The organism is Bacillus sp. FSL L8-0099 (assembly GCF_038006385.1).
Lineage (GTDB): Bacteria > Bacillota > Bacilli > Bacillales > Bacillaceae_G > Bacillus_A > Bacillus_A toyonensis.
This window is the reverse complement of the sequence record NZ_JBBOVC010000001.1, coordinates 90001-205343: the sequence shown is the minus strand read 5'-3', so window position 1 is coordinate 205343 and position 115343 is coordinate 90001. Positions and strand designations below refer to the sequence as shown.

Genomic DNA, 115343 nt, shown 5'->3' with positions numbered 1-115343 from the left:
ATGTTCGGCAATTGTAAGAGGTATCCATTCTGGAAGATTTACTTTCTTTGCTTCCTCTATAATAATTTGTTTCATCTGTTTTGCTTCTTCTGAATCAACATAGCTTGTCTCTTTCACTAGCTTATCCATTCCTTCAGACTTTCCTTGGAAATATAAATACACCCCAAGAACGACTAAAAATCCTACAAAGAATTTCTTCACTACCTCTACCTCTTTCTCCGCTGAAATTTGTCCCCTTTCAGCCTTCCCTTTACAATTACCTATGTTCTATCATTCTCTTACTCTTTTATCATAGCAAATAACTATACATATTATCATCATGCTTTAGGCCTATTTTGTGAAAAAACATTTGGTAAATACGTGCAAAAATGTAACTTTCATAGACTATAACTTATTTTTTGTATATAATTGTAAATTGAATTCTAAATATAAACTAGGAGAATAATAATATGAAAAAATGGCTATTACTCTTATTCAGTTTACTACTATTAATCCCTGTCCCTATTTCCGCACAAAAAACCGAAAAGTCGAAAGTCCTTATTTTATACAGTTCAAATGATGATCAAATTACAAGTGATATCCAAATACTTAATACACAAGTAGGACATTTCACTAATGATATAACAATTAAAAATATAAAACAGTTATCTGAAGTAACTGATAAATCTTCGTATACACACGTTATTTACATGGGTGAAAAACAAGAAGAACTTTCTACTGAAGCAAAAGAATTTCTAGAAAGCTTCCCCGGACCACTACTAGTTTTAGGTCAAAACATAGAACAGTTATCTAATCGTTTTTCGTTCATCACACTTAAAAACGAAGATATAAACTCTGATAAAATTGAATATCCAACACGTAAGCTAAAGAATACATTAGAGGAAGAGAGATCAATTAAACAACTTGATACAAATGGAACAATTCTTGCCCATGCCTTAAGAGACAATAATACTTATCCATTAATTGTACAGCAAAACAATTCGTATTACGTTGCAACTTCCAACCTCTTTGATTGGATATCTTATTATATTGGCGAAAGCTTATTTTCTTATTTCCAACAAAAACCTGAAACTAATAAAAAATTAGCCTATTTACGCCTTGAAGATGTTCACCCAGCTGCAGATATAAATCAATTACAGGATATTGCCGAATTATTAAAGAATAAAAAGATTCCTTATATGATAACTGTTATTCCTGTATATACAGATCCAGAGACAGGTAAAACACTACATTTAAAAGATAAACCCAAACTAGTCGATCTTTTACGCTCTATGCAAGATGATGGTGCAGCAATTATTATGCATGGCTATACTCACCAATTTTATGACAGTGAAACTGGTGAAGGGTTTGAATTTTGGGACGTAAAAACTGATCAACCCATTCGTCAACCGAAGCATGAAAAGCCAAAAACAAAAGATAATTTCCCAAATATAGAGGCATATAACCAATATGTAAAAAAAGGTGAAGCATTTGAAGAAAAATATACGACAGATCATATTGAAAAAGGTATCCAAGAACTTGTAGATGCTAAACTATATCCTGTCGCATTTGAAGCACCTCATTACACAATGTCTCAAAAAGGATATGAAATCTTATCAAAGTACTTTTCAACTTATGTAGGTCAACTGCAGTTAAGTGATACAACTTGGAAATCCATGCACTCTCCAGCGTATAGAAGTACACCATCATTTCTACATGGAATGAAATTAATGCCTGAAACAGTTGGATTTATTGAAGAAGATAAACCACGAGCTATTGCCCAAATGAAAGAGCGTGCTTTATCTGTTGCTAAATTATCCGATGGAGTTATTGGTGCATTCTATCATCCTTACTTAGGTGTGAAACCATTAAAAGAAGTATTAAAAGATCTAGAGAGTATTCCAAACATAGAGTGGATTGATTTACAAAAAGAAACGAATGAAGTAAAAATGAAAGATATTCATATTACTACTAATAAAGACGGTATCCACGTTGAAAAACCAACTAGTGCAAGTGACGTAATTGATTATATAAAACAATATGGATTCTTCCTTATACTTGGGTTCGTTATCATTGTCTTTCTATTATTATTAAGACGTGCGAAAAAATTAGAATCCTAATAAAAAACACCAAGCGAGCTGCTTGGTGTTTTTTAGGATTCAATCAATCGATAAAAGCGAACTGTATTCTTATATATTTGTTCTGCAACTTTCTCTACTGGAATTTTTTTTATTACACTAACTTCTTCTAATACATCTTTAATCATACAAGGGTGTGTTATAGTATTCTCTTGAAATTCCCACGGTCCATCCGTCCCATTGTCGCTTCATTTCCTTTAAACCAATGGAAGTGTGCACGTGAAATTTTATATTCTTCAAGTAAATCACATACAATATCGGCATCTTCATAAACTGCGTGTAATACAATGGGCAAATCATATTCACTAGCTAGTTCTATAAATCGTCTCAATATCGCCACGTATGAATCTATAGTAACCCTTTCATCTTCTTTCGTTAAATAATACGGCAAGCCCACTTCACCAATCGCAATGATTTCCTCAGCATGAGCTTCAATTAATTTGAATATGCGCTCACATTCTTCTTTATGAATCGGTTGCTCCGGATGAAATCCTATTGCTGGGTGTATGAAAGGGAATTTCTTTCCTAAAGATAAAGTTTCCTTACATGATTGATAATTCATAGATACCGCAATAAGCCCCTTTACCTCTTTACTATTTTCCAAATCTTTAAGTAATCTACTTTTCTCTTCATCCTTATATTGATCAACATGTATATGGCTATCAATCCACTTCATCTTTATTCCTCCATAAAAAAAACAAGAAAGGAACCCCCTTCTTGTTTTATCATCTATATTATTTAACAATTAAGTTTGTTATGATATCAAATAATCCAATACATACTACGGCAACAGTAAAGTAGCTACAGAAATCTTTAATTGGAAACCTCACTACTTCTTCTTTACGCATCCCATTTTTCTCCCTTCTTACTAAATCCCTAATTATTTTCATCTATTTGTATCTATTATGCAAAAAATATGACAAATTTACTATCGAATTAACTTACGTAAACCTTACAATGTTGTAAGGTTTATAAAAAGAGCCCCATCTACATACAGATGAGGGTTATTAAAAAGTAGTTGTTTTTTCATTCTTCCTTACATTACAAACAGAAAGTAATACATTAGACTTTCTACTTATACTATATTAAATTTACTATCTTTTAACTATCGAATTACATTACAGAAGGCTTACATGTTTGTAAGCCATGCATAATGTAATTCGATAGTTTTCCATATCTATATTTCGTACAATACAGTTAGAAAGTAAGCCAAATAAGAAGAACGCTCACATAACCAAATTACATTGCTAGTAGCTACTCTTCTTATACCTTTCACTCATGCTACTACAATGTACCCCCTTCCCCTTTATATAATAAAAAAAGCCTTAGCCCATATGGACTAAGGCTTTTTTATGAACCTCAAAATACCCCTACCTAGTATTTTGATTTTCGACAAAAAATAGGTAGGGGTATATTTCGCTATCTCATCGCTAAAAGTTTACTCTTCGCATTAATAGGAATATTTACAGCTTCAATTTCTTCAATTGACTCGCCGTAGCGTCCTTTTGCGTACACTTTTAATGCTTCATCTCTCTTTAACATATGCTTAACAGTCTTCTTTATTTTTTGTTCTCTTCCACGTTCGTCAAATGCAATAAATTCATATTCATACCACTCATCACCAACATGCTGACCAATTGTATTCACAACCGTATAGTATTCTTTCGTCTTATAAAGCGGATTATATTTATCAATAACTGGTCCAAGTTTCGTAGGCAGTAACATTACTACTATCACTAGCATCGCTATTATAGTAGTGATCATTTTTTCTTCATAATAAACATTCCTCCTCTGCAGGATATATATACATCCATTTTAAGAAGAAGCAATAAAATCTACTATTGAATCTCATTACATTACACTTACATTTTTGTAAGAATAAAAAAAGGTGAACGATTTTACTCGTTCACCTTTTAGCTCGCTTTAAAGCCCCCACCAAGCACATCACGCACATCATGAATAACAACGAAAGCATCTTCATCTACTCGGCTAATAACTTGCTTTAACTTAACAAGCTCTTGTTTATTAATAACAACATATAAAACTTCTTTATTTTTTCCAGTATATCCGCCGCGTCCTTCTAATACAGTGACACCGCGTGTCATGTTTTTCGTAATAGCCTCACGTATTAAATCTGGTTGATTTGAAATGATTGTAACAGCCGTTTTTGTATCCATTCCTTCTACAATGAAATCAATCACTTTCGCACCGATGAATACTGCAACAAGTGTGTACATCGCTTTTTCTTGTCCTATTATAAATACAGAACCAGCAATTACAACGATATCAATAATAAGTACGCCTTTACCAACGCTCCACCCTAAATATTGATTTGCTAACTGTGCTAAAATTGCCGATCCTCCTGATGTACCTCCAGCTTTGAACATACAGCCTAATCCGATACCTACAAACAAACCAGCAAATAAAGCTGCTAATAGCGTATCACTATTTACATGATACTCAATATGTTCTGTAACATATAAAAACAAGGATGTTTCTACAATCCCTAAAATCGTATAAACCATCGTTTTTTTATCAAAAAACTTATAACCAATAGCTAGTAAAACTGCATTTATAGCAAAGTTCACAATCCCTGGTGACCAATCAAATAAGTAGTACGTAACAACCGTTAAACCAATAATTCCACCTTCCGATAAACGGTTTGGAATTGCAAAGTAATTAATACCAATTGCGAATAATAATGAACCAATTGTAATTAGTGTTATTTCCTTTATACGTTGATTAACCATAATTCATACCCTCCCCCATTTGACATTGTATCACTATCTCCTAGAGGTTTAGAAGTGGTTTTTATTCCGCATTTTACCTCTTAAAGATCGAGATATTATGTTTAAACAAAGGGTTGATTAATTATTCATATTTTCTCTAACTGCACGAACAAATCGCTCCACATTCCCTTTCTGAATATACCTAGCTCTAACCCTTTCATGATTACAAGTAAATTCAAAATATGGACAGAGATCTATGTCATCTATATGCAAATACGGATACTCTTCAAATATTGCAGGGTAGCCCGAAAATTTCCCGTAAAAAAGGAGACGTCTAGTAGTAGCAGCAAAAATCCCATGCCGGTAAGCTACAGTAAAATCATCCTTCTCAAATATCCCTACCACAACAGCTAAAATCTTTTCGTCATCCTCTACATATTTTTTCATACTCGATAAAAGTTCATTCATGCATATTCCTCCAAATTCTATTCATTGTTTTAACACTTGAAAAGAATCCATGGATTATTACAGACCGGTTTAACTCTTTTATAAAGTATGAAACGCGTTTCCTGTCAAAGACATTTCAAAAAATAATCCGTTATGCGATTATACACATAACGGATTAAGACTAAACTGTAGAGCGTTCCACAAGTTCATACGGAATCTCCACCTTTTCTTGTTTATAACTCTCGTTGCTCACTTGCCTATAAAACATTTCAAAAGCGTTTTTGCCTATCTCCTTTAAATTTTGATCAATCGTTGTCAACTGTAACACTTGTGAAATAGGTTGATTATCAAAACCAATAATCGCCAAATCCTCAGGAACTTGAATACCTAACTTTTCAACTTCTGTCATAATCCCAATCGCAACTTCATCTCCTGCTACTATTAACGCTTCTGGGAGGACCTGCATCTCCTTTAACTTATGAGCCGCTCTCACACCATCTTCTAATGTAAAACATTCTGTAAAAATCCACTCTTCATTAACCTCTTCATCTATGGATTGTAATTGATGTTTATAAACATCAAAACGTTTTTGACTACTTGGCCCTAACTTCCTTCCCGTACAATAACCAATTTTTTTATAACCTTTTTCAATAAGATAATTCATTCCTAACTGAAAGGCTGCCGAATGATTTGTATATACACTTGAGATATTTGAAATATCATTATCTTCACAAGCAATTATTGTGCCGTAAGAAACATACGGTTCTATCGTTTCCCAATCATTCGCACGCGAGCAAATAATAAGGCCGTCCAATTGTTTTGTTTTTAGCATATGTAAACTTTTCATTTCTTCTTTTTTATTGTAATTCGTTTGGCAAAGTAACACCCTGTAATTATGAGCTAACGCCACCTCCATCATTCCACCTACCATCGCATCAAAACACGGATGATTAATGTAAGGTAAAATTACACCAACAATATTCGTCTTCCCTTTGGATAAATGAACAGCGTTTGCGTTTTGTGAGTAATTCAACTTCTCAACTATCTCAATAACCGCTTTCCTTTTTTCTTCACTTACATATGGGTGATCATTTAGCACCCTCGAAACGGTCGTAACTGAAACTCCGGCCATCTTTGCGATATCTTTAATATTAGCCATACACTCACCTCTCCTTTTAACTTAATGAATTCCATGAACATATGTCAAATCTTCTCATCATTACACCTTCATTCGTTTTTCTTACAAAAGTGTAATTTTCCTGTAAGCTAATTCGATAGTGACTCTTCCCAATATCTTATACAATTAAGTCAGAAACAGGGCAACAACTATTCGAAAAGGAGCGGATCAATATGATGAACAAAATGAAGAACAACAAATTTACGAATACAATGGGCATGGTATTGTCCGCTCTTATCGATGCAAAATCTGTTGCTTCTACATTAAACAAGTAAGGAGAATATATTATGCAAAATATCACCTTTAACAAATTAGATTTTTTAGGACTAGCTAGCGGCTCTCTTCTTCTTACTGCTTTTATTTACGCTGCTACGCTTATATAAACTTTGTGTCCCCTTTCCCCTTTATATATAGAAAAAGACGACCGTCTATGCCCGGTCGTCTTTTTTACTTTTGTTTTGATTGCAAAGTTTCCTTTAGTTCTTCAAATTTTTCGTTTAATTGATCTGTCATCATTTTCATAGCCGTTTTTCGATCTATTTGTTCTCTGGCATCAATTTGAATCGGATCTCCAAAAACTAATTGCGCTTTTTTCCTTTTATTAATTCTTTTACACTTGATGGACCAATATAAGCTGCCGGCACTAATGGAACGTTAGAACGCAGTGCAATCGTAACAGCCCCCGCTTTTAATGAAACGTCTTCTGTTGATCTCGTTCCACTTGGGAAAATCCCTACTACTTTTCCCTCTTTTAATAAACGCGATGGAATTTTTAATGTGCTCGGCCCTGGATTCGCACGATCTACCGGAAATGCATTTACATTTTTAAAGAACCAGTTTTTGAATTTCCCTTCAAATAATTCTTTTTTGGCCATGTAATGAATTTGGGTTGGATACATCCCAGTTGCTAACATTAAAACGTCCATAAAACTCGTATGTGTACACGCAACAACGTAAGGGCCGCCTTCTGGTAATTTCTCTCTCCCTTGTACTTCTACTTTCCCAGCCATTTTAAATATATATTTCAACGAAAATGTAATTGGTTTATACATTTGTTTCGTTCCTTTCTAAATATCCGAAGTATAATCATTTTCTTACAATGATTATAACACTAAGTTTTAGGAGTTGGTAATAAAAATAAGTATTTATTGTTAAATTTCAATTCTTACAAAAGTGTAATTTTCTTGTAAGCTAATTCGATAGTGACTCTCCCCAATATCTTATACAATTAAGTCAGAAACAGGGCAACCATTTGAAAAGGAGCGGATCGATATGATGAACAAAATGAAGAACAACAAATTTACGAATACAATGGGCATGGTATTGTCCACTCTTATCGATGCAAAATCTGTTGCTTCTACATTAAACAAGTAAGGAGAATATATTATGCAAAATATCACCTTTAACAAATTAGATTTTTTAGGACTAGCTAGCGGCTCTCTTCTTCTTACTGCTTTTATTTACGCTGCTACGCTTATATAAACTTTGTGTCCCCTTTCCCCTTATATATAGAAAAAGACGACCGTCTATGCCCGGTCGTCTTTTTAAATTTTTCTTTCTTTTAACTCTTTTAAAAGCTGTATCAGTTCAGCTTGTTGTTTTACCTTCTTACGACCATTTCGATTAATTGCTGCAAGCTCGCACGCAACTCCGACGGCGAAGAAAAACAATAAACTTTCTAACATGTTAAATCCTCCAATTGCCTATTAAACCGCTTGGCGTAATTGCTCTTCTTGTAAAACTTGCTTATTTATATTTTCTTCTTTTCTCTGACAAACGTTATTGCGAATAAGTGCTGCAATAACAAGTAAAGTTCCTACAATATCAAACATTGTTATTTGATACCCTTGTATCATCATAATAATCAAAGTCGTAACGGGTACAAAATTAATAAATAAAATGCCGTTAATCGATGATAAGATTTTCACACCGTAATTCCAAGCGAGTAGCGCTATGATTCCTGGTAATGTCATCATAAATAACAAATCATACTTCACGATAGAAATCGTTCCCATACTTGGGACTGGAACATACCCAAGCACCGTAATCATTACAGTTATAATTCCTGTGACAGTCGTACCAAATACACACGTCAATGTAGAATAGCGTAATGTTGACCAATCGCTACACGTTTGACCACCCATCGTATAAATAACCCAACCTACAACACCAATAAATATAAACGCTAGTGAAAACATGTTATCTTTCAATGTTAAAAAGAAACTCATATCACCTTTCGTAATAACAAACACAGCTCCTACAAAAGCGATAATCATGCTCGTTATCATATATTTTTTCGGTTTTATATGCTTATATCCCCATAAAATACAAATGGAAATCATCGGCATGAGTGCTTCCATAATGGAGGCTACCATTACACCTGATTTTCCCATTAACATTTGACCTAAAAATATGAGTACATTATATACAGTAAACGCCATCGTTCCAAAAAAGACGAGTAACTTTCCCCTTCCTTCTAAACGAAATGCCTGTTTTCCTTCTTTCATTAACAATAATATAATCAGTACTATCGCCACTGCTCCATAACGAATAAGTGAAAAATAAAATGGATCTATGTATTCTAGCGCATGATCAGCAACCGGAAACATCGCTCCCCATGACATACTTGCAATTAAACATGCCAAAGCTCCTATTACTATTTGACCTCTTCTCACCATAATCCCCCGCTTCTTTCTATTTGCACAAAGAGAATTGTAAAAGAAAAAACATATCACGTAAAACGATTCAAAATGATGTTAACTATCATTTATAATGATAGTTAACATCAAGGGGGAGCATACAATGGAATTACGAGACTTACAAATCTTCCAAAGCGTTGCCGATCGCGGTAGTGTAAGCGGCGCAGCAAAGGAATTAAATTATGTACAATCAAATGTAACCGCACGTATTAAACAATTAGAAAACGAGCTAAAAACACCGCTCTTTTACCGTCATAAACGAGGCATGACTTTAACAGCTGAAGGAAGAAAAATGCTCGTTTATGTTAATAAAATTTTGCAAGATGTTGAAGAGCTAAAACAAGTGTTTCTAGATAGTGAAACACCATCTGGTATATTAAAAATCGGTACAGTCGAAACAGTAAGTACATTGCCTACCATTTTGTCTTCTTACTATAAAAGCTATCCAAACGTTGATTTATCATTACAAGCTGGTCTAACCGAAGAACTTATTAGAGAAGTCCTTGACCATCAATTAGATGGCGCCTTTATATCAGGTCCTATTAAGCATCCACTAATTGAACAATACGATGTTAGTACAGAAAAATTAATGCTCGTGACACAAAATAAAGCTTTTCATATAGAAGAATTTACTACGACGCCCTTACTCGTTTTTAATCAAGGGTGTGGATACCGTACCAAACTAGAACGATGGCTTAAAGATGAAGGTTTGCTACCAAAAAGAATTATGGAATTTAACATATTAGAAACAATATTAAATAGTGTAGCACTCGGTCTTGGGATTACACTCGTGCCCCAGTCCGCGGTACAACATCTTTCTACAGCAGGTAAAGTACACTGTCATCCGATTCCCGAGAAATACGGTAGTATTTCAACTGTTTTCATACGCCGCAAAGATAGCTACATGACCAATTCAATGCGTAGCTTTTTAAAAACAATTGAAGAGCACCATCACATCAATATGCTTTAAAAGACATTCTTACACGAATGTCTTTTTTTCTTACAAAAGTGTAAGTCTCCCGTAAGATAATTCGATAGTTGTAGTTCATCATTTTCCCTATAATTAAGACATAAAGCAGGGCAACAACAATTCGAAAAGGAGCGGATACGCATGATGAACAAAATGAAATCAAACAATTTTTTTAACACAATGGGCATGGCGCTATCCGCACTTGTCGATGCAAAAGCAGTTGCAACTACATTAAACAAATAAGGAGAGATTATAATGAACAACATTACTTTCAACAAATCAGACTTTATCGGACTTGCAAGTGGAGCGACTCTTCTTACAGCTTTCATTTACACACTTGCTCAAAGTCTTGTTTAACAATTCGTTTCCCCAAACCCCTTTATATATAGAAAAAGCTGCTCGTCTTATAGACAAGCAGCTTTTTAGTTTGTTTCATATATAATTTGGCCTGTTTTCATAATATCGTATCCGCCAATCGCTTTTAACTCATTATGAAATTCTTCCGATTGCAGAATGTCTTTCATAACTTCAATAAGTTCTTCATTGTCTTTATTCTTCAAAATTACTAAATCATACTGTTCTTTCATTATCGGAATAAAGTCTACATTTACAATTTGCGAAACCTTTTCCGATCCTACCCCAACATCAGCTTTTCCGTTCGCAACTTGCGTGGCAACACCAAGATGACTCGATTCTTCCCATTCATATCCACTAATATGTTCTTTATTTAACTTTTGAATTCGTAATTGTTCATCCACTAGCACCCTAATACCAGAGCCTTTTTCTCGATTTACAAATTTTATAGAGGACCCGGATATGTCAGCCCATGTCTTTATTTTCTTTGGGTTTCCTTTTTGAACATAAAACCCCACATTTCTTGCCAATAAATTGATCATAATACACGGTTGTCCAACTAAAATACGTTTTACGTAAGGAACATTATAAGTACCCGTTTCACCATCAAATAAGTGTAAACTAACTACACTTCCTTCTCCTTGGTACATCTTCACTAAACTTGTTAAACTACCTTGATACGCTCTTAATACATTAGAATTTAGCAATCGATTTTCTATACGTTTTGCCAACATATCTAACGTTAGTTCTTGCCCGCTAATGATGCATGTATTCAAGATACTACTATCGTCATTCTTTACAGAAGTAACTTGTATCTTTCCTGTTTTCATTTGCTTTATATATTGTTCTAAATCCGCTGTATCAATGCGCATCTGTCTACCAACTCTATAAGAAGGAAGTTCTCCTTTTTTAATTAAGTCGTATACAGTTAGTTTTGATACTTTTAATCGCTTCGCTACTTCTTCCGTTGTGTAGGAATGATGATCCATAGACGATTCCTCACTTTCTTCCTTCATTGTAACAAAGAAAAGAATATTTCTCCTATTTTTTAAAAACAACCATATTGTTCAAATTATATTCAATTATAACTAGTTATAATTAGTTATATTTAGTTATAATTAATTATGTCAAAACGAAAGGGGATTTTTTTATGAACAAATTCACATTACGATCTATTGGGGCACTTATACTTTCTTTCCTTCTTATATTTAGTGCTGCTTGTACAAGCGTGGAAAAGAAGGAGAAGTCAGTTGCTAAAGAGAGAAAAACAGTCGAACTGACTATATCAGCTGCTGCTAGCTTACAAGATGCATTAAAAGAAATTGAAAAACAATATAAAGAGAAAAAGCCTAATATTAAACTTTCTTTTAACTTCGGTGCTTCCGGTGCACTTCAACAACAAATCGAACAAGGTGCGCCTGCTGATTTATTCTTCTCTGCAGCAGAAGATAAATTCCAAACACTTGTTAAAAAAGGATTCATTAATGAAAAAGAAGGAAAAAACCTTCTTGGAAATGAACTAGTTCTAGTCGTCCCAAAAGATAGCTCTCTTACAAAAATTCAAGATTTAAAAGATGAGAAAATCAAAAAAATCGCACTTGGTACACCTGAATCTGTACCCGCTGGGAAATATGCAAAAGCTTCTCTCACACATGAAAATCTTTGGAATGACATTCAAAATAAAATCGTATTTACAAAAGATGTTCGCCAAGTGTTAACATATGTAGAAACAGGTAATGTCGATGCTGGTATTGTATACAAAACAGATGCTCTCATTTCAGACAAAGTAAAAATTGGCGAGACGGCAGCAGCTACTTCTCATGAACCAATCCACTATCCTTTAGGCGTTATAAAAGAATCGAAGCATAAGAAAGAGGCGACTTCATTTTATGAATATTTGCAGTCAAAAGATGCACAATCTATCTTTAAGAAATATGGATTTACAGTCCTATCATAATTGCCATGAGCTTTGATGATATTTTGTCACCTGTCTTTTTATCTTTACGAGTAGCTGCATACGCCACCATTATCGTCACAATTTTAGGAACGATTATCGGTCGGTCACTAGCACGCTCCTCATGGAGATATAAAGTAATACTAGAAACTATTTTCTTATTACCAATGGTACTTCCGCCAACTGTAATCGGCTTTTTTCTCATTATTATTTTTGGAAATAACAGCCCCATTGGAAAGTGGATAGAATCGGTATTTCAGCAGTCCATTATGTTCACATCTACTGCTGCTATCATTGCTTCTACAGTTGTCGCATTTCCGCTCATGTATCAATCAGCAAAAACAGGATTTTCGATCGCAAATGTACAAATTGAAGAGGGCGCTCGCGATCTCGGCGCCAGTGAATATCAAGTTTTTCTACACGTTACACTACCGCTTGCATTTCCTGCATTACTAAGCGGTATGATCTTAAGCTTTGTTCGTGCACTAGGAGAATTTGGTGCTACACTCATGTTTGCTGGGAATATTCCTGGCAAAACACAGACAATCCCAACAGCAATTTATATGGCCATTGATGCAAGTAATATGCAACTCGCTTGGACACTTGTAATTATCACTATCAGTATGTCACTCATATTTCTCCTATGTATTCAGCTCATTAATAAAAGAATTACTAATTCTTAAAGCAGCTTTCGACAAAAGCTGCTTTTTTATTTCTTAGGAAATAAAAAATACTATATAAAGTGACTGAATTTTACCTTTTATTTAAAGATACATTCTATTTGAATTTACTTTCTAAAATAGGCAATTTCCTGTTATTATATGGAGGTGTTTGAAAAAATGAAGAAATGAAAACGCATTTATATCGTGAATTCTTCATCCTGTTTTAGCGATCGGTAATCTTCTACTCTATTAGTGGGGCATTACCGATCGTTAGAACGATATGTAATTATATTGGTATAGCAAACCGAAGGGAGTCTTGTAATGGACATTTTATTAGCGCTTCTTCCTGCAATTGCATGGGGAAACATCTTATTAGTAAGCGTAAAAATGGGCGGTGGTGCATATAGCCAAACGGTAGGTATGACAATCGGTGCTCTATTCTTCGCAACAGTTATGTATGTATTTACTCAACCAGCTTTAACAATGACAATCTTGATTGTTGGTTTTATTTCAGGTTTATTCTGGGCTTTAGGACAAGTAAACCAATTAAAAACAGTTGAAAAGTTAGGTGTTTCTACTACTGTAACGATTTCTACTGGTATGCAACTTGTTGCAACTTCTATCTTTGGAGTTATCGCTTTCCGCGAGTGGACTACTACAACAACGATCATTATGGGAACGATTGCAATCCTATTAATCGTAGTTGGCGTTGTATTCACATCATTAGATGATAAAGAAAATGCACAGCCACCAGGACAATTGAAAAAAGGACTTCTTACTTTAATTGTTTCTACTTTCGGCTATCTTGTATATGTAATTATTATTCGTTGGTATAACATTGATGGTTGGTCTGCTATTTTACCACAAGCAGTTGGTATGTTTGTCGGTGCGGTTGTACTGACATCTAAACATAAGCCATTTAACAAATATGCAATTCGTAATGCTTTATCTGGTTTACTTTGGGGAACAGGAAACTTATTCTTACTTCTTTCATTACCACGTGTCGGAGTAGCGACAAGCTTCCCATTATCTCAAACTGGAATCGTTATCTCAACATTCGGTGCGATTGTCTTCTTAGGTGAAAAGAAAACAAAACGTCAATTGATCTTTATTGCACTAGGTAGTGTTTTAATTATCGGCGGCGCTGTATTACTTGGTCTAACAAAAGCATAAACTTATATTCTATTAAAAACCCCTGAGGCATATGTGTCCCAGGGGTTTTTTCGATTTTAATTATTTTCTAAATATAATTATTTACACGCACTTGTCCTTTATAGTTCTTCTTCCACTCTAGCAAACCAGCTACACATATAAAGAGATTAATAACAGCTAGTATTAGCATGACATATAAACCAGTGGAAATATAAATTACAATGCTAACTACGTTATACAAAATCCATAAATGCCAGTTCTCTAAGATTTTTCGACTTAGCATAAATTGAGCTACTAATCCTAATACAGCATTTAAAGCGTCTAAATATGGACTTGTTGATTCTAAATGACGGACTTGATAATAGCCCCAACCAACCCAAGCAACTAAAATAAAAATTATATAAAAGGTCCACCCCTTTAAATCTAAACGGACAGTTGCTTTTACCTCTTCTTCCCCACTACGTGCAATCCAATAATACCAACCATATACATTAAATATAAATTGAAAGACTGCTAATACTGCCATTGCATATAAATATTGTATAATGAAAATATACAGAAATAACGTAACAGTAATCATACCAAATAAAAAGTTGGATACTTTTTCTCTTGCTAATAACCAAACATTAACAATCCCCATAACCGATGCGAAAATTTCAATATAACTCGATTGAATGTAAAATCCAACCAATACGCAAATAATACTAGAAATGAGTAAAAAAAGTGGACTTCTAACCATATTTATCTCTCCCCAGATGTGTAATAAATTCCATATCACCAGTATAAGGAACTCCTCTTATTTTTATCATGAATTCCCTTATTCAAAAACCCCCTCATTATCTATTCCATATACGGTAAGTCTTTTCTTTTTACAAAATTCTCTTAAAAATGGTATCGTTTTTTATAACATATCTCTACTAGAAGGGAATAAAGGATATGCTTACTAAACATCGAATTTTATTTATTGGTGCCGGTCGTATGGCAGAAGCTATCTTCTCCGGGTTACTTAAAACGAGTAAAGAATATATCGAAGAAATTATCGTTTCCAACCGAAGCAACATAGAAAAACTAGAACAATTACAAGGGCGATATAATGTGTCCATCACTACAGACTGGAAGCAGCATATTACATCCGTTGATACGATTGTTTTAGCAATGCCACCAGCTGCACATGAACAGTTATTACAGGAGTTATCTCCTCTTCTAACTGAGCAATTCGTTGTGACCGTTGCTGCCGGAATTGGACCATCTTATTTAGAAAAACGGCTTCCTCAAGGGACACCTGTTGCCTGGATTATGCCAAATACAGCTGCCGAAATCGGAAAGTCCATCTCCTTATATACGACGGGACATTCCGTAGGTGAAACGCATCAAGAAACGCTACAACTCCTTTTAAAAGGTATTGGTACCTCACAGTTTTGTACTGAAGAGGAAGTTCATCAACTTACCGCCATTACTGGTAGTGCACCTGCTTTTCTCTATCACTTTGCTGAAGGTTTAATTGAAGCGACGAAAAACTATGGAATTGATGAGAAAACGGCAAACCACCTTGTCATTCAAATGATTGCTGGTTCTGCCGCTATGCTCCAACAAAACGAAGATCCAGCTATGCTCCGAGAACAAGTAACAACACCAGGAGGTTCAACTGCTGAAGGCTTAAAAGTTCTATATGAAAATAATTTTTCAGAAGTCATTCAACAAGCAGTTGAAGCAACAAATAAAAAAGCTAGGGGGAAATAATATGAATTTAACAAGTTTAAAAGACTATACAACATTACATAATGGTGTAAAAATGCCTTGGTTCGGTTTAGGTGTGTTTAAAGTAGAGGACGGATCAGAAGTAATTGATTCTGTAAAAGCAGCTATTAAAAACGGATACCGCAGCATCGATACTGCAGCAATCTATCAAAATGAAGAAGGCGTTGGTCAAGCAATTCGCGAATCTGATATTCCTCGTGAAGAGCTATTTATCACTTCAAAAGTATGGAATAGCGATCAAGGTTATGAAACAACAATTCAAGCATTTGAAACTACATTAGAGAAATTAGGCCTAGAATATTTAGATTTATATTTAGTACATTGGCCTGTAAAAGAGAAATATACTGAATCATGGAAAGCGTTAGAAAAGCTTTATAAAGATGGTCGTGTTCGTGCTATCGGTGTGAGTAATTTCCACATTCACCACTTACAAGACGTATTTGAAATTGCTGAAATTAAGCCAATGGTCAACCAAGTGGAATACCACCCTCGTTTAGCACAAGAAGAATTACATGCTTTCTGTAAAGAACATAACATCCAGCTCGAGGCTTGGTCACCATTAATGCAAGGGCAACTACTGGATCATCCAAAATTACAAGAAATTGCGACAAAATATAGTAAATCAACTGCACAAGTTATTTTACGCTGGGATTTACAAAATGAAGTTGTAACGATTCCTAAATCAATTAAAGAGCACCGCATTATTGAAAATGCAAACATCTTCGATTTTGAATTAAGCTCGGATGATATGAAAGCAATTCAAGCTTTGAACGAAAATCATCGCGTCGGTCCAGATCCAGATAACTTTAACTTCTAGTAGAAAAACCACTGCCATGTGCAGTGGTTTTTTTCACTTTAAAAAAACTGAAAATTTAAACTATGTTTCATTTGATTGACACTTCATTATCCAAGGTGTAAGATTTTGAATTATCAAAGAAACACAAAAATTAATAAAATTCATTCGTTTACTCATTGTATCAAGAGAGGTGGAGGGACTGGCCCTTTGAAACCTCGGCAGCAGGTTCATTTTGAATACTGTGCCACTTCCTGCAAGCTTTATGCTTGAAAGATAGAATGAGGGACTTCGTTTATATACGGGTACATAACTTGTATGTGAAAATCCCTCTTTCTCAATCAGAAAAGAGGGATTTTTTTATTTTTCATTTCCCTCATCATCATCCAAACTTAATTATTTAGGAGGAAAATCAAATGAAAAAGAAGTTTGTACCCGGTATCGCATCAGTTGTAGGAGTAAGTATTTTATTAACTGGTTGCGGTAGTTATAAAAACGAAGCTAGCGGAGCAAATGCAAAAGACGAGGCATCTAGTAAACAGGTTTTAAACTTATCTTCACCTTCTGAAATACGAACAATGGATACAGCTCGTGCTACAGATACTGATTCCGGTCAAGTAATGAGAAACGTATTTGAAGGTTTGTATAATCTTGGTGAAGGTAACAAACCTGTCCCTGGCGTTGCAAAATCCCATGAAGTAAGTGGCGATAAAACGAAGTACACATTCCATTTACGAGATTCAAAATGGTCAAACGGTACTCCTGTTACAGCGAAAGATTTCGTCTTCGCCTGGCAAAGAGCTGTTGATCCAGCAACAGCCTCTGAATATGCATTTTTATTCTTTGATATTAAAAACGCAAAACAAATTAACAACAAAGAGCTTCCAGCCGATCAACTTGGTGTAAAAGCAGTTGATGACCATACGTTTGAGGTAGAATTAGAGCGTCCTGTTCCGTACTTTATTAGCTTAACGGCGTTCCCAACATTTCTACCAATTAGCGAGGAATTCTTTAAAACACAAGGTGATAAGTACGCTTTAGAAGATAATACAATTTTGTATAACGGAGCTTTTACACTAAGTGATTGGAAGCATGAACAAAGCTTTAAATTTAAGAAAAACCCTACCTACTGGGATAAAGATACTGTCAAAATCGAAGAAATCAATTTCAACATCGTAAAAGAAAAATCAACAGAAGTAAATTTATTCGAATCTAAACAATTAGACCGTATAAAACTAACATCTGACTTCGTTGATAAATATAAAAAGGATGCTAATTTTAAAGAACGTCCGAACGTAGGGGTACAATTTTTACGTATGAATCAACAAAACAAAGTACTTCAAAACGTTTCTGCACGCCAAGCAATTGATCAAACGATTGATCGAAAGTCCTTTGTCAATACGTTATTAAATGATGGCTCTACACCAACCTTTGGTCTTGTGCCAAAAAACTTTGCAAAAGGTCCTGATGGAAAAGACTTCCGTGCTACAAACGGCGATTTAACAAAAGTTGATACGAAATCTGCACAAGAATTATGGAAAAAGGCAAAAAAAGAACTAGGTTCTGAAAAGATAACATTAGAATTATTAACAAGTGACGGTGACCTTGAGAAGAAGACTGGTGAGTTTCTAAAAGGTCAATTAGAAAAGAATTTAGAGGGCTTAACAGTAAATATAAAACCGCAACCACGTAAACAACAAGTTTCACTCTTATTAAAAGGTGACTACGAAATCGGAATTGATGGTTGGAGCCCTGACTTTGCTGATCCAATTACATTCCTTGAATTGTTTACAACGAATAACCCTTACAACTTAGATCATTACTCTAATAAAGAGTTCGACGAAGCAATTGAAAAGGTGAAAACTACTTTAGCTGGTGATGAAAAAGCCCGCTTTGATGCATTACTAGCATCAGAGAAAATATTATTTAAAGACTCTGTTATTGCTCCTCTTTACCAAAAAGGCGAATCTTATTTAGAGAAATCTTATGTGAAAGGCATTGTACAAGTTGACTTTGCAGGTCAATTAAACTTCAAATGGGCAAAAATTGAAAAATAAAGTGAAACTTTAAACAACGTATTTCCACCAACTCCCATTGTTTTTTTGACAAAATATATTAAAAGTAGATTCCTTAATATGAGTGAATCTACTTTTTTAATATATTATTCCAAGAAATTAACGCTTTGTTTTTATTATTGACATATAGTTCTTTCTGGTGTTAATATTCTAAATAATCAAAGAAACGAAATATTTAACCATCAAAATATAATGTCTACTATGTTGAAACATATAACGATACATTATAGTTCAACATGTATATACATATAGAACACATGATTACCTATAAACAAATATTTATACTAGGTTTTATCTCTTTCTATAGCTACTTCAAGACATGGACATTATGACGTTATGAACAACACATTTAGGGAGGAACGAACAATGAAGAAAAAAGTTGTACCTGTTGTTGCATCTGTTTTAGGGGCAAGTCTACTACTAACTGCTTGTGGGGGAAATAAAAATAATGCAAGCGGAGCAAAAGCAAACGATAAAGCACCTGATAAACAAGCAATTAACTTATCATTTGCTTCAGAAATTCCAACAATGGATGTTGCAAAAGCAACGGATGGGGAATCCATGAACGTAATGCGAAATGTTTTTGAAGGTTTATATGCAATGGGCGAAGATAATAAACCAATTCCTGGTGTCGCTGAGTCGGTTGACGTTAGTCCTGATAAAACAAAATATACATTCCATCTTCGTGATTCGAAATGGTCAAACGGTACTCCTGTTACAGCAAAAGACTTCGCCTTCGCTTGGCAACGTGCTGTAAATCCTGAAACAGCTGCCGAATACGCATTCTTATTCTTCGATATAAAGAATGCAAAACAAATAAATCAAAAACAATTACCACTTGATCAATTAGGTGTCAAAGCCCTTGATGACAAAACTTTAGAAGTACAACTAGACCGTCCTGTTCCCTACTTCTTAAGCTTAACGACATTTGCAACATTCTTACCAATTAATGAAGATTACTTAAAATCGCAAGGTGATAAATACGGTTTAGAAACAAATCATTTAATCTACAACGGTGCTTTCACATTAGATAACTGGAAGCACGAACAAGGCTTCCAATTAAAGAAGAATCCTAACTATTGGGATGCTAAAACAGTAAAATTAGAAGAAATCAACTTCAATGTCGTTAAAGATAAGTCTACAGAAGTTAACTTATATGATTCAGGACAAATTGACCGTGTTGCTTTAACTGCGGAGTTTGTTGATAAATATAAGGGCGATCCAAACTTCAAAGAACGTGCTGAAGTCGGCATTCAATTTTTACGACTCAATCAAAAAAATGAAGTATTAAAAAATCAACATGCACGCCTTGCTATTAACGGCGCAATGAATAAAAAAGCATACGTAGAAACAATTTTAAATAACGGTGCTGTTCCAGCTGAAGGAATGGTTCCTGCGAAATTTGCAAAGAGCCCAGAGGGCACTGACTTCCGCAAAGAAAACGGAAACCTAGTCAAAGATGATGTGAAATCAGCGAAAGAAAACTGGAAAAAAGCGAAGCAAGAACTTAGTACTGACAAAGTAACACTTGAACTATTAACAAGTGATAATGCTTTAGCTAAAAAGACTGGCGAATATTTAAAAGGTGAACTGGAAAAGAATCTAGATGGATTAACAGTGAATTTAAAGCCACAACCACGTAAACAACAGTTGAAATTACTATTAAGTGGTGATTATGAAACCGGAATTGATGGCTGGGGTCCTGACTTCGCTGATCCTATTACATTCTTAGATTTATTCACAACAGATAGTGCTTATAACTTTGATAAATACTCTAACAAAGAGTACGACGAGCTAATTCATAAAGTGAAAACAGATTTAGCTGGCGATGAAAAAGCACGCTGGGAAGCAATGAAACAAGCTGAAAAAATCTTATTACAAGATGGCGCTGTCGCTCCTTTGTACCAACAAGGTCGCTCTTACTTACAACGCTCTTTCATTAAAGGACTTGTAACAACTGACTTCGGCGGTGAATTTAACTACAAGTGGGCAGAAGTTGCAAAATAATAAGTACTAATAAAAAGGTATCCAATTGAAGGATACCTTTTTACTGTGTACTTCATTAATTACAAGGTCTCTTCCCTTTATCATTTCTTTTATACCTATAGTGAGCCCCGCTACTAATTGTGTAACTAGTCTAATAAATAATAATGAGATAATATTTTCTCTAAATTAACTCCGGCAAATATTATTTTGTAATAGCCATTCGCTACGCATGTTGCGGGAAATAATCCCACATACAGGAATAAACATTTGTGTTAAAGAAATGCGAAGAAGACTATTGTCAACAATCCTCTTTCCCATCTTTTTGTATTGAACTAAAACTCATAATAAATATAAATGCAAATATCAAATATGTTTTCCACGTCAAAGAAGGTATATGCCCTGACCAAAGATAGCTAATTAAATAGTTAATTCCCATAATACAAGATGACGCTACTAAACTAATACTTATTAGTTTTACATATTGGAGCATACATTTTCTCCTTACCTCATTCTTTTTCCATTTCTTCAAATTGCAGGTTCATTGGCTCTTCTAGAAGAGTTTCATAAAAACTTTCTGCCAAATCCGTTACAGGAATTTTTCCATCCACCTCATCAAATCGAATACTATCTAGCCAGACACAACCTTCTCCTGATAATAAAACACCAAATGCAATACCAAGTGCTTCTTCTTTTATATCTAGTACAACCGAGTACGATTGCCAGTTATTCGTATTTTTAATTGGACGATTTTGCATGTTATCCATAGCAATCGGCTCCGTATTTTTTCCATCTACTCGCATCCACAATCCTGCCCAATCTTTTACATTCTCACTCTTAATAAATGCTGTTAAACGTAATCTCTTACCTACATAGTTATCCGCTCGAAACATTTGCATTAATGTTGAAAATCCTCCGTGCGTAACGTTCTCTTTTGCTTTTATATATGCAGATACTTTTCCTTGATGGGCAATTTCGTAATCTAAACCCATCTCATATTCAGCGGGATGACTTCCACTTAATACCCATCCTTTCGGTATACCTTTTTCCATTGAAATCCCCTCTCTTTCTATATAAAATGACTGGAAATACTTTCGATATTTTTTTGGTGGTAATTGAAACATTCTTTTAAAAGCTCTAGTAAATGCCTCTTGTGAGGAAAAACCGTATTGCACTGCAATATTAATGACTGCTCTTTCAGTCGATACCAAATCTTGTGCAGCATGAGTTAATCTTCTCTTACGAACATAATCCGTTACACTCATCCCAACATATCTTTGAAAGATGCGATGAAAATGGTACATCGATACTGCACTGTGAGATGCCACTCTTTCTGTTGTAAGCTCCTCATGTAAGTGATTCTCTATATATTCAATTGATTTTTTTATTATCTCTTTATATTCTTCATGCATTTTAGTCCCTCCCTCACAACTTCAATTTACCATATACATACAAATCGTTTTTGATTTAAATTGCGGATTAGCCCTTATGACTGCAGGATAATAATTTATTTTCAACACATACATAATTACATGTTTTTGGGAAAAACTTGTATAGAACGAATTTACATAAGGAGGAATTTATAATGAGAATTCTACTATCAGTTTTATTAGCTCTTATGCTAGTACCTGCATTAACAGGATGTAAAGCTCCTGCAAAAGAAGACACAACTTCTAATAAAAAGACGACTGAAGAAGCAAAAAATGAGGCTCCTGCAGATTTAAAACTAAACTTCAATGAATTCGATTTAAAGGCAGACTACCAAGATACAAAGAAAGACTACGAAGCAGACTATAAAAATGTAGCAGCTGATAAGAAAATGGAAGCAAAAATTGAAGATCATAAAGCAGATGTAAAATTAACAGGAGACGAGGCTATCACAAAATTAAGCCCACTTCTACAAGAATTAAAATTTGATAAAGATACTGCTGACCAAGAAGTAATCGATCAAGTAGTGAACGTGTTCAAACTTGATAAAGACTATCAAAAATTCGATTTAGAAGTTGTCTTCTCTGATGGAACGAAAAAAGAATATAAACGAGAAATAAAATAAAGAAGTAGGCGGTAGTAAGAGGAAAAAATAACCTTGCATGTGCAAGGTTATTTTTTCGTTTCTGTTTGAAAACGTTTATAGTATGTCGATGCTGTTGCAAAATTAATTTCTATATCACGAATTAATGATGAATCTTCTTCTTTAGCTAACTTCTGTAATTTTTTCATCGCTTGTTCCGATTCATTCAAGAAACCAACATATACCTCATGTTCTTGCTCTTTCGACTTCGGAACATGAATTTCTTTACGTATATTATCAATATCTTCTAACATGCTCGTTGTTACTTTTTGCACATCTTCTTTATATGCAGCATTCGTTATTTCCTTACCGCCCTTTTCCTTTGCCACTTCAAATAACTGCAGTGCTTTATTGATTTCTTTATTCATTTTTATATCATATTTTTCATGTACTGCGCTGTATTCTTTCATTTCTTCTGTTTGTTCTGTAGATTGCTCTACCTTCTCTTTCGGTTCTTTCGTATCTTTATTTCCATTACATCCCGCTAGAAGAATCATACTTCCCATTACAGCAATACCCAAAACCTTCTTCATCTCTTTTTCTCCTTTTATCTACATCTACTTCTATCTATAGTTTCTTTTATCTCCACTTGTTATTATACCGAGAACGCCCTACTTTTTACACTTAAGAGGATACCTTAATATATATACCAACATTTTTGTCACAGTATCGTCACTTTATGCAAATAACTTTTGCATCACCTTGCTACAACACGATACAAAAACTGTAAGCATAATAAAAAGACCCAGTAATAACTTTACCAGGTTTTTTTAAACGGAAAATTTACTATGTATCTTTACCGTTTCTTATTTATTCACATTCATACGACTACGCTTATATACGAGAACACTTCCCGCCAGCATAACAACACCCACTAATGTAAGTAAATTATCAGTTTGTGAAGCACCTGTTTTTGGTAAAGAGACTTTATCACTCACTTTTACTGGTGTTGGCGTTACTGGTGTCGGTGTAACTTGATTTGGTTTATTAATTACTTGATTTGAATTTGGTCCTTTTGTATTAGGTGTATTATTTCCAGTTCCTTTCTCTCCACCATTATTATTTCCTACTGTATTTTTATCATCTTGTTTTTTACAGTCTTTATTTTCTATTTTTTCAATCGCTACTTGTTTCTTTACAGTTTGATCTCCACGTTTTGCAGTAAACGTAACTTTTAGATCTTTTAAATCTTTAACTGTTTCACCAACAATTTGGAAGTACAATACAGATCCTTCTCCTGCTATCATTGCTTGTACTGGGATTGTCGCTGTATTTCCGTTCCATTTAATATCTAGATTCATTGCCCCTTCATGAAGCCCTTCTTGTAAAGAAGCATCTTTTAAATAATCAGGAATTTCCGCTTGCTTATAATAATCAGGAATTGTTAATTTAATATCTTTTGGAACATCAATTTCCACATCAAATCCCTTTAATTCCTCAATTGTTAAATTCTGAGTTGTTAATAAGAAATCTAGCGTAAATTGATTTTCCTTTAAATTTGGTACACATGTTGTTGCCTTTACTTTCCCATCAAAACGTATATCTTTGTTCATTTCTGAGAAGTCAATATTGGCACTTCCTGTAATTTTTCCAAGCGGCTCATATTCATTATTCGTATGATCAATTAAATATAATTCAATATCTTTACTTACTTTTTCACCTGCTACATTGCCAAGAACAGGAATCTTAATATTTTTTGTAACTGTTTTGCCTGCATCCATTTCTGGCAATTGAATTGCAATCGCCTCAGAACCGTCCTCAAGTTCTACTCCATGGACATCTTTAAAATCTCCATCTAATCCCTTTGGTATAGCTATACCTAGATAAAGATCACTTGCTTTTTCCTTAGAATTATTTGTTACAGATACTGTTATATCTAATACATAATGATTTTCTTTAGAATTCCATTTCGCTTTCCCTACTACATTCCCACTAAAATTAGATACATCTATTGCCTCCTCTTCATCTACTTTTGAAGAAGATGGCGCTAACGGTTTATTAGTCACCGGCTCTGACGGTGTTACCGGTTTTGCAGGTGTTACATTTTTTGGTCCTACATTCTCTTTCTTTTGCTCTTGTTTATTTTCTTCTACTAGTTCCAGTTTCTTTTCTACATTAGGTTTTGGTTCTTTTATTTCTTTTTTTTCTTCCGGCTTTATTGTCTGCCCTATTTCTTTAGAAACTTCTTTATTTCCTTGATTCTGATCTTTCTTTTGTTCTAATTCTTTTAATTTCGCATCTTTATTCTCAGTTCCAGCTTCCTTATCTACTTTTTCCACATTTCCTTGTTTCACATTATTACCTTCCGGTGCCGCTAACGCTACAACAGGAGATAAAGCTAAAAGCGATACAAGAGTTATTGCACTTACCTTTTTAAACATAAAAAATATTCCTCCCCTATTATTGATACCATTCTATTATCTGTACCATCCTATACTCTTTAGAGAATATAAGACAGGCCCAATATCCATTATAAGTAAATAATAAACTGAAAACAATAAAATTACAGAATAATCGGATTTATAATCCTAAAATAAAAAGCAATGACAAAGTGTCATCGCTTTTTACTTTTCTATACTTCTATATTTGACCCTTTTTGCAAATCAAATTGTTTTTCACTTCGTTTCGCCATAAATAGGTAACATAACACGGCTCCCACTTCACAAAGCGCAATAACAATACCCATCGGCAATGCCGTATTACTTCCACCAATACCTACTAATGGTGCAACAAGTGCCCCTGAAATAAACTGTAATAAGCCTAGTAAAGCTGATGCTGTTCCTGCCGCTTGTTTTTGATTTCTCATTGCTAACGAGAAGCCGGTTGTCGATACAACCCCAACACTTGATACAACAAGGAATAACGAGCATAAAACACCAATGAAACCTATTCCTAATACAATTGTAAGTAGTAGAGATAAGCCACCAACAGCGGCGATAATAATACCGGAAACAAATAATGTTTTCTCATTCACTTTTCCTGCTAAACGACCAGTAACTTGGCTGGCAATAATAATACCGATACCGTTAATCGCAAAGAATAAACTAAACTGCTGTGGTGATGCCCCGTATATATTTTGCAACACAAATGGTGATCCCGAAATGTAGGCAAACATTGCCGCTGTTACTAATCCTTGTGACAATGCATATCCCATAAACAAGCGATCTTTCAGAAGCTTTCCGTATGTCGCCAATGTTCCTGACAAACCACCTGTCTCTCTTTCTTCAGGAGGTAATGTTTCACGTAATACGAAAGTAGCCGAGATTAACATAAATACACTAATTGCTCCAAGAACGATAAAGACACCACGCCACGTTGTAAACTGTAATAATTGCCCCCCGATAATCGGGGCCAAAATAGGTGCTGCTCCGTTTACTAACATAAGTAGTGAGAAAAACTTCGTCATTTCAGAACCTGAGTACATATCTCTTACCATTGCACGGGATATAACGATACCAGCAGAGCCCGAAGCGCCTTGTAAGAAACGTAAAAGCACTAAAGTCCAAATAGACGGTGCTACAGCACAAAGTAATGAAGAAGCAACATAAATAATAAGAGCAATAATAAGAGGTTTGCGCCTTCCGTAAATATCACTAATTGAACCGACAAATAATTGTCCTACTGAAAGCCCAAGTAAACATGCTGTCAACGTAAGCTGCGCAAGGGATGCACCCGTTTGTAAATCATCCGTTAATTTCGGTAACGAAGGCAAATACATATCAATAGATAACGGCCCAATCGCCGTAAGTGTTCCTAATACAAGAATCATCCATAACCTGTTCATCTTTACAGGTTTATATATTTCGTGATTAACTTCATTCACTTTTTCCATTCACCCTTTCGTATTCATACTGAATCGTAACAATTATAGTTACAACATAAACATACGTCAAGTATAGCGCATTTTCCTCTTTCATAATGTAAAAAAAAGCGATAGAAATTCTATCGCTTTACTTTTTCAAGTTGCTATTTGTAAATTTAGATACGGAAGACATCGCCTCTCCTGTATCTAAGTATGTGATTTGAATTGGATCTCCCACTTCTGTAAACATAGCATATGGGAATTTTTTCGCAGGTATCATAAATACTTTTTGTTCATTTTCTAACAGTACATACACAATTGTATTTTCACCTGATTTTTCTTTATATACTCGCTGTACAATACCTTCTTTTTGCGCTTCTTTTCCACTCGAAGTTGGTCTAAATGAATCTCCACTCCCGCTTAGCGCATTTTTATAATTTTCAAGAGCTTCTTTTTGCGTCGAACCTGTTGCAAATATTTTTGCATTAGAAGCATAGATGACAGTATGGGCACGTACTAATCCCCCGTCATCAATAACAGGTACAATCCAAGAAGGTTTACCGTACACGTTATAAATAACCGGCATCGTTCCATGCCATTTCTCTCTTTTAAAGGAATTATCCACCACTTCTGAAGCAGCTGAACCATCCATAATTCCCTTTACTTCTTTTCCGTTATAGTAATACAACTTACCTGTACGTGCATCAATAAGTGAATAACCTAACGCAGAATCTACTCCTTCTTTTGGAGAGGTGAAATCAGTAAAGTAATATAGCGTTCCATCCTTACCGAAGATTGGTGTCACTCCTTCTTTCGTCCCCCACTCAGTCGGAATCTTCATATCAGTTTGCGAGAATTTTGTATTCCAAAATCCGTGAATATATTTACCGAAATACGTATTTAATGTAGATGCGGTCTCATGATTCAATACACCATCAACAAATTTAGGTGCCTTTCCTTTATCATATCTTTTCACTTCACCTGTTTGTGCATCTACTACAACAACACCCTCTACCTCAAATCCAGATCTCCCTGAAATAAATTCACCATATGTCATTGTATAATAAGGTTTCCCTTTATCATCAACTTCAAATTTAGGTTTCCCTTTAAAGATTAAATTTGGTTCGGATTTTCGTACGACACGCTCTAAATTATTCCCGAAAAACATGCTTGGCACGTATTTCATCTTATAACCGAGATGCAGTTTCGCTTCGGCATCAGGGTTCGTACCTGACATCGTTACGTACCCTGGAATTGTTTCAGCTTTACGTGCTTTAAAAAATCCTGAAACTTCAATCGGCGCTACATATAAAGCCTCACCGTTTACCATTTGTGGCGTTAATTCTCCTAGCTCAAAATAAGCTACTTTCGGAATATCCCCAAATACTTTTTTCATCTTATTCTCCGCTGTCTTTGGCGGCACTGTAAACGGCTGATCATTTTCAGTAAATGGCTCTGAAATATCTTTCTCTACCTTAACAACAGAATCATATTTCTTTTGCGTGATTACTATATCGTGCAAATAACCAAAATAGCCGTAACTTGCAAGTAAAACAAACATTAGAAGACCTTTTAATGTACCTTCTAATTTCCCTATCTGATCTTGTGAAAATAAAACAAGCCCAATTAAAATTGCTACTGCAACAGAATAATGAGTAAGAATCGAATCTGCTCGATCATCAATTAGCCAAAAATATTCATAGATTGCAATACCTATCCAAAATAAAACAGGAATAACTAAAATGGATGATTTCTTACCCTTTACAACCTTCTCATCCCCCTTCTTATCCACTGCTCGAAGTTTACTACCGCTTCTTGTCCATGGAATCAAAAACAAAGTGAGAATAGCTAAAACTAAAAATTTCATCAAAGGCAATGTCCCCTTTTCTTTTGTCTTCCCTTTTAGTATAACAAACAAAGGGTATTTAGGTAAAAATAGGAATGGTTATATTTTTTTACTACTTAATACAACTCCACTTACTACATATAAGATAGATGCAATATAAAAAATCGTACCAATCGTAAAGAAATCTACTAAATACCCCGTTATAATAATCGCTACTGCGCCTCCAATTGATGTCCACACATGGTATTTTCCAATCTCATAACCAGCCTTTTCCTGCACAACCTTTCGTGCTAACGACGTTTTCTCAGTATTACGCTGCACAGCACCTAAAACTCCCATTACAACTTGAAGAATATACACATGCCAGACTTCCGTTGCAATTGGAAAACAAAGCATTAATATCGCCATGGACCAAGCGTATATTATTAATAATTTTTGATCACCTACTCTATCAGACGCCTTCCCTACTAACGGATATACAAGTGCTGAAGTTAATGCAAATAAGCCATAAGCCCACCCAAACTGTGAGAAGCTATTTCCAACATTCCGAAGCAATAGAATGTAAAAAGGAAATACCATACTTCCTGCCATCATAATGATGCTTTGTGAGGCTACAAATCTTCTATATGTCATTTCGTATACTCCCTATAAAATAAATTCACAAATCTCTCTTCCCGATCCACTTCCTTCTTCTTCTGAAGAAATTCTTCTATACGAGGATATGCTTTCTTTAGCTGTTCTTTCGTTGGATAAGAATAATACGGTAAATAATAACTACCGTTATGTTTTAAAGTAACATCAATCATCTTCCGAATGACATCCTCTGTTTTCTTCACCTCACTCTCGGAGCGTCCTTGGTTAATTAAAAGCACCAGTGCAAACATATCATCTTTTGCATAGGATAAAACTGCATTTTCATTCTTTTCTACATAACGGATTGTAATGTTAATAAGGTTTAATTCCTCTTCACTCAAAACATTTCGCAAATCATCTATATATACTGCAAAACCGTCTATCGGTACGAAATACTCCTGTAAAACTTCGGTCAAGTTTGGGTTATCATACTCCATAAAGGCACTATCCGATCTCATTACATTATTTCGCGTTTCGTACCTACCATTTGTACGTTCAAAATAACTTCTTTGTATATCCCAAAACGTATTCTTTCCCCAGTCGCTATAACGCGATAACCCAAGCAAAAATTTCGGTGCAGCTATAATATTTTCTTCTTTTAATTCACTGTACTCTTTTCTCATATTTTGATTTTGTGCCAATGTATAATTCGTCACATACATCTCTTTTAAAAATGAGTTTGGAGCAACAGAAATACGAGCTAAATGCATACGTATATTCTCTTCCCTTCGCACTTTATTCTTAAAATATGAAGAGTATTCTTTATAATCTAATACCCTCGTATGCGTTTCATACAATTCATCGTTTGTTAACTTTAGCGTCACGTCTAAAATCACGCCAAACAATCCGTATCCCCCAATTACATACGGAAACAAATCAGCATTCTCTTCTCTACTTACATTACGCACCTTACCATCTGCCATTAACAATCTAAACGACTCTACCGTATCAATCAATGCTTCATGACGAATATCACGCCCATGTACATTCACACTTAATGAACCACCAACAGTAAAAATATTTTGAGATTGCATCACTTGAACCGCAAGACCATACGGATTAATTTTCTTCTGAATGTCATTCCATGTGACACCGCTTTGCACCCTAATCCTCTTCTTCTCCGCATCGAATTCTAATATTTCATTATACCCTTTCATATCAAGCATCGTACCGTTCGGATAATACGTCTGCCCGCCTTGGCTATGCTGCATACCTGCAATAGAAATCTTCTCTCCAGAAACATTTGCATCTTGCACGACCTGTTTTAATGAACTTTCATCCTCAGCATGTTCAACACGTTTAATTTTCGTTGGAAGTAACTTTCCTACATCGCTCATAATGGGATGAATTAGTTGCTCTTTATATGTATTTACAGATGTTGCAAGCAACACTGTATAAGCTACAATGACCACCGTCATCTTTCTTTTTTTCAAATGACACTCTCCTCTTCTACATCTTTTCCTCTTCATATTGTACCTATTTTCCTATGAAGAAAGTATACAAAAAAGAGGGTCCTTATTTTAGGTCCCCCCTCATCAAAACTGTTACTTTGCTGCTGGCAATTTTATTGGGTCAAACTTTTCGTACGACGTATATTTTGCGTTCGTAATAATGTGTGCTTTATCCTTGCCATTACTACTCATAATCATGTCTATCTTTGCTGATTCATATTTAAAATCTTTTGTAATGATATATTCTGCATCCACTTCTTCTATCTTCGCATTTTGTGCTTGTAACATTTTCTTCTGCGTTTCATCCATGCTAGTTAACATACTTTCTGTTTCTTGCCCTTTTAATGTAAATTTCAGTTTATATTTATCTCCGCTTTTCTCCATCTTCATTTTATCTAAAACTACTTCCGGTACTTCTAACTTATCTATAATATCTTGAGTCGCTTTCATTCCACCAGCATTTAATTGCTCCTCTGGTACGGTTATAACTTCTCCTGTATTAGGGTTTTTTACCTCACCAGCAACTTTACCATCCACAGTATACACTACAACATCTGTACCGGAAATATTCATTTCAGAACGAGAATTCTTTGTCTTTGGCTCTAATTGCATCTTAGCCTTTAATATGTCCATCTCTGTTCCCTCAGCTTTTACCCCTACACCATATGTCATCGTTACATGCTCTTCATTTTTAAAAGCTTCGTTCGTTTTCTTGAAAACATCCTTCGCTGCTAATTCCTTTTCTTTTTGAACTGATTCTTTTTTCGGCTCATCCGTCTTTGCTGTTTTCTCATTACTACACCCTACCCCTAGACTGATTGCAAGTACTAAACTTGAAACAAAAATAATTTTTTTCATAATGTCGCCCCCTTTCCCAAAATAATATCACCTCTTTTCCTATGAAATCTATATAATTTTTAATCTATATTCTCTATATAGCGACATGTTTAATGAAGATCTTAAATATGATGTAAATAATAACAACTCATTTCAGGAGGTTATTATGAAGGCGATTATTTGTACACAATATGGACCACCGAACGTTCTCCAGCTTCAAAATGTAGAAAAACCTAAACCTAAAAAGAACGAAGTATTAGTTAAAATTCGCGCAACAAGTGTATCGACTGGAGATTGTAGAATACGTGGCTTTAATAGTCCCCTCTTATTTTGGGTTCCTATGCGGATCATATTAGGTTTTAGAAAACCGAGAAAACCTATACTCGGCGTAGAGTTATCCGGTGAAATCGAAGAAATTGGAACAGATGTAACTCAATTTAAAAAAGGAGACCCAGTTTTTGCATTAACAGAACTAAACCTTGGTGGTTATGCCGAATACACATGCGTGCATGAAAGTGGATTAATAGCATTAAAACCTACCAATGTGACATATGAAGAAGCTGCCGTTATTCCTTTTGGCGGAACTTCAGCATTGCATTTTCTGAGGAAGGGCCGTATAAAAAAAGAGCAACAAGTGCTCATATACGGCGCCTCTGGATCAGTAGGAACAGCTGCTGTACAACTTGCTAAATATTTCGGCGCGACCGTTACAGCTGTTTGTAGTAATTCAAATTTTGAACTAGTGCAATCTTTAGGGGCTGATAAAGTAATTGATTATACGAAAGAAGATTTTACTAAGCAGGGCGAGCACTACGATATTATATTTGATGCAGTTGGAAAGTATAAAAAGTCTCTTTGTACAGACGCATTAATGCCTAATGGAAAATATGTATCTGTTAACGGAATGATGGCAAAGGTCAGTAAAGAAGATATGAAACTACTAAAACAACTAGTTGAAACAGAAAAGCTAAAACCTGTTATTGATAGAACTTACCGATTAGAAGAAGTTGCAGAAGCCCATACGTATGTAGAAATGGGCCATAAGAAAGGAAACGTTTCGATTACCTTAAAATAAAATATATTCAGAAAATAAAGTTGACAATTCCTTTTGTTAGATTTACTATTAGTACCATATTTAAAAACTACATATACATACTCTTATCAAGAGTGGCGGAGGGACTGGCCCGATGATGCCCGGCAACCGAGCTTATAACGTATAAGCTAAGGTGCTAATTCCTGCAAAACGAGTTTTCGTTTTGGAAGATAAGAGAGGAACCTATTTCGTCTATTCGGCACCTCTCTTATTTTGAGAGGTGCTTTTTATTTTGGAACGTATATTAAGGGGGAATTATAGATGAAGAAAGTATTATTGAGCATTGTAAGCGGAGCAGTACTATTATTAGGCGCATGTGGCGCAAATTCAGATAAAGATGTAAAAATATTAGACGAGAAAAAGATTACTGTCGGTGTAACAGGTGGACCACATGAACAAATTTTTGAGAAGGTTAAAGAAGTTGCGGCAAAAGACGGTCTCGACATTGATATAAAAATATTTAATGATTACGTAGCACCAAACGTTTCGTTAGATGAAAAAAGTCTTGATGTAAATAGCTATCAAACGAAATCATATTTAGATGTATTTAAAGCCGAACGCAATATGAAATTAACTGAAGTATTTTCAACAGTAACATTCCCAATGGGCGTATATTCTAAAAGCTTAAAAGATGTAAAAGAATTAAAAGAGGGCGATGCAATCGCTGTACCAAATGACCCAACGAATGAACTTCGAGCTTTAAAATTATTTGAAAAAGCAGGGGTTTTAAAAGTTGATCCAAAGGCTACAGAAAAAGCGACTGCAAAGGATGTAATTGAAAACCCGAAAAATTTAAAGATTGTTGAATTAGAAGCTTCTCAATTACCAACGCAATTAAGTGAAGTGAAAGCAGCTGCAATTAACACAAACTTTGCATTAGGTGCAAAACTAAATCCAGCGAAAGATTCCATTTTCCGCGAAGGAAAAGATTCACCATACGTGAACTGGGTCGTTGTTCGTACTGAAAATAAAGATGATGCTGTTGTAAGTAAATTAAAGAAAGCTTATCAATCTAAAGAAGTAAAAGAATTTATCGAGAAAAAATTTGATGGTTCAGTTTTACCATCTTGGTAGGAGCTGACGATAATGATTGAATTAAAAAACGTCTCCAAAGTATTTACAACAAAAAAAGGGACTGTTGAGGCTCTTAAGTCTACTTCCCTTAAAGTAGAAAAAGGCGAGGTATTTGGAATCATTGGGTATAGCGGCGCTGGTAAAAGCACATTAATTCGCTGTGTAAATTTATTAGAAAAACCAACGACAGGAAACATCATCGTAAACAACCAAGACTTAACCACTTTATCAACAAAAGAACTAGCAAAAGCGAGGCAAAAAATCGGAATGATTTTTCAAGGATTCAATTTACTTAAAACTGTTACCGTTTATGAAAATATCGCATTGCCGTTACGCCTTGCTGGCATTCCAAAAGAGGAAATTGAAAAAAGAGTAGAAAAATATTTATGCATCGTGGATCTTTTTAACCGTAAAGATGCTTATCCAAGCGAGCTTTCTGGCGGCCAGAAACAACGTGTTGCCATCGCTCGTGCACTATCACATGAACCAGAGGTTTTATTAAGTGATGAAGCAACGAGCGCATTAGATCCAGAAACAACTGATTCTATTCTTGATTTATTACTAAAAATTAATGAAGAAATTGGAATTACGATTTTACTCATTACACATGAAATGAATGTCATCCAGCGTATTTGTGACCAGGTTGCCGTTATGGAGCATGGATCTGTAGTCGAAAGCGGGACTGTGAAAGACATTTTTACAAATCCACAACATGTAACAACGAAGAAGTTTGTAAATAGCGCATTTGCAGCTAAAATTCCAGAAGAAGTACAAAAAGAACTACAAACTACTGGTGAAATTGTAACACTTTCTTTTATAGGAAGTTCTTCGGGAGAACCAGCACTAGCTATCGCTACAAAACGTTACCAAGTATATCCAAATATTTTATCCGGTAATATTACGCAGTTAAAACATGAGGCATATGGGAAACTTGTCGTTCATATGCAAGGTGAAAAAAATGAAGTAAACCTTGCTTTAGCATTCTTACAAGAGAAAGGTATCATCGTAGAGGGAGGGAAAACAGACTATGGAAAACAAGCCCTTTTTGGATGAATGGGGTAAAGTCATATGGGAAGCAACAATTCAAACATTTCAAATGACATCTATTTCATTACTTATCTCTATCCTTATCGCATTACCACTCGGAGTTACACTTGTTTTGACGAGACCCGGTGGACAGCGAGAAAATAAACTTATCTATCCTATTCTTAATACAGTTATTAATGTCATTCGCTCTCTTCCATTTATCATTCTATTATTCTTCATTTTACCTTTTACGAAGTTTCTAATGGGAACATCCATTGGCGTGCAAGGTGTTATCGTACCACTTGTCGTCTTCACAGCTCCTTATATTGCACGCTTAATGGAGACAGCTTTACTAGAAGTGGATCGTGGTGTTATTGAAGCTTACCAAGCAATGGGAGTCTCTACTATAAAAATCATTTGGCACGTCATGGTTAAAGAAGCACGCCCATCTCTTGTGCTCGGATTAACGATCGCAACAATCGGCTTAATTGGCGCAACAGCGATGGCTGGTCTTGTAGGCGCTGGCGGGCTAGGGGACTTGGCATATCGCTTCGGACATTTACGCTATGAACCTGAAGTAATGTATGCAACCGTCTTTATTTTAATTATCCTCGTTCAAGGATTACAATCTTTAGGGAATGGTGTTGCACGAAGATTGAAGAAAGATTAGAAAGAAGGCATCTCACCGGAAGGAGATGCCTTCTTTTTACCTTTTAAATCCACCTTCCGAATGAATCACTTGTCCCGTAATCCACTCTGCTTCTTCACTTACTAAAAACTTTATGAGTCTAGCTGCATCCTTTGGCTCACCAATTCTGCCCAAAGGAAACATCGGCTTTAATCCTTGCTTTATCTCTTCAGTCATCCATCCTGTACTAGTTGGACCTGGGTTAATTGCATTCACTGTTATTCCTAAATGGGCTACTTCTGCTGACAACGTACTAGTAAGAGCATCAATAGCTCCTTTCGTTGTTGCATACGCCAGTTCTCCTGCCATAGGCCCTTGAAATTGCCCCGAAGTCATATTCACAATTCTACCACCAAATTTCTTATCAAATCCTCGGGCAAATTGACTACTTAACAATGTAGTCGCACGAACATTTACCATGTAATGCTTATCCAGCTCTTCAGCAGACAAATTAGAGAAATCATTATTCGTAGAATATGCTGCATTATTAATTAATATATGAGGGTAGCCTAGTTGTTCAGTAACCCTATTTATAAGCTCTTTCGGTGCATCATTTTGAGTTAAATCTAACTCCATGCTCGATACTTTAACACCTTTTTGTATTAGCTCTTCTTTTAATTGTATTTGTTCATTTTGCTCAACGCCCCAAGGCATCTCTTTATCGTAAGCTGTCCAATACGTAAAAAATATATCGTATCCAGCCTCTGCTAACTCTGTGCAAATAGCTGCTCCTATACCGTCTAGACGACTTACACCTGTAACAACTGCTACTTTATTTTTTAATTGATTCATCATATACTCCTCCAATTTTAAAGGACGCATATTTTATATGAGAGATATAAATTTCCCCACAAAAAAGATAGATACATAATAGGCCTATCCTTACCGAAGGAATGACTACGCCAAATATGCAGTCCTTGAATGATTTACAGATAGCTAAATAAACCCTCACTTATGAGAGAAAAATAATCTATCCAATTGCTAATCATTACAAGTTCATCCACATATCTAGTCTTTGCCTCCTTTTGATATATCTCTATTATTAGTCTATCAAAAAAGATGAAATGTTACAAAAAATAAAACAATTACTCACAACATATATTCGTTCACATTTCCTCCATTGTGAATTTATTCACAATGGATATATAATAAACATGTAAATACAATATTGGAGGGATTTCAATGGTTATCAATTTTTTAAGAACTGATAAACGTGCTACTTTCATATTATTACTTTTACGTCTTTACATAGGATATTCTTGGATTACTGCTGGAATAGGGAAAGTTTTAGGACAATCTTTTGATGCCAGCGGTTTCCTCAAAGGCGCCATCGCCCAAGCATCAGGCGATCACCCCGCAGTACAAGGCTGGTGGGCGGATTTCCTTCAAAACTTTGTTCTTCCGCACGCAGACTTATTTAGCTTTTTCGTACAATGGGGAGAAATCTTAGTAGGTTTAGGTTTAATTTTAGGTGGATTAACAAAAACTGCTGCATTCTTTGGAATCATAATGAATCTTTCATTCTTATTAAGTGGAACTGTTAGTGTAAACCCAAACATGCTTGTTTTAACTATGTTCATTTTAATTGCGGGTCATAATGCTGGACGTATTGGATTAGACGGTTATGTTTTCCCTAAACTTTTCCGGAAAAACAACCACGAAACATATAAATTAAGTAAAACTGCGTAGTAACAGTTTACTTTTAAAATATAAGTAAGAAAAGAGCCTAAGTATAGGCTCTTTTCTTACTTACTCCAAATTTAAACTCTTAACGAACCGCGAAACCCTCTAGCAGCATAATAGGAATCTGCTCCATTGTGGTACACAAAAACGTGTCCAAAGCGATAATCGCAAAATAGAGCGCCACCGAGTTCGCGAATATCTGAAGGCGTTTGTACCCAGCTTGATGATTTCATATCGAAATCCCCAATTTGTTGCAAATCTCGATATTGTTCTTCAGTTAATAATTCAATGCCCATAGCAGTTGCCACATCAATGACATTATTTTCTGGTTTATGTTTTTTTCTTGACTCTAACGCTTCAAGATCATAACAAAGACTTCTGCGGCCTTTAGGACTCTCCTTTGAACAATCATAGAAAGTATACTCGTCCTTCTCTTTATCATAACCAACAACATCCGGCTCACCGCCAGTTACTTCCATTTCATTAAGTGACCATAATTTCTCAGCATTAACATCCAGCTTCGCTTCAACTTTAGCCCATTCAAGACCTTCATGACGATTCATATTCTTCTCAAAACGAGCTTTCAATACTTTGAATAATTCTTCACGCTGTTCTACTGGTAACACATTTTTATTTTCTGTCATATTAGTCCTCCGAATTACATTTCCTTATAATCATAATGATTTGCATGCAGTTTACAACAAATTATATAATTTGTTGTATCTCTTTTTCAACAATATGACCCGATTGTACAACGAAAAATCCCTGTACGAATATCCATTATATAGTACGAAAGCCCTCCATACTTTCTCCAAGAATATAATGTGAAAACCACATCAAGTTCTGCTTCATAATAGCTACTCTCATTCCTGGCTAATCAGAACTATATGCCATTCCTTTAAATATAATTAATTCTGTATCAACTTCCATATCTCTTAATCCTTCATATAGCTCATATGCATTTGTAGTTGGAATTCTTGCATCCTTTTCCCCATGTTGAATTAAGGTAGGCGTACAAGCTGATTTAATATATGTCATTGGTGATGTCTTCGTATAGATCTCCGGATCATTCCATGGAGTATTTCCTAAATACATTCTAATAAAGTAAGGGATATCTGTATTTACATAATGGGTACTCCAGTTCGTAATTCCGCCCCCAACTGAAATAGCTTTAAATCTACTACTAAATGTAGAACAGAAAGCTGATATATATCCTCCGTTACTCCATCCCATAACTCCTACTGTATCTTTATCTACAATCCCTTGATCAACTAGTTTATCCACCCCTGATATAACATCATCATAGTCAGCGATTCCCTGTTTTCTGTAGTTTGCTTTTAAGAATTCATTACCATAACCTGAACTTCCTCTGTAGTTTGGCTCTAAAACGATAAAGCCTTTTTCGATAAACTGTTCAATCGGATATTTCTCATTGAAGCAGTCTGAAAATATCGGAAAGGATGCCCAAGCCGGACCACCATGAATTACTACTAATAAAGGATATTTTTTATTTGAGTCAAACTCTGCTGGGGTCGATAACACACCCTCAATTTCAAGGCCATCACTACTTTTCCATGAGATGATTTCCCTATTACTTTTAAGCTTGTCTTCGAAAAAGCTATTTTCATCCGTTATTCTTTTATCATCCAAATAGATTTCAAAGGTTTCATTTGTTATAGCCTTATTATAGGTTATATGATTTCCATCCTTTGTTATAGAGGCATCCATTATAAAGCCATCTACCTTGTCGCTTAATGCTTCCACAGTGCCATCTTCAGCTAGTAATCCAATACGATAATTCGTTTTATCCTGCCATCTAATTAAAATTCCTTTAGCTGTCCACTGTAATGGCGTAACCGTACTATCAAAATTTGTTAGAGGCTGAATTACCTCTCCAGTATTCATATCATATATCTCTAATGTATTATCTTGTATATGATTTCTATAGTAATCCTTCTCTCTTATGCTTGCTGAGTAACATATTTTATCGCCCTCAGGAGAAAAGCAGATGCTCGCTCCTAACAACGTATCTATATTCATCTTTTGTAGTTCCCCAGCTTCAACATCTAATATATATATATCACCATTCATATAATCGTTTAGGCTTGGTGTAGCCATACATACAACCTTTTTCCCATCATTTGAAATATCAAAGTTATGTATATAAAAATCCTTACCGTCCGTTAGTTGATAAACACCGCTAACCTTCCGTTCCTGTTTATCATTTTGTTTCACTTTTTCTATTTCAATGTAGTATAAACAATTATTCTGATGTTCCTTACCTACATGATGGAAATCTCCATATCGTTCCTTACGTTTCTTTATCTCCTCACATTCTTTTGACTGTGCAATATAATAAAAACCTTTACCAGTAGGCTCCCATTTGAAATTACTGACTCCTTCTTTCTCATCAGTAATTTGAACCTCACTATAGCCGTCTAGTGACTTAAAAAAGATCTGATTTTTCCCATCTCCAACAGGGCTAAGATATGCGATACCCTTAGAATCTGGAGACCATAATGGATGTGTACTATCTATATCTCCAATTGTTAATGGGTAACTCTTCCCCTTTTCCTTTTCATATATCCATACATGATTTCTATATGTATTGTCTTTCCAGTTAGCTGTCTTTTTAACAAACGCTACATTTTTGCCATCATCACTTATATTTGTACTTGATAAGGCCGGTAATGAAATAATCTCTTCTATACTTAAATATGTTTTTTCTTTCACTTTCATTAATAAACACCCCTCGTCATGTCTAGTCAATTAATGCATCTATACTCCCAAGATTCCCGTTCAATTGGATCAGCTAGGTGTTTCATTCCAAGCTCTTCAGCAATAACAATCGTCTTTTCTTGTAGTAATAAAGAAAACTGTTCATGAATACTTAAAATATTACTAGAAAATTCAGATAAACAAAAGTGATTTCGTTCCAAATCCGATAAAGTGAACCTTTAATCAGTAGGGCTTCTGTCCATTCCCACTGCTAGTTCCTCGCTCCTCTTTAATCCACTTATCGATTTTAAATGTTCTCTTTCTTTTGGACACAAAAACACCCCTTTAGATAAAAATATCCAAAGGGGTGAGGCTTCACAAATTTATTTCAAATCTACCAACCTTCTACTCAACCGTAACAGATTTAGCTAAGTTACGTGGCTTATCAACGTCACACTCGCGGTGAAGTGCTGCGTAGTATGAGATAAGTTGTAATGGAATAACTGCTACTAGCGGTGCTAGTGCTTCGTGTACAGCTGGTAATACGAAGCTGTCTCCTTCCATTTCTAAGCCTTTCATTGAGATGATACATGGGTTAGCTCCGCGTGCTACTACTTCTTTCACGTTACCGCGAATTCCAAGGTTTACGTGCTCTTGTGTAGCAAGTGCGATAACTGGTGTACCATTTTCGATTAAAGCGATTGTACCGTGTTTTAATTCTCCTCCAGCAAATCCTTCTGCTTGGATGTAAGAGATTTCTTTTAGTTTTAACGCACCTTCTAATCCTACGTAGAAGTCTACGCTACGTCCGATGAAGAAACAGTTACGCGTTGTTGCTAAAAATTGTTTTGCTAATGCATCCATTTCTTCTTTTTGATCACAAAGTTCTATCATTGCATTTGCTACAATTCCTAGTTCGTGTGTTAAGTCGAAATCAAGAACTTCACCTTTCGCTTTAGCAATGTCAGCCGCTAAGATTGAAAGTACTGCAAGCTGTGCTGTGTAAGCTTTCGTTGATGCAACCGCAATTTCTGGTCCAGCGTATAGTGGAAGTGTATAGTCAGCTTCACGAGAAAGCGTAGAACCAGGTACGTTTGTAATTGTTAATGCTTTATGACCCATTTCATTTGTTTGCACAAGTACTGCACGGCTATCAGCTGTTTCACCACTTTGTGAAATGTAAATGAAGAATGGTCTTTCTGTTAATAATGGCATGTTGTAAGAGAATTCACTTGCTACGTGTACTTCAACTGGTGTTTTTGCAAACTTCTCGATAAATTGTTTTCCAACAAGACCTGCATGATAACTCGTTCCACATGCAATGATGTAAATACGATCGCTATCTAAAATCGCGTTGCGGATATCTTGATCTAATTCAATTTCGCCATTTTCATCTTGATACTTTTGAATAATATTACGGATTACAAGTGGTTGCTCATCAATTTCTTTAAGCATGAAATGAGGGTATGTTCCCTTTTCAATGTCACTTGCATCTAATTCCGCTGTAAACGGTGCACGTTCAATCGTTTCACCTTGTAAGTTTTTAATTGTAATGCTTTCTTTTGTTACGATTACGATTTCTTTATCCATTAACTCAATAAATTGATCTGTAACTTGTAACATCGCCATAGCGTCGCTCGCCACAACATTAAAGTTGTCACCAACACCTACTAATAGCGGGCTTTTGTTTTTAGCAACATAAATCATGTTTGGATTTTCAGCATCAAGTAATCCGATTGCATAAGAGCCATGTAAAAGAGATAGCGTATTACGGAACGCTTCTTCTACACTTAATCCTGTGCTCACTTGTTGTTCCATAAGCTGTACGATAATTTCTGTATCTGTTTCACTTACGAACGTTACATCTTGTAAATATTCCTTTTTCACTAATTCATAGTTTTCAATTACACCGTTATGAACTAGTGTAAAGCGCTTTGATGTACTTTGATGCGGATGCGCGTTTACCTTACTTGGAACACCGTGTGTAGCCCAGCGTGTATGTCCGATACCTACGCTTGCTGCTACGTTCTCATCTACGATTTCGCGAAGTTTTGCAATACGGCCTTTTTCTTTGTACACAACAACACCGTTCTCTGCTTGTACTGCAATACCTGCTGAATCATATCCACGATATTCTAGTTTTTCTAAACCTTTTAATAAAATTTCCTTTGCATCTTGTTCTCCAATAAATCCTACGATTCCACACATGTTTAGTCGCCGTTACAAATGCTTACACTGCTCTGCGAACATGTAACGACATAGTCCGATACCATTTTTATTTATACTAAAAAACGGATTACATATTGCTAGCCCTGTAAGCTTGTAACGGCTTTCACCTTCCTCTCGATTGGGTTTAAGTCCGTATATACTTATACAGCTAGTTTTCATCCGTTCCTTTTCTCTCATCACACTTTCACCTTTGTCCATTAAGTCACCTTAATGATTTAAGTAAAAGCTTGCGGTTATGATGAACAACCGGGAGTCATCCGCCGAAATCTCGATAAAACTCCACCTCGTCAACTACACTACTTGTAGTTCTGGCGCTTTTATAATTTACAACATTTACTTTGAGAAAAAGAACAAGACAATCTTATAACAAACATTATAAACCGTCAATGAAATTTTTTTCATCGTCTTTAAAACATATGAAAAAGGAGCACTTCTTGTGCTCCTTTTAAAATAAATTCAACAAATTATTAAGCGCCAACTTCAGCTTTAACAACTTCTACAATACGATGTACATATGCATTACAAACTTCTTGTGTCGGTGCTTCTGCCATTACACGAATAAGCGGTTCTGTTCCAGATGGACGCACAAGAATGCGGCCATCACCGTTCATTTCTTCTTCTACAACACGAATAATTTCTTTAATTTTTTCATTTTCTAATGCTAATTTTTTATCTGTTACACGAACATTTACTAGTAATTGTGGGAATTTCGTCATTTCTCCTGCAAGCTCAGATAATGGCTTTTTCGTCATTTTCATGATGTTTACAAGTTGAAGTGCACTTAACATTCCATCACCAGTTGTAATGTAATCAAGTAAGATAATGTGACCTGATTGTTCTCCGCCTAAGTTGTAACCACCGCGTTTCATTTCTTCCATTACGTAGCGATCACCAACTGCAGTTTTGTCACTTGTAATATTGTTTGCTTCAAGTGCTTTGTAGAAACCTAAGTTACTCATAACAGTTGAAACAACTGTATTGTGCTTTAGTTGGCCAGTTTCTTTCATGTACTTCGCACAAATAAACATAATTTGATCGCCATCAACGATGTTTCCTTTTTCATCTACAGCGATTAAACGGTCACCATCACCATCAAAAGCAAGACCGATATCAGCACCTTTTTCTTTCACTAATTCTGCTAGGCCTTCAGGATGCGTAGAACCTACTCCAGCATTAATATTCATACCATTCGGTGAAGTTCCCATTGTTGAAATATCAGCTTCTAAATCCGCAAATAAGTACGGCGCTAAAGAAGACGTTGCACCATGTGCACAATCTAAAGCGATATGTAAACCAGAGAAATCTTCTTCTACAGTTTGTTTAATGTATTGTAAATATTTTTGTCCACCTTCAAAGTAATCGCTCACTTGTCCAAGGTTAGTACCTGTTGGACGTGGCAATTCATCAACTTCTTTGTCTAATAAAGCTTCGATTTCTGCTTCTTGCTCATCTGTTAATTTAAAACCGTCTGAACCGAAGAATTTAATTCCGTTATCTTGTACCGGATTATGAGATGCAGAAATCATCACACCCGCTTGTGCGCCTAACGCCTTTGTTAAATAAGCAACACCCGGTGTAGAAATAACACCAAGGCGCATTACTTCTGCTCCAGTTGATAATAGACCTGCTACTAAAGCTCCTTCTAACATATGACCAGATACACGTGTATCACGACCGATAATTACTTTTGGACGATCTGTATCTTTTGTTAATACATAACCACCAAAACGTCCAATTTTGAAAGCTAATTCAGGTGTTAATTCCTCATTCGCAACTCCACGTACTCCATCTGTACCAAAATATTTACCCATTATGATTCGCTCCTTTTTCTTGCTCTTTTTGATTATCTACCGTTGGTTCTTGACTAAGTTCTTTATCTTTATCTTTGTCTTTTTCTTTGTCCTGGTCTTTTTCTGGATTAGTTTCAGGATCTTTTGGTTTTTCAGTTTGATTATCTTGATTATTATTTGAATCTGGTTGTTCACCATTACCCTGTACTTCTTGATCTGGCTTTTCTTTCTTCACAATAGTAACTTTAGCACTTTTTTGTTTTGGCTCTATTGAAATATTACCAGGACCGCTCACTTGAATCGAAACATCCTTCGTCCCTGGCGATACATTTTGCAAATTAATTACCGCTGTTATTTGAGCAGCTGTTATTTTATCTACTATACTTGCTTCTCCTGAAATATCAACGCTTATCTTTCCATCCTGTGGCGAAAGTAGCTGAGCAGTGACATCTTTAGAAACTCCATTTTTTTGAATCGAGACACCTTCAATTGTTCTAGTTTTTGTTTGTTTTACTTTTTGTACCCCTACGGAAACCTTCACTTGATTTGGTTTAGAACTCGTTACACCCTTTGGCAATAAAACAGAGGTATCGAATGTTGTAGACTCAGTCAATTGACTAAGATCTACTTCGACCCCCTCTATCGATTGTATATTATCCAAAATATCTTTTGGACCCGCTATCGTTACTTCTCTCGGTTCAACGCTAATATTTGTAACGGCCAATCCTTCTGGTAAACTCCCCTTTTTCGTATACGTTACAGGAACAGTTTTTTCCGTATTATTGGCCGTAGCTTGCGTCGCCACATTCAACGTTACACTAATTTTAGATGGACTTGTTCTTACATTTAAACGTTTTCCTTCTTTATTGTATAATGTAACTTCAGCTGTTTTTGTAACAGTTTTATTAACACCTTTTAAATCAATATACGCCTTAGCAGATGAAATACTTTCGATTTCTTCTTTCGTCCCAACTACCTCAACAGTATCAGGTTTAATGTTTGATTTTTCGAGAGTAGCACCAGCTGGCATCTGATCCTCATTTGATAATTTTAAGTCTACATGAACATATTTTCTCGCTTTTTCATGAAGAGTAACTTTAATTGTTGATGGCTGAACTGTTCCCTTCACATCATCTGGAAGCCCGTTCGTTTTCAAAGAAACTTCATAAGTCCCTTTTGGACTATCTCGCAAATCAACCGTTATATCAAATTGTTTTTTTGCTTTTGCTGTAGCAACTGCTGCTTTTGGGCCTTCTAACTTCACCTTAACGCCCTCTGCCGGAATACCACTTACAATATATTTATCTTCATCATACTTAAGGTTAATAGCATGATTAGTTAATGTTTCTTTCGTATCATTTGCGAAAGGTAATATACCCGATGTCGTATTCTTTTCAGTTAAAGTTGCGGACATAAAAAGCATACACGCCAATAGTAATGAGATTCCTTTTAAAAACCAATGATTCTCCATTAACTTATCCATGACGCTTTCTCCTCCAATTCCATAAAGACGAAGAAGTCGTTTTTTCGTTCCCACTAAATTCTGCTAATAACATATCCTTCAGTTGTTCCGTCTTCAAATCACGATGCAACTTACCATTTTTCGTTAAAGAAATTTGGCCTGTTTCTTCAGATACAACTACTGTAATACTATCAGTGACTTCACTAACTCCCATTGCAGCACGATGCCTTGTTCCTAACTCCTTAGAAATAAAGGGACTTTCTGATAATGGAAGATAACAAGCCGCTGCTTTAATTGTACTTCCTTGCATAATTACGGCTCCGTCGTGAAGAGGCGTATTTGGAATGAAAATATTAATGAGTAACTCCGATGATACATTTGCATTTAACGGAATACCCGTTTCCACATAATCACCCATTCCGGTCTCTTTTGACAACGTAATTAATGCACCAATTCTACGTTTTCCCATATATTCCGTTGCTTTTGCTATCGATGTTGCAACAATTTCAGGTTCATCATCCTCCTGAGTTCCAACACGCGAAAATAAACTTCCGCGTCCTAGCTGCTCAAGTGCTCTTCGCAATTCTGGCTGGAAGATAATAATAACGGCTAAAAATCCCCACGTTAATACTTGTTCCGTTAGCCAATAAAGCGTATGCAATTCAAGGAAAATACTAATCATCCGAACGACAATAATAACTGTAATCCCCTTTAAAAGTTGAACAGCTTTTGTCCCTCGGATTATAAGAATTAGCTTATATATAATAAACCATACAACGGCAATATCTAATACCGTACTAAGATATTTCAAAATGGTCGTATCTTCAAAAGGCATGCTAACCCTTCCTCCTACTTACGAGCAATTCTATCCATATATTGAAATATTGTTTTATGCTCTATCTGTATGTATTTCCAACAACTAGTTAATTATACCATACATGAAACAAACGACAATTACAAACAACCCCCTTTAGATCAAATTGGTAAGATGTCAAACAATCTTATCGTACAGTATAATATAAATCATTATTATACGCCTATTTTCAAATAAAAAAAGCAACTTCTCAGTTGCTTTTCTTACATTTATTTTAGTTTTTCACCGAATAAAGAACCCATTAAAGCAACCGCGGTTGTTGCCGTTCTATTTCTCTCATCTAAAATCGTATTTACTTCAACAAACTCAGCAGATGTAACAATATCAGCTTCCGCTAACATTTCCATCGCTAAATGACTTTCACGATACGATAGACCACCAATTACAGGCGTTCCAACTCCTGGTGCATCATGAGGATCAAGACCATCTAAATCTAATGATAGATGTACACCATCAGTATGAGATAAATAAGCAATTGTTTCTTCCATAACAGCCGTCATACCCATACGATCGATTTCATGCATCGAGAATACTTTAATACCTTCATTGCGAATAAAGTCTTTTTCTCCTTCATCCAATGCACGTGCACCGATAATTACAACGTTCTCTTTTTTCACCTTTGGATATGCCCCGTATAAGTCTACAAGCGTGGGATGTCCATAGCCTAAACTTGCTGCAAGTGACATTCCATGAATATTACCAGATGGTGAAGTTTCCTCCGTATTTAAATCTCCATGTGCATCATACCAAATAACACCTAAATTTTTATAATGTTTTGCCACACCAGCTAGTGTACCAATTGCGATACTATGGTCACCACCTAATACAAGTGGAAAACGACCTTCTTCTATAATATGATCCACCTTACTTGCCAATTCATTACATACAGTCGCAACTTGTGTAAGGTTTCTTAATTTTGTATTTTCATCAACTTCTTTTTCTCTCTCTATACATATATCTCCCATATCTTTAACGTTATATCCAATTTCTTCAATTCTTTCAACTACCCCTGCATAACGGATCGCGCTCGGGCCCATATCAACTCCACGACGCATCTGTCCTAAATCCATTGGAACTCCAATAACTGAGATTTCTTTTTTCATAGATAGTATCCCCCTTTTATGCCTTCACTAAATATTTTAAATCTTTTATATACTCTGACTCAACTCGACATTTTTCTGTATGGATATACAATTTATTCACTTATATTTATGTTGAAATCCAAATCTTAAGACCATTTTATGTATAAAGTTAACTTAATGAAACAACTGCTATCATTATTATTAGATAATAATAAAAAACACTTCTACATTTAGAAGTGTTTTTTCGATGCAATTTTCCATACTGCTGCAATATTTCTTGCTGTCATTTCAATATTCTCTTTTGCCATCTTATATGCCTCTTCTAGTGCCATTGGAAAAGGCGTAATACTAAATACTGCATCGATTCCCTTTTCGTAAACAACTGGATAATTTGGAGATACCGATCCTCCTATAGCAATCACAGGAATATGAAGACGTTTCGCTCGCCCCGCGACACCAACAGGAGCCTTTCCATATGCTGTTTGTTCATCTATTCTACCTTCACCAGTTATAATTAAATCCGCATCTTCTATATGCTTATCAAAATTTGTATGATCCAATACAATTTCAATACCCTTTCGTAAGCTTCCCTTTAACACCGCAATAACAGCTGCTCCCATACCTCCTGCCGCTCCTGCACCAGGTATTTCAGATACATCCAAAGATACATATCGTTTAAGAATAGTCGCATAATGCTTTAAATTCTCATCTAGCCTTTTCAGCATCTCTACATCCGCACCCTTTTGAGCACCAAATACGAAAGATGCCCCTCTCATTCCGACTAATGGATTATTTACATCACACGCCGCTTCTATCGTTATCTCCTTTAGGCGTGAATCCATTCGTGAAAAATCAATCGCGACAATCGAATGTAATGTTCCTCCAGATGGATCTATTGCTTCACCCTTTTCATCTATAAACCTTACTCCTAAAGCCGATAACATACCTGCCCCACCATCATTTGTAGCGCTTCCTCCAAGCCCCAAAATAATATGCTTAACTCCTTGGTCTAGCGCATGTAATATAAGCTCTCCTGTTCCTTTTGACGTTGTAATGAATGGATTTCGCTTTTCAACCGGAACGTGTTGTAATCCAGATGCCGATGCCATTTCAATAAACGCTGTCTTTTTATCTGTAGAAATGCCATAAAAAGCTTGTACGCCTTCTCTAAGCGGTCCTGTCACATAAAGTGATACAACGCTTCCTCCTGTGGCATCAACAAGTGAATCAACAGTTCCTTCACCACCATCTCCAATTGGTATTTTTACATACTCTGCTTTAGGAAAAATTGCTCTAAAACCTCTTTCAATAGCTTCACATACTTCTATAGCCTTTAGACTTTCTTTGTATGAATCAGATGCAATGACAACTTTCACAATTATCCCCCATCCTTTATTTTTACGTTTTCTTCATTTTAAACGACAAATATGAAAGTTGTCTTTTTAAACACAAAAAAAGCGTACATCATATGATGTACGCTTTCTCTATTTATATGGAGCCTAGCGGGATCGAACCGCTGACCTCCTGCGTGCAAGGCAGGCGCTCTCCCAGCTGAGCTAAGGCCCCGTAGTAACAAAGCGGAAGACGGGATTCGAACCCGCGACCCCAACCTTGGCAAGGTTGTATTCTACCACTGAACTACTTCCGCGAAAATGGTGAGCCATGAAGGATTCGAACCTTCGACCCTCTGATTAAAAGTCAGATGCTCTACCAACTGAGCTAATGGCTCGTAAATGGCTGGGCTAGCTGGATTCGAACCAGCGCATGACGGAGTCAAAGTCCGTTGCCTTACCGCTTGGCTATAGCCCATTAATATTTACTAGTATGCTTATCTTCTCAAAAAAATAAACCCTCTCAGGTTATTTTAAAGAAAATGGTGGAGGGGGGCAGATTCGAACTGCCGAACCCGAAGGAGCGGATTTACAGTCCGCCGCGTTTAGCCACTTCGCTACCCCTCCGACATTTAAACATATATGGTGGAGGATGACGGGATCGAACCGCCGACCCCCTGCTTGTAAGGCAGGTGCTCTCCCAGCTGAGCTAATCCTCCAAAAGTGGTGACCCGTACGGGATTCGAACCCGTGTTACCGCCGTGAAAGGGCGGTGTCTTAACCACTTGACCAACGGGCCAAAAATTTAAAAACTTTTTCCAAGCTTCCAACCGGGGTTGAACCGGTGACCTCTTCCTTACCATGGAAGTACTCTACCAGCTGAGCTATGGAAGCATAATGGCTCCGCAGGTAGGAATCGAACCTACGACCGATCGGTTAACAGCCGATAGCTCTACCGCTGAGCTACTGCGGAATAATACAAGCCTGGCAACGTCCTACTCTCACAGGGACAAGGTCCCAACTACCATCGGCGCTAGAGAGCTTAACTTCCGTGTTCGGTATGGGAACGGGTGTGACCTCTCTGCCATCATTACCAGACTTTTATCATTATACACATTCTTTTCAGAATGTCAAAAGGAATTTTAAATATATATTCCTTCAAAACTAGATAACATCGCTTCATATTATATGGTTAAGTCCTCGATCTATTAGTATTCGTCAGCTCCACATGTCACCATGCTTCCACCTCGAACCTATCAACCTGATCATCTTTCAGGGATCTTACTAGCTTACGCTATGGGAAATCTCATCTTGAGGGGGGCTTCATGCTTAGATGCTTTCAGCACTTATCCCTTCCGCACATAGCTACCCAGCTATGCCCTTGGCAGAACAACTGGTACACCAGCGGTGCGTCCATCCCGGTCCTCTCGTACTAAGGACAGCTCCTCTCAAATTTCCTACGCCCACGACGGATAGGGACCGAACTGTCTCACGACGTTCTGAACCCAGCTCGCGTACCGCTTTAATGGGCGAACAGCCCAACCCTTGGGACCGACTACAGCCCCAGGATGCGATGAGCCGACATCGAGGTGCCAAACCTCCCCGTCGATGTGGACTCTTGGGGGAGATAAGCCTGTTATCCCCGGGGTAGCTTTTATCCGTTGAGCGATGGCCCTTCCATGCGGAACCACCGGATCACTAAGCCCGACTTTCGTCCCTGCTCGACTTGTAGGTCTCGCAGTCAAGCTCCCTTATGCCTTTGCACTCTACGAATGATTTCCAACCATTCTGAGGGAACCTTTGGGCGCCTCCGTTACACTTTAGGAGGCGACCGCCCCAGTCAAACTGCCCACCTGACACTGTCTCCCGGGTCGATAAGACCCGTAGGTTAGAATTTCAATACAGTCAGGGCGGTATCCCACCAGCGCCTCCACCGAAGCTAGCGCTCCGGTTTCAATGGCTCCCGCCTATCCTGTACAAACTGTACCAAAATTCAATATCAGGCTACAGTAAAGCTCCACGGGGTCTTTCCGTCCTGTCGCGGGTAACCTGCATCTTCACAGGTACTATAATTTCACCGAGTCTCTGGTTGAGACAGTGCCCAAATCGTTACACCTTTCGTGCGGGTCGGAACTTACCCGACAAGGAATTTCGCTACCTTAGGACCGTTATAGTTACGGCCGCCGTTTACTGGGGCTTCAGTTCAGAGCTTCGCTTACGCTAACCCCTCTCCTTAACCTTCCAGCACCGGGCAGGTGTCAGCCCCTATACTTCGCCTTACGGCTTCGCAGAGACCTGTGTTTTTGCTAAACAGTCGCTTGGGCCTATTCACTGCGGCTTTCCGTTAAGAAAGCACCCCTTCTCCCGAAGTTACGGGGTCATTTTGCCGAGTTCCTTAACCAGAGTTCTCTCGCACACCTTAGGATTCTCTCCTCGCCTACCTGTGTCGGTTTGCGGTACAGGCACCTTTTATCTCGCTAGAAGCTTTTCTTGGCAGCGGGGAATCAAAGACTTCGCTCCATAAGGAGCTTCCCCATCACAGCTCAGCCTTCACGATAAGCGGATTTGCCTACTTATCAGCCTAACTGCTTGGACGTGCACAACCAATCGCACGCTTCTTCTATCCTTCTGCGTCCCTCCATTGCTCAAACGATAAAGAGGTGGTACAGGAATATCAACCTGTTGTCCATCGCCTACGCCTGTCGGCCTCGGCTTAGGTCCTGACTAACCCTGAGCGGACGAGCCTTCCTCAGGAAACCTTAGGCATTCGGTGGACGGGATTCTCACCCGTCTTTCGCTACTCATACCGGCATTCTCACTTCTAAGCGCTCCACCAGTCCTTCCGGTCTGACTTCACTGCACTTAGAACGCTCCCCTACCACTGATACCATTGGTATCAATTCGCAGCTTCGGTGGTGTATTTAGCCCCGGTACATTTTCGGCGCAGAGTCACTCGACTAGTGAGCTATTACGCACTCTTTAAATGGTGGCTGCTTCTAAGCCAACATCCTAGTTGTCTAAGCAACTCCACATCCTTTTCCACTTAATACACACTTTGGGACCTTAGCTGGCGATCTGGGCTGTTTCCCTCTTGACTACGGATCTTATCACTCGCAGTCTGACTCCTAAGGATAAGTCATTGGCATTCGGAGTTTGACTGAATTCGGTAATCCGATGAGGACCCCTAGTTCAATCAGTGCTCTACCTCCAAGACTCTTACACTTAAGGCTAGCCCTAAAGCTATTTCGGGGAGAACCAGCTATCTCCAGGTTCGATTGGAATTTCTCCGCTACCCACACCTCATCCCCGCACTTTTCAACGTGCGTGGGTTCGGGCCTCCATTCAGTGTTACCTGAACTTCACCCTGGACATGGGTAGATCACCTGGTTTCGGGTCTACGACCACGTACTAAACGCCCTATTCAGACTCGCTTTCGCTGCGGCTCCGTCTCTTCAACTTAACCTTGCACGGGATCGTAACTCGCCGGTTCATTCTACAAAAGGCACGCCATCACCCATTAACGGGCTCTGACTATTTGTAGGCACACGGTTTCAGGATCTCTTTCACTCCCCTTCCGGGGTGCTTTTCACCTTTCCCTCACGGTACTGGTTCACTATCGATCACTAGGGAGTATTTAGCCTTGGGAGATGGTCCTCCCAGATTCCGACGGAATTTCACGTGTTCCGCCGTACTCAGGATACATTCAAGAGAGAACGAAGTTTCGACTACGGGGTTGTTACCCTCTACGACGGACCTTTCCAGGTCGCTTCGTCTACCTCGTTCCTTTGTAACTCCGTATAGAATGTCCTACAACCCCAAGAGGCAAGCCTCTTGGTTTGGGCTAGATTCCGTTTCGCTCGCCGCTACTCAGGAAATCGCATTTGCTTTCTCTTCCTCCAGGTACTTAGATGTTTCAGTTCCCTGGGTCTGTCTTCCATACCCTATGTATTCAGGTAAGGATACCATACCATTACGTATAGTGGGTTTCCCCATTCGGAAATCTTCGGATCAAAGCTTACTTACAGCTCCCCGAAGCATATCGGCGTTAGTCCCGTCCTTCATCGACTCCTAGTGTCAAGGCATCCACCGTGCGCCCTTTCTAACTTAACCAAACTAAAATTAAAAAATATGAGCTACACTGTTATCTAGTTTTCAAAGAACATACATTTATATATGAGAGATAGTTCTCTCAAAACTGAACAAAACGAAACACGGAAACTTATATTGATGAACAGCGTTCATCAATTCTCCATAGAAAGGAGGTGATCCAGCCGCACCTTCCGATACGGCTACCTTGTTACGACTTCACCCCAATCATCTGTCCCACCTTAGGCGGCTGGCTCCATAAAGGTTACCCCACCGACTTCGGGTGTTACAAACTCTCGTGGTGTGACGGGCGGTGTGTACAAGGCCCGGGAACGTATTCACCGCGGCATGCTGATCCGCGATTACTAGCGATTCCAGCTTCATGTAGGCGAGTTGCAGCCTACAATCCGAACTGAGAACGGTTTTATGAGATTAGCTCCACCTCGCGGTCTTGCAGCTCTTTGTACCGTCCATTGTAGCACGTGTGTAGCCCAGGTCATAAGGGGCATGATGATTTGACGTCATCCCCACCTTCCTCCGGTTTGTCACCGGCAGTCACCTTAGAGTGCCCAACTTAATGATGGCAACTAAGATCAAGGGTTGCGCTCGTTGCGGGACTTAACCCAACATCTCACGACACGAGCTGACGACAACCATGCACCACCTGTCACTCTGCTCCCGAAGGAGAAGCCCTATCTCTAGGGTTTTCAGAGGATGTCAAGACCTGGTAAGGTTCTTCGCGTTGCTTCGAATTAAACCACATGCTCCACCGCTTGTGCGGGCCCCCGTCAATTCCTTTGAGTTTCAGCCTTGCGGCCGTACTCCCCAGGCGGAGTGCTTAATGCGTTAACTTCAGCACTAAAGGGCGGAAACCCTCTAACACTTAGCACTCATCGTTTACGGCGTGGACTACCAGGGTATCTAATCCTGTTTGCTCCCCACGCTTTCGCGCCTCAGTGTCAGTTACAGACCAGAAAGTCGCCTTCGCCACTGGTGTTCCTCCATATCTCTACGCATTTCACCGCTACACATGGAATTCCACTTTCCTCTTCTGCACTCAAGTCTCCCAGTTTCCAATGACCCTCCACGGTTGAGCCGTGGGCTTTCACATCAGACTTAAGAAACCACCTGCGCGCGCTTTACGCCCAATAATTCCGGATAACGCTTGCCACCTACGTATTACCGCGGCTGCTGGCACGTAGTTAGCCGTGGCTTTCTGGTTAGGTACCGTCAAGGTGCCAGCTTATTCAACTAGCACTTGTTCTTCCCTAACAACAGAGTTTTACGACCCGAAAGCCTTCATCACTCACGCGGCGTTGCTCCGTCAGACTTTCGTCCATTGCGGAAGATTCCCTACTGCTGCCTCCCGTAGGAGTCTGGGCCGTGTCTCAGTCCCAGTGTGGCCGATCACCCTCTCAGGTCGGCTACGCATCGTTGCCTTGGTGAGCCGTTACCTCACCAACTAGCTAATGCGACGCGGGTCCATCCATAAGTGACAGCCGAAGCCGCCTTTCAATTTCGAACCATGCAGTTCAAAATGTTATCCGGTATTAGCCCCGGTTTCCCGGAGTTATCCCAGTCTTATGGGCAGGTTACCCACGTGTTACTCACCCGTCCGCCGCTAACTTCTTGAGAGCAAGCTCTCAATCCATTCGCTCGACTTGCATGTATTAGGCACGCCGCCAGCGTTCATCCTGAGCCAGGATCAAACTCTCCAATAAAGTTAGTTTGTCTAGCATCTAAAAATAAAAATTGACGTTTCACGTTGTTTGTTTCGTTCAGTTTTCAAAGAACTACTTGGTCGCTCATTTGCGACTTCCTTATGTTAACATCTTCGTTTTTCGATGTCAACTAAGTTTTTCAATTTATTTCTTGTCGTTTTCTGCGTTTCCGCATCAGCGACGTTTATTAATTTACCATATACTAATCATTAACGTCAACACTTTTTAATAAAAAATTCTTTTTCTTACATAACGAATACATTCTTCTGCGTTAGCAACTCTTCGAAATAAACAAAAAATGATTTTATATCTTTCTTCCATCGCTTTTTTTACAACCTCATGAATACGCTCATCTTCAAAATCAAATAAAAGTTCCTCTAACTCTCTCTTCAATATGTATTCCATTTCTTTTTTCTCTTCTTTCGTCAACATAAGCCCAAGCAAATCATCACCTCAATCATTCCTTACAGAGCAATACAAGTTCCGCTCATTTTTACTTATCAAAAACAAATCATCAAAATCCTATCATTCATTATATCCACCACTTACGATATTAATCCCTTGTTCTCTTTTTTATATTTAAAGCATATATGTAACTGAAAAGGATTGGACAAAGGGGCGTAATATTATGTTTTTCTTTTTTATTACGAGCAAAAGAACTTTTAAACACATTAGCTTAATAGTGATACTTTCCTTATTTACAGCATGGCTACTCTTTTTAAAAACATATTCACATGAATCTGCTTTTTCAACTGCTACAGGTCCTAAGGTAATTTACAAAGGAGATACTGCTAAAAAACAAGTTGCGTTCACGTTTGATATTAGTTGGGGAGACAAAAAAGCGATTCCAATCCTTGAGACACTCAAAGAAAGAGAAATTAAGAATGCAACCTTCTTCCTTTCTGCTGCATGGGCCGAAAGACATCCCGATATCGTCGAACGTATCATGAAAGATGGACATGAAATCGGTAGTATGGGTTATAATTACACGTCTTACACTTCTCTAGAGCCAAATGAAATAAGAAGAGATCTTTTACGAGCCCAAGATGTTTTTACGAAACTTGGCGTAAAACAAGTCAAGCTATTGCGTCCACCTAGTGGTGAATTCAACAAAGCAACTCTTAAAATCGCAGAATCGCTCGGATACACTGTCGTTCATTGGAGTAATAATTCAAATGATTGGAAAAATCCAGGTGTAAATACTATCGTTTCCACTGTCTCTAATAATTTGAAGGGTGGAGATATTGTCTTATTACACGCATCTGATTCTGCTCTTCAAACAAATAAAGCTTTACCGCTACTTCTACAAAAGTTAAAGAGTGACGGATATCAACAAATATCCGTATCACAACTCATTTCCAACACAAGTACGAAAAGTGAAGATGTGAAGTAGTTTCTTTTCTGCTACCCTTTACACATAAATAGCTCTATTACCTTATCGAAAGGTAATAGAGCTATTTCCATCTCACTATTTCTCGTAGTATAACTATCGCTGCTTAATTCAAAAGTACTTTTCAATTAAGCAGCTTTACTCGTTTTTCCGATTAAACGATGTAATATAAGTAACTGATATGCATTACATAATAAAAGTGGTATAACCATTAAATATAACCAATCTGTATCATTAATCCTTAGTGCTGGCACCCATTCAAGAATTGTTACAACAACCATAAAGAACAGGGCAGGCACAAATGCTTTTTTATTTGTTTCTTTACTTTTTATATAAGCAACAATCGCTCCAAACACAAATAATATTCCAGCAACAAGTATGTTATTCCCTAATGAAACTTCTCCATTTGCAATGAGTACAGATCTTAAATACACAAAATCGAATAAAACGAATGCAATAAAGAAGAGCTGGACTACATTCCATAAAGATGACGATCGGAACATACCTAGTCCAAAACGATGAATCGTTAAATAGGCAAAGAACCCCATTTGACTTATAACACTAAAAATAAACCCTACACCCATCAACCAGAAAGAAACTGCTAGAATCTCCTTTACGTCGAAATTTTGAAAAAATTTATCGTACTTGTCCCACTCCAAAACAAACCCAATAATAACCGTGCTGACTCCACCAAGAAACAACGTCGTTAAAAATAGTCGTACCCACTTGCGGCTATTCACAACACATCCCCCATTATCCTTATATTTCTAATTAAATTGTATCAATGACAATTTCAAAAAGCTAGCCATGTTCATGTATAAATTCCTTAAAGATATTTATATTAAAAAGAGAGAACTGTGTTGAAAGGAGTTCCAACTTATGAAACGGATACTACTCGTTTTCGTTTCTTCTTTTCTACTTATTGCACTTGTAGCATGTGCACAAGGAAAAGAAACGAAATCCGAATTAGATTACGATCAAACAAAGAAAATGATTGTTGATATTTTAAAAACTGATCAAGGTAAGAAGGCCATTCAAGATGTATTAACTGATGAAAAAATGAAACAAGCACTCATACTAGATGAAACAGTAGTAAAGAAAACGATTGAAGATGCAATGGTATCCGACAAAGGGCAGCAATTCTGGGAAAAGCTCTTTAAAGACCCTGAGTTCTCATCGAAATTCGCTAAAAGTATGGGGAAAGAACAAACAAATTTAATGAAAACCTTACTAAAAGACCCTGAATACCAAGCAGGCGTTATAGAGATCATGAAAAACCCTGAAGTAGAAAAAATGATGTTGCAAACAATGAAGAGTAAAGAATACCGTCAATATTTACAACAAGTACTAACAGAAACTACTGAAAGTCCACTCTTCCAAGCTAAGATGATTGATATTATTAGTAAAGGTGTGCAAAAGGCTGAAAAAGGTGGCTCTGATAAAAAAGATGCAGGTGGCGAAGGTGGCTCCCAAAGCGGGAGTAAGGAACAACAGTAAAAAATAATAACTATAATAGTGAGTGGACAATATATATCGTCCACTCATTATTATTTTATTTTTGCGCGACAGCTGTTTTATCAATTACTGTTTCAGCTATCGTGCGATAAATAATCCCCGTTGTATGCGTATCTTCATATACTGAAGGAGCGAAGTCTTCTTTATTCCAATCAGGTTGTTGAAGTGGAATGCGGCCTATTACATCTGTTTGTAATTCGGTAGCTAATTTATCTCCTCCACCTCTTCCAAATACATACTCCTTCTCACCAGTTACTTTACTTTCAAAATACGCCATATTTTCAACGACACCAAGAATACTGTGTTCAGTGCGCAAAGCCATCGCTCCAGCACGCGCTGCTACAAATGCCGCTGTTGGATGAGGCGTCGTTACTATAATCTCTTTACAAGCCGGCAACATGGAATGCAAGTCTAGCGCAACATCACCTGTACCTGGCGGTAAATCTAATACTAAGTAATCTAAATCACCCCATTCTACTTCTGTGAAGAAATGATTTAACATTTTCCCAAGCATAGGTCCTCTCCAAATAACCGGTGCATTATCTTCCACAAAGAATCCCATTGAGATTACTTTTACACCTAGACGCTCCACTGGGATTATTTTATCTCCTCTTACAATAGGACGTTTTTCTATCCCCATCATATCAGGTACACTAAAACCGTAAATATCCGCATCAATGATACCAACTTTTTTCCCTAGACGAGCTAAAGCAATGGCAAGGTTAACGGAGACTGTTGATTTTCCCACTCCACCTTTTCCACTCGCAACTGCTAAAAATGTCGTTTTTGAATTCGGTGACAATAAAGATTCAATTTGCTCTTCTTCTTGCGGTGGTACAAACTGAGCTAATTCCTCTTCTGTAAATTCTGCAAAACGAAGTCCAACTGTTGCTGCCCCAAGTTCCTTCACTAACTTTACGATGCCCGACTGCAACTGCATTTGTTCCGCAGTACCTGTTTTTACAATTGCAATTTTAACACTCACATGTTCCTTCTCCGGCTTGACTGTTACCTCTTTAATTGCATTTGTTTCTTTTAACGTTTTATGTAAAAACGGATCTACAATCCCTTCTAACGCTTCCACTACTTGCTCTTTCGTTACCATAATTAGCCCAGCCCCCTGTATGAAAAATAACGTAATGTTAATTGAATTTATCTCTCTTTATCCTTGAAATAAATGCGTTTACATTTTCAGTATAACATATTTTCCGAAAACTTCGTTAACGAGAGAAACTCAAAAAATCCCCCTTATTCTGGAGGATTTCCTTTTTCCGTGAAATAACGCAATATACCTCGATATACGGCAGCCGCTACCTTTTGCTGATATTTTTCCGAATTTAACATATACCTTTCGTTCACATTCGATAAAAATCCAGCTTCAATTAAAGCGCCTGGTGTTTTCGCATACTTTAATAAATACACATGAGAAATCGTTTTAGCAGAACGGTTCGTATTTTCTAAACTCGTTCTCAATTCAGCTTGTATAAACTTCGCAGCACGTTCATTTTCAGTTAAAGAACGGTAGTAGAACGTTTGTGCTCCTTTAGAACCACTACTAGTTAATGCATTTAAATGAATACTTGCAAAGAAATCGACATCTGGCTTATTAATAATCTCCACACGTCTTCTTAAATCCTCTGCTTTACGTCTACTGTACGACTTTGTATCTTTGTTAGCTAAATCATAATCTCCTTCACGTGTCAAAATAACTAATGCACCTTGCTCTTGCAAATAATCTTGCACTTTTTTTGTAATTTCAAGAGTTATGTCTTTTTCTATAATATCCTTTCCACCAACAGCTCCTCCGTCTGGTCCACCATGCCCTGCGTCTAATACAATTACTTTCCCTGATAAGGGTAAATTCCACGCTCGCCACGATTTTGTAATTTGAAATTCTTGTTTGACTAAAAAAAACAAAACAACCGCAGCGAGCGCAAAAGAGATAATTCGAATTCTCTTCATACCTTTCCTCCTCCAGCTAGTCCCTCTAATTACTTATATGGGACAAGAGGAAAGTTTATGCTTGTCTTAATGTAGCTTTAAACGATATCTTCTTTCACCTTTTTCATATCCTTCCTGCCACCACAATCCGATAAACTGCTGACAAGATTCAAAAAGTAATTCCTCATCTTTTAACTTAATTTCTCGTATAGTCATACTCGTTAAAAATTGAAATAGTGTTTCCGTTAATTGTTGCTCTTCTTCTAAAGCCCTATATTTCACATCAAAGAACGATTCGCCATAATAACCAAACTTACTGTATCTCGCTCCTAATAAATAAGATTCTATTCCTAGTTCAATACAGTAATCTTCATACTGACGATGAAGCTCTTGCATGTGAAAGGCATCACGAATATTTGAACGCAACGTTTTTAATGATAATTCTCGTAGCATCTTCCGCTCGTATTTTAATTGCTTTTCTTTTTGTTTTTCTTTTAAGCTGACAATGACATTCATAGTACTTATAAAACCTCCCTAATACGTATTAGTCTAAACTTCTAAAGAAGAAGCATACGCGGGACGGTAGCACTAAAATATTCCAAACTTCAAAAATAAATAAGAGGAATTAAATATAAAAAAACCCCAACCAAAATGGTTGAGGTTTGTAGTTCGCAAAAATTAACGTTTTGAGAACTGAGGTGCACGACGTGCGCCTTTAAGACCGTATTTTTTACGCTCTTTCATACGTGCGTCACGAGTTAATAGACCTGCACGTTTTAGTGTTAGACGGTATTCTGGATCAGCTTTTAATAAAGCGCGAGAAATACCGTGACGAATAGCACCAGCTTGACCAGTGTATCCACCACCATTTACGTTTACAAGTACATCGTAGTTACCTAAAGTTTCTGTTGCAACTAGAGGTTGTTTAACTACTTCACGTAATGCAGCAAATGGGATATAGTTTTCAAAATCACGACCGTTAATGATAACGCGTCCTTCGCCTGGAACTAGGCGTACGCGCGCTACTGAACTCTTACGACGTCCAGTGCCATAGTATTGAACCTGTGCCAAAGTAAGCCCTCCTTTAATTAATTATCCGCGAAGTTCGTAAACTTCTGGTTTTTGTGCTTGGTGTGGATGCTCTGCTCCAGCATACACGTTTAATTTCTTAGATACTTGACGTCCTAAACGTCCTTTTGGAAGCATCCCTTTAATTGCAAGCTCTAACATTTGTACAGGGTAGTTTGTACGCATTTCTAGAGCTGTTCTTTGCTTAAGTCCACCTGGGTGGTTAGTGTGACGGTAGTAAATTTTATCGTTTAATTTATTACCTGTTAAATGAATTTTCTCAGCGTTAATAATAATTACATGATCACCCGTGTCAACGTGTGGTGTAAATGTAGGTTTGTTTTTACCACGTAAAATGGATGCTACTTCAGTAGATAGGCGACCTAAAGTTTGACCTTCAGCATCAACCACATACCATTTACGCTCAACTTCGTTAGCTTTTGCCATAAAAGTCGTACGCATGTGTTTCCCTCCTCGTTATCTTTTCCATAGAAAAAATCTATTGTTTATCTTAAACACGATTTCCTTCCGGGGCTAATCGTGGTTTTAGAAACAATACCATATGTTATGATATACTTTTGAGTTTCTAATGTCAAGCAAATGTTACACCAGGATTAGTTGTTATAGTTTACTTGCCATAAGTAAAGTCCATGACCTGGAGCCATCTTTCCAGCAAACTGGCGATTTTGTTTTGCTAAAATCTCTGGAATGCTATCAGGATCAAGCTTTCCTTGCCCTACGTTAAGTAACGTACCAACAATAATTCTGACCATATTATATAAAAATCCATTACCTACAAAACGAAAAATTAATTCATCATCTTGCTCAATTAACTCGATTTCAAAAATTGTTCGCACTTTATCTTTTTTGTCAGTTTTTGCCGAACAAAAAGAAGTGAAATCATGCGTTCCAATAAAATAAGGAATCGCTTTTCTTATAGAGTTTATTTCAAGCGGATATGGATATTGATATACGTAATTTCTACGGAATACATCCGCAGTCTTTGATAATAATACACGATAACGATATTCTTTTCTCTCAACACCGTAACGTGCATGAAATTCTTCTGTTTTCTTCTCTACTTGCCTGATAACAATATCATCTGGCAACATTGTGTTTAAAGCATTACTCCATTGCCACTCTTCAAGAGACAAAGGTGTATCAAAGTGTATGACTTGTCCTTTCGCATGAACGGTAGAATCCGTTCTGCCTGATGCCTGAACACGAACAAGTTCACCCTTATGCAATTTCTGTAATGCCTTCTCTATTTCTTGTTGAACAGTACGATGCTGTGGTTGAATTTGGTAACCACAAAAATGCATGCCATCATATGCAACTGTACATTTTATTCTTTCCATCTTTCCGTTCTCCATTACAATCGCAACCATACTAAAATACAAGCTAGACAAAGTAAACTTATAATTGTTACTGTATCGCTCATTTTCCAGCGTAGTTGCCTAAATTTAGTTCGTCCTTCACCATTTCGATATCCACGTGCTTCCATCGCAATTGCTAAATCCTCAGCACGCTTAAAAGCACTAATAAAAAGTGGAACGAGTAGTGAAATAATTGCCTTCATCCTATCTTTTATCGGACCTCCAGCAAAATCAATACCACGTGACGCTTGTGCTTTCATAATTTTACTCGTTTCATCCATTAATGTCGGAATAAAACGAAGAGAAATAGACATCATTAATGCGATTTCATGAACAGGAACCTTTATACGCTTCAACGGCTTTAATAACGTCTCCAAACCATCTGTAATCTCAATAGGTGTCGTTGTTAACGTTAATAATGTCGTCATTAAAATAATAACAAAGAATCGTATAGAAATGTATATCCCTTGCTCTAATCCCTTTTCATGTATTGAAAACCAACCAAGCTGGAATAGTACATCCCCTTCTTTAGTTGTGAAGATATGCAGGAAAAATGTAAAAAGAAAAATCCATAAAATTGGTTTTAAGCCCGAAAGTACATAACGAATCGGCACTTTTGCAAAAAATAAAGCAATGAGTGCATATAAAAATAAAAATCCATATGAAATCGCATTATTTGCTAAGAAAACAACAAATACATATAAAAAGACAATCAACAGCTTCGTACGAGGATCAAGTTGATGAATGAGTGACTTACCTGGAATGTATCTCCCAATAATCAACTGCTGCATGATTCATGACCACCTTTTCGTAACACCTGCACAACTTCATGAGTAAGATCCTCTAAAGATAAGGTAGCCTTTGGAATTGAAATACCAAACTTCTCTTCAATTGCACGTTTATACTTTAAAGACATCGGAAGGTCCACACCAATTTGTTCTAGTTCATCAGCATGTGAAAATACTTCCTCTGCACTTCCTTGCAAAAAGACCGTTCCTTTATGCATGACCACAATTTGATCTGCATACTTAGCGGCATCCTCCATATTATGGGTAACAAGAATGACTGTAAGCCCCTGCTCCTTATGCAAACTATAAAACATCTCCATAAGCTCGTGCTGTCCTTTCGGATCAAGCCCCGCTGTAGGTTCATCTAATACAAGTACTTCGGGTTCCATCGCAAGTACGCCCGCTATTGCAACACGCCTCATTTGCCCACCGCTTAATTCAAACGGAGAACGTGCTAATAACTCTATATCCAATCCAACAAGCTGAATGGCATCTTTTGCCTTTTGCTTTGCCACTTCTTCAGATAAACCGAAATTAGTAGGCCCAAAACAAATATCTTTCTCCACTGTTTCTTCAAATAACTGATGTTCTGGGAACTGAAAGACAACCCCTACTTTTTTTCGTAGTGGCTTAAGCTTCTTCTCTTTCTTCCCTGCTGAAATTAAATGTTCACCAATTTGAACCGTACCATTTGTCGGCTGCAATAAACCATTTAAATGTTGAATCATCGTCGACTTACCTGAACCAGTATGACCGATAATGGCATAATAGCCTCCACTTGGAAACGACACGTCTACATCATAAAGCGCGCGTCTTTCAAATGGAGTTTTATATTGATAACGATGTTCTACTTTTTGGAATGTAATCTCCAAAGTTCGTTCACCAAACTTTCCATTGTAAGATGCGTATTTTGCAAAAGAATTTCACTTCTTTTTAATAATTCTGCTATTTTTACTGAAAAAGGTACATCTAACCCAATTTCTTGGAGCATATGAGAGGACTTGAAAATTTGCTTTGGGGTCCCTTCCTCTAATATTTCTCCCTTGTTTAAAATAATGACACGGTCTGACTGTGCCGCTTCTTCTAAATCGTGCGTAATTGATAATACGGTAATACCTTTTTGATTAACAAGCTGTCTAACCGTTTCTACTACTTCACGTCTCCCTTGAGGGTCTAACATTGACGTTGCTTCATCTAGTATTAAAATAGATGGCTGAAGTGCTAAAACACCTGCTATTGCAACTCGCTGCTTTTGCCCACCAGATAACGAATGGGGCTCATCATTAAGAAAATCTTCCATACGGACAAGTCGCAGGGCTTGTTCTAATCTTTCTACCATCTGTTCCCTTGGCATTCCGATATTTTCTAAGCCAAATACAACGTCATCTTGTACTGTCGTTCCAACAAATTGATTATCTGGATTTTGAAATACCATTCCAATTTGTTTTCGAACATCCCATACCGTTTCTTCTGATAAAACCATTGTATCATTTACAGTAATTGTCCCTGATTCCGGCAAAAACAAACCATTCAATAATTTTGCAAGTGTAGATTTACCTGAACCATTTTGTCCGATAACAGATACCCATTCTCCTTCATATAAGGAAAACGAAACATCTTTTAATGCATACGAGGCTGCCCCAGGATATTGAAATGATACATTTTCTGTCCGAAGTTTCTCTTTTTTCAATACAAGGCACCCTTTCCTTCGCCAAGTTAGCCTTTTTTATATTTAAAAAAAAAGGGCCATGACCAGTTACTTGAAAAGAACTGTCCTGCCCTTTTAATTATCATTATACTAACTCGATAATTACCATTGGTGCTGCGTCTCCGCGACGTGGACCAATTTTTGCAATACGAGTGTATCCGCCTTGGCGCTCAGCATAGCGTGGAGCTACATCAGCGAATAATTTTTGAAGTGCATCTTGACCAGTCTCAGCGTTAGCAACTTCATTGCGAATGAAAGCTGCTGCTTGACGACGAGCGTGAAGATCTCCGCGTTTACCTAAAGTGATCATTTTTTCCACTACAGAACGAAGTTCTTTTGCACGAGTTTCTGTCGTTTGGATGCGCTCGTTGATAATTAAATCAGTAGCTAAATCACGTAACATAGCTTTACGTTGCGCACTTGTACGGCCTAATTTTCTGTATGCCATTCGTAGTTCCCTCCTTTGTTGATGGGTTTAAATCCTCAGTCGTCTTTACGTAAACCTAAACCTAATTCCTCAAGTTTATGTTTAACTTCTTCCAAGGATTTACGTCCTAAGTTACGAACTTTCATCATATCTTCTTCTGTTTTGTTCGCAAGCTCTTGTACAGTATTAATTCCTGCACGTTTTAGGCAATTATAAGAACGAACAGAAAGATCTAGTTCTTCGATAGTCATCTCAAGAACTTTCTCTTTTTGATCTTCTTCCTTCTCGACCATAATCTCAGCATTTTGTGCTTCATCAGTTAAACCAACAAAGATATTTAAATGCTCAGTTAAGATTTTGGCCCCTAAAGAGATAGCTTCTTTTGGCCCGATGCTTCCATCCGTCCATACATCAAGCGTAAGCTTATCATAATTAGCCACTTGTCCGACACGTGTCTTTTCCACTTGGTAAGTTACACGTGATACTGGAGTATAAATAGAATCAATAGGAATTACTCCTATTGGTTGATCTTCGCTTTTATTTGCATCAGCTGGCGTATACCCACGGCCACGCTTTGCAGTTAAACGCACGCGGAAATGCGCATCCTTTGCTAACGTTGCAATGTGTAAATCTGGATTTAAGATTTCTACATCACTATCGTGAGTAATATCAGCAGCTGTGACAATACCTTCGCCCTGCACATCAATTTCCAACGTCTTCTCTTCTTCAGAGTAGATTTTAAGAGCTAACTTTTTCAAGTTTAAGATGATCGTCGTAACGTCTTCTACTACGCCCTCAACTGTTGAAAATTCATGTAATACGCCATCGATTTGGATAGCAGTAACAGCGGCACCAGGGAGTGAGGATAAAAGAATACGACGTAAGGAGTTACCCAAAGTAGTACCATATCCACGCTCAAGCGGTTCAATTACGAATTTACCATATTTAGCATCTTCGTTAAGTTCAACCGTTTCGATTTTCGGCTTTTCGATTTCAATCATTAACTAAACCCTCCTTCAAAACGTCGAAACCCCGGTTAAACAAAGGTATACCCCTTTGATTAACCGAAAGTCCCCCTTAGGCAGTTCCCGATTGTGCACAACAAGCGATGTTTCTGTACGAAATTTCTCGATAATGCATCATATCCATTATAGACAAAAGGGAAAATTCTATACAGAAAAATTACACACGACGACGTTTTGGTGGACGACATCCATTATGAGGAACTGGAGTAACATCTCTAATTGCTGTTACTTCTAGACCTGCAGCTTGAAGAGCACGAATTGCAGCTTCACGACCAGCACCAGGACCTTTAACAGTAACCTCTAAAGTTTTTAAACCGTGCTCCATTGCAACTTTAGCAGCAGCTTCAGCAGCCATTTGCGCAGCGAATGGAGTAGACTTACGAGATCCACGGAAACCAAGTGCACCAGCACTAGACCAAGAAAGTGCGTTACCATGAGTATCTGTAAGTGTTACGATTGTGTTGTTGAAAGTAGAACGAATATGAGCTATACCAGCTTCAATATTCTTTTTCACACGTTTTTTACGAGTGTTTGTTTTACGTGCCATTGTTAGTTCAACCTCCTTTACTTATTATTTCTTTTTATTTGCTACTGTACGACGTGGACCTTTACGTGTACGAGCATTGTTTTTAGAGTTTTGACCACGAACTGGTAAACCACGACGGTGACGAAGACCACGGTAAGAACCGATCTCCATTAGACGTTTAATGTTAAGAGATACTTCACGACGAAGGTCTCCCTCAACTTTAATGCTATCGATAACATCACGGATACGTCCTAGTTCGTCTTCCGTTAAATCACGAACTCGTGTTTCTGAAGAAATACCAGCTTCAGTAAGAATTTTTTCAGCAGTTGTGCGACCAATGCCGAATACGTAAGTTAAAGAAATAACAACGCGTTTGTCTCGAGGAATATCTACACCTGCGATACGTGCCATTCTGAATGCACCTCCTTCTGATTAACCTTGTTTTTGTTTATGTTTAGGGTTTTCACAAATAACCATTACTTTTCCACGTCTACGAATAACTTTACATTTTTCGCAGATTGGTTTAACTGACGGTCTTACTTTCATGTCTCGAACCTCCTTAAAGATTACGGAGTGCTATATTATTTAAAACGGTACGTAATACGACCACGATTTAAATCGTACGGAGATAATTCTACCGTAACTTTGTCTCCTGGTAAAATACGAATGAAGTTCATACGGATTTTACCAGAAACGTGAGCCAATACGACATGCCCATTCTCTAATTCTACTTTGAACATAGCATTTGGCAACGTTTCAAGAACGGTACCTTCGACTTCAATTACATCATCTTTAGCCATTCAATAGTTCTCCCTTCTTCAAATCAGTAACATTTTACACTGCTCTGAAATTCCGGAGAGCCAGCTACTTATAAAGTGGTAAGGATTTCGTATCCTGCTTCTGTAAGAGCAATCGTGTGCTCAAAATGGGCACACCATTTACCATCTACCGTTACCACTGTCCAGTCATCAGATAGTGTTTTTACATATCGTCTTCCTTGATTCACCATCGGCTCAACACAGATGACCATTCCCGGCTTTAATCTAGGGCCTCTATTTGGAGGACCATAGTGCGGGATTTGAGGGTCCTCATGTAAGTCTTGCCCGATTCCGTGACCAACATACTCCCTAACGATCGAGAATCCGTTCTCTTCAGCATGGGTTTGAACCGCATGTGAGATATTTGATAATCTTTCGTCTGGTTTTACTTGTTCTAAACCAAGATACAACGATTTTTCTGTGACATCAAGTAGCTTTTGAACAGATTCAGAAATGTTTCCAACTGGATACGTCCATGCAGAATCTCCATGGTACCCATTGTATTTCGCACCAATATCGATACTGATGATATCGCCCTCTTCGAGCTTTCGCTTCCCTGGAATTCCGTGTACAAGCTCTTCATTTACAGAAGCACATATGCTCCCCGGAAATCCGTTGTATCCTTTAAAAGATGGCGTAGCACCATATTTTTGAATCGTCTTTTCCGCTATTTGATCGAGCTCTTTCGTTGTAATTCCTGGAGTAATATGCTGTTTCAACTCTTGATGAGTTAAAGCAACGATCCTGCCAGCTTCTCGCATGATTTCTATCTCGCGAGGAGTTTTGCAGATGATCATTACGCTAAGCCTCCGATGAGAACATCGATATCAGCAAATACTTTATTGATGTCTTGCTCACCATTAATGCTTTGCAAGTAACCAAGCTCCTCATAGAAATCAAGCAAAGGTTTTGTTTGCTTAATATTTACATCTAAACGATTTGCTACAGTTTCTTCATTGTCATCAGAGCGTTGATATAAATCGCCACCACATTTATCGCACACATCAGCGTTTGCTGGTGGATTGAATTCTAAGTGATAAGTCGCACCGCACTCTTTACAAATGCGACGGCCTGTAAGGCGTTTTAATAACAACCCTGAATCCACATTAATGTTTAAAACATAGTCGATTTTTTTGCCAAGATCTTTCATAATCTCTTCAAGAGCTGATGCTTGTGCAACAGTTCGTGGGAAACCATCTAATAAGAATCCTTTTACACAGTCTTCTTGACTTAAACGTTCACGAACGATTCCGATTGTAACTTCATCTGGAACAAGAGCACCTTTATCAATAAAAGATTTTGCTTGTAAACCCATTTCAGTTTCAGCCTTCATAGCTGCACGGAACATATCTCCTGTTGAGATGTGAGGGATGTTATACTTGGCAACAATCTGTTCGGCTTGTGTACCTTTACCAGCACCAGGAAGCCCCATTAAAATTAAGTTCATCCTTGTTCCCCCTCAGTACATGAGCATGTAGGGAAGACAAGCCTTCCCACTTACTCATTGCTTGATAAACCCTTTGTAATGGCGTTTTACCAGTTGGCTTTCTAGCTGCTTCATTGTTTCTAAAGCAACGCCGACAACGATTAACATACTCGTTCCACCGATCTGTGCAGATGGAGGAAGATTTCCCAATTTCGTAAAGATAACTGGTAAGATTGCAATCGCTGCTAGGAAAATTGATCCTACAAAGGTCAAACGATACAAGATTTTTGTTAAATATTGTTCCGTATTCTTACCCGGACGAATACCTGGAACATATCCACCTTGCTTATTTAGATTCTCTGACATTTGCTCTGGATTAACCTGAACAAATGCATAGAAATATGTGAAGGCTACAATGAGCGCAACATATATGATCATTCCCACTGGGTGAGAATAGTTAAAGTTTGCAATAATCCACTGCGATACATCATGTTTCGGGAAGAACTGTGCAATAGTTGGAGGTGTAATTAAGAATGAAACAGCAAAAATGACTGGAATAACACCCGCACTATTTACCTTAAGTGGTAAATGAGTGTTTTGTGCTCCAGCATGATTCCCATTCGCTCCTGTTACACGCTTCGCATATTGAATTGGGATCTTTCTAACAGCCTGTTGAATGAAAATAACACCAACAATAACCGCTAGCACAGCTAGTAAGATCAATACAACTTTAACGATACTCATGAACAATTGATCTCCGATATTTTGAAACTGTTGTTGATACACTTGAGATATAACACTTGGGATCGCTGCGGCAATACCACCAAAGATAAGGATGGAAATACCATTACCTACACCTTTAGCTGTAATCTGTTCACCTAACCACATTAAAAATGCAGTACCAGCAGTCAGTACCGTAGCAATGTATAAATAAGTGCTCCAACCAGGATTCAAAATTAATTGCCCACCTACCATACCGTTAAAACCGATTGACATACCAAACCCCTGAATAAACGCAAGAACAATTGTAAAGTAACGCGTGAATTGCGTTAGTTTACGACGGCCCATTTCACCTTGCTTCGACCATTCCGAAAATTTAGGAACAACATCCATCTGCAATAATTGCACGATGATGGATGCTGTAATATACGGCATGATTCCCATCGCGAAGATGGAGAAGTTTTTCAAGGCGCCACCGCCAAATGTATTTAGGATACCTAAGGCATTTAATTGATCTTGTGCTTTCAGTACGTCTCCATTTGTAAATGGCACTGGGATAAACGTGCCAATCCTGAATACGATTAACATCGCTAAAGTGAATAATATTTTACGTCTTATCTCAGCAACGCGCATAAAGTTGGAGATTGTACGAAACATTAGATCACCTCAACTGATCCGCCAGCTGCTTCAATTGCTTCTTTAGCACTTGAAGAGAACTTGTGCGCTTTAACAGTTAATTTTTTCTCTACTGCTCCGCTTGCAAGAATTTTAACACCGTCGTTTAACTTGCTGATAACGCCAGTTTCCAGCAATAATTCAGGTGTTACTTCTGTACCATCTTCAAAACGATTTAACGTTGATAAGTTTACAATAGTAAACTCTTTACGGTTAATGTTTGTGAAGCCGCGTTTTGGTAAACGACGGAATAATGGAGTTTGACCACCTTCGAAGCCAAGACGAACACCGCCACCAGAACGTGCGTTTTGTCCTTTATGACCTTTACCAGCAGTTTTACCGTTACCAGAACCGATACCACGACCGACACGGTTACGTACTTTACGAGAACCTTCTGCAGGTTTTAATTCATGAAGTTTCATTCCCAGGCACCTCCTTATATTAATGAGTTATCCTTAAGCTTCTTTTACAGTTATAAGGTGAGAAACTTTGTTGATCATACCAAGAATAGCAGGAGTTTCTTCCTTAACTACAGTTGAATTCAACTTTTTAAGACCTAAAGCTTCTACCGTCGCACGTTGATCTTGTGGACGACCAATTACACTACGAGTGAGGGTAATTTCTAACTTTTTCGCCATTTGTTTTCCCTCCTTAACCTAGTAGCTCTTCTACAGATTTACCGCGTAATTTTGCAACATCTTCAGCGCGCTTAAGTTCGCTTAATCCGTTCACAGTAGCGCGAATCATGTTGATTGGTGTGTTAGAACCAAGAGATTTCGAAAGAATATCTTGTACACCAGCTAATTCAAGTACCGCACGAACAGGTCCACCAGCAATAACACCAGTACCTTCAGCAGCAGGTTTTAAGAATACTTCACCAGCTCCAAAATGACCGTTGATTGTGTGTGGAATTGTTGTACCAACTAATGGTACAGCGATTAAGTTTTTCTTAGCGTCTTCGATAGCTTTGCGAATTGCGTCTGGTACCTCTTGTGCTTTACCAGTACCGAATCCAACATGACCGTTTTTATCGCCAACTACAACTAGTGCAGCAAAGCGGAAACGACGACCACCCTTAACAACTTTCGCGACACGATTTATCGTAACTACACGTTCTTCAAGTTCTAATTTACTTGGGTCAATGCGATGCATCAATTTTCCCTCCTTTGACCATTAAAATTGTAATCCAGCCTCACGAGCAGCTTCAGCTAGAGCTTTAACACGGCCATGGTATAAGTAACCACCGCGATCGAATACTACTTCTTTAACGCCTTTCTCTACAGCACGCTTAGCAACTGATTCTCCAACTTTCGTAGCAGCTTCAGTATTGCTAGTACCGTTAAGAGCAAGGTCTTTATCAAGAGTAGATGCACTTACTAACGTTACACCATTCACATCATCAATAACTTGAGCGTAAATATGTTGGTTAGAACGGAACACGTTTAAACGTGGACGTTCTGCAGTACCAGTAAGTTTAGCACGTACACGTGCATGTCTTTTCTTACGAGTCGCATTTTTATCAGCTTTAGTGATCATTCTTGTCACTCCTTTCTCTCACCTAACGGGTTTACTTAGCAGTTTTACCTTCTTTACGACGAACAACTTCGCCTTCGTAACGAATACCTTTACCTTTATATGGCTCAGGAGCACGTACAGCACGGATGTTAGCAGCAAATTCGCCAACACGTTGCTTGTCGATACCTTTAATTACGATTTTAGTTGGTGCAGGTACTTCAACTTCGATACCTGCTTCCGGAGTCATTTCTACTGGATGAGAATAACCTACGCTTAATACAAGTTTATCTCCTTGTTTTTGAGCACGGTAACCAACACCGACTAATTCAAGTCCGCGTGCGAAACCTGTAGTTACACCTTCAACCATGTTTCCGATTAAAGCACGAGTTGTACCGTGTAATGCACGGTGTTCCTTCTGTTCAGATGGACGCTCAACTGTTAGTGTATTTTCTTCAATTTTGATAGACATATCAGCATTGAATTTACGAGTTAATTCACCTTTAGGGCCTTTTACTGTTACAGTATTGTCTTCTGCAATTGTAATAGTAACACCTGCAGGGATTTCAAGAATCTTTTTACCAATACGAGACATGTGGTCACACCTCCGTTCGTTTTAAATATATATTACCAAACGTATGCTACTACTTCTCCACCAGTTTGTAATTGACGAGCATCTTTGTCTGTCATTACTCCCTTAGATGTAGAAACAAGAGCGATACCTAATCCGTTAAGTACACGTGGTACTTCATCAGCTTTAGCGTAAACGCGTAAGCCAGGTTTACTGATACGTTTTAATCCAGTGATTACACGTTCATTGTTTGCACCATATTTCAGGAAAATACGAAGGATACCTTGTTTGTTATCCTCGATGTATTCTACATCACGAATGAAACCTTCACGTTTTAAAAGTTCAGCGATCTCTTTTTTGATTTTAGAAGCAGGAACCTCTAATTTCTCATGACGTACCATGTTCGCATTACGGATGCGAGTAAGCATGTCTGCAATTGGATCTGTCATCACCATGTGTTTTACCTCCTTCCCATTTGTGGGTTTTACCAACTAGCTTTTTTAACACCAGGAATTTGACCTTTATATGCAAGTTCACGGAAACAAATACGGCAAAGTTTAAATTTGCGGTATACAGAATGCGGACGACCGCAGCGTTCGCAACGTGTATACTCTTGTACTTTAAACTTAGGAGTACGCTTTTGTTTCGCTATCATAGATTTTTTAGCCACGTTTTCGCCTCCTCTACTTAGCGTTGGCTTCCATTATTTTTGGAATGGCATACCGAATTGTGTTAAAAGTTCACGAGCTTCTTCATCAGTTTTCGCTGTAGTAACGATTACGATGTCCATACCGCGGACTTTGCTTACTTTATCATAATCGATCTCAGGGAAGATAAGTTGCTCTTTAACACCTAATGTGTAGTTCCCACGACCATCGAATGATTTCTTAGAAACACCACGGAAATCACGTACACGTGGTAAAGAAACTGACACTAATTTGTCGAAGAACTCATACATTTGCTCGCCGCGTAAAGTTACTTTCGCACCGATTGGCATACCTTCACGAAGACGGAAACCAGCGATTGATTTTTTAGCACGAGTTACAACAGGTTTTTGACCTGCGATTTGTGTTAATTCTTCTACTGCATTGTCTAAAGCTTTTGAGTTAGATACCGCGTCACCAACACCAGTGTTGATTACGATCTTTTCGATTTTCGGTACTTCCATCACAGATTTATAGTTAAACTTGCTCACTAGAGCAGGAGTAATTTCCTTTTGGAACTTCTCTTTAAGGCGATTCAATGAAGTGACCTCCTTTCTTAAGAAAATTATTTATCTAATAATTCACCAGATTTTTTTGCAATACGAACTTTTTTACCATCTTCTACTTTGAAGCCTACACGAGTAGGTTCACCTGTTTTCGGATCTAAAATCATAACGTTAGAAACGTGAATAGGTGCTTCTTTAGTAATAATTCCACCTTGTGGATTTAATTGAGATGGCTTAGAGTGCTTCTTAACGATATTGACACCCTCAACGATAACACGGTTTTGCTTTGGGAAAGCCACAAGGATAACGCCTTGTTTTCCTTTGTCTTTACCAGTGATTACCTGTACTTTATCACCTTTTTTTACATGCATCTTAATTCTGCACCTCCTTAGCAAGGCAATACCTTAAATTATAGAACTTCTGGAGCTAAAGAAACGATCTTCATGAAGTTGCTATCACGTAATTCACGAGCTACTGGTCCGAAGATACGAGTACCACGTGGGCTCTTATCGTCTTTAATGATAACCGCTGCGTTTTCATCAAATTTGATGTAAGAACCGTCCGGACGACGAGCTCCGCTCTTCGTACGTACTACTACTGCTTTAACAACGTCACCTTTTTTAACAACGCCACCTGGTGTTGCTTGTTTTACCGTAGCAACGATAATATCACCAATGTTAGCATATTTACGACCAGAGCCGCCTAATACTTTAATTGTTAAAAGTTCACGTGCACCAGAGTTGTCAGCAACTTTCAAACGAGATTCTTGTTGGATCATGTTATGAAACCTCCCTTCGGACTAAAAATTCCGATTCGTCTATTTAGATAATAACCGCTTCTTCAACGATTTCAACTAAACGGAAACGCTTAGTAGCAGAAAGCGGGCGAGTTTCCATGATTTTAACGATATCGCCAAGTTTCGCTTGGTTTTGCTCATCATGGGCTTTGTACTTCTTAGAATACTTAACACGTTTTCCGTACAAGGAATGAGTTTTGTAAGTTTCAACTAAAACTGTAATCGTTTTGTCCATTTTGTCAGACACTACACGACCAGTATAAACTTTGCGTTGGTTACGTTCGCTCACTATGCAAACCTCCCCTCAATTTATCGATTAATTCCGATCTCTCTTTCACGAACTACAGTTTTCATACGAGCAATTGCTTTACGCACTTCACGAATGCGAGTTGGATTCTCTAATTGTCCTGTAGCAAGTTGGAAGCGAAGATTAAACAACTCTTCCTTTAAAGCTTTAACTTTTGTTTCGATTTCGGCAGTGGTTAATTCACGAATATCATTAGTTTTCATTAGATTCACCACCATTTTCTTCACGTTTTACGAATTTACATTTCACAGGTAACTTGTGAGCTGCAAGACGTAATGCTTCGCGTGCTACCTCTTCAGACACACCCGCGATTTCGAACATAATTTTCCCAGGTTTTACTACTGCTACCCAGCCTTCTGGTGCCCCTTTACCGGAACCCATACGTACTTCTAGAGGTTTTGCAGTGTAAGGCTTAGAAGGGAAAATTTTAATCCATACTTTACCGCCACGTTTCATGTAACGAGTCATTGCACGACGAGCAGCTTCGATTTGACGGTTTGTAATCCATGAAGCAGCTTGTGCTTGTAAACCGAATTCACCGAAAGCAATTTCAGTTCCACCTTTTGCACGACCACGCATTTTACCACGATGCTCTCTACGATATTTTACGCGTTTTGGCATTAACATATTATTTTCCTCCTTCCTCAGAAGCTTTCTTTTTTGTAGGAAGGACTTCTCCACGGTAGATCCATACTTTTACGCCTAATTTACCGTATGTTGTATCAGCTTCAACTGCTGCATAGTCAATATCAGCGCGAAGTGTATGAAGTGGAACAGTTCCTTCACTGTAAGATTCTGCACGAGCGATATCAGCTCCGCCAAGACGACCAGAAACCTGTGTTTTAATACCTTTAGCACCTGCACGCATAGCACGTTGAATAACTTGCTTTTGTGCACGACGGAATGATACACGGTTTTCTAATTGACGAGCGATGTTTTCGCCTACTAATTTAGCGTTAAGATCAGCTCTCTTAACTTCTAAAATGTTGATGTGTACACGCTTGCCTGTTAATTGGTTAAGAGCTTTACGAAGTGCTTCAACTTCAGTACCACCTTTACCAATTACCATACCAGGTTTTGCAGTGTGAATTGTAACATTTACACGATTTGCTGCACGTTCGATTTCTACTTTAGCAACAGCAGAATCTTTTAAGCGTACAGTAATGTACTCACGGATTTTGATGTCTTCATGTAATAATGTAGCGTAATCTTTCTCAGCGAACCAACGAGATTCCCAGTCACGGATAACACCGACACGAAGACCAATTGGATTAACCTTTTGACCCATCGATTATCCCTCCTTCTTTTCTGATACCACAACTGTGATGTGGCTTGTGCGTTTGTTAATTTGGCTTGCACGACCCATTGCACGTGGACGGAAACGTTTCAACGTTGGACCTTCGTCAACGAAAACTTTTTCAACAACTAGGTTGTTAATATCCATCTCATAATTGTGCTCTGCATTTGCGATTGCAGATTTTAAAACTTTTTCTACAACTGGAGAAGCAGTTTTTGGTGTGTGGTTAAGGATAGCAATCGCTTCACCCACTTGCTTACCTCGGATTAAGTCTACTACTAAACGAACTTTACGAGGAGCAATACGAACTGTTCTCGCTACTGCTTTAGCTTGCATTGAAGTGCCTCCTCTCATTATCTTCTAGTTTTCTTATCGTCAGCAAGGTGACCTTTATACGTACGAGTTGGTGCGAATTCACCTAACTTATGGCCAACCATATCCTCAGTGATGTACACAGGTACGTGTTTACGACCATCATATACAGCGATTGTGTGTCCGATGAACTGAGGGAAGATTGTTGAACGGCGAGACCAAGTTTTAACAACTTGTTTTTGCTCAGATGCAACTAATTTTTCCATTTTGCTCATTAAGTGATCATCGACAAATGGTCCTTTTTTTAAGCTACGAGCCATTTTGGTGCCTCCCTTCGTGATTGGCGTACGGTTCTAGAAATGAACCGTACTACAATCCCATTATTTTTTACGACGACGAACGATAAATTTATCAGACGCTTTATTTTTCTTACGAGTCTTGAATCCAAGAGTTGGTTTACCCCATGGAGACATTGGAGACTTACGTCCGATTGGAGAACGTCCTTCACCACCACCGTGTGGGTGATCAACCGGGTTCATTACAGAACCACGAACTGTTGGGCGTTTACCTAACCAGCGAGAGCGACCTGCTTTACCGATTTTGATAAGTTCGTGTTGTTCGTTACCAACTTGACCGATTGAAGCGCGACAAGCAGATAATACAAGACGTACTTCACCAGAAGTTAAACGTACAAGTACGTATTTACCTTCTTTACCAAGTACTTGAGCAGATGTACCAGCAGAACGAACTAATTGTCCGCCACGACCAGGCTTAAGCTCGATGTTATGAACAACAGTACCTACTGGAATGTTGATTAATGGTAATGCGTTACCGATTTTAATGTCAGCTTCTGGGCCAGACATAACTTCCATACCTACTTCTAAAGATTTAGGAGCAAGAATGTAACGTTTTTCACCGTCAACGTAGTTAATTAATGCGATATTCGCAGAGCGGTTTGGATCGTATTCGATCGTAGCAACGCGTCCTGGAATTCCATCTTTGTTACGCTTAAAGTCGATGATACGGTATTGACGCTTATGTCCGCCACCTTGATGACGTACAGTAATTTTACCTTGGTTATTACGACCCGCCTTCTTGCTTAAAGGAGCAAGTAATGACTTTTCGGGTCTGTCAGTCGTGATTTCAGCGAAATCATTCGTAGTCATATTACGACGACCGTTAGTAGTTGGATTATACTTTTTAATTCCCATCTCAATTTCCCTCCTTCTTTAGTAAGAATTAAACGCCTTGGAAGATTTCGATTTCTTTGCTGTCAGCAGTTAGCTTAACGATTGCTTTACGACGACGGCTAGTAAAACCAGCGTGACGACCAACGCGTTTTGCTTTCGGCTTGTAGTTCATGATGTTCACTTTTTCTACTTTAACACCAAAGATCGCTTCAAGAGCATCTTTAACTTCTGTTTTATTAGATTTAACGTCCACATCGAACGTGTATTTTTTTTCAGCCATCATTTCCATAGAACGTTCAGTGATAACTGGGCGCTTAATGATATCACGAGGATCTCTCATTATGCAAGCACCTCCTCTACTTTTTCCACTGCCGCTTTTGTCATGATTAGCTTATCATGATGAAGCACGTCTAAAACGTTTACGCCATCAGCAGTGATTACTGTTACTCCAGGGATATTGCGAGCAGATAACTCTACAGATTCGTTTGCATCAGCAGTTACGATAAGAGCTTTCTTCTCAACAGTTAATCCTTTAAGTACTGCTAGCATATCTTTTGTTTTTGGTGCATTTAACACTAGGTCTTCAAGAACTACAATGTTGTTCTCAACTACTTTAGTAGCTAATGCAGATTTGATTGCTAAACGACGAACTTTCTTAGGAAGTTTGTACGCATAGCTTCTTGGTGTAGGTCCGAATACCGTACCACCACCACGCCATTGAGGAGAGCGGATAGACCCTTGACGAGCACGTCCAGTTCCTTTTTGACGCCATGGTTTACGACCACCACCGCGAACTTCAGAACGAGTTTTTACTTTGTGTGTACCTTGACGTAAAGATGCACGTTGCATCATTACAGCTTCGAAAAGTACAGCTTCATTTGGTTCGATACCGAAAATAGCTTCAGCTAATTCGATTTCACCAACCTGTGAACCAGTTTGGTTATATACAGTAACTTTTGGCATTGGAATTCCTCCTTCCTATTGTGAATTATTTGCTAACCTTCACAGCGCCTTGAACAACTACAAGAGATTTCTTAGCACCTGGAACGTTACCTTTTACTAGTAATAAGTTGCGCTCAGTGTCAACTTGAACGATTTCTAAGTTTTGGATAGTAACTTGGTCTCCACCCATACGTCCAGCAAGTTTTTTGCCTTTGAATACACGGTTCGGAGCAACTGGGCCCATTGAACCTGGACGACGGTGATAGCGAGAACCATGAGACATAGGTCCGCGAGATTGTCCGTGGCGTTTGATAACACCTTGGAAACCTTTACCTTTAGAAATTCCTGTTACGTCAACGATTTCACCTGCAGCGAAAACTTCAACTTTTACCTCTTGACCAACCTCTAATCCGTCCACGTCTGCATCGCGGATTTCGCGAATGAAGCGCTTAGGAGTTGTAGATGCTTTAGCAGTGTGGCCTTGTTCAGGTTTGTTAGTTAACTTTTCACGTTTATCTTCAAATCCTAACTGGATTGCATTGTAGCCATCAGTTTCAGTTGTTTTCTTTTGAAGAACAACGTTTGGATTAGCAGCGATAACTGTTACTGGGATTAACTCACCGTTCTCAGCAAATACTTGAGTCATACCGATCTTTCTTCCTAAGATTCCTTTGGTCATGAGTTACACCTCCTACATTTTTAAGTTATATAATTTATAGTTTGATTTCGATATCTACACCAGACGGTAAGTCTAAACGCATTAATGAATCTACTGTTTGTGGAGTAGGACTCACGATATCGATTAAACGTTTGTGTGTGCGCATTTCGAATTGCTCACGAGAATCTTTGTACTTATGAACAGCACGAAGAATTGTGTAAATAGTCTTCTCAGTTGGTAATGGGATCGGACCAGAAACTGTTGCCCCAGAACGCTTAGCTGTTTCTACAATTTTCTCAGCTGATTGATCAAGAATACGGTGATCATAAGCTTTTAAACGGATACGAATTTTTTCTTTTGCCATTATTTTCCCTCCTTCGTTCGCCTATTTCTAAAATAGACCTTCTCCATGGAAATTTCCCCACACCATGCCATGGCAAAGCGGCCGGGTGTGTCAGCAACCTTCCACTTCATCGCAGTCAAAGACCAACATTGTCTATTATACAATGTTATTCGTCTAGATGCAAGCATCTTTTTGTTTGCATCTGCTTTTCTCTACTTTTGCTATTATACATGGCACTTTAAAGAATTTCAAGTTTTCATCTAACAGAATTCATTTTACATTTTCTGGATTTTGTTTTGATGGTTTTATATTAATATAGAAGAAACTCGTCAAAACATAAAAATATAATCTTACTCATTATATAAACACAAACAAAAAACCCAAGGGAGAATCCCTTGGGTTTTTATATCAGTTAAGATTACTCAACGATAGTTGCAACTACGCCGTAACCTACTGTACGTCCACCTTCACGAATAGAGAATTTAGTTCCCTCTTCGATAGCGATTGGAGCGATAAGTTCGATAGTCATTTCGATGTTGTCACCAGGCATTACCATTTCAGTACCTTCTGGTAATTGGATGATACCAGTTACGTCAGTTGTACGGAAGTAGAACTGAGGACGGTAGTTAGCGAAGAATGGAGTGTGACGTCCACCTTCTTCTTTAGATAATACGAAAACTTCAGCTTTGAATTTAGCGTGTGCTTTTACAGAGCCAGTTTTAGCAAGAACTTGTCCACGTTGGATGTCTTCACGAGCAACCCCACGAAGAAGAGCACCGATGTTGTCTCCAGCTTGAGCTTGGTCAAGAAGTTTACGGAACATTTCTACACCAGTTACAGTTGTAGAAGCATTCTCTTCAGCAAGACCGATGATTTCTACTACGTCACCAACTTTAACGATTCCGCGCTCTACACGACCAGTTGCAACTGTACCACGACCTGTGATAGAGAATACATCCTCGATAGGCATTAAGAATGGTTTGTCAGTTTCACGTTCTGGAGTTGGGATGTAAGCATCAACTTCAGTCATTAATTCAATGATTTTTGCTTCCCAATCAGCTTCTCCTTGAAGAGCTTTAAGAGCAGAACCTTTGATTACAGGAATGTCGTCGCCTGGGAATCCGTATTCAGATAATAGGTCACGAACTTCCATTTCTACTAATTCTAATAATTCTTCGTCGTCTACCATGTCGCATTTGTTTAAGAATACAACGATGTAAGGTACACCTACTTGACGAGAAAGAAGGATGTGCTCACGTGTTTGAGGCATTGGGCCATCAGCAGCAGATACTACTAAGATACCGCCGTCCATTTGAGCAGCACCAGTGATCATGTTTTTAACATAGTCAGCGTGACCTGGGCAGTCAACGTGTGCATAGTGACGAGTTTCAGTTTCGTACTCAACGTGTGCAGTTGAGATTGTGATTCCGCGCTCTCTTTCTTCTGGAGCAGCGTCGATTTGATCGTATCCGCGTGCTTCAGCACCACCAGCTTTTGCAAGAACTGTAGTGATCGCAGCAGTTAATGTAGTTTTACCATGGTCAACGTGGCCGATTGTACCGATGTTAACATGGGGTTTAGAACGTTCGAATTTAGCTTTAGCCATTCTAAATTCCTCCTTAGTTTATATAGGTTATTTTATATTTAGACTAGAAAGCGAAACCGAAGTCTCACTTTCTAAGCTTACATAAGTAGTTATACTTGAACAATCGATAAAAATCAATTATTCACCTTTATTTTTTTTAATAATTTCTTCTGAAACAGACTTCGGTACTTCTTCATAATGATCAAATGTCATTGAGAATGTTCCGCGTCCTTGAGTGTTTGAACGTAATGCTGTCGCATAACCGAACATTTCAGAAAGTGGAACCATAGCGCGAACAACTTGTGCGTTACCGCGAGCTTCCATACCTTCTACACGTCCACGACGAGATGTTACGTCACCCATGATGTCTCCCATGTATTCTTCAGGAATTACAACTTCAACTTTCATCATTGGCTCAAGAATTACTGGGTTACATTTAGAAACCGCAGCTTTAAGTGCCATAGATGCAGCGATTTTGAACGCCATCTCAGATGAATCGACATCATGGTAAGAACCGTCAACTAATGCTGCTTTAATGTCAACTAGTGGGTAACCAGCTAGTACACCATTTTTAAGTGAGTCTTCAAGACCCGCTCCAACAGCTGGGATGTATTCACGTGGAACTACACCGCCGACGATTTTGTTTTCGAATTCAAATCCTTTACCTTCTTCGTTAGGTGCAAACTCAATCCAAACGTGACCGAATTGTCCACGTCCACCAGATTGACGAGCGAACTTACCTTCAACTTTCGCAGCAGCGCGGAAAGTTTCACGGTATGCTACCTGAGGAGCACCAACGTTTGCTTCAACTTTGAATTCACGGCGCATACGGTCAACGATGATATCAAGGTGAAGTTCACCCATACCAGCGATGATTGTTTGGCCAGTTTCTTGGTCAGTGTGAGCACGGAATGTTGGATCTTCTTCAGAAAGCTTAGATAATGCTGTACCCATTTTATCTTGGTCAGCTTTAGATTTTGGTTCGATAGCTACAGAGATAACTGGCTCTGGGAATTCCATAGACTCAAGGATAACAAGACTCTTCTCGTCACAAAGAGTATCACCAGTAGTAGTATCTTTTAAACCTACAGCAGCAGCGATGTCACCAGCGTAAACTGTTGAAATCTCTTCACGGCTGTTAGCGTGCATTTGTAGGATACGACCTACACGCTCACGCTTACCTTTAGTTGAGTTTTTCACGTATGATCCAGAGTTTAACACACCAGAGTACACACGGAAGAACGTTAACTTACCAACATAAGGGTCAGTCATGATTTTGAATGCTAAAGCTGCAAATGGTTCTTCATCGCTAGACTTACGTTCTACTTCTTCCTCTGTATCCGGAAGAGTACCTTTAATAGCAGGTACATCTAATGGAGATGGTAGGTAGTCGATAACTGCGTCTAACAGAATTTGAACACCTTTGTTTTTGAATGCAGAACCACAGATTACTGGGAAGAATTCTACAGAAGTTGTAGCCTTACGGATACCAGCTTTAAGCTCTTCTACAGTGATTTCTTCACCTTCTAGGTACTTCATCATCATTTCTTCATCAAGCTCAGCTACCGCTTCAATAAGCTTTCCACGGTATTCTTCAGCTAGTTCTTTGTGCTCTTCAGGAATTTCGACACGCTCGATGTCTGTTCCTAAATCGTTACCGTACATGTAAGCACACTCTTCAACAAGGTCAATGATACCATTGAACTCATCTTCAGCACCGATTGGTAACTGAATTGGATGTGCGTTTGCTTGTAAACGATCGTGGATTGTTCCTACAGAGTATAAGAAATCTGCACCGATCTTATCCATTTTGTTAACGAATACGATACGAGGTACACCGTAAGTAGTAGCCTGACGCCAAACAGTTTCTGTTTGTGGTTCAACACCAGATTGTGCATCAAGTACTGCTACCGCACCATCAAGTACGCGTAAAGAACGTTCTACTTCTACTGTGAAGTCTACGTGTCCTGGAGTGTCAATGATGTTTACACGGTGACCTTTCCATTGAGCTGTAGTTGCAGCAGAAGTAATTGTGATACCACGCTCTTGCTCTTGCTCCATCCAGTCCATCTGAGATGCACCTTCATGAGTTTCACCGATTTTATGAATACGTCCTGTGTAATACAGAATACGCTCAGTTGCTGTAGTTTTACCAGCATCGATGTGAGCCATGATACCAATATTACGAGTGTTTTCTAAAGAGAACTCTCTTGTCATTTGGTGTCTTGCTCCTTCCATATATGGATTGGATTTTTTTATTTTAAGTAGCAAAAAAGCCACTTTATATTGTTACATATGCCAGTGTCCAGTACCCTCATTATGTAAAACGAGCGCCCAACGAAAGGGAGAGGCATTCTCCCTCTCCACACTTCCATAAGCGACAAATAAAGCGGTTTATGCTTACATTTATTTTACGTTGAATCCTACCAACGGTAATGAGCAAATGCTTTGTTAGCTTCTGCCATTTTATGAGTGTCTTCACGTTTCTTAACAGATGCACCAGCGTTGTTAGCTGCATCTAAGATTTCGTAAGCTAGACGCTCTTCCATAGTTTTTTCACCACGAAGACGAGCATAGTTTACTAACCAGCGAAGACCTAAAGTTGTACGGCGTTCTGGACGAACCTCAACTGGAACTTGGTAGTTAGCACCACCAACACGACGAGCGCGTACTTCAAGAACAGGCATGATGTTCTTAAGAGCTTGCTCGAATACTTCCATTGGTTCTTTATCTGAACGTTCACGAACGATATCGAAAGCGTTATAAAGAATTGTTTGAGATTTACCTTTTTTACCGTCAACCATCATTTTGTTGATTAGGCGTGTTACAAGTTTAGAATTGTACATTGGATCAGGTAACACGTCACGTTTCGCAACAGGTCCTTTACGAGGCATATTGAGTTCCTCCTTTCATTATAAGTTTATTATTTTTTAGCAGGTTTTGGTCGCTTAGTACCATATTTAGAACGTCCTTGCATACGTTTGTCAACACCAGCTGTATCAAGCGCTCCACGAACGATGTGGTAACGTACCCCTGGTAAATCCTTTACTCGACCACCGCGAATTAATACTACGCTATGCTCTTGTAGGTTATGACCGATACCTGGGATGTAAGCTGTAACTTCAATACCGTTTGTTAAACGTACACGAGCGTATTTACGTAACGCTGAGTTAGGTTTCTTTGGAGTCATTGTACCAACACGAGTACATACACCACGTTTTTGAGGTGCAGAGATATCAGTTGATTTTTTCTTTAAAGAGTTAAAACCTTTGTTTAACGCAGGTGATTTAGATTTCCATACTTTATCAGTACGACCATTTCTCACTAATTGGTTAATAGTAGGCATTTGATTATCCTCCCTTCGCATGTTTGTATGACCACATATCCAGGTGGTTCATTATTAGTTGAAAACAAAGTTTTTGCAAGGAAGAGCAAATGCTCTCTCCTCACAAAAACAGTTTTAACTTATTATTCCTATTGCTGAAGCTCCCACTTGAATCCCCGAAACTTTTCCAAGCTTACGAACTGATTCAACTTTGGTTATGGGTATGTTATGTTGCAAAGCAGTGCGAATGATAATATGGGTTAACCGCACATCAGCATCTTCTGCAATAACAACTTCTTTAACTATACCATTTTTGATTGCTTCCAATGTTCGTTTATGACCAACGACTACATTTTCAGCATTTGACACTTTTTGATAAGACATATAAATATCCTCCAAAGCATCGTTCAGGAGCAACCTTGATTATAGTAACATTTTGACTCATACAATGTCAACTAGGATTAGATGTTTTTATACAAAATTTACGACGGAAAATTTTACTGTTCCACATAAATCTCATCGTTTTCTACATTCATGTCATCTTGTGTTGTTTTTACAAGATCAACTTTGCGATAACGATTCATACCTGTTCCAGCAGGAACAAGTTTACCGATAATAACGTTCTCTTTCAGTCCTAGAAGCTCATCACGTTTACCTTTAATTGCTGCATCAGTTAAGACACGAGTTGTTTCTTGGAATGATGCTGCAGATAAGAATGAATCAGTTTCAAGTGAAGCTTTTGTAATACCAAGTAGAACAGGTCTAGCCGTTGCTGGTTGTTTACCTTGCAGTAACACCTTCGCATTCGCATCAGTAAACTGATGGATATCTAGTAATGTTCCTGGTAATACATCTGTTTCACCTGCATCACTTACACGAACTTTACGTAGCATTTGACGTACCATTACCTCTACGTGTTTGTCACCAATTTCTACCCCTTGCATACGGTATACTTTTTGAACTTCACGTAATAAGTATTCTTGAACTGCCGTAATGTCCGTTACTTTTAGTAATTCTTTCGGATCAATAGAACCTTCTGTTAACTCTTTACCGTGGCTAATTGGCTGTCCTGGCGTTACTTTCAGACGAGCACCGTAAGGAATAGCATACGTACGAGCTTCAACCTCACCCTGTACAACTACTTCTTGGCGATCTTTAACATCGTTGATCGCTGCGATAACACCGTCGATTTCACTGATAACTGCCTGACCTTTCGGATTACGAGCTTCAAAGATCTCTTGGATACGAGGTAAACCTTGTGTGATATCATCACCGGCAACCCCACCTGTATGGAACGTACGCATCGTTAACTGTGTACCTGGCTCACCGATAGATTGAGCCGCGATAATACCTACCGCTTCTCCTACTTCTACGTCTGTACCAGTTGCTAAGTTACGACCGTAACACTTCTTACATACACCATGGCGAGTGTTACACGTAAACGCTGAACGAATGTTTACAGTTTCAACACCCGAATTTTCAACGATATGAGCGATATCTTCAGTAATTAATTGATTTTCAGCAACTAATACTTCACCTGTTTCAGGATGTTTTACAGTTTTTCTTGCAAAACGTCCAACAAGACGATCATATAATGACTCAATTACTTCATTACCCTCTTTAATCGCACCAATTAGTAAACCGCGATCTGTTCCACAATCATCTTCACGAACAATTACATCTTGTGCAACGTCTACAAGACGACGTGTTAAGTAACCAGAATCGGCAGTCTTAAGTGCTGTATCGGCAAGACCTTTACGAGCACCATGCGTAGAGATGAAGTACTCAAGTACTGTTAAACCTTCACGGAAACTTGATTTGATCGGAAGTTCAATGATACGACCAGATGGATTGGCCATCAGACCACGCATACCAGCAAGCTGAGTGAAGTTAGATGCGTTACCACGGGCACCGGAATCACTCATCATGAAGATTGGATTGCGTTTATTCAAGGACTTCATCAGTTTTCCTTGGATAACGTCTTTTGCATTACTCCAAATAGAGATAACACGATCGTAACGTTCTTCTTCCGTGATTAAACCGCGACGGAATTGTTTAATTACATTATCTACTTTTGCTTGTGCTTCGTGGAGAATTTCATCTTTTTCACCTAATACAAGAATGTCAGATACCCCAACTGTAATACCAGCTTTTGTAGAGTATTTAAATCCTAAGTTCTTCATACGGTCAAGCATGCGAGACGTCTCTGTAATTTTGAAACGCTTGAATACTTCCGCAATGATGTTACCAAGAATCTTCTTGCTAAATGGTGCCACTTCTTCGCGACTAGCAATAATTTCTTTAATGTTCGCACCTTTTTCAACGAAATATTCCGCTGGTGTTTCTTTTTCAAGGTTTGAGTTTGTTGGTTCGTTAATATAAGGGAACGACTCTGGTAAGATTTCGTTAAATATTAATTTACCAACTGTTGTTAATAGAAGCTTACCTTTTTGCTCTTCAGTAAACGTTACATTATTTACTGAACTTGCAGCAACTGCAACACGCGTGTGCAGATGTACATATCCATTTTGGTATGCAAGTATTGCTTCGTTGGCATCTTTGAAGACCATACCTTCACCGATTGCACCTTCACGCTCAAGTGTTAAGTAGTAGTTACCTAATACCATATCCTGAGATGGAGTAACAACTGGTTTTCCGTCTTTTGGATTCAAGATGTTTTGTGCCGCTAACATAAGAATACGAGCTTCTGCTTGTGCTTCTGATGATAACGGAACGTGAACCGCCATTTGGTCACCGTCAAAGTCCGCGTTGTATGCAGTACATACAAGTGGGTGAAGACGGATTGCACGACCTTCTACTAGTGTAGGTTCAAACGCCTGGATACCAAGACGGTGAAGTGTTGGTGCGCGGTTTAGAAGTACTGGATGTTCTTTAATCACAGATTCTAAAACGTCCCAAACTTCAGGTTGTACACGCTCGATTTTACGTTTAGCACTCTTAATGTTGTGTGCTAAACCTTTTTCAACTAACTCTTTCATAACGAAAGGTTTGAACAGTTCAAGCGCCATTTCTTTCGGTAATCCACATTGGTACATCTTTAAGTTCGGTCCTACAACGATTACTGAACGACCAGAGTAGTCAACACGTTTACCTAATAAGTTTTGACGGAAACGTCCTTGTTTACCTTTAAGCATGTGAGATAGAGATTTTAATGGACGGTTACCTGGTCCAGTAACTGGACGGCCACGGCGACCATTATCGATTAATGCGTCTACAGCTTCTTGTAACATACGTTTTTCGTTTTGAACGATGATGCTTGGTGCACCTAAGTCCAATAGACGTTTTAAACGGTTGTTACGGTTAATTACACGACGGTATAAGTCGTTTAAATCAGAAGTAGCAAAACGTCCACCATCCAACTGTACCATTGGGCGTAGTTCTGGTGGGATAACTGGAAGAACATCTAGGATCATCCAAGATGGGTGATTTCCAGAGTTACGGAATGCTTCTAATACTTCTAGACGTTTAATAGCACGAGTACGGCGTTGTCCTTGTGCTGTTTTTAATTCTTCTTTTAAGAAGTCTACTTCTTTATCTAAATCGATATCTTGTAGTAGCTTTTTAATCGCTTCTGCACCCATAGCAGCTTGGAATGCGCTACCATATCGATCACGATATGCACGGTATTCTTTTTCAGAAAGTAATTGCTTCTTATCAAGTGGTGTATCTCCACTTTCTGTTACAACATAAGAAGCGAAATAAATTACTTCTTCAAGCGCGCGAGGGGACATGTCTAAGACAAGTCCCATGCGGCTCGGGATACCTTTGAAATACCAAATATGAGATACAGGAGCAGCTAATTCGATATGACCCATACGTTCACGACGAACTTTTGCACGCGTTACTTCAACGCCACATCGATCACAAACTACACCTTTATAACGTACACGTTTGTATTTTCCGCAATGACATTCCCAGTCCTTTTGTGGTCCGAAAATACGCTCACAGAACAAGCCATCTTTTTCAGGCTTTAACGTACGATAGTTAATTGTTTCTGGTTTCTTAACTTCACCGTATGACCAAGAACGAATCTTGTCAGGTGAAGCAAGTCCAATCTTCATATATTCAAAGTTATTTACATCTATCAAGGGGCCTACCTCCCTTTTAGTCTACAGGTTATCCCAATTATTCCTTAGTTGTCTCAACTTCGACATTCAATTTATCTGCTGATTGATGATCGTCGTCATCTTCTGTATCACGCATTTCGATTTCTTTATCGTCGCTAGACATCATTTTAACGTCCATACCTAAACTTTGCAGTTCTTTAATCAATACTTTGAATGATTCAGGAACGCCTGGTTCTGGAACATTTTCACCTTTAACAATTGCTTCATACGTCTTAACACGTCCGATAACATCATCAGACTTCACTGTTAAGATTTCTTGAAGAGTATAAGCAGCACCATAAGCTTCAAGTGCCCAAACCTCCATCTCACCGAAACGCTGTCCACCGAACTGAGCTTTACCTCCAAGAGGTTGCTGCGTTACAAGTGAGTATGGTCCAGTAGAACGAGCATGAAGTTTATCGTCAACCATGTGCGCAAGTTTGATCATATACATGACACCAACAGATACGCGGTTATCGAATGGTTCACCAGTACGTCCGTCATACAGGATTGTTTTCGCGTCATTTGCCATACCAGCTTCTTCAATTGTGCCCCATACATCTTCCTCACGAGCACCATCGAATACTGGTGTTGCAATGTGAATGCCAAGGTATCTTGCTGCCATACCAAGATGAAGCTCTAATACCTGACCGATATTCATACGAGATGGTACCCCTAATGGGTTTAACATGATATCGATTGGCGTACCATCTGGTAAGTAAGGCATATCTTCTTCTGGTAAAATACGAGAGATAACACCTTTGTTACCGTGACGTCCTGCCATCTTGTCACCTTCAGAAATTTTACGTTTTTGAACGATATACGCACGTACAAGTTGATTCACGCCCGGTGGCAATTCATCGCCATCTTCACGGTTGAATACTTTTACGTCTAAGATAATACCGCCACCACCATGTGGTACACGTAGTGATGTATCACGTACTTCACGTGCTTTTTCACCGAAGATTGCATGTAATAGACGTTCTTCTGCTGTTAGTTCTGTTACACCTTTAGGTGTTACTTTACCAACAAGTAGATCTCCATCTTTTACTTCAGCACCGACGCGAATAATACCACGCTCATCAAGGTTACGAAGTGCATCTTCTCCGACGTTTGGAATATCACGTGTAATTTCTTCTGGTCCAAGCTTCGTATCACGAGCTTCTGACTCATATTCTTCAATATGAATAGAAGTGTACACATCATCTTTTACAAGGCGCTCACTCATAATGATCGCATCCTCATAGTTATAACCGTCCCATGTCATGAAGCCAACAAGCACGTTACGTCCAAGTGCTAGTTCACCTAATTCCATAGAAGGACCATCCGCAAGGATTTCACCTTTTACAACTTCATTTCCAACACTTACGATTGGACGTTGGTTGTAGCAAGTTCCTTGGTTAGAACGAATGAATTTTTGCATTTTGTAGCGATCTAAGTCGCCTTTTACTGTTTGACCGTCAACTTCTACATAGCGACGTACCCAAACTTCACGTGCTTCTACGCGTTCAACAACACCAGGGTGTTTACAGATTACTGCAGCACCTGAGTCTTTTGCTGATACGTACTCCATACCTGTACCTACAATCGGTGATTCCGGATTCATTAACGGAACCGCCTGACGTTGCATGTTCGCTCCCATAAGTGCGCGGTTAGAGTCATCGTTTTCTAAGAACGGAATACAAGCTGTCGCTGCCGACACTACTTGCTTTGGAGATACATCCATATAGTCGATGCGTTCTTTATTTGTGACAATGTTTTCACCACGGAAACGAGCTACGATATCTTCATCAAGGAATTCTCCTTCTTCAGATAATTTCATATTCGCTTGGGCTACAACATAATTATCTTCTTCATCTGCTGTTAAATAATCAACCTGCCCTGTTACAAGACCAGTTTCTGGGTCAACACGACGGTATGGTGTTTCAATGAAACCAAACTCATTTACTTTCGCGAACGAAGATAATGAGTTAATCAAACCGATGTTTGGTCCCTCTGGTGTTTCAATCGGACACATACGACCGTAGTGAGAGTAGTGAACGTCACGCACTTCAAAGCCTGCGCGCTCACGCGTTAAACCACCGGGTCCTAATGCAGATAGTCTTCGTTTGTGAGTTAACTCTGCTAATGGGTTTGTTTGGTCCATGAACTGAGATAACTGAGAACTTCCGAAGAACTCTTTAATAGATGCAATAACAGGACGGATGTTAATTAACGCCTGTGGTGTAATTGCATTTGTATCTTGAATCGACATTCTCTCACGAACAACACGTTCCATACGAGAAAGACCGATACGGAATTGGTTTTGTAAAAGCTCTCCTACTGAACGTAAACGACGGTTTCCTAAGTGGTCGATATCGTCTGTGTCCCCTACTTTGTATAGTAGGTTGAAGAAGTAGCTGATAGAAGCAAGGATATCACCTGGTGTAATATGTTTTATATCACGAGTAATATTTGCATTACCAATTACGTTAATTACGCGTTCGCCTTCTGACTCAGGAGCATAAATCTTAATAGATTGCAGCTCAACATCGCCTGCTACCACTCCACCCATTGGTTTCGCTGTTTTGAATCCAATGTTTTTCTCTAAGTAAGGTAGAATGCGATCAAGCGTACGACGATCTAAGACTGTTCCTTCTGCCGCTAAAATTTCACCAGTTTCTGGATCCACCAGTGTTTCAGCTAAACGTTGGTTAAACAATCTATTTTTAATGTGTAGCTTTTTGTTGATCTTATAGCGACCTACATTTGCTAAGTCGTAGCGCTTCGGATCAAAGAAACGAGACACAAGTAAGCTCTTTGCATTTTCTACTGTTGGTGGTTCACCAGGGCGTAGACGCTCATAAATTTCAAGCAATGCTTTTTCTGTGCTATCTGTGTTGTCTTTTTCTAACGTGTTGCTTAAGTATTCGTTATCACCTAAAAGCTCGGTGATTTCTTGATCAGAGCCAAACCCTAATGCGCGTAACAAAACAGTTACAGGAAGTTTACGAGTACGGTCAATACGTACATATACAACATCCTTAGCATCTGTCTCATACTCTAACCAAGCCCCGCGGTTTGGAATTACAGTAGCAGTAAAACCACGTTTTCCGTTTTTATCCACTTTGCCACTATAGTATACGCTTGGAGAGCGAACTAACTGGGAAACGATAACACGTTCTGCACCGTTAATTACGAATGTTCCAGTCTCTGTCATGAGTGGGAAATCTCCCATGAACACATCTTGTTCTTTTACTTCACCAGTTTCCTTGTTGATTAGACGCACTTTTACACGAAGTGGTGCTGCATACGTCACATCACGCTCTTTGCATTCTTCTACAGAGTATTTAGGTTCACCTAAGCTGTAGTCGATAAATTCAAGCGATAGATTTCCCGTAAAGTCTTCGATCGGAGAAATGTCTTGGAACATTTCTCGCAAACCCTCATCAAGAAACCACTGATAAGAAGAGGTTTGAATTTCGATAAGATTTGGTAACTCTAATACTTCACTAATACGGGCATAACTTCTTCGTTGGCGGTGGCGTCCGTATTGAACTAGTTGACCTGTCAACTGCTTCACCCCTCAAATCATGAGTATTATAAATGCACAAAAAAATTTGTGCAAAATCACAAATAAATACAACTACTGCTATTAGCGTAGTTTTTTTCTCTTAAAGATAGATACGTTGAGTCTTTCTACCTGCTCAAAAAGAAAAATGGCTTCTTTAAGAAAACCATCATTCTGTTTCATAATCTGCTGATTTTACTATCTTTTCCAAGAGAAACAAAAATATACATCTTTTCTCAACGCAGAAAATCATATATTGGCATTGTATAATGTTAACATAGCCAAAAATAACCGTCAACGCTTTTTTGATTTTATGATATAATATCCTTTTTTCTTTTCTACAACTTCAACTTCAGAAAATACTTCTTCTAGTTTTTTTAGCGCAGATGGTGCACCTTGTTTCTTTTGAATAACAATCCACAATTCTCCACCTGAAACTAAATACTCTACAGCTTTTTCTAAAATCTCATGCACGATATCTTTACCAGCACGAATTGGAGGATTAGATAGAATAACAGCATACTTGCCATCTACATTTTCATAGACACTACTTTGCAAAATACGTACATTTTCAATTTTGTTATTAGCGGCATTTTCTTTTGCAAGCCCCAAGGCCCTTTCATTCACATCCACCATGTGAATTTCACGATCTTGAAACTCTTTCGCTAACGACAAACCGATTGGACCGTACCCACACCCTACGTCTAACACATTACCTTTAACATCTGGCATTTGAAACGCTTCAATTAAAAGACGAGAACCAAAGTCCACTTCGTTTTTCGAGAACACCCCATGGTCAGATAAAAAAGTAAATCGAGATTCACGAAGCGTAAATTCCCATCGTTTACGATCACTCTTACTAGAAGGGTCGTTAGAAAAATAATGGTCTGCCATATGGCCACCTCTTTTCTTTACAGTTAAAAAAAAAGCTCGCATGAGAGCGAGCTTTTTAAAGCATCAAAAGTTAATTACTTAACTTCTACAGCAGCGCCAACTTCTTCAAGTTTAGCTTTCATTTCTTCAGCTTCCTCTTTAGAAACGCCTTCTTTGATTGCTTTTGGAGTGTTGTCAACTAATTCTTTAGCTTCTTTTAAGCCAAGACCAGTGATTTCACGTACAGCTTTGATAACTTTGATTTTTTGAGCGCCAGCACTTGCAAGTACTACGTCAAATTCAGTTTTCTCAGCAGCAGCTTCACCAGCGCCACCAGCTACAGCTACAGGAGCAGCAGCAGTTACGCCGAATTCTTCCTCGATAGCTTTTACTAAGTCGTTAAGTTCTAATACAGTCATAGATTTAACTGCTTCAATGATTTGTTCTTTAGTCATTGTAAATATCCTCCCTTAAATAGGTTTGTATTGTTTTATAGATAACAAGTAATTATCTTTTAAAAAATTAAGCGCCTTGCTCTTCCTTTTGTTCTGCAACTGCTTTAGTAGCAAGTGCAAGGTTACGGATTGGAGCTTGAAGAACGCTAAGAAGCATAGAAAGTAAGCCTTCACGTGATGGAAGAGTAGCGATAGCTTTAACCTCATCAAGTGTTACAAGTTTACCTTCGATTACGCCCGCTTTAATTTCTAAAGCTTCATGTTTTGTAGCGAAGTCGTTTAATACTTTCGCAGGAGCAACTACATCCTCGTTACTGAACGCGATTGCGTTTGGTCCTGTTAAGAATTCGTTTAACTCAGCCATTTCAGCAGACTCTGCAGCACGACGAGTTAAAGAGTTTTTGTAAACTTTGAACTCAACGCCAGCTTCACGTAATTGCTTACGTAATTCTGTTGCTTCAGAAACTGTTAAACCACGGTAGTCAACAACGATTGTAGATTTACTAGCGCGAAGTTTGTCCGCGATTTCAGTTACAACTTGTTGTTTAGTTTCGATTACTTTGCTCATGTTATTACACCTCCTGTAGATTATATAGAAGATGTACCGAAAGTGCACTAAAAACCTCCATGCCCAACTTGTAGACATGGAGGCATATAGTCACAGAAAAAAAGATTCCGCTTCGTATATTAACACCTAGGTAGGAAATTAAGTCGAATGACACCTACTGTCTACGGTACACTATTTAAATTCACAACATAAATGATTATATTAAAACTTCTTTATGAAGTCAACTTCCAATTTTTACGCAAGTGTAGAAACGTCTACGCGTACGCCAGGTCCCATTGTAGAAGCAACAGTTGCATTCTTCATGTAAGTACCTTTTGCAGCAGCTGGCTTAGCTTTTTGTAGCGTGTCAGCAATTGTTTTGAAGTTTTCTACTAGTTTAGCATCTTCGAAAGATACTTTACCGATTGGAACGTGGATGTTACCAGCTTTATCAACGCGGTATTCAACTTTACCAGCTTTGATTTCGTTAACAGCTTTAGTTACATCGAAAGTAACTGTTCCAGTTTTAGGGTTTGGCATTAAACCTTTAGGTCCTAATACGCGACCAAGTTTACCAACTTCACCCATCATGTCAGGAGTTGCTACTACTACATCGAAGTCGAACCAACCTTGTTGGATTTTACCGATGTAATCAGCATCGCCTACGAATTCAGCGCCAGCAGCTTCAGCTTCTTTTGCTTTTTCGCCTTTAGCGAATACTAATACACGTTGTACTTTACCAGTACCGTGTGGGAGAACAACTGCGCCACGAATTTGTTGGTCAGCTTTCTTAGGGTCAACACCTAAACGGAATGCAGCTTCTACAGTTGCATCAAATTTAGCTGTGTTTGTTTTCTTTACTAATTCTACTGCTTCTGTTGCAGAGTAAGCAGTTGCACGATCAACAAGCTTCGCAGCTTCTACGTACTTTTTACCTCTTTTAGCCATTTTTATTTCCTCCTCGAATGTGGTTTTAGCGGAATAACCTCCCACGTTTACGCCTTTTTTCCAGGGATAACCTGAGGATGCGCGCCATCCTTTTATTTTAAAAAACGATAATCATTTACGATAATAAAGGTTGCGAATTGGAATTCCAGACCCGCAACCTTTTTTAAAAACAAATCGAATTAGTCTTCGATAACGATGCCCATACTGCGTGCAGTACCTTCAACCATACGCATTGCAGCTTCTACGCTAGCAGCGTTTAGGTCAGGCATTTTAGTTTCAGCGATTTCGCGTACTTTATCACGCTTAACAGTTGCCACTTTATTACGGTTTGGTTCACCAGAACCAGACTCAATACCAGCTACTTTCTTAAGAAGAACAGCAGCAGGAGGAGTTTTAGTAATGAAAGTGAATGAACGGTCCTCAAATACCGTAATTTCAACAGGGATGATAAGACCAGCTTGATCTGCTGTACGAGCGTTAAACTCTTTACAGAAGCCCATGATGTTAACACCTGCTTGTCCTAATGCTGGACCAACTGGTGGAGCTGGGTTAGCTTTACCTGCAGGAATTTGAAGCTTTACCATTTTAATTACCTTTTTAGCCACGAGACACACCTCCTTAAGTCCGTGATGTGGTCAATTGGACAGTGATTTGCCCTCCCACGTCATATTTTATCTGTAACGATAAAATCTTTCAAAAAACGTCTCCGATAACGAAGACGTACTGACTTAAAAGATATTATCACTTTTTACAATTCATTTCAAGTTTCATTTTATAATTTTTCAATTTGATGGAAGTCAAGTTCAACTGGAGTCTCGCGACCAAACATATCTACAAGCACACTCACTTTTTTCTTCTCCACATCAATTTCTTCAATAGCACCTGTATAATCTGCGAATGGTCCCTCATTTACACGTACTGTCTCATGAAGTTCAAAGTCGAAATCAACCACTTCATTGTCCATTCCCATATGCTTCATAATGGTAACAACTTCCTCTTCTAATAGAGGAGATGGTTTAGATCCAGAACCTGAAGAACCAACAAAACCTGTTACACCCGGTGTATTACGAACAACATACCAAGAGTCATCAGTCATGATTAGTTCCACTAACACGTAACCTGGGAACACTTTTCTTTTCATTATTTTTTCTTTACCATTTTTCATTTCTACTTCTACTTCTTCTGGGACAACAACACGGAAAATTTTATCTTGCATACCCATTGATTCTACACGTTTCTCTAGGTTTGCCTTTACTTTATTTTCATATCCAGAATAAGTATGGACAACATACCAACTTTTTTCCATTCATTTAGGACGAGCGTCCTTCCCTCCCTGACGTACATTTTTTTGCGCAAATGAAAAAACCCGTTCACCGGGCTTTTACACAGTTCTTATAAATAACATTATATCATGGATAAGTGCTTCTTATTCAAGAATTAACCAAGAATTAACCGAATTAAAGAAGAAATGCCCATATCAACTACTGCGAAGAAAATCGCAAAGAACACAACTGTAGCGATAACAGTCGCTGTTGAGCGGAGTAATTCATCTTTTTTAGGCCAACTTACTTTTTTCATTTCGCGACCTACATCGCCGAAAAAGTTCGTTAAACGCATCTGCGGGACCTCCAGTGTATTATTTATTTTGTTTCCTTGTGAACTGTATGCTTATTGCATGATTTACAAAACTTCTTTATCTCAAGTCGCTCTACTGAGCTCGTATCTTTCATCGTAGAGTAGTTTCGATTTTTACACTCTTCACATGAGAGTACAACTTTTTTCCTCATTAGTTACACCAGCCTTGTAACATTATGTCCCTAAAAATGTATCATACAACAAAAGACAATGTCAATGTCATGACTCTCACTCTCGTTACAAAAAGAAAACAGGTGAATTAATTTACACCTGCGTTACTTTCTATGAATTTAAAGTTGTACTCTCTCTCATTTCCATATATCGTTCCAATTTTCTCTTCACCCGCTGTAAAGCGTTATCAATAGATTTCACATGTCTATTTAACTGTTCCGAAATCTCTTGATAAGAGCGACCATCTAAGTATAAAGAAAGTACTTTTCTTTCTAAATCGCTTAATAATTCAGATATTTTAGACTCTATGTCGGTATATTCTTCTTGACTAATGATCATCTCTTCAGGATCAGTCACCTTCGCTTCGGAAATAACATCCAATAACGTTCGATCAGATTCCTCATCGTAAATCGGCTTATCTAAAGACACATACGAATTTAAAGGAATATGTTTTTGTCTTGTTGCTGTTTTAATAGCGGTAATAATTTGTCGAGTAATACACAGTTCAGCAAATGCTTTGAACGAAGACAGCTTGTCCTCTTTATAATCACGAATTGCTTTAAACAATCCAATCATACCTTCTTGAACAATATCTTCTCGATCGGCACCCACTAAGAAATAAGATCTTGATTTCGCGCGAACAAAGTTCTTATATTTATGAATTAAATATTCTAGAGCGTCAGTATTACCTTTTCGAACTAACTCAACGATTGCCTCATCCTCTAAATCACGAAATGTAACGTCGCCTACACTTACGAAGCCTGCTTCCACCTTGATCCCTCCGACCGCTATTTATTTAGCAATATTATACAGTAAAAAGACAAAGAGCGTCAATGCTTCAACGCTCTCCTCTTCTTAATTTTTCTAATTTTTCTGTAATATCCTCACTAAATATCTTTCGCATGGCAGGTTGCTTTTCTTTCGTGTCTTTTGTACGTCTTCTTACTTGTTGTTCCATCGCTTGTACTTCTAACTCTAATTCACGCGCAGATTTCCGAAGGGCACCTTGCGCAAATATAACCCATTGTTCCGTATAATCAGAAGTCGCAACATATATTTGTGTATTTATATTTCTAAGCTCAATCGCAAGTTTCTCTATCTTTTCGTCCGCAGTTTGATTTTTGCGCGTGAATATTACTTCCACCCGCGATTGTTTCATCTTTTTTTCAATACCGTGGACTGTATAGGCATCAAAGACTATCATTACTTTCGTTCCTGTATATCCTTGATAATCCGCCATCTTATCAATAAGCGCGTCTCTTGATGATTGCAAATCTACATCCCGTAGTTTTTTCAAGTCTCCCCAAGCTCCGATAATGTTGTAACCGTCAACGATTAAAATATCGTTCATTTTTTATTTACCAATTTCGTGACGTTTACGATATACCTCATACATTAACAAACTTGCGGCTACTGAAGCATTTAAGGATGTAACTTTACCAACCATCGGTAAAGTAATTAAGAAATCACACTTTTCACCAATAATACGACTCATACCTTTTCCTTCACTACCAATTACTAATCCAATCGGCATTTTACCATCTAAATTACGGTAATCCGTTTTTCCTTTGGCATCTGTACCAGCAATCCAAAGTCCGCGTTCCTTCAATTCATCAATTGTGCGAGATAAGTTTGTTACGCGCGCAACTGGAATATATTCAATTGCTCCTGTTGATGCTTTCGCAACTGATGCTGTAAGTCCTACAGCCCTTCTTTTCGGAATAATAACCCCATGAGCTCCTGTGGCATCAGCAGTACGCATAATAGAACCTAGGTTATGCGGATCTTCAATTTCATCTAAGATTAAGAAGAATGGATCTTCATTACGTTTTTCTGCTACTTTGAATAAATCTTCTAATTCAGCATACTGGTATGCAGCTACTTGAGCAATTACACCTTGATGATTACCCTCAACTAATTGATCTAACTTCTTCTTTGGTGCATGTTGTAAAATAATCTTATTTTCTTTCGCTAATGCTAGTACAATCTGCACTTGCCCTTTGGCAGCACCTTCTGCGATCCAAATTTTATTAATATCTCTCCCTGATCGTAACGCTTCAATTACAGGGTTACGTCCGATAATATATTCACTACTCATGATGATGTGCCCCCTTCCTTTTCTTCTAAAACTGCAATTGCCTTATATACAATTTCGTCTAATCTTTCACGATTATTTAATAAGTGATGATAACCAATTAGCGCTTCAAAGGCTGTACTATGTCGATATGTTTGTACATCCGTATTTTTCGGAACGGTACCTGAATTTGCATTACGCCCTCTTCTTAATACCGCCTCTTCTTCCTCTGTCAAAAATGACGTCTCTAATAAATGATAAACAACTTTCGCCTGTGCTTTTGCCGAAACAAAGCTCGTCCCTAAGCGATGTAATTGATTAGGACGAACCTTTCCCTTTTGAAGGAGGTGATAGCGGATATATTGTTCATATACCGCATCACCCATATATGCTAACGCTAAGCTGTTTAATTGCTTTGCATCAATCATTCTTATCCTCTTTTCCATCTTGTACCTTGTGCGGTATCTTCTAAAATAATATTACGTTCTTTTAAATCATCGCGAATTTGATCAGATAATGCGAAATCACGATTTTTACGAGCTTCAATACGCTTTTGGATAAGCGCCTCAATTTCCTCATCAAGCAATTCTTCTTTTGCTAATTCTAATCCTAAAATATCGAATAATGTTTCAAGTTGTTTCACGTATGCTTCAATTACAACTTTAGAAGTATGTTCTTCTAATAAATATTGATTTGCGTGATTTGCTACATTATATAATTCAGTAATCGCATTAGCAGTATTGAAGTCATCATCCATTGCTTCTTCAAATGCAGCCTGGAATTTTTCCATCTCAGCTAACCATTTCTCATTATGATCTGTTAAATTCGCGCTACTTTCCATACGATGCTTTAAGTTACCGTAAGCTGTTTTAATTCTTTCTAGCCCGTTATTCGTACTTTGTAATAACTCTTCACTAAAGTTAATTGGATGACGGTAATGTACTGATAGCATAAAGAATCTAATTAACTGTGGATCATATTGCTTAATGATATCGTGAACTAAAATGAAGTTTCCAAGTGACTTAGACATCTTCTCATTATCAATATTAATATATCCATTATGCATCCAGTAACGTGCAAATGTTTTTCCAGTCAACGCCTCGGACTGTGCAATTTCATTTTCATGATGAGGAAATGCTAAGTCTTGACCACCAGCATGAATGTCAATTGTATCCCCTAAGTACTTACGTGCCATCGCTGAGCATTCAATATGCCACCCTGGACGTCCTTTCCCCCAAGGGCTTTCCCAGAAGATTTCTCCCTCTTTTGCAGCTTTCCATAAAGCAAAGTCAAGAGGGTCTTGTTTCTTTTCTCCTACTTCAATACGTGCACCATGACGTAAATCAGCGATTGGCTGATGCGATAATTTACCGTAACCTTCGAATTCTTTCGTTCTAAAGTACACATCACCTTCTGATTCATATGCATACCCTTTATTCACAAGTTCTTGAATAAATTCAATAATAATATCCATATTTTCTGTTACACGCGGATGAACTGTTGCATGTTTGCAACCTAGTGCGGTTACATCTTCAAAATATGCTTCAACGAAACGGTCAGCAATTGTCGGTACATCTTCACCTAATTCATTTGCTGCTTTAATTAATTTATCATCTACGTCAGTAAAGTTAGATACATACTGCACTTCGTACCCTTTGTATTCTAAATAACGGCGTACTGTATCGAACACCATAGGGGGTCTCGCATTCCCAATATGGATGTAGTTATATACTGTAGGACCGCAAACATACATCTTTACCTTATTTTCTTCTAATGGAATAAACTTTTCCTTTTGACGTGTTAGCGTATTATAAATGTGAATAGTCATTTTTATCCTTCCTTTCTACCTTTACTTCAAGTTGCTTTTTCAATTTATCAAGTTCTGCTTCCATAACCTTTAATTTATCAAAAATCGGATCCGGAAGATCGGAATGATTTAACTCTTGACCAATCTTCACTCCATTTTGAATAACGACTCGGCCAGGTATACCTACAACTGTAGAATGCGCAGGGACTTCTTTTAATACAACGGATCCTGCTCCAATTTTAGAATTCTCTCCAACAGTAATTGAGCCTAGTACTTTAGCACCTGTTGCAATTAATACATTATCCTGAATTGTAGGGTGCCTCTTTCCCTTTTCTTTTCCCGTACCACCTAATGTAACACCTTGATAAATTGTTACATTATCACCAATCTCACACGTTTCTCCAATTACAACCCCCATTCCATGGTCAATGAAAAAATGACGACCAATTGTTGCTCCTGGATGAATCTCAATGCCAGTAAAAAACCGACTAACTTGTGAAATCCAACGTGCAATAAAAAAGAAATTCTTTTTATAAAAAGCATGTGCAATTCGATGGGCCCAAACTGCATGTAATCCAGAGTAAGTCAAAATGACTTCGAAATAACTTCGTGCCGCTGGATCCTGTTCAAAAACGACTTCAATATCTTCCCGAAGCCTCTTAAACATCGATGTCCCCTCCCCTTTATGGGCTGCTTTTTCGAGTGAACTAACTCCCTTAACTCCCCACTTATCCTCTAAATCTTTATACAAGGAGATCAAACTTATACTTATACCCACTTTTACGGTATAAAAAAAGACGCCTCTGTCATATTGACAGAGACGCCTTTTAAGCGCGGTTCCACTCTGTTTAGGCTAATAAAAAAGCCTCAAACTCATCCATGATAACGGTGTACACCGCTTCTGCTTACTTTACGCCCTAAGACATTTCACGAAACAATTCGTTGTTCAGCAGAAGACTCGAAGGGGCATTTCAAAAATCCGCTTATAAACCACTTCCAGCCTAAAGGTGGTTCTCTCTGTAAAAAGCCTGATTTTCTACTTCTCCTTCTCGTCGCTTTTCCTTATTAGATTTTAAGTATACTTATTATATTTCTAAACCTAGAAAATGTTAACCAATTACTTTTTGAAGACGATTTAAAACTTTTTCTTTCCCAAGAAGTGCAATCGCATTAGGAAGCTCTGGACCATGTGTTTGACCAGTAGTAGCAACACGGATTGGCATAAATAAGTTTTTACCTTTATGCCCTGTTTCCTTTTGAACTGCTTTAATAGCTGCCTTAATCGCTGCAGGCTCCATCGCTTCTAGAGCTTCTATTTGACCAGCAAATGCACGAAGTACTTCAGGTACCTGTTCACCATTTAACACTTCTTGCCCTTCTTCTTCATAATCAACATGATCTTTAAAGAACATTTCAGAAAGCTCTACGATTTCAGCTCCGAAACTCATTTGGTCATGATATAAAGCAATTACATCACGAATCCAAGCTTGTTCTTGTTCACTTAAAGTTTCGCCCACACGTCCAGCTTTCACTAAATGCGGTAAACTTAACTCTACAACCGTATCTAAATCTTGCTTTTTCATATACTGGTTGTTCATCCATTTTAATTTTTGAGAATCAAATAATGCAGGTGATTTTGATAAACGAGCTGCATCGAACATTTTGATGAACTCATCTTTAGAGAAGATTTCTTCTTCTCCTACCGGCGACCAACCTAGTAGTGCAATAAAGTTAAAGATTGCTTCTGGAAGATATCCTAGCTCTTTATATTGCTCAATAAATTGAATAATAGATTCATCACGTTTACTTAACTTTTTACGGCTTTCGTTAACAATTAGGGTCATATGACCGAATTGTGGGATGTCCCAACCGAAAGCTTCATATATCATCATTTGTTTTGGCGTATTTGAAATATGATCATCGCCACGAAGCACATGTGTAATCTCCATTAAGTGATCATCTACTGCTACCGCAAAGTTATAAGTTGGAATTCCATCTTTTTTCACGATAACAAAATCACCGAAATCATTTGAATGGAATGCGACTTCATCTTTTACGATGTCTTTGAATGTGTAATCACGATCAGCTGGTACACGGAAACGAATACTTGGAATACGTCCCTCAGCTTCAAATTCTTTCATTTGTTCTTCAGTTAAATCACGATGGTTACCTGCATAACGAGGTGTTTCACCACGAGAAATTTGTCCTTCACGCTCTGCTTCCAGCTCTTCTTCTGTCATATAACATTTGTAAGCTAAACCACGCTCTAATAAATCTAGATATAATTTTTTATAAATATCTAAACGCTCTGTTTGACGATATGGTCCGAATTCACCACCAACATCAACACCTTCATCCCAGTCCATACCGAGCCATTTCAAGTATTTTAATTGGCTTTCTTCTCCACCTGCAACATTACGTTTTACATCAGTATCTTCAATACGAATAATAAACTTACCATCTTGATGACGAGCAAATAAATAATTAAATAATGCCGTACGCGCATTTCCGATATGTAAGTGTCCTGTTGGACTTGGCGCATAGCGCACTCTCACTTGCTTTTCCATAATTGGTACACCTTCCATTCTTAATGTCAACACATTCTATAATTGTACAACAAAAAAATGTGATTATCCATCTTACGAATTAAAAACCATTATTTTTTCTGTAATAATACCACTGCTTGAGAAGCAATTCCTTCTTCTCTACCTGTAAATCCTAATTTTTCTGTTGTTGTTGCCTTTACATTAATGTTATCTATAGACGTTTCTAACAGTTCACTAATACGTTTACGCATACTTTCAATATGCGGTGCCATTTTTGGCTTTTGAGCAATAATTGTACAATCTAGATTTCCTAGCTCGTAACCTTGTTCGCGTACAAATTCCCAAACCTTTTGTAGTAATATAGCTGAATCTGCATCTTTAAAGGCAGGATCAGTATCAGGAAAATGCTTTCCAATATCTCCTGCTGCAATTGCTCCTAGACATGCGTCAGCAATCGTATGTAACAATACATCCGCATCTGAGTGACCGATTAATCCCTTCTCATGAGGAATTGTAATTCCGCCAATAATTAACGGTCTACCTTCCGCAAATTCATGTACATCAAAACCTTGTCCAATTCGAAACATTCTTTACATCCTCCTTGAGCTAAACCACTGAGCTTTATGACTCTATATTATATCGATATCCTTACAAAGAAAAGCCCGGCTATTGCCGAGCTTTCCTTTGTTATACACCATCACGGCTATTTTTTCTGAACATGAAGGAAACTTTCAGCAATTAGTAAATCCTCTGGAGTCGTCACTTTAATATTATAGTAACTCCCCTCTACTACACCTACTTGCTTACCAATGCGTTCTACGAGACTTGCATCATCTGTACCAAGAAAACAGCTCTGTTTTGCACTTCTATGAGCTTCTAACAAAAGCGAAACAGAGAACCCTTGCGGTGTTTGTACAGCCTTAAGCTGAGATCGTTCTACCGTTTCGACAACAACACCTTGCTCTACTTTCTTCACTGTATCCTTTACTGGCACTGCACAAATGGAAGCCCCATATTTTTCTGCTGCTGTTAATACATCTTGAATCACTTTATTCGTTACGAATGGGCGCGCTCCGTCATGCACAAGAACGTATTCCACATCACTTGCATGCTGAATCGCGTTATATACACTATCTTGTCTTTCAGCCCCACCTTGAATAAATTGCACCTGTTTTTCAATCGGATACTTCTGCATTAATTCTTCAAAATACGGGCGTTCCTCTTCGTTAATTGCCATAACAATACTTTTGCACGCCTTATCTCTTTCAAAAGCACGTAATGTATGCACGATAATCGGTACTTCATTTATAAGTAAGAACAACTTATTTTTGCCAGCACCCATCCGCTTTCCTTGACCGGCTGCCGGAATAATTAATGTATACATATTAATAATCCTCTACCTATAATGCTTTTTCTAATAATTTACGTTTTGCGAAAATCATACGACCAGCCGATGTTTGTAATACGCTAGTAACTAGTACATTAAGTTGCGAACCTACATACTCTCTACCATCTTCTACTACAATCATCGTACCATCATCTAAGTACGCAACACCTTGGTTTTGCTCTTTACCATCTTTCACAACATAAACACTTAATTCTTCGCCAGGGAGTACAACTGGTTTAATTGCATTAGCTAAATCATTAATGTTTAACACCGTTACTCCTTGTAATTCAGAAACTTTGTTTAAGTTAAAATCATTTGTTACTACAGTTCCACCGGTGATTTTAGCTAACTTTACAAGTTTGCTATCCACCTCTTGAATATCCTCGAAATCGCCTTCATAAATTTCTACCGGAATCGGCATCTCTTTTTGAATACGATTTAAAATGTCTAGTCCTCTGCGACCACGATTACGCTTTAAAGCATCGGAGGAGTCGGCAATATGCTGAAGCTCTTCTAATACGAATTGTGGAATTACAATTGTTCCTTCTAAAAACTTCGTTTGGCAAATATCAGCAATACGTCCATCAATAATTACACTCGTATCGAGAATTTTCCAATGAGCCGTAGATTTTTCTACCTCTATCTCTTCGTTCTCACTATTGTTTTTCTTCTTACCTCCGCGTTGGGGTAATGTAAATAATCCTAGCAATTCATTCCTCTTTTTAAATCCTACTTGGAATCCTAAATATCCAAGTAAAAGAGTAAAGAACACTTGCAATACTGTGCTAATAACCGGAATTGTAAATTCACGAATTGGTATTAAAATTAAATATGCAACAATGAGACCAGAGATTAACCCTAATGTACCAAATAAAACATCTGCTACAGGCGCCTTTACAAGAGCCTCTTCAATATGCTTAATAAGTTGAACAATATAATCTACAAGCCAAAATGTTGTTAAAAATAAAATAATTGCACCAATAATTGCACGAACATACGATCCTTCCAATAAAGGAACAGCACCGATGTCTAATACATTAATAACTTTTGGGATTAAGTAAATCCCTAACGCTCCCCCAATTACTAGAAAGAAGAGCTGTACGATCCGTTTTAACATCCAACCACCTCCTACTCATTATTAACCATTGTTTCGCTAATCAAAACGCCGAATGCAAAAGCGGACGTGTTTTTTTATAAATAGTTTTATTTACCAATATATCATATCATATACCAAAAATGTTCTAGTGTCGTTATATTATGGAATCAATGTAATATTCTTAATTGTGTCTACTCATATAGAGATGCTCTTGAATTCTTTTTAAGCCTTCTCGTATTTTCTTCGCCCTTACTTCTCCAATTCCTTCCACATCATCCAATTCATGAATAGTCGCGCGACAAACACCTTGCAACGTTTTGAATCGATTAATTAAATTTTCAATGATAAGTGGCGGAACACGAGAGATTTTGCTTGTGATTCGATATCCCCTTGGCGTCACACTTTCTTCTAAACTCGTTTGCCCTGGGTAGCCAAGTAATTTAACTAAATCACTATCCTCTAAAAGTTGTGTATTTGCAAGGTCCTGCAACTTTTTCAAAATTTGATGATGGTCTTGTGTTTTTTCTTGGTGATAATCTTTGATTAATAATGCTGCCTCTGCCTCTAAATCAGCTAGTAGTTCTGTAAGTTGTAAACGGATTAACCTACCTTCTGTTCCTAGCTCATGAATATAGCTCAATATTTCATTTTTAATACGCAGTACCATTTCAACACTATGTAAAACGTGAACGACCTCGGACATTGTAACGACCTCTTCAAATTCTAGAATGCCCAAATTTGTAATACCATCATTCCATACAGCCTTATATTTTTCTAACGTTTGAATAGCTTGATTTGCCTTTGTTAAAATAACCCCTATATCTTTTAGTGTATAACGTAAGTTCCCTTGATATAGCGTAATTACGTTACGTCTTTGTGAAATAGCTACAACAAGGCTACCAGTCTGCTTCGCTACACGTTCTGCTGTTCGGTGACGCATGCCTGTTTCAATAGAATCAATAGATGCCTCTGGAACTAACTGTGCATTTGCTATTAAAATTTTACTTCCCGTTTCATTTAAAATAAGTGCCCCGTCCATTTTTGCTAATTCATATAAACTAGCAGGAGAGAATGCACAATTAATGTGAAAACCGCCATCAACAATACTTTTAATCTGCTCATTATATCCAAGAACAATTAGTCCCCCTGTTTGTGCGCGAAGTACATTATCTATCCCTTCGCGCAGTGGTGTCCCTGGGGCCACGAGCTGTAAAATATTAATCATACTTTTGACACGTTGCTTATTTTCTTCCATAGCCTAGCCTCCTAATGTCAAACGAAGCGCTTCTCCTAAATTAGAAACACCTACAACCTCAATCCCATCTGGAATTGTCCATCCTCCTAAGTTTTTTCTAGGAATAATAACACGTTGAAATCCTAATTTAGCCGCTTCTTGTACACGTTGTTCGATTCTTGATACTCTTCTTATTTCTCCAGTTAATCCTACTTCTCCTATTACTGCATCGGTTGGTGCCGTAGATTTATCCCTAAAACTTGAGGCTATACTTAAAGCCACTGCTAAATCAATTGCCGGTTCATCTAATTTCAAACCACCAGCTACTTTTAAATATGCATCTTGATTTTGCAATAGTAAGCCTGTTCTTTTTTCTAATACTGCCATAATAAGCGAAACACGGTTATGATCAATTCCCGTCGCCATTCTTCGAGGATTTCCAAAACTAGTAGGGGAGATTAAAGCTTGTATTTCTACTAAAACCGGTCTTGTTCCTTCCATTGAAGCAACTACTGTTGACCCTGCAACACCAACCGGCCTTTCCTCAAGGAAGATTTCAGAAGGATTTAAAACTTCCGCAAGACCAAGCTCTTTCATTTCAAAGATACCCATTTCATTCGTGGAACCAAAACGGTTCTTCACAGCTCGTAAAATACGATACGTATGGTGTCGATCTCCCTCAAAGTAGAGAACTGCATCGACCATATGTTCTAACATACGAGGTCCTGCAATTGCTCCTTCTTTTGTCACATGCCCGACGATGAAAATAGGGATTCCTTTTGTTTTTGCAAGTTTCATTAATTCCGCTGTACATTCACGTACTTGCGCCACACTTCCTGGTGCTGACGTCACTTCAGGTAAATGTATCGTTTGAATAGAATCAATAACAACAAAAGCTGGATTCATTTCTTCAATATGTGCTGCAATACGCTGCAGGTCTGTCTCTGCTACAACAAATAGATTGCTACCCTTTACATGCAAACGATCTGCACGAAGTTTAATCTGCTTTGCCGACTCCTCACCCGATATGTATAATACATCATATGAAGAATCTGCTAATTGCGATGAAATCTGTAATAGTAATGTTGATTTTCCAATCCCAGGGTCTCCACCAATAAGTACTAAGGACCCATCTACAATTCCGCCACCAAGCACACGGTTAAACTCTTGAAATTCCGTTTCAATACGTGCCTCAGACTTTGTTTCTACTTCAGTAAGACGTCTTGGTTTTGTTACTTCCGTTTGAATTGCATTCGCGTAATTAAGGCGCCTTGATGATACAACTGGTTCCATCTCTTCAACAAGTGTATTCCATTGACCACATCCGGGACATTTACCCATATATTTCGGTGACTGATAACCACATTCTTGACATATAAATTTCGTTTTCTTTTTAGCCATACCTTTTTATAGTTCACTTCACTTTCGTCTATAAACGTTTATCCTTCTCGTACAAGAAAGAGGGCTATCGCGTAGCCCTCTTTGTTTGTCTATACTTATTTTACCTTTTCCGCACTATGAATGACAAATGATTCTCCTTCTACATCAAAGATAACTTTTTGTCCTTTCTCAATAGCACCTTTTAAAAGTTCTTCAGATAGTCTATCTTCTACATGCTTCTGAATTGCCCTACGAAGCGGACGAGCACCGTACTCACGATCAAATCCTTTATCAGCAATAGCAGAAATTGCCCCTTCTGTTAATTGCAATTCGATTTCTTGTTCTTTTAAGCGATTCACTAACTGATTTACCATAAGAGTTACTATTTCTTGAATATGTTTTTTCTCAAGCATATGGAATACGATAATTTCATCAATACGGTTTAAGAATTCTGGACGAAATGCTTTTTTCAGTTCATCCATTACTTTACCTTTCATATCCGAATAATCGCGGCTCTCATCTTGTACGTTAAATCCAAGATACTTATTACGTTTTAATGCATCTGCCCCAACGTTAGATGTCATAATAACAATTGTATTACGGAAATCTACTGTACGTCCTTTAGAATCGGTTAAACGACCATCTTCTAATACTTGTAGTAAAATATTAAACACATCCGGATGAGCTTTCTCTACCTCATCTAATAAGACAACTGAATATGGCTTGCGACGAACTTTCTCTGTTAATTGTCCACCTTCTTCATATCCAACATATCCTGGAGGAGAACCAACTAAACGGGAAGTAGAATGCTTCTCCATATACTCTGACATATCGATGCGAATCATTGCATCTTCATCACCGAACATAGATTCTGCTAGTGCTCTTGCAAGTTCTGTTTTACCTACACCTGTTGGCCCTAAGAAAATAAATGAACCAATTGGGCGCTTCGGATCTTTTAATCCTGCTCTCGCACGACGAACAGCTTTTGCTACAGCTACTACCGCTTCATCTTGACCAATTAAACGATCATGAAGAATGGATTCTAAGTTTAATAATTTATCAGTCTCTGTTTGTGCAAGTTTAGAAACTGGGATACGCGTCCATGTAGAAACGACATTTGCAATATCTTCTACCGTAACCTCTGAATTTTCTTTTCCTTGTTGCTCTTTCCATTGACGTTTTGTATCTTCTAACTTCTCTCGTAAGCGTTGTTCCATATCACGTAAAGATGCAGCCTTTTCAAATTCTTGACTTTGTACAGCCGCATCTTTTTCTTTTCGAATCTCCTCAAGCTTCACTTCAAGCTCTTTTAAGTTTGGTGGTGTTGTATAAGAACGTAAGCGAACTTTTGAAGCAGCTTCATCAATTAAATCAATTGCTTTATCCGGTAAAAAGCGATCTGTAATATAACGATCTGAAAGTTTTACAGCTGCATCAATAGCGTCATCTGTAATAGATACACGGTGATGCGCCTCATAACGGTCACGTAAACCTTTCAAGATTTGAATCGATTCTTCTAAACTTGGCTCATCAACATGAATTGGTTGAAAACGTCTTTCTAAAGCCGCGTCTTTTTCAATATATTTGCGATACTCATCTAAAGTTGTCGCCCCAATACATTGTAACTCTCCTCGTGCTAAAGATGGTTTTAAAATATTCGATGCATCGATTGCACCTTCTGCTCCACCGGCACCAATTAATGTATGAAGCTCATCAATAAATAGAATAATATTGCCTGCTTGGCGAATTTCATCCATCACTTTCTTTAAACGGTCTTCAAATTCACCGCGATATTTCGTTCCAGCTACTACTGTACCCATGTCTAGTGTCATAACACGTTTATCTCTTAAAGTTTCAGGAACTTCATTATTTACAATTTGCTGTGCTAATCCTTCTGCAATTGCCGTTTTACCTACACCAGGCTCACCGATTAATACTGGGTTGTTTTTCGTTCTACGGCTTAACACCTCAATTACACGTTGAATTTCTTTACCACGTCCAATAACAGGGTCTAAGCGATTTTCACGTGCAACAACTGTTAAGTCCCTTGCTAAACTGTCAAGTGTCGGTGTATTTGCATTTGTTGCTGAACCACCTTGATGACCTGAACTAGCTTCATTACTTCCAAGAAGTTGTAACACTTGTTGTCTCGCTTTATTTAAACTTACACCTAAATTATTTAAAACACGTGCCGCTACACCTTCACCTTCACGGATTAAACCGAGTAAAATGTGTTCTGTTCCAACGTAAGAATGGCCTAGCTTACGCGCTTCATCCATAGATAATTCAATAACCTTTTTAGCACGAGGTGTATAATGTACAGTTTGAGAAGCTTCTGTTCCACGCCCAATTAACGCTTCTACTTCTTTTTGAACTTTCTCTGGACTTAATCCAAGAGCAATTAACGCTTTTGCTGCAATTCCTTCACCTTCGCGTACAAGCCCAAGTAAAATATGTTCTGTTCCAATATTATTATGCCCAATACGAATTGCTTCCTCTTGAGATAAAGCTAATACTTTCTGTGCTCTTTCTGTAAATCTTCCAAACATCATAGAAATCGCCTCCTACTTGCGCTTAGTTTTTTTCAATACGTAATCGCTCACGGATTAAGGTTGATCTTCGATAATCTCTTTCTTCTGGCCCTAAAGGTCCTCCCGCGTATTGTTGTAAAATGCCCGGTTGAGTAAGAACCATTAACTCCGTCAAAATATTTCTCGATATACCTTTTATATATCCTAGATCAATACCAAGTCGTACATCTGATAAGCAATTAGCAGCTTCTGCAGATTGAATTAAACGACTGTTTGCTAGTATGCCGTAAGAACGATAAACCTTATCTTCAAGTTCAATACTTGAATTTTGTACAATTAATTCTCTAGCCATTTTTTCTTGCTGTATAATTTGTTGAATGACACCTTTTAAATCTGCAATAATATCTTCTTCAGACTTTCCTAGCGTCATTTGATTTGACACTTGAAATATATTACCTAACGCTTCGCTACCTTCACCGTATATTCCTCTTACTACTAACCCTAATTTTTGAATTACTTGTATAATACGGCTAATTCTTTTTGTTAAAACCAGTCCCGGTAAATGAATCATCACAGAAGCTCTTAACCCTGTGCCAACATTAGTAGGACAGCTTGTAATATATCCAAGTGATTCATCAAAAGCGTATTCAACTTCTTTCTCAATCCAATTATCTATTTGATTGGCGCTTTGAAGCGCCTCTGATAACTGTAATCCTGAAAATAGGCACTGAATCCGAATATGGTCTTCTTCATTAAGCATAACACTAATATGTTCACTTTCTGATAGTAGACATGCTCCATATTCTGTCCCTGCAAGATTTGGACTAATTAAATGCTTTTCGACTAAAACTCTCCTTTGAAGAGGGGTTAATTCATTCATCTTTAATAGTCCAAACTCCCCAAAGGACCCTACTGCTTTATTTATAAATTTCTTTTTAAATAATTCATGAATCTGTTTAGCTTCTTCTTCGTTTTGCATAGTAGAAAATTGATATTGTTTAAAATTACGAGCCAAACGAATTCGACTACTTAAAACAATATCAGAATCAGGGCCATCCCCCTTCATCCATGGACTAATCGCTTCATTCATAATTTTGTCCAGTGACATAGAACTATTCCCCCTCTCTATGCTCACTAAGATGTATTTCAAGACCTCGAATCTTATCTCTTACCTCTGCAGCTTTCTCAAATTCCTCTTTCTGTACGCATTGTTTCAGAATGAGTTTTAGTTCATCTAATTCTTTCTTTAAGTGGATATTTCCTTCTATACGTTCCGGAATTTTTCCACAATGATCTGTATGCCCACCATGAAGACGTTTTAATAGTGGCTTTAAATGCTCCTTAAATGTATCGTAGCAAGAAGAACAGCCAAAACGTCCCACTTTTGTAAATTGTTCATATGTCATCTTACAATCTGGGCATCTTACTATATTTGCATTTGAAAATCCATTTTTTCCTTCTTCAAACATTGTTGATTCACCGTGTAATAAACCAGCAAATAAATCATGAAATGAAAAGTTAGACTGCGATGATTGAAAGAAAGACGTATAGCCACTTTGCTCTGCACATTGCTCACAAAGATGAACTTCCGCCTTCTTCTCGTTAATTACTTTTGTATAATGTAAAGTCGCTGGTCTTATATTACAGTTTTGACAAGTCATCACTATCCCCACCTTTACAACAGGAACGCTCTATCTCATGATACTTTTCATACATTACTAGATTGTTCGCTTTCCTGAATCCGTTTAAATAAAAGTGCATGTTCTTTTTCAAAACTTCTACAACATTTAACTGCTTTATCTTAGTCATCATTCTTTTACAAAAGCTATATTTATTTATATTTCAGTGTTCTTAACATTGCGCATAATATTCGAGCCCTAAGTTCATCTCGAGAAGGAACATCCATTGATAATACAGAACGATCTATTACGCTTAACATCAGTTTCGCTTCACGATTTGTTATGATTCCCTCTTCTATTAAACGTATAATCATGCTTTCTGCATTCCCTTGCGCAACACTATGATCAATCATATGAAGCATTTGATCAATAATGTCTATATCGTCATGCAGTTTGACTTTTATAATGCGAATGTAACCTCCTCCACCACGTTTACTTTCTACTACAAATCCTCTTTCTAACGTAAAACGGGTATTGATTACATAATTGATTTGAGATGGTACGCACTCGAACCGATCCGCAATCTCATTTCTCTTAATTTCAATCACATTATTATTGCTTAAGTCAATAACTTGCTTTAGATATTGCTCAATGATATCAGATATATTTCTCATTTATCCGCCACCTTTATTGACTTTGACTATCTTTGACTTTAATTATATACGTATTAATAAAATTTGCAACTCTTTTGCTTATTCACTATCCTAGCCACATTCTCCTGTATTTAATCAAAATATTAATACTTTAAACACATTTTTTTATTACTATGGATTATAAAATAAAACACGAAAAAACACGAGTCATTTGACTCGTGTTTTAGTTGCTTGGCGACGTCCTACTCTCACAGGGACAAGGTCCCAACTACCATCGGCGCTAGAGAGCTTAACTTCCGTGTTCGGTATGGGAACGGGTGTGACCTCTCTGCCATCATCACCAAACTATGAAGGCATATTCCTTCAAAACTAGATAACATTTGCTTCATATTATATGGTTAAGTCCTCGATCTATTAGTATTCGTCAGCTCCACATGTCACCATGCTTCCACCTCGAACCTATCAACCTGATCATCTTTCAGGGATCTTACTAGCTTACGCTATGGGAAATCTCATCTTGAGGGGGGCTTCATGCTTAGATGCTTTCAGCACTTATCCCTTCCGCACATAGCTACCCAGCTATGCCCTTGGCAGAACAACTGGTACACCAGCGGTGCGTCCATCCCGGTCCTCTCGTACTAAGGACAGCTCCTCTCAAATTTCCTACGCCCACGACGGATAGGGACCGAACTGTCTCACGACGTTCTGAACCCAGCTCGCGTACCGCTTTAATGGGCGAACAGCCCAACCCTTGGGACCGACTACAGCCCCAGGATGCGATGAGCCGACATCGAGGTGCCAAACCTCCCCGTCGATGTGGACTCTTGGGGGAGATAAGCCTGTTATCCCCGGGGTAGCTTTTATCCGTTGAGCGATGGCCCTTCCATGCGGAACCACCGGATCACTAAGCCCGACTTTCGTCCCTGCTCGACTTGTAGGTCTCGCAGTCAAGCTCCCTTATGCCTTTGCACTCTACGAATGATTTCCAACCATTCTGAGGGAACCTTTGGGCGCCTCCGTTACACTTTAGGAGGCGACCGCCCCAGTCAAACTGCCCACCTGACACTGTCTCCCGGGTCGATAAGACCCGTAGGTTAGAATTTCAATACAGTCAGGGCGGTATCCCACCAGCGCCTCCACCGAAGCTAGCGCTCCGGTTTCAATGGCTCCCGCCTATCCTGTACAAACTGTACCAAAATTCAATATCAGGCTACAGTAAAGCTCCACGGGGTCTTTCCGTCCTGTCGCGGGTAACCTGCATCTTCACAGGTACTATAATTTCACCGAGTCTCTGGTTGAGACAGTGCCCAAATCGTTACACCTTTCGTGCGGGTCGGAACTTACCCGACAAGGAATTTCGCTACCTTAGGACCGTTATAGTTACGGCCGCCGTTTACTGGGGCTTCAGTTCAGAGCTTCGCTTACGCTAACCCCTCTCCTTAACCTTCCAGCACCGGGCAGGTGTCAGCCCCTATACTTCGCCTTACGGCTTCGCAGAGACCTGTGTTTTTGCTAAACAGTCGCTTGGGCCTATTCACTGCGGCTTTCCGTTAAGAAAGCACCCCTTCTCCCGAAGTTACGGGGTCATTTTGCCGAGTTCCTTAACCAGAGTTCTCTCGCACACCTTAGGATTCTCTCCTCGCCTACCTGTGTCGGTTTGCGGTACAGGCACCTTTTATCTCGCTAGAAGCTTTTCTTGGCAGCGGGGAATCAAAGACTTCGCTCCATAAGGAGCTTCCCCATCACAGCTCAGCCTTCACGATAAGCGGATTTGCCTACTTATCAGCCTAACTGCTTGGACGTGCACAACCAATCGCACGCTTCTTCTATCCTTCTGCGTCCCTCCATTGCTCAAACGATAAAGAGGTGGTACAGGAATATCAACCTGTTGTCCATCGCCTACGCCTGTCGGCCTCGGCTTAGGTCCTGACTAACCCTGAGCGGACGAGCCTTCCTCAGGAAACCTTAGGCATTCGGTGGACGGGATTCTCACCCGTCTTTCGCTACTCATACCGGCATTCTCACTTCTAAGCGCTCCACCAGTCCTTCCGGTCTGACTTCACTGCACTTAGAACGCTCCCCTACCACTGATACCATTGGTATCAATTCGCAGCTTCGGTGGTGTATTTAGCCCCGGTACATTTTCGGCGCAGAGTCACTCGACTAGTGAGCTATTACGCACTCTTTAAATGGTGGCTGCTTCTAAGCCAACATCCTAGTTGTCTAAGCAACTCCACATCCTTTTCCACTTAATACACACTTTGGGACCTTAGCTGGCGATCTGGGCTGTTTCCCTCTTGACTACGGATCTTATCACTCGCAGTCTGACTCCTAAGGATAAGTCATTGGCATTCGGAGTTTGACTGAATTCGGTAATCCGATGAGGACCCCTAGTTCAATCAGTGCTCTACCTCCAAGACTCTTACACTTAAGGCTAGCCCTAAAGCTATTTCGGGGAGAACCAGCTATCTCCAGGTTCGATTGGAATTTCTCCGCTACCCACACCTCATCCCCGCACTTTTCAACGTGCGTGGGTTCGGGCCTCCATTCAGTGTTACCTGAACTTCACCCTGGACATGGGTAGATCACCTGGTTTCGGGTCTACGACCACGTACTAAACGCCCTATTCAGACTCGCTTTCGCTGCGGCTCCGTCTCTTCAACTTAACCTCGCACGGGATCGTAACTCGCCGGTTCATTCTACAAAAGGCACGCCATCACCCATTAACGGGCTCTGACTATTTGTAGGCACACGGTTTCAGGATCTCTTTCACTCCCCTTCCGGGGTGCTTTTCACCTTTCCCTCACGGTACTGGTTCACTATCGATCACTAGGGAGTATTTAGCCTTGGGAGATGGTCCTCCCAGATTCCGACGGAATTTCACGTGTTCCG

Annotated in this window: 120 protein-coding genes, 9 tRNA genes, 5 rRNA genes, 4 pseudogenes, 2 riboswitches and 2 other annotated features (2 of these 142 only partly in view); of the genes and pseudogenes, 20 read left to right on the top strand and 118 right to left on the bottom strand. The window is 38.3% G+C overall.

All coding sequences use genetic code 11. The annotated features are described in order from the left end of the window. Positions 1-201: the 5' end (the start) of a transglycosylase SLT domain-containing protein gene (locus MHH42_RS01185; RefSeq protein WP_000713241.1), read on the bottom strand. The gene continues 333 nt to the left of window position 1, outside the view; only the first 201 of its 534 coding nucleotides appear in the window; its start codon is at positions 199-201; its stop codon lies off the left edge, out of view. 248 nt (positions 202-449) lie between these two features. Between MHH42_RS01185 and MHH42_RS01180 the strand changes: the two genes are divergently transcribed. After that, positions 450-2099 (top strand): DUF2334 domain-containing protein, encoded by a 1650-nt coding sequence (locus tag MHH42_RS01180; protein WP_097854983.1) that lies wholly within the window; start codon positions 450-452, stop codon positions 2097-2099. A 32-nt stretch (positions 2100-2131) separates the two neighbouring features. Here the strand turns inward: MHH42_RS01180 and MHH42_RS01175 are convergent. The 5 genes and pseudogenes from MHH42_RS01175 to MHH42_RS01155 form a co-directional block, all read right to left on the bottom strand. Continuing rightward, positions 2132-2793 (bottom strand): annotated as a pseudogene (locus MHH42_RS01175) (TatD family hydrolase). A 743-nt stretch (positions 2794-3536) separates the two neighbouring features. Beyond that, positions 3537-3881 (bottom strand): YxeA family protein, encoded by a 345-nt coding sequence (locus MHH42_RS01170; RefSeq protein ID WP_229203661.1) that lies wholly within the window; start codon positions 3879-3881, stop codon positions 3537-3539. A gap of 149 nt (positions 3882-4030) precedes the next feature. Further along, the gene (locus MHH42_RS01165) at positions 4031-4867 is read right to left on the bottom strand and encodes a YitT family protein (RefSeq protein WP_000248049.1); all 837 of its coding nucleotides are present in this window, start codon (positions 4865-4867) and stop codon (positions 4031-4033) included. Positions 4868-4984: 117 nt separating this feature from the next. After that, positions 4985-5314, bottom strand: coding sequence for a PH domain-containing protein (locus tag MHH42_RS01160; protein ID WP_001004254.1), 330 nt, complete (start codon positions 5312-5314; stop codon positions 4985-4987). 160 nt (positions 5315-5474) lie between these two features. Next, entirely contained in the window at positions 5475-6452 is a 978-nt protein-coding gene (locus MHH42_RS01155; protein ID WP_016107383.1) for a LacI family DNA-binding transcriptional regulator, read from the bottom strand. 305 nt (positions 6453-6757) lie between these two features. On the opposite strand from MHH42_RS01155, the gene MHH42_RS01150 reads away from it, so the two are divergent. Continuing rightward, positions 6758-6853 carry a DUF3948 family protein gene (locus MHH42_RS01150; protein WP_001179702.1) on the top strand — a complete coding sequence of 32 codons (96 nt, stop codon included), beginning with the start codon at positions 6758-6760 and terminating at the stop codon, positions 6851-6853. Between the two features lie 64 nt (positions 6854-6917). Here MHH42_RS01150 and MHH42_RS01145 read toward each other — a convergent pair. Beyond that, a pseudogene (locus tag MHH42_RS01145) lies at positions 6918-7522 on the bottom strand (lysophospholipid acyltransferase family protein). 334 nt (positions 7523-7856) lie between these two features. Between MHH42_RS01145 and MHH42_RS01140 the strand changes: the two are divergent. Further along, positions 7857-7952, top strand: coding sequence for a DUF3948 family protein (locus MHH42_RS01140; RefSeq protein WP_001179702.1), 96 nt, complete (start codon positions 7857-7859; stop codon positions 7950-7952). A 62-nt stretch (positions 7953-8014) separates the two neighbouring features. On the opposite strand, the gene MHH42_RS01135 is transcribed toward MHH42_RS01140, so the two are convergent. Beyond that, entirely contained in the window at positions 8015-8155 is a 141-nt protein-coding gene (locus MHH42_RS01135; RefSeq protein WP_000894071.1) for a YrzO family protein, read from the bottom strand. Between the two features lie 21 nt (positions 8156-8176). Further along, positions 8177-9145, bottom strand: a complete 969-nt coding sequence (locus MHH42_RS01130; protein ID WP_001252495.1) for a DMT family transporter — start codon at positions 9143-9145, stop codon at positions 8177-8179. Between the two features lie 127 nt (positions 9146-9272). On the opposite strand from MHH42_RS01130, the gene MHH42_RS01125 reads away from it, so the two are divergent. Both MHH42_RS01125 and MHH42_RS01120 read left to right on the top strand, forming a co-directional pair. After that, complete coding sequence (locus MHH42_RS01125) at positions 9273-10139, top strand: LysR family transcriptional regulator (RefSeq protein ID WP_000423064.1); 867 nt, start codon at positions 9273-9275, stop codon at positions 10137-10139. A gap of 255 nt (positions 10140-10394) precedes the next feature. Next, on the top strand, positions 10395-10496 hold the full coding sequence (locus tag MHH42_RS01120) for a DUF3948 family protein (protein ID WP_001060020.1): 102 nt from the start codon (positions 10395-10397) through the stop codon (positions 10494-10496). A gap of 65 nt (positions 10497-10561) precedes the next feature. Here the strand turns inward: MHH42_RS01120 and MHH42_RS01115 are convergent, their stop codons facing one another. Next, the gene (locus tag MHH42_RS01115) at positions 10562-11509 is read right to left on the bottom strand and encodes a helix-turn-helix transcriptional regulator (protein ID WP_000657124.1); all 948 of its coding nucleotides are present in this window, start codon (positions 11507-11509) and stop codon (positions 10562-10564) included. A 134-nt stretch (positions 11510-11643) separates the two neighbouring features. Between MHH42_RS01115 and modA the strand changes: the two genes are divergently transcribed. The 3 genes from modA (at position 11644) to MHH42_RS01100 (ending at position 14282) form a co-directional block, all read left to right on the top strand. After that, positions 11644-12450, top strand: coding sequence for a molybdate ABC transporter substrate-binding protein (gene modA / locus MHH42_RS01110; protein WP_001032238.1), 807 nt, complete (start codon positions 11644-11646; stop codon positions 12448-12450). A 5-nt stretch (positions 12451-12455) separates the two neighbouring features. Further along, the gene (modB, locus tag MHH42_RS01105; protein ID WP_002037814.1) at positions 12456-13130 is read left to right on the top strand and encodes a molybdate ABC transporter permease subunit; all 675 of its coding nucleotides are present in this window, start codon (positions 12456-12458) and stop codon (positions 13128-13130) included. A 300-nt stretch (positions 13131-13430) separates the two neighbouring features. Then, on the top strand, positions 13431-14282 hold the full coding sequence (locus tag MHH42_RS01100) for a GRP family sugar transporter (protein WP_000353551.1): 852 nt from the start codon (positions 13431-13433) through the stop codon (positions 14280-14282). Between the two features lie 67 nt (positions 14283-14349). Here the strand turns inward: MHH42_RS01100 and pnuC are convergent, their stop codons facing one another. After that, positions 14350-15000, bottom strand: a complete 651-nt coding sequence (gene pnuC, locus MHH42_RS01095) for a nicotinamide riboside transporter PnuC (RefSeq protein ID WP_070174037.1) — start codon at positions 14998-15000, stop codon at positions 14350-14352. A gap of 197 nt (positions 15001-15197) precedes the next feature. On the opposite strand from pnuC, the gene proC reads away from it, so the two are divergent. From proC to MHH42_RS01075, 4 genes are all read left to right on the top strand, one after another. Further along, positions 15198-16001 (top strand): pyrroline-5-carboxylate reductase, encoded by an 804-nt coding sequence (proC, locus tag MHH42_RS01090; protein WP_000956243.1) that lies wholly within the window; start codon positions 15198-15200, stop codon positions 15999-16001. Position 16002: 1 nt separating this feature from the next. Next, positions 16003-16836, top strand: a complete 834-nt coding sequence (locus tag MHH42_RS01085) for an aldo/keto reductase (protein WP_016107378.1) — start codon at positions 16003-16005, stop codon at positions 16834-16836. A 154-nt stretch (positions 16837-16990) separates the two neighbouring features. After that, positions 16991-17095: riboswitch (SAM riboswitch) on the top strand. 133 nt (positions 17096-17228) lie between these two features. After that, complete coding sequence (locus MHH42_RS01080) at positions 17229-18869, top strand: peptide ABC transporter substrate-binding protein (protein ID WP_098179053.1); 1641 nt, start codon at positions 17229-17231, stop codon at positions 18867-18869. 384 nt (positions 18870-19253) lie between these two features. Continuing rightward, positions 19254-20894 (top strand): peptide ABC transporter substrate-binding protein, encoded by a 1641-nt coding sequence (locus MHH42_RS01075; protein ID WP_340892711.1) that lies wholly within the window; start codon positions 19254-19256, stop codon positions 20892-20894. A 6-nt stretch (positions 20895-20900) separates the two neighbouring features. On the opposite strand, the pseudogene MHH42_RS01070 reads toward MHH42_RS01075, so the two are convergent. From MHH42_RS01070 to MHH42_RS01060, 3 genes and pseudogenes are all read right to left on the bottom strand, one after another. Then, positions 20901-21178 (bottom strand): annotated as a pseudogene (locus tag MHH42_RS01070) (hypothetical protein). Next, on the bottom strand, positions 21172-21363 hold the full coding sequence (locus tag MHH42_RS01065) for a hypothetical protein (RefSeq protein ID WP_000942528.1): 192 nt from the start codon (positions 21361-21363) through the stop codon (positions 21172-21174). The pseudogene MHH42_RS01070 and the gene MHH42_RS01065 overlap by 7 nt, the downstream one beginning before the upstream one ends. Positions 21364-21379: 16 nt before the next feature. Next, positions 21380-22282, bottom strand: a complete 903-nt coding sequence (locus MHH42_RS01060; RefSeq protein ID WP_000544207.1) for a helix-turn-helix transcriptional regulator — start codon at positions 22280-22282, stop codon at positions 21380-21382. A 173-nt stretch (positions 22283-22455) separates the two neighbouring features. Between MHH42_RS01060 and MHH42_RS01055 the strand changes: the two genes are divergently transcribed. Next, the gene (locus tag MHH42_RS01055; RefSeq protein WP_001221551.1) at positions 22456-22923 is read left to right on the top strand and encodes a YusW family protein; all 468 of its coding nucleotides are present in this window, start codon (positions 22456-22458) and stop codon (positions 22921-22923) included. Between the two features lie 47 nt (positions 22924-22970). Here MHH42_RS01055 and MHH42_RS01050 read toward each other — a convergent pair whose 3' ends face one another. The 7 genes from MHH42_RS01050 to MHH42_RS01020 all read right to left on the bottom strand — a co-directional run bounded on the left by MHH42_RS01050 (position 22971) and on the right by MHH42_RS01020 (position 31531). Beyond that, positions 22971-23474 carry a hypothetical protein gene (locus MHH42_RS01050; protein ID WP_000756534.1) on the bottom strand — a complete coding sequence of 168 codons (504 nt, stop codon included), beginning with the start codon at positions 23472-23474 and terminating at the stop codon, positions 22971-22973. A gap of 273 nt (positions 23475-23747) precedes the next feature. After that, the gene (locus MHH42_RS01045) at positions 23748-25322 is read right to left on the bottom strand and encodes an LPXTG cell wall anchor domain-containing protein (protein WP_070174035.1); all 1575 of its coding nucleotides are present in this window, start codon (positions 25320-25322) and stop codon (positions 23748-23750) included. A gap of 191 nt (positions 25323-25513) precedes the next feature. Next, positions 25514-26773, bottom strand: coding sequence for a multidrug effflux MFS transporter (locus MHH42_RS01040; protein WP_000416909.1), 1260 nt, complete (start codon positions 26771-26773; stop codon positions 25514-25516). A 118-nt stretch (positions 26774-26891) separates the two neighbouring features. Next, positions 26892-28610: a DUF3981 domain-containing protein gene (locus tag MHH42_RS01035; protein WP_000670917.1), complete on the bottom strand. Its 1719-nt coding sequence runs from the start codon at positions 28608-28610 to the stop codon at positions 26892-26894. 78 nt (positions 28611-28688) lie between these two features. Further along, positions 28689-29222: an MFS transporter gene (locus MHH42_RS01030; RefSeq protein ID WP_340892710.1), complete on the bottom strand. Its 534-nt coding sequence runs from the start codon at positions 29220-29222 to the stop codon at positions 28689-28691. Then, positions 29219-30655: an FAD-binding oxidoreductase gene (locus MHH42_RS01025; RefSeq protein WP_016107371.1), complete on the bottom strand. Its 1437-nt coding sequence runs from the start codon at positions 30653-30655 to the stop codon at positions 29219-29221. Before MHH42_RS01025 ends, MHH42_RS01030 begins: the two co-directional genes overlap by 4 nt. A gap of 111 nt (positions 30656-30766) precedes the next feature. Then, entirely contained in the window at positions 30767-31531 is a 765-nt protein-coding gene (locus MHH42_RS01020; protein ID WP_000720091.1) for a DUF6612 family protein, read from the bottom strand. 145 nt (positions 31532-31676) lie between these two features. Here MHH42_RS01020 and MHH42_RS01015 point away from each other — a divergent pair, with 145 nt between their 5' ends. The 4 genes from MHH42_RS01015 (at position 31677) to MHH42_RS01000 (ending at position 35373) form a co-directional block, all read left to right on the top strand. Continuing rightward, on the top strand, positions 31677-32585 hold the full coding sequence (locus tag MHH42_RS01015) for an NAD(P)-dependent alcohol dehydrogenase (RefSeq protein ID WP_340892709.1): 909 nt from the start codon (positions 31677-31679) through the stop codon (positions 32583-32585). Between the two features lie 80 nt (positions 32586-32665). Further along, a riboswitch (SAM riboswitch) is annotated at positions 32666-32780 on the top strand. Positions 32781-32864: 84 nt separating this feature from the next. Then, positions 32865-33677: a MetQ/NlpA family ABC transporter substrate-binding protein gene (locus MHH42_RS01010; protein ID WP_000756964.1), complete on the top strand. Its 813-nt coding sequence runs from the start codon at positions 32865-32867 to the stop codon at positions 33675-33677. Positions 33678-33689: 12 nt separating this feature from the next. Continuing rightward, complete coding sequence (locus tag MHH42_RS01005) at positions 33690-34730, top strand: methionine ABC transporter ATP-binding protein (RefSeq protein ID WP_016107367.1); 1041 nt, start codon at positions 33690-33692, stop codon at positions 34728-34730. Further along, positions 34705-35373 (top strand): methionine ABC transporter permease, encoded by a 669-nt coding sequence (locus MHH42_RS01000; protein WP_070174034.1) that lies wholly within the window; start codon positions 34705-34707, stop codon positions 35371-35373. The genes MHH42_RS01005 and MHH42_RS01000 overlap by 26 nt, the downstream gene beginning before the upstream one ends. A gap of 36 nt (positions 35374-35409) precedes the next feature. Here the strand turns inward: MHH42_RS01000 and MHH42_RS00995 are convergent, their stop codons facing one another. After that, a complete protein-coding gene (locus MHH42_RS00995) occupies positions 35410-36186 on the bottom strand; it encodes an SDR family oxidoreductase (RefSeq protein ID WP_002105638.1) in 777 nt (258 codons plus the stop codon). Between the two features lie 387 nt (positions 36187-36573). On the opposite strand from MHH42_RS00995, the gene MHH42_RS00990 reads away from it, so the two are divergent. After that, positions 36574-37080 (top strand): DoxX family membrane protein, encoded by a 507-nt coding sequence (locus tag MHH42_RS00990; RefSeq protein ID WP_000236354.1) that lies wholly within the window; start codon positions 36574-36576, stop codon positions 37078-37080. A gap of 71 nt (positions 37081-37151) precedes the next feature. On the opposite strand, the gene MHH42_RS00985 is transcribed toward MHH42_RS00990, so the two are convergent. From MHH42_RS00985 to MHH42_RS00875, 23 genes and pseudogenes are all read right to left on the bottom strand, one after another. Continuing rightward, entirely contained in the window at positions 37152-37718 is a 567-nt protein-coding gene (locus MHH42_RS00985) for a DUF4256 domain-containing protein (protein ID WP_000138392.1), read from the bottom strand. A gap of 136 nt (positions 37719-37854) precedes the next feature. Further along, positions 37855-39813, bottom strand: a pseudogene (locus tag MHH42_RS00980) (prolyl oligopeptidase family serine peptidase). A gap of 26 nt (positions 39814-39839) precedes the next feature. After that, on the bottom strand, positions 39840-40013 hold the full coding sequence (locus MHH42_RS00975) for a hypothetical protein (protein WP_002037801.1): 174 nt from the start codon (positions 40011-40013) through the stop codon (positions 39840-39842). A 184-nt stretch (positions 40014-40197) separates the two neighbouring features. After that, entirely contained in the window at positions 40198-42000 is a 1803-nt protein-coding gene (gene glmS / locus MHH42_RS00970) for a glutamine--fructose-6-phosphate transaminase (isomerizing) (RefSeq protein ID WP_000334150.1), read from the bottom strand. 12 nt (positions 42001-42012) lie between these two features. Next, positions 42013-42198, bottom strand: a complete 186-nt coding sequence (locus tag MHH42_RS00965) for a hypothetical protein (RefSeq protein ID WP_033659100.1) — start codon at positions 42196-42198, stop codon at positions 42013-42015. Between the two features lie 290 nt (positions 42199-42488). After that, positions 42489-43832 carry a phosphoglucosamine mutase gene (gene glmM / locus MHH42_RS00960; protein ID WP_000521472.1) on the bottom strand — a complete coding sequence of 448 codons (1344 nt, stop codon included), beginning with the start codon at positions 43830-43832 and terminating at the stop codon, positions 42489-42491. Continuing rightward, positions 43825-45294 (bottom strand): CdaR family protein, encoded by a 1470-nt coding sequence (locus tag MHH42_RS00955; protein WP_000359586.1) that lies wholly within the window; start codon positions 45292-45294, stop codon positions 43825-43827. Before MHH42_RS00955 ends, glmM begins: the two co-directional genes overlap by 8 nt. Then, the gene (gene cdaA / locus MHH42_RS00950; RefSeq protein WP_001115710.1) at positions 45287-46108 is read right to left on the bottom strand and encodes a diadenylate cyclase CdaA; all 822 of its coding nucleotides are present in this window, start codon (positions 46106-46108) and stop codon (positions 45287-45289) included. Before cdaA ends, MHH42_RS00955 begins: the two co-directional genes overlap by 8 nt. 248 nt (positions 46109-46356) lie before the next feature. After that, complete coding sequence (rocF, locus tag MHH42_RS00945; RefSeq protein WP_070174031.1) at positions 46357-47250, bottom strand: arginase; 894 nt, start codon at positions 47248-47250, stop codon at positions 46357-46359. A gap of 209 nt (positions 47251-47459) precedes the next feature. After that, the gene (locus MHH42_RS00940; RefSeq protein ID WP_340892704.1) at positions 47460-48605 is read right to left on the bottom strand and encodes a glycerate kinase; all 1146 of its coding nucleotides are present in this window, start codon (positions 48603-48605) and stop codon (positions 47460-47462) included. 117 nt (positions 48606-48722) lie between these two features. Beyond that, positions 48723-48795, bottom strand: a tRNA-Ala gene (locus MHH42_RS00935). A gap of 10 nt (positions 48796-48805) precedes the next feature. After that, positions 48806-48877: transfer RNA gene (locus tag MHH42_RS00930), tRNA-Gly, on the bottom strand. A gap of 5 nt (positions 48878-48882) precedes the next feature. Continuing rightward, positions 48883-48958 (bottom strand) — tRNA-Lys (locus tag MHH42_RS00925). A 5-nt stretch (positions 48959-48963) separates the two neighbouring features. Continuing rightward, a tRNA-Gln gene (locus MHH42_RS00920) sits at positions 48964-49038 on the bottom strand. A gap of 65 nt (positions 49039-49103) precedes the next feature. Next, positions 49104-49187, bottom strand: a tRNA-Tyr gene (locus tag MHH42_RS00915). Between the two features lie 16 nt (positions 49188-49203). Continuing rightward, a tRNA-Val gene (locus MHH42_RS00910) sits at positions 49204-49279 on the bottom strand. Between the two features lie 5 nt (positions 49280-49284). Continuing rightward, a tRNA-Glu gene (locus MHH42_RS00905) sits at positions 49285-49359 on the bottom strand. Between the two features lie 22 nt (positions 49360-49381). Then, a tRNA-Thr gene (locus MHH42_RS00900) sits at positions 49382-49454 on the bottom strand. Between the two features lie 4 nt (positions 49455-49458). Further along, a tRNA-Asn gene (locus MHH42_RS00895) sits at positions 49459-49533 on the bottom strand. 9 nt (positions 49534-49542) lie between these two features. Beyond that, positions 49543-49658, bottom strand: a 5S ribosomal RNA gene (gene rrf / locus MHH42_RS00890). Between the two features lie 90 nt (positions 49659-49748). Next, positions 49749-52670, bottom strand: a 23S ribosomal RNA gene (locus MHH42_RS00885). 145 nt (positions 52671-52815) lie between these two features. Continuing rightward, positions 52816-54367: ribosomal RNA gene (locus MHH42_RS00880) — 16S ribosomal RNA — on the bottom strand. Together the 16S, 23S and 5S rRNA genes with 9 tRNA genes alongside form the textbook arrangement of a ribosomal RNA operon. 225 nt (positions 54368-54592) lie before the next feature. Next, positions 54593-54811, bottom strand: coding sequence for a hypothetical protein (locus MHH42_RS00875; RefSeq protein WP_000901142.1), 219 nt, complete (start codon positions 54809-54811; stop codon positions 54593-54595). A 184-nt stretch (positions 54812-54995) separates the two neighbouring features. Here MHH42_RS00875 and pdaB point away from each other — a divergent pair, with 184 nt between their 5' ends. After that, positions 54996-55760, top strand: a complete 765-nt coding sequence (pdaB, locus tag MHH42_RS00870; protein ID WP_000464721.1) for a polysaccharide deacetylase family sporulation protein PdaB — start codon at positions 54996-54998, stop codon at positions 55758-55760. 125 nt (positions 55761-55885) lie between these two features. Here the strand turns inward: pdaB and kbaA are convergent, their stop codons facing one another. Continuing rightward, on the bottom strand, positions 55886-56497 hold the full coding sequence (gene kbaA, locus MHH42_RS00865) for a KinB signaling pathway activation protein KbaA (RefSeq protein WP_001088537.1): 612 nt from the start codon (positions 56495-56497) through the stop codon (positions 55886-55888). 139 nt (positions 56498-56636) lie between these two features. Between kbaA and gerD the strand changes: the two genes are divergently transcribed. Next, on the top strand, positions 56637-57254 hold the full coding sequence (gene gerD, locus MHH42_RS00860; RefSeq protein ID WP_000821768.1) for a spore germination lipoprotein GerD: 618 nt from the start codon (positions 56637-56639) through the stop codon (positions 57252-57254). Positions 57255-57309: 55 nt separating this feature from the next. On the opposite strand, the gene MHH42_RS00855 is transcribed toward gerD, so the two are convergent. From MHH42_RS00855 to MHH42_RS00500, 72 genes are all read right to left on the bottom strand, one after another. Beyond that, positions 57310-58377 (bottom strand): Mrp/NBP35 family ATP-binding protein, encoded by a 1068-nt coding sequence (locus tag MHH42_RS00855; protein ID WP_340892703.1) that lies wholly within the window; start codon positions 58375-58377, stop codon positions 57310-57312. A gap of 143 nt (positions 58378-58520) precedes the next feature. Next, positions 58521-59234, bottom strand: coding sequence for an N-acetylmuramoyl-L-alanine amidase CwlD (gene cwlD, locus MHH42_RS00850; RefSeq protein WP_000822443.1), 714 nt, complete (start codon positions 59232-59234; stop codon positions 58521-58523). Between the two features lie 66 nt (positions 59235-59300). After that, on the bottom strand, positions 59301-59729 hold the full coding sequence (locus MHH42_RS00845) for a DUF2521 family protein (RefSeq protein ID WP_001101000.1): 429 nt from the start codon (positions 59727-59729) through the stop codon (positions 59301-59303). 162 nt (positions 59730-59891) lie between these two features. After that, positions 59892-60284 carry a 30S ribosomal protein S9 gene (gene rpsI / locus MHH42_RS00840; protein ID WP_000079986.1) on the bottom strand — a complete coding sequence of 131 codons (393 nt, stop codon included), beginning with the start codon at positions 60282-60284 and terminating at the stop codon, positions 59892-59894. 21 nt (positions 60285-60305) lie between these two features. Then, positions 60306-60743 carry a 50S ribosomal protein L13 gene (rplM, locus tag MHH42_RS00835; protein WP_001260795.1) on the bottom strand — a complete coding sequence of 146 codons (438 nt, stop codon included), beginning with the start codon at positions 60741-60743 and terminating at the stop codon, positions 60306-60308. Between the two features lie 152 nt (positions 60744-60895). Further along, positions 60896-61639, bottom strand: coding sequence for a tRNA pseudouridine(38-40) synthase TruA (gene truA / locus MHH42_RS00830; RefSeq protein ID WP_000439681.1), 744 nt, complete (start codon positions 61637-61639; stop codon positions 60896-60898). A gap of 14 nt (positions 61640-61653) precedes the next feature. After that, positions 61654-62448 carry an energy-coupling factor transporter transmembrane component T family protein gene (locus tag MHH42_RS00825; protein WP_001186520.1) on the bottom strand — a complete coding sequence of 265 codons (795 nt, stop codon included), beginning with the start codon at positions 62446-62448 and terminating at the stop codon, positions 61654-61656. Then, positions 62436-63317, bottom strand: coding sequence for an energy-coupling factor ABC transporter ATP-binding protein (locus MHH42_RS00820; protein WP_000406524.1), 882 nt, complete (start codon positions 63315-63317; stop codon positions 62436-62438). The genes MHH42_RS00825 and MHH42_RS00820 overlap by 13 nt, the downstream gene beginning before the upstream one ends. Continuing rightward, complete coding sequence (locus MHH42_RS00815; protein WP_000711788.1) at positions 63293-64135, bottom strand: energy-coupling factor ABC transporter ATP-binding protein; 843 nt, start codon at positions 64133-64135, stop codon at positions 63293-63295. The genes MHH42_RS00820 and MHH42_RS00815 overlap by 25 nt, the downstream gene beginning before the upstream one ends. 103 nt (positions 64136-64238) lie before the next feature. Next, complete coding sequence (gene rplQ, locus MHH42_RS00810; RefSeq protein WP_000331490.1) at positions 64239-64601, bottom strand: 50S ribosomal protein L17; 363 nt, start codon at positions 64599-64601, stop codon at positions 64239-64241. 35 nt (positions 64602-64636) lie between these two features. Further along, positions 64637-65581, bottom strand: a complete 945-nt coding sequence (locus MHH42_RS00805) for a DNA-directed RNA polymerase subunit alpha (RefSeq protein WP_000569643.1) — start codon at positions 65579-65581, stop codon at positions 64637-64639. Between the two features lie 181 nt (positions 65582-65762). Continuing rightward, positions 65763-66152 (bottom strand): 30S ribosomal protein S11, encoded by a 390-nt coding sequence (gene rpsK, locus MHH42_RS00800; RefSeq protein WP_000101797.1) that lies wholly within the window; start codon positions 66150-66152, stop codon positions 65763-65765. Between the two features lie 24 nt (positions 66153-66176). Further along, on the bottom strand, positions 66177-66542 hold the full coding sequence (rpsM, locus tag MHH42_RS00795; RefSeq protein WP_000090793.1) for a 30S ribosomal protein S13: 366 nt from the start codon (positions 66540-66542) through the stop codon (positions 66177-66179). Positions 66543-66563: 21 nt separating this feature from the next. Next, the gene (rpmJ, locus tag MHH42_RS00790; protein ID WP_000868344.1) at positions 66564-66677 is read right to left on the bottom strand and encodes a 50S ribosomal protein L36; all 114 of its coding nucleotides are present in this window, start codon (positions 66675-66677) and stop codon (positions 66564-66566) included. A gap of 35 nt (positions 66678-66712) precedes the next feature. Beyond that, positions 66713-66931, bottom strand: a complete 219-nt coding sequence (gene infA / locus MHH42_RS00785) for a translation initiation factor IF-1 (RefSeq protein WP_001029884.1) — start codon at positions 66929-66931, stop codon at positions 66713-66715. A gap of 68 nt (positions 66932-66999) precedes the next feature. After that, positions 67000-67746, bottom strand: a complete 747-nt coding sequence (gene map, locus MHH42_RS00780) for a type I methionyl aminopeptidase (RefSeq protein WP_097838078.1) — start codon at positions 67744-67746, stop codon at positions 67000-67002. Then, positions 67746-68396, bottom strand: coding sequence for an adenylate kinase (locus tag MHH42_RS00775; RefSeq protein WP_001048990.1), 651 nt, complete (start codon positions 68394-68396; stop codon positions 67746-67748). Before MHH42_RS00775 ends, map begins: the two co-directional genes overlap by 1 nt. 54 nt (positions 68397-68450) lie before the next feature. After that, a complete protein-coding gene (gene secY, locus MHH42_RS00770) occupies positions 68451-69752 on the bottom strand; it encodes a preprotein translocase subunit SecY (RefSeq protein WP_000490120.1) in 1302 nt (433 codons plus the stop codon). After that, positions 69752-70192, bottom strand: coding sequence for a 50S ribosomal protein L15 (gene rplO / locus MHH42_RS00765; RefSeq protein WP_000766083.1), 441 nt, complete (start codon positions 70190-70192; stop codon positions 69752-69754). The genes secY and rplO overlap by 1 nt, the downstream gene beginning before the upstream one ends. A 33-nt stretch (positions 70193-70225) precedes the next feature. Beyond that, positions 70226-70408: a 50S ribosomal protein L30 gene (gene rpmD, locus MHH42_RS00760; RefSeq protein WP_001085231.1), complete on the bottom strand. Its 183-nt coding sequence runs from the start codon at positions 70406-70408 to the stop codon at positions 70226-70228. A gap of 13 nt (positions 70409-70421) precedes the next feature. After that, a complete protein-coding gene (rpsE, locus tag MHH42_RS00755; RefSeq protein ID WP_000554646.1) occupies positions 70422-70922 on the bottom strand; it encodes a 30S ribosomal protein S5 in 501 nt (166 codons plus the stop codon). A 21-nt stretch (positions 70923-70943) separates the two neighbouring features. Continuing rightward, complete coding sequence (rplR, locus tag MHH42_RS00750) at positions 70944-71306, bottom strand: 50S ribosomal protein L18 (protein WP_000628818.1); 363 nt, start codon at positions 71304-71306, stop codon at positions 70944-70946. Between the two features lie 31 nt (positions 71307-71337). After that, positions 71338-71877 carry a 50S ribosomal protein L6 gene (rplF, locus tag MHH42_RS00745; protein ID WP_000086552.1) on the bottom strand — a complete coding sequence of 180 codons (540 nt, stop codon included), beginning with the start codon at positions 71875-71877 and terminating at the stop codon, positions 71338-71340. 32 nt (positions 71878-71909) lie between these two features. Beyond that, positions 71910-72308 carry a 30S ribosomal protein S8 gene (gene rpsH / locus MHH42_RS00740; protein ID WP_000245511.1) on the bottom strand — a complete coding sequence of 133 codons (399 nt, stop codon included), beginning with the start codon at positions 72306-72308 and terminating at the stop codon, positions 71910-71912. A 29-nt stretch (positions 72309-72337) separates the two neighbouring features. Continuing rightward, the gene (gene rpsN, locus MHH42_RS00735) at positions 72338-72523 is read right to left on the bottom strand and encodes a 30S ribosomal protein S14 (RefSeq protein WP_001085700.1); all 186 of its coding nucleotides are present in this window, start codon (positions 72521-72523) and stop codon (positions 72338-72340) included. Positions 72524-72556: 33 nt separating this feature from the next. After that, entirely contained in the window at positions 72557-73096 is a 540-nt protein-coding gene (gene rplE / locus MHH42_RS00730) for a 50S ribosomal protein L5 (RefSeq protein WP_001080829.1), read from the bottom strand. A gap of 26 nt (positions 73097-73122) precedes the next feature. Beyond that, on the bottom strand, positions 73123-73434 hold the full coding sequence (rplX, locus tag MHH42_RS00725) for a 50S ribosomal protein L24 (protein WP_000558200.1): 312 nt from the start codon (positions 73432-73434) through the stop codon (positions 73123-73125). 38 nt (positions 73435-73472) lie between these two features. Continuing rightward, positions 73473-73841 carry a 50S ribosomal protein L14 gene (rplN, locus tag MHH42_RS00720; protein ID WP_000615912.1) on the bottom strand — a complete coding sequence of 123 codons (369 nt, stop codon included), beginning with the start codon at positions 73839-73841 and terminating at the stop codon, positions 73473-73475. 43 nt (positions 73842-73884) lie between these two features. Then, positions 73885-74148 (bottom strand): 30S ribosomal protein S17, encoded by a 264-nt coding sequence (rpsQ, locus tag MHH42_RS00715; protein WP_000004106.1) that lies wholly within the window; start codon positions 74146-74148, stop codon positions 73885-73887. A 20-nt stretch (positions 74149-74168) separates the two neighbouring features. Then, on the bottom strand, positions 74169-74369 hold the full coding sequence (gene rpmC / locus MHH42_RS00710; RefSeq protein ID WP_000855718.1) for a 50S ribosomal protein L29: 201 nt from the start codon (positions 74367-74369) through the stop codon (positions 74169-74171). Beyond that, complete coding sequence (gene rplP / locus MHH42_RS00705) at positions 74359-74793, bottom strand: 50S ribosomal protein L16 (protein WP_000928969.1); 435 nt, start codon at positions 74791-74793, stop codon at positions 74359-74361. Before rplP ends, rpmC begins: the two co-directional genes overlap by 11 nt. Position 74794: 1 nt before the next feature. Next, on the bottom strand, positions 74795-75454 hold the full coding sequence (gene rpsC / locus MHH42_RS00700) for a 30S ribosomal protein S3 (protein WP_000529958.1): 660 nt from the start codon (positions 75452-75454) through the stop codon (positions 74795-74797). Positions 75455-75457: 3 nt separating this feature from the next. After that, a complete protein-coding gene (rplV, locus tag MHH42_RS00695; protein WP_001148024.1) occupies positions 75458-75799 on the bottom strand; it encodes a 50S ribosomal protein L22 in 342 nt (113 codons plus the stop codon). 17 nt (positions 75800-75816) lie between these two features. Beyond that, positions 75817-76095 carry a 30S ribosomal protein S19 gene (gene rpsS / locus MHH42_RS00690; RefSeq protein ID WP_000124454.1) on the bottom strand — a complete coding sequence of 93 codons (279 nt, stop codon included), beginning with the start codon at positions 76093-76095 and terminating at the stop codon, positions 75817-75819. Between the two features lie 60 nt (positions 76096-76155). Continuing rightward, positions 76156-76986 (bottom strand): 50S ribosomal protein L2, encoded by an 831-nt coding sequence (gene rplB / locus MHH42_RS00685; RefSeq protein WP_000511583.1) that lies wholly within the window; start codon positions 76984-76986, stop codon positions 76156-76158. 28 nt (positions 76987-77014) lie between these two features. Then, positions 77015-77305: a 50S ribosomal protein L23 gene (rplW, locus tag MHH42_RS00680; RefSeq protein ID WP_001205558.1), complete on the bottom strand. Its 291-nt coding sequence runs from the start codon at positions 77303-77305 to the stop codon at positions 77015-77017. Then, positions 77305-77928: a 50S ribosomal protein L4 gene (gene rplD, locus MHH42_RS00675; RefSeq protein WP_001127258.1), complete on the bottom strand. Its 624-nt coding sequence runs from the start codon at positions 77926-77928 to the stop codon at positions 77305-77307. Before rplD ends, rplW begins: the two co-directional genes overlap by 1 nt. A gap of 25 nt (positions 77929-77953) precedes the next feature. Further along, positions 77954-78586 (bottom strand): 50S ribosomal protein L3, encoded by a 633-nt coding sequence (gene rplC / locus MHH42_RS00670; protein WP_000160209.1) that lies wholly within the window; start codon positions 78584-78586, stop codon positions 77954-77956. A 34-nt stretch (positions 78587-78620) separates the two neighbouring features. Beyond that, entirely contained in the window at positions 78621-78929 is a 309-nt protein-coding gene (rpsJ, locus tag MHH42_RS00665; RefSeq protein ID WP_001040595.1) for a 30S ribosomal protein S10, read from the bottom strand. Positions 78930-79326: 397 nt separating this feature from the next. Beyond that, on the bottom strand, positions 79327-80514 hold the full coding sequence (gene tuf, locus MHH42_RS00660; protein ID WP_001029617.1) for an elongation factor Tu: 1188 nt from the start codon (positions 80512-80514) through the stop codon (positions 79327-79329). A 117-nt stretch (positions 80515-80631) separates the two neighbouring features. Next, on the bottom strand, positions 80632-82710 hold the full coding sequence (gene fusA, locus MHH42_RS00655; protein ID WP_000196385.1) for an elongation factor G: 2079 nt from the start codon (positions 82708-82710) through the stop codon (positions 80632-80634). 206 nt (positions 82711-82916) lie between these two features. Next, on the bottom strand, positions 82917-83387 hold the full coding sequence (gene rpsG, locus MHH42_RS00650; protein ID WP_001137492.1) for a 30S ribosomal protein S7: 471 nt from the start codon (positions 83385-83387) through the stop codon (positions 82917-82919). 29 nt (positions 83388-83416) lie between these two features. Next, a complete protein-coding gene (rpsL, locus tag MHH42_RS00645; RefSeq protein WP_001142341.1) occupies positions 83417-83839 on the bottom strand; it encodes a 30S ribosomal protein S12 in 423 nt (140 codons plus the stop codon). Between the two features lie 114 nt (positions 83840-83953). Continuing rightward, positions 83954-84202, bottom strand: coding sequence for a 50S ribosomal protein L7ae-like protein (locus MHH42_RS00640; protein WP_000121831.1), 249 nt, complete (start codon positions 84200-84202; stop codon positions 83954-83956). A 113-nt stretch (positions 84203-84315) separates the two neighbouring features. After that, positions 84316-87927, bottom strand: a complete 3612-nt coding sequence (rpoC, locus tag MHH42_RS00635; protein ID WP_340892697.1) for a DNA-directed RNA polymerase subunit beta' — start codon at positions 87925-87927, stop codon at positions 84316-84318. A gap of 37 nt (positions 87928-87964) precedes the next feature. Then, on the bottom strand, positions 87965-91498 hold the full coding sequence (gene rpoB / locus MHH42_RS00630) for a DNA-directed RNA polymerase subunit beta (RefSeq protein WP_000147560.1): 3534 nt from the start codon (positions 91496-91498) through the stop codon (positions 87965-87967). 291 nt (positions 91499-91789) lie between these two features. Next, the gene (locus MHH42_RS00625; RefSeq protein ID WP_000763276.1) at positions 91790-92389 is read right to left on the bottom strand and encodes a class I SAM-dependent methyltransferase; all 600 of its coding nucleotides are present in this window, start codon (positions 92387-92389) and stop codon (positions 91790-91792) included. Positions 92390-92463: 74 nt separating this feature from the next. Then, positions 92464-92823: a 50S ribosomal protein L7/L12 gene (gene rplL, locus MHH42_RS00620; protein ID WP_000159737.1), complete on the bottom strand. Its 360-nt coding sequence runs from the start codon at positions 92821-92823 to the stop codon at positions 92464-92466. Positions 92824-92890: 67 nt separating this feature from the next. Beyond that, positions 92891-93391 carry a 50S ribosomal protein L10 gene (gene rplJ, locus MHH42_RS00615; RefSeq protein WP_000048718.1) on the bottom strand — a complete coding sequence of 167 codons (501 nt, stop codon included), beginning with the start codon at positions 93389-93391 and terminating at the stop codon, positions 92891-92893. Between the two features lie 39 nt (positions 93392-93430). Next, positions 93431-93576: a sequence feature (ribosomal protein L10 leader region), on the bottom strand. A gap of 49 nt (positions 93577-93625) precedes the next feature. Beyond that, positions 93626-94318, bottom strand: coding sequence for a 50S ribosomal protein L1 (rplA, locus tag MHH42_RS00610; protein WP_002093855.1), 693 nt, complete (start codon positions 94316-94318; stop codon positions 93626-93628). A 179-nt stretch (positions 94319-94497) separates the two neighbouring features. Continuing rightward, a complete protein-coding gene (gene rplK, locus MHH42_RS00605) occupies positions 94498-94923 on the bottom strand; it encodes a 50S ribosomal protein L11 (RefSeq protein ID WP_001085872.1) in 426 nt (141 codons plus the stop codon). A 167-nt stretch (positions 94924-95090) separates the two neighbouring features. Further along, entirely contained in the window at positions 95091-95624 is a 534-nt protein-coding gene (nusG, locus tag MHH42_RS00600; protein ID WP_000415793.1) for a transcription termination/antitermination protein NusG, read from the bottom strand. Positions 95625-95755: 131 nt separating this feature from the next. Next, a complete protein-coding gene (secE, locus tag MHH42_RS00595) occupies positions 95756-95935 on the bottom strand; it encodes a preprotein translocase subunit SecE (RefSeq protein WP_001241321.1) in 180 nt (59 codons plus the stop codon). Between the two features lie 23 nt (positions 95936-95958). After that, positions 95959-96105, bottom strand: a complete 147-nt coding sequence (gene rpmG, locus MHH42_RS00590) for a 50S ribosomal protein L33 (protein WP_081339668.1) — start codon at positions 96103-96105, stop codon at positions 95959-95961. 130 nt (positions 96106-96235) lie between these two features. Further along, positions 96236-96895 carry an RNA polymerase sporulation sigma factor SigH gene (locus MHH42_RS00585; protein ID WP_000387198.1) on the bottom strand — a complete coding sequence of 220 codons (660 nt, stop codon included), beginning with the start codon at positions 96893-96895 and terminating at the stop codon, positions 96236-96238. A gap of 67 nt (positions 96896-96962) precedes the next feature. Then, on the bottom strand, positions 96963-97475 hold the full coding sequence (locus MHH42_RS00580) for an NYN domain-containing protein (protein WP_000997879.1): 513 nt from the start codon (positions 97473-97475) through the stop codon (positions 96963-96965). 3 nt (positions 97476-97478) lie between these two features. Then, a complete protein-coding gene (gene rlmB / locus MHH42_RS00575) occupies positions 97479-98222 on the bottom strand; it encodes a 23S rRNA (guanosine(2251)-2'-O)-methyltransferase RlmB (protein ID WP_000093761.1) in 744 nt (247 codons plus the stop codon). Further along, complete coding sequence (locus tag MHH42_RS00570; RefSeq protein ID WP_000564265.1) at positions 98219-98626, bottom strand: Mini-ribonuclease 3; 408 nt, start codon at positions 98624-98626, stop codon at positions 98219-98221. Before MHH42_RS00570 ends, rlmB begins: the two co-directional genes overlap by 4 nt. 2 nt (positions 98627-98628) lie before the next feature. Continuing rightward, positions 98629-100026 carry a cysteine--tRNA ligase gene (gene cysS / locus MHH42_RS00565; protein WP_000152285.1) on the bottom strand — a complete coding sequence of 466 codons (1398 nt, stop codon included), beginning with the start codon at positions 100024-100026 and terminating at the stop codon, positions 98629-98631. Beyond that, positions 100007-100672: a serine O-acetyltransferase gene (gene cysE, locus MHH42_RS00560; protein ID WP_000476498.1), complete on the bottom strand. Its 666-nt coding sequence runs from the start codon at positions 100670-100672 to the stop codon at positions 100007-100009. Before cysE ends, cysS begins: the two co-directional genes overlap by 20 nt. Before the next feature lie 146 nt (positions 100673-100818). Further along, positions 100819-101067, bottom strand: a binding site (T-box leader). 47 nt (positions 101068-101114) lie between these two features. Next, complete coding sequence (gene gltX / locus MHH42_RS00555) at positions 101115-102572, bottom strand: glutamate--tRNA ligase (protein ID WP_000415160.1); 1458 nt, start codon at positions 102570-102572, stop codon at positions 101115-101117. A gap of 89 nt (positions 102573-102661) precedes the next feature. After that, complete coding sequence (ispF, locus tag MHH42_RS00550) at positions 102662-103138, bottom strand: 2-C-methyl-D-erythritol 2,4-cyclodiphosphate synthase (RefSeq protein WP_000488380.1); 477 nt, start codon at positions 103136-103138, stop codon at positions 102662-102664. A 116-nt stretch (positions 103139-103254) separates the two neighbouring features. Continuing rightward, entirely contained in the window at positions 103255-103935 is a 681-nt protein-coding gene (gene ispD, locus MHH42_RS00545; protein WP_000288308.1) for a 2-C-methyl-D-erythritol 4-phosphate cytidylyltransferase, read from the bottom strand. Between the two features lie 16 nt (positions 103936-103951). Beyond that, on the bottom strand, positions 103952-105055 hold the full coding sequence (locus tag MHH42_RS00540) for a PIN/TRAM domain-containing protein (protein ID WP_000919680.1): 1104 nt from the start codon (positions 105053-105055) through the stop codon (positions 103952-103954). Between the two features lie 160 nt (positions 105056-105215). Further along, positions 105216-106289, bottom strand: a complete 1074-nt coding sequence (disA, locus tag MHH42_RS00535) for a DNA integrity scanning diadenylate cyclase DisA (RefSeq protein ID WP_000392164.1) — start codon at positions 106287-106289, stop codon at positions 105216-105218. 3 nt (positions 106290-106292) lie between these two features. Further along, a complete protein-coding gene (gene radA, locus MHH42_RS00530) occupies positions 106293-107669 on the bottom strand; it encodes a DNA repair protein RadA (protein WP_001085199.1) in 1377 nt (458 codons plus the stop codon). A gap of 95 nt (positions 107670-107764) precedes the next feature. Next, positions 107765-110200 carry an ATP-dependent protease ATP-binding subunit ClpC gene (gene clpC / locus MHH42_RS00525; protein ID WP_000971171.1) on the bottom strand — a complete coding sequence of 812 codons (2436 nt, stop codon included), beginning with the start codon at positions 110198-110200 and terminating at the stop codon, positions 107765-107767. Between the two features lie 22 nt (positions 110201-110222). After that, positions 110223-111287, bottom strand: a complete 1065-nt coding sequence (locus MHH42_RS00520; protein WP_000050835.1) for a protein arginine kinase — start codon at positions 111285-111287, stop codon at positions 110223-110225. A 4-nt stretch (positions 111288-111291) separates the two neighbouring features. Then, complete coding sequence (locus MHH42_RS00515; protein WP_000128388.1) at positions 111292-111840, bottom strand: UvrB/UvrC motif-containing protein; 549 nt, start codon at positions 111838-111840, stop codon at positions 111292-111294. 170 nt (positions 111841-112010) lie between these two features. Next, on the bottom strand, positions 112011-112472 hold the full coding sequence (gene ctsR, locus MHH42_RS00510) for a transcriptional regulator CtsR (RefSeq protein WP_001244560.1): 462 nt from the start codon (positions 112470-112472) through the stop codon (positions 112011-112013). Between the two features lie 208 nt (positions 112473-112680). Further along, positions 112681-112796, bottom strand: a 5S ribosomal RNA gene (gene rrf / locus MHH42_RS00505). 49 nt (positions 112797-112845) lie between these two features. Continuing rightward, positions 112846-115343 (bottom strand): 23S ribosomal RNA (locus MHH42_RS00500) (it continues 424 nt past the right edge of the window).

What these genes read in the sequence shown, in the direction of transcription:
- MHH42_RS01180 (WP_097854983.1), top strand. Translation starts at nt 450, where the DNA reads ATGAAAAAATGGCTATTACTCTTATTCAGTTTACTACTATTAATCCCT.
- MHH42_RS01170 (WP_229203661.1), bottom strand. Translation starts at nt 3,881, where the DNA reads ATGATCACTACTATAATAGCGATGCTAGTGATAGTAGTAATGTTACTG.
- MHH42_RS01165 (WP_000248049.1), bottom strand. Translation starts at nt 4,867, where the DNA reads ATGGTTAATCAACGTATAAAGGAAATAACACTAATTACAATTGGTTCA.
- MHH42_RS01160 (WP_001004254.1), bottom strand. Translation starts at nt 5,314, where the DNA reads ATGAATGAACTTTTATCGAGTATGAAAAAATATGTAGAGGATGACGAA.
- MHH42_RS01155 (WP_016107383.1), bottom strand. Translation starts at nt 6,452, where the DNA reads ATGGCTAATATTAAAGATATCGCAAAGATGGCCGGAGTTTCAGTTACG.
- MHH42_RS01150 (WP_001179702.1), top strand. Translation starts at nt 6,758, where the DNA reads ATGCAAAATATCACCTTTAACAAATTAGATTTTTTAGGACTAGCTAGC.
- MHH42_RS01140 (WP_001179702.1), top strand. Translation starts at nt 7,857, where the DNA reads ATGCAAAATATCACCTTTAACAAATTAGATTTTTTAGGACTAGCTAGC.
- MHH42_RS01135 (WP_000894071.1), bottom strand. Translation starts at nt 8,155, where the DNA reads ATGTTAGAAAGTTTATTGTTTTTCTTCGCCGTCGGAGTTGCGTGCGAG.
- MHH42_RS01125 (WP_000423064.1), top strand. Translation starts at nt 9,273, where the DNA reads ATGGAATTACGAGACTTACAAATCTTCCAAAGCGTTGCCGATCGCGGT.
- MHH42_RS01120 (WP_001060020.1), top strand. Translation starts at nt 10,395, where the DNA reads ATGAACAACATTACTTTCAACAAATCAGACTTTATCGGACTTGCAAGT.
- MHH42_RS01115 (WP_000657124.1), bottom strand. Translation starts at nt 11,509, where the DNA reads ATGAAGGAAGAAAGTGAGGAATCGTCTATGGATCATCATTCCTACACA.
- modA (WP_001032238.1), top strand. Translation starts at nt 11,644, where the DNA reads ATGAACAAATTCACATTACGATCTATTGGGGCACTTATACTTTCTTTC.
- modB (WP_002037814.1), top strand. Translation starts at nt 12,456, where the DNA reads ATGAGCTTTGATGATATTTTGTCACCTGTCTTTTTATCTTTACGAGTA.
- MHH42_RS01100 (WP_000353551.1), top strand. Translation starts at nt 13,431, where the DNA reads ATGGACATTTTATTAGCGCTTCTTCCTGCAATTGCATGGGGAAACATC.
- pnuC (WP_070174037.1), bottom strand. Translation starts at nt 15,000, where the DNA reads ATGGTTAGAAGTCCACTTTTTTTACTCATTTCTAGTATTATTTGCGTA.
- proC (WP_000956243.1), top strand. Translation starts at nt 15,198, where the DNA reads ATGCTTACTAAACATCGAATTTTATTTATTGGTGCCGGTCGTATGGCA.
- MHH42_RS01085 (WP_016107378.1), top strand. Translation starts at nt 16,003, where the DNA reads ATGAATTTAACAAGTTTAAAAGACTATACAACATTACATAATGGTGTA.
- MHH42_RS01080 (WP_098179053.1), top strand. Translation starts at nt 17,229, where the DNA reads ATGAAAAAGAAGTTTGTACCCGGTATCGCATCAGTTGTAGGAGTAAGT.
- MHH42_RS01075 (WP_340892711.1), top strand. Translation starts at nt 19,254, where the DNA reads ATGAAGAAAAAAGTTGTACCTGTTGTTGCATCTGTTTTAGGGGCAAGT.
- MHH42_RS01065 (WP_000942528.1), bottom strand. Translation starts at nt 21,363, where the DNA reads ATGCTCCAATATGTAAAACTAATAAGTATTAGTTTAGTAGCGTCATCT.
- MHH42_RS01060 (WP_000544207.1), bottom strand. Translation starts at nt 22,282, where the DNA reads ATGCATGAAGAATATAAAGAGATAATAAAAAAATCAATTGAATATATA.
- MHH42_RS01055 (WP_001221551.1), top strand. Translation starts at nt 22,456, where the DNA reads ATGAGAATTCTACTATCAGTTTTATTAGCTCTTATGCTAGTACCTGCA.
- MHH42_RS01050 (WP_000756534.1), bottom strand. Translation starts at nt 23,474, where the DNA reads ATGAAGAAGGTTTTGGGTATTGCTGTAATGGGAAGTATGATTCTTCTA.
- MHH42_RS01045 (WP_070174035.1), bottom strand. Translation starts at nt 25,322, where the DNA reads ATGTTTAAAAAGGTAAGTGCAATAACTCTTGTATCGCTTTTAGCTTTA.
- MHH42_RS01040 (WP_000416909.1), bottom strand. Translation starts at nt 26,773, where the DNA reads ATGGAAAAAGTGAATGAAGTTAATCACGAAATATATAAACCTGTAAAG.
- MHH42_RS01035 (WP_000670917.1), bottom strand. Translation starts at nt 28,610, where the DNA reads ATGAAATTTTTAGTTTTAGCTATTCTCACTTTGTTTTTGATTCCATGG.
- MHH42_RS01030 (WP_340892710.1), bottom strand. Translation starts at nt 29,222, where the DNA reads ATGACATATAGAAGATTTGTAGCCTCACAAAGCATCATTATGATGGCA.
- MHH42_RS01020 (WP_000720091.1), bottom strand. Translation starts at nt 31,531, where the DNA reads ATGAAAAAAATTATTTTTGTTTCAAGTTTAGTACTTGCAATCAGTCTA.
- MHH42_RS01015 (WP_340892709.1), top strand. Translation starts at nt 31,677, where the DNA reads ATGAAGGCGATTATTTGTACACAATATGGACCACCGAACGTTCTCCAG.
- MHH42_RS01010 (WP_000756964.1), top strand. Translation starts at nt 32,865, where the DNA reads ATGAAGAAAGTATTATTGAGCATTGTAAGCGGAGCAGTACTATTATTA.
- MHH42_RS01005 (WP_016107367.1), top strand. Translation starts at nt 33,690, where the DNA reads ATGATTGAATTAAAAAACGTCTCCAAAGTATTTACAACAAAAAAAGGG.
- MHH42_RS01000 (WP_070174034.1), top strand. Translation starts at nt 34,705, where the DNA reads ATGGAAAACAAGCCCTTTTTGGATGAATGGGGTAAAGTCATATGGGAA.
- MHH42_RS00995 (WP_002105638.1), bottom strand. Translation starts at nt 36,186, where the DNA reads ATGATGAATCAATTAAAAAATAAAGTAGCAGTTGTTACAGGTGTAAGT.
- MHH42_RS00990 (WP_000236354.1), top strand. Translation starts at nt 36,574, where the DNA reads ATGGTTATCAATTTTTTAAGAACTGATAAACGTGCTACTTTCATATTA.
- MHH42_RS00985 (WP_000138392.1), bottom strand. Translation starts at nt 37,718, where the DNA reads ATGACAGAAAATAAAAATGTGTTACCAGTAGAACAGCGTGAAGAATTA.
- glmS (WP_000334150.1), bottom strand. Translation starts at nt 42,000, where the DNA reads ATGTGTGGAATCGTAGGATTTATTGGAGAACAAGATGCAAAGGAAATT.
- MHH42_RS00965 (WP_033659100.1), bottom strand. Translation starts at nt 42,198, where the DNA reads ATGAGAGAAAAGGAACGGATGAAAACTAGCTGTATAAGTATATACGGA.
- glmM (WP_000521472.1), bottom strand. Translation starts at nt 43,832, where the DNA reads ATGGGTAAATATTTTGGTACAGATGGAGTACGTGGAGTTGCGAATGAG.
- MHH42_RS00955 (WP_000359586.1), bottom strand. Translation starts at nt 45,294, where the DNA reads ATGGATAAGTTAATGGAGAATCATTGGTTTTTAAAAGGAATCTCATTA.
- cdaA (WP_001115710.1), bottom strand. Translation starts at nt 46,108, where the DNA reads ATGCCTTTTGAAGATACGACCATTTTGAAATATCTTAGTACGGTATTA.
- rocF (WP_070174031.1), bottom strand. Translation starts at nt 47,250, where the DNA reads ATGAAAAAAGAAATCTCAGTTATTGGAGTTCCAATGGATTTAGGACAG.
- pdaB (WP_000464721.1), top strand. Translation starts at nt 54,996, where the DNA reads ATGTTTTTCTTTTTTATTACGAGCAAAAGAACTTTTAAACACATTAGC.
- gerD (WP_000821768.1), top strand. Translation starts at nt 56,637, where the DNA reads ATGAAACGGATACTACTCGTTTTCGTTTCTTCTTTTCTACTTATTGCA.
- MHH42_RS00855 (WP_340892703.1), bottom strand. Translation starts at nt 58,377, where the DNA reads ATGGTAACGAAAGAGCAAGTAGTGGAAGCGTTAGAAGGGATTGTAGAT.
- cwlD (WP_000822443.1), bottom strand. Translation starts at nt 59,234, where the DNA reads ATGAAGAGAATTCGAATTATCTCTTTTGCGCTCGCTGCGGTTGTTTTG.
- MHH42_RS00845 (WP_001101000.1), bottom strand. Translation starts at nt 59,729, where the DNA reads ATGAATGTCATTGTCAGCTTAAAAGAAAAACAAAAAGAAAAGCAATTA.
- rplM (WP_001260795.1), bottom strand. Translation starts at nt 60,743, where the DNA reads ATGCGTACGACTTTTATGGCAAAAGCTAACGAAGTTGAGCGTAAATGG.
- truA (WP_000439681.1), bottom strand. Translation starts at nt 61,639, where the DNA reads ATGGAAAGAATAAAATGTACAGTTGCATATGATGGCATGCATTTTTGT.
- MHH42_RS00825 (WP_001186520.1), bottom strand. Translation starts at nt 62,448, where the DNA reads ATGCAGCAGTTGATTATTGGGAGATACATTCCAGGTAAGTCACTCATT.
- rplQ (WP_000331490.1), bottom strand. Translation starts at nt 64,601, where the DNA reads ATGGCATACAGAAAATTAGGCCGTACAAGTGCGCAACGTAAAGCTATG.
- MHH42_RS00805 (WP_000569643.1), bottom strand. Translation starts at nt 65,581, where the DNA reads ATGATTGAAATCGAAAAGCCGAAAATCGAAACGGTTGAACTTAACGAA.
- rpsK (WP_000101797.1), bottom strand. Translation starts at nt 66,152, where the DNA reads ATGGCACGTAAAACAAACACTCGTAAAAAACGTGTGAAAAAGAATATT.
- rpsM (WP_000090793.1), bottom strand. Translation starts at nt 66,542, where the DNA reads ATGGCACGTATCGCAGGTGTAGATATTCCTCGAGACAAACGCGTTGTT.
- rpmJ (WP_000868344.1), bottom strand. Translation starts at nt 66,677, where the DNA reads ATGAAAGTAAGACCGTCAGTTAAACCAATCTGCGAAAAATGTAAAGTT.
- infA (WP_001029884.1), bottom strand. Translation starts at nt 66,931, where the DNA reads ATGGCTAAAGATGATGTAATTGAAGTCGAAGGTACCGTTCTTGAAACG.
- map (WP_097838078.1), bottom strand. Translation starts at nt 67,746, where the DNA reads ATGATCATCTGCAAAACTCCTCGCGAGATAGAAATCATGCGAGAAGCT.
- MHH42_RS00775 (WP_001048990.1), bottom strand. Translation starts at nt 68,396, where the DNA reads ATGAACTTAATTTTAATGGGGCTTCCTGGTGCTGGTAAAGGTACACAA.
- secY (WP_000490120.1), bottom strand. Translation starts at nt 69,752, where the DNA reads ATGTTTCGTACAATCTCCAACTTTATGCGCGTTGCTGAGATAAGACGT.
- rplO (WP_000766083.1), bottom strand. Translation starts at nt 70,192, where the DNA reads ATGAAACTTCATGAATTAAAACCTGCAGAAGGTTCTCGTAAAGTACGT.
- rpmD (WP_001085231.1), bottom strand. Translation starts at nt 70,408, where the DNA reads ATGGCGAAAAAGTTAGAAATTACCCTCACTCGTAGTGTAATTGGTCGT.
- rpsE (WP_000554646.1), bottom strand. Translation starts at nt 70,922, where the DNA reads ATGCATCGCATTGACCCAAGTAAATTAGAACTTGAAGAACGTGTAGTT.
- rplR (WP_000628818.1), bottom strand. Translation starts at nt 71,306, where the DNA reads ATGATCACTAAAGCTGATAAAAATGCGACTCGTAAGAAAAGACATGCA.
- rplF (WP_000086552.1), bottom strand. Translation starts at nt 71,877, where the DNA reads ATGTCTCGTATTGGTAAAAAGATTCTTGAAATCCCTGCAGGTGTTACT.
- rpsH (WP_000245511.1), bottom strand. Translation starts at nt 72,308, where the DNA reads ATGGTGATGACAGATCCAATTGCAGACATGCTTACTCGCATCCGTAAT.
- rplX (WP_000558200.1), bottom strand. Translation starts at nt 73,434, where the DNA reads ATGCATGTAAAAAAAGGTGATAAAGTACAGGTAATCACTGGTAAAGAC.
- rplN (WP_000615912.1), bottom strand. Translation starts at nt 73,841, where the DNA reads ATGATCCAACAAGAATCTCGTTTGAAAGTTGCTGACAACTCTGGTGCA.
- rpmC (WP_000855718.1), bottom strand. Translation starts at nt 74,369, where the DNA reads ATGAAAACTAATGATATTCGTGAATTAACCACTGCCGAAATCGAAACA.
- rplP (WP_000928969.1), bottom strand. Translation starts at nt 74,793, where the DNA reads ATGTTAATGCCAAAACGCGTAAAATATCGTAGAGAGCATCGTGGTAAA.
- rpsC (WP_000529958.1), bottom strand. Translation starts at nt 75,454, where the DNA reads ATGGGTCAAAAGGTTAATCCAATTGGTCTTCGTGTCGGTGTTATCCGT.
- rplV (WP_001148024.1), bottom strand. Translation starts at nt 75,799, where the DNA reads ATGCAAGCTAAAGCAGTAGCGAGAACAGTTCGTATTGCTCCTCGTAAA.
- rpsS (WP_000124454.1), bottom strand. Translation starts at nt 76,095, where the DNA reads ATGGCTCGTAGCTTAAAAAAAGGACCATTTGTCGATGATCACTTAATG.
- rplB (WP_000511583.1), bottom strand. Translation starts at nt 76,986, where the DNA reads ATGGGAATTAAAAAGTATAATCCAACTACTAACGGTCGTCGTAATATG.
- rplW (WP_001205558.1), bottom strand. Translation starts at nt 77,305, where the DNA reads ATGAGAGATCCTCGTGATATCATTAAGCGCCCAGTTATCACTGAACGT.
- rplD (WP_001127258.1), bottom strand. Translation starts at nt 77,928, where the DNA reads ATGCCAAAAGTTACTGTATATAACCAAACTGGTTCACAGGTTGGTGAA.
- rplC (WP_000160209.1), bottom strand. Translation starts at nt 78,586, where the DNA reads ATGACCAAAGGAATCTTAGGAAGAAAGATCGGTATGACTCAAGTATTT.
- rpsJ (WP_001040595.1), bottom strand. Translation starts at nt 78,929, where the DNA reads ATGGCAAAAGAAAAAATTCGTATCCGTTTAAAAGCTTATGATCACCGT.
- tuf (WP_001029617.1), bottom strand. Translation starts at nt 80,514, where the DNA reads ATGGCTAAAGCTAAATTCGAACGTTCTAAACCCCATGTTAACATCGGT.
- fusA (WP_000196385.1), bottom strand. Translation starts at nt 82,710, where the DNA reads ATGACAAGAGAGTTCTCTTTAGAAAACACTCGTAATATTGGTATCATG.
- rpsG (WP_001137492.1), bottom strand. Translation starts at nt 83,387, where the DNA reads ATGCCTCGTAAAGGACCTGTTGCGAAACGTGACGTGTTACCTGATCCA.
- rpsL (WP_001142341.1), bottom strand. Translation starts at nt 83,839, where the DNA reads ATGCCTACTATTAACCAATTAGTGAGAAATGGTCGTACTGATAAAGTA.
- MHH42_RS00640 (WP_000121831.1), bottom strand. Translation starts at nt 84,202, where the DNA reads ATGTCTTATCAAAAAGTGTCAAATGCTGAAAATGTAGTCGTTGGTCAT.
- MHH42_RS00625 (WP_000763276.1), bottom strand. Translation starts at nt 92,389, where the DNA reads ATGGCAGACCATTATTTTTCTAACGACCCTTCTAGTAAGAGTGATCGT.
- rplL (WP_000159737.1), bottom strand. Translation starts at nt 92,823, where the DNA reads ATGACTAAAGAACAAATCATTGAAGCAGTTAAATCTATGACTGTATTA.
- rplJ (WP_000048718.1), bottom strand. Translation starts at nt 93,391, where the DNA reads ATGAGCAAAGTAATCGAAACTAAACAACAAGTTGTAACTGAAATCGCG.
- rplA (WP_002093855.1), bottom strand. Translation starts at nt 94,318, where the DNA reads ATGGCTAAAAGAGGTAAAAAGTACGTAGAAGCTGCGAAGCTTGTTGAT.
- nusG (WP_000415793.1), bottom strand. Translation starts at nt 95,624, where the DNA reads ATGGAAAAAAGTTGGTATGTTGTCCATACTTATTCTGGATATGAAAAT.
- secE (WP_001241321.1), bottom strand. Translation starts at nt 95,935, where the DNA reads ATGCGTTTAACGAACTTTTTCGGCGATGTAGGTCGCGAAATGAAAAAA.
- rpmG (WP_081339668.1), bottom strand. Translation starts at nt 96,105, where the DNA reads ATGAGGAAAAAAGTTGTACTCTCATGTGAAGAGTGTAAAAATCGAAAC.
- MHH42_RS00580 (WP_000997879.1), bottom strand. Translation starts at nt 97,475, where the DNA reads ATGAACGATATTTTAATCGTTGACGGTTACAACATTATCGGAGCTTGG.
- rlmB (WP_000093761.1), bottom strand. Translation starts at nt 98,222, where the DNA reads ATGAGTAGTGAATATATTATCGGACGTAACCCTGTAATTGAAGCGTTA.
- MHH42_RS00570 (WP_000564265.1), bottom strand. Translation starts at nt 98,626, where the DNA reads ATGATTGATGCAAAGCAATTAAACAGCTTAGCGTTAGCATATATGGGT.
- cysS (WP_000152285.1), bottom strand. Translation starts at nt 100,026, where the DNA reads ATGACTATTCACATTTATAATACGCTAACACGTCAAAAGGAAAAGTTT.
- cysE (WP_000476498.1), bottom strand. Translation starts at nt 100,672, where the DNA reads ATGTTTAAGAGGCTTCGGGAAGATATTGAAGTCGTTTTTGAACAGGAT.
- gltX (WP_000415160.1), bottom strand. Translation starts at nt 102,572, where the DNA reads ATGGAAAAGCAAGTGAGAGTGCGCTATGCGCCAAGTCCAACAGGACAC.
- ispF (WP_000488380.1), bottom strand. Translation starts at nt 103,138, where the DNA reads ATGTTTCGAATTGGACAAGGTTTTGATGTACATGAATTTGCGGAAGGT.
- ispD (WP_000288308.1), bottom strand. Translation starts at nt 103,935, where the DNA reads ATGTATACATTAATTATTCCGGCAGCCGGTCAAGGAAAGCGGATGGGT.
- MHH42_RS00540 (WP_000919680.1), bottom strand. Translation starts at nt 105,055, where the DNA reads ATGTTAAAACGGATCGTACAGCTCTTCTTTCTAGTAATTGGGGGAGCG.
- disA (WP_000392164.1), bottom strand. Translation starts at nt 106,289, where the DNA reads ATGGAAGAAAATAAGCAACGTGTCAAAAGTATGATTAATATTTTACAG.
- radA (WP_001085199.1), bottom strand. Translation starts at nt 107,669, where the DNA reads ATGGCTAAAAAGAAAACGAAATTTATATGTCAAGAATGTGGTTATCAG.
- clpC (WP_000971171.1), bottom strand. Translation starts at nt 110,200, where the DNA reads ATGATGTTTGGAAGATTTACAGAAAGAGCACAGAAAGTATTAGCTTTA.
- MHH42_RS00520 (WP_000050835.1), bottom strand. Translation starts at nt 111,287, where the DNA reads ATGTCACTGGACAAAATTATGAATGAAGCGATTAGTCCATGGATGAAG.
- MHH42_RS00515 (WP_000128388.1), bottom strand. Translation starts at nt 111,840, where the DNA reads ATGACTTGTCAAAACTGTAATATAAGACCAGCGACTTTACATTATACA.
- ctsR (WP_001244560.1), bottom strand. Translation starts at nt 112,472, where the DNA reads ATGAGAAATATATCTGATATCATTGAGCAATATCTAAAGCAAGTTATT.